The 115,343-nt window shown below is 64.7% G+C and carries 95 protein-coding genes, 5 tRNA genes and 1 pseudogene (2 of these 101 only partly in view); 57 read left to right on the top strand and 44 right to left on the bottom strand.

What is annotated here, in order from left to right; genetic code table 11:
• The 8 genes from CMASS_RS09080 to CMASS_RS09045 all read left to right on the top strand — a co-directional run.
• Positions 1-121, top strand: the end of a protein-coding gene (locus tag CMASS_RS09080) for a DUF3180 domain-containing protein (RefSeq protein ID WP_022862925.1). The gene continues 356 nt to the left of window position 1, outside the view; 121 of the gene's 477 nt are visible here — the last part of the coding sequence; its start codon lies off the left edge, out of view; it ends in the stop codon at positions 119-121.
• Positions 122-231: 110 nt separating this feature from the next.
• Positions 232-639 (top strand): hypothetical protein, encoded by a 408-nt coding sequence (locus tag CMASS_RS09075; RefSeq protein ID WP_022862924.1) that lies wholly within the window; start codon positions 232-234, stop codon positions 637-639.
• Positions 640-779: 140 nt separating this feature from the next.
• Positions 780-1,958 carry a DUF6779 domain-containing protein gene (locus CMASS_RS09070; RefSeq protein ID WP_022862923.1) on the top strand — a complete coding sequence of 393 codons (1,179 nt, stop codon included), beginning with the start codon at positions 780-782 and terminating at the stop codon, positions 1,956-1,958.
• Complete coding sequence (locus CMASS_RS09065) at positions 1,959-2,678, top strand: Rossmann-fold NAD(P)-binding domain-containing protein (RefSeq protein WP_022862922.1); 720 nt, start codon at positions 1,959-1,961, stop codon at positions 2,676-2,678.
• Positions 2,675-3,502 carry a pantoate--beta-alanine ligase gene (locus tag CMASS_RS09060; protein WP_022862921.1) on the top strand — a complete coding sequence of 276 codons (828 nt, stop codon included), beginning with the start codon at positions 2,675-2,677 and terminating at the stop codon, positions 3,500-3,502. The genes CMASS_RS09065 and CMASS_RS09060 overlap by 4 nt, the downstream gene beginning before the upstream one ends.
• Before the next feature lie 81 nt (positions 3,503-3,583).
• Positions 3,584-5,236 carry an arginine--tRNA ligase gene (gene argS / locus CMASS_RS09055; RefSeq protein ID WP_022862920.1) on the top strand — a complete coding sequence of 551 codons (1,653 nt, stop codon included), beginning with the start codon at positions 3,584-3,586 and terminating at the stop codon, positions 5,234-5,236.
• Positions 5,237-5,767, top strand: a complete 531-nt coding sequence (locus CMASS_RS09050; protein ID WP_022862919.1) for an arginine repressor — start codon at positions 5,237-5,239, stop codon at positions 5,765-5,767.
• 138 nt (positions 5,768-5,905) lie between these two features.
• Positions 5,906-5,981 (top strand) — tRNA-Arg (locus tag CMASS_RS09045).
• Positions 5,982-6,112: 131 nt separating this feature from the next.
• On the opposite strand, the gene CMASS_RS09040 is transcribed toward CMASS_RS09045, so the two are convergent.
• The 6 genes from CMASS_RS09040 to CMASS_RS09015 form a co-directional block, all read right to left on the bottom strand.
• Entirely contained in the window at positions 6,113-7,273 is a 1,161-nt protein-coding gene (locus CMASS_RS09040; protein ID WP_273665899.1) for an IS481 family transposase, read from the bottom strand.
• Positions 7,274-7,564: 291 nt separating this feature from the next.
• Complete coding sequence (locus CMASS_RS09035; RefSeq protein WP_273665918.1) at positions 7,565-8,698, bottom strand: IS481 family transposase; 1,134 nt, start codon at positions 8,696-8,698, stop codon at positions 7,565-7,567.
• Positions 8,699-8,743: 45 nt separating this feature from the next.
• Positions 8,744-10,093, bottom strand: coding sequence for an IS256 family transposase (locus CMASS_RS09030; RefSeq protein WP_273665896.1), 1,350 nt, complete (start codon positions 10,091-10,093; stop codon positions 8,744-8,746).
• Between the two features lie 405 nt (positions 10,094-10,498).
• A complete protein-coding gene (gene arcA / locus CMASS_RS09025) occupies positions 10,499-11,746 on the bottom strand; it encodes an arginine deiminase (RefSeq protein ID WP_022863119.1) in 1,248 nt (415 codons plus the stop codon).
• A 36-nt stretch (positions 11,747-11,782) separates the two neighbouring features.
• Positions 11,783-13,288, bottom strand: a complete 1,506-nt coding sequence (arcD, locus tag CMASS_RS09020) for an arginine-ornithine antiporter (protein WP_084684414.1) — start codon at positions 13,286-13,288, stop codon at positions 11,783-11,785.
• Between the two features lie 425 nt (positions 13,289-13,713).
• A complete protein-coding gene (locus CMASS_RS09015; protein WP_022863117.1) occupies positions 13,714-14,646 on the bottom strand; it encodes a VOC family protein in 933 nt (310 codons plus the stop codon).
• Between the two features lie 188 nt (positions 14,647-14,834).
• On the opposite strand from CMASS_RS09015, the gene CMASS_RS09010 reads away from it, so the two are divergent.
• Positions 14,835-16,055, top strand: coding sequence for a sodium/glutamate symporter (locus CMASS_RS09010; protein ID WP_022863116.1), 1,221 nt, complete (start codon positions 14,835-14,837; stop codon positions 16,053-16,055).
• A 93-nt stretch (positions 16,056-16,148) separates the two neighbouring features.
• On the opposite strand, the gene phoA is transcribed toward CMASS_RS09010, so the two are convergent.
• Positions 16,149-17,891: an alkaline phosphatase gene (gene phoA / locus CMASS_RS09005; RefSeq protein WP_022863115.1), complete on the bottom strand. Its 1,743-nt coding sequence runs from the start codon at positions 17,889-17,891 to the stop codon at positions 16,149-16,151.
• Positions 17,892-18,074: 183 nt separating this feature from the next.
• On the bottom strand, positions 18,075-20,189 hold the full coding sequence (locus CMASS_RS09000) for a PhoX family protein (protein WP_022863114.1): 2,115 nt from the start codon (positions 20,187-20,189) through the stop codon (positions 18,075-18,077).
• A 164-nt stretch (positions 20,190-20,353) separates the two neighbouring features.
• Between CMASS_RS09000 and lysS the strand changes: the two genes are divergently transcribed.
• Positions 20,354-21,952 (top strand): lysine--tRNA ligase, encoded by a 1,599-nt coding sequence (lysS, locus tag CMASS_RS08995; RefSeq protein WP_027018683.1) that lies wholly within the window; start codon positions 20,354-20,356, stop codon positions 21,950-21,952.
• A gap of 294 nt (positions 21,953-22,246) precedes the next feature.
• Here lysS and arcC read toward each other — a convergent pair whose 3' ends face one another.
• The 8 genes from arcC to CMASS_RS08955 form a co-directional block, all read right to left on the bottom strand.
• Positions 22,247-23,188 carry a carbamate kinase gene (gene arcC, locus CMASS_RS08990; protein WP_022863112.1) on the bottom strand — a complete coding sequence of 314 codons (942 nt, stop codon included), beginning with the start codon at positions 23,186-23,188 and terminating at the stop codon, positions 22,247-22,249.
• 126 nt (positions 23,189-23,314) lie between these two features.
• Positions 23,315-24,310: an ornithine carbamoyltransferase gene (argF, locus tag CMASS_RS08985; protein ID WP_022863111.1), complete on the bottom strand. Its 996-nt coding sequence runs from the start codon at positions 24,308-24,310 to the stop codon at positions 23,315-23,317.
• A 613-nt stretch (positions 24,311-24,923) separates the two neighbouring features.
• On the bottom strand, positions 24,924-26,624 hold the full coding sequence (locus CMASS_RS08980; RefSeq protein WP_022863110.1) for a YfcC family protein: 1,701 nt from the start codon (positions 26,622-26,624) through the stop codon (positions 24,924-24,926).
• A gap of 302 nt (positions 26,625-26,926) precedes the next feature.
• A complete protein-coding gene (locus CMASS_RS08975; RefSeq protein WP_022863109.1) occupies positions 26,927-28,252 on the bottom strand; it encodes a dihydroorotase in 1,326 nt (441 codons plus the stop codon).
• A 29-nt stretch (positions 28,253-28,281) separates the two neighbouring features.
• Positions 28,282-29,217 (bottom strand): aspartate carbamoyltransferase catalytic subunit, encoded by a 936-nt coding sequence (locus tag CMASS_RS08970; RefSeq protein ID WP_022863108.1) that lies wholly within the window; start codon positions 29,215-29,217, stop codon positions 28,282-28,284.
• A complete protein-coding gene (gene pyrR / locus CMASS_RS08965) occupies positions 29,218-29,793 on the bottom strand; it encodes a bifunctional pyr operon transcriptional regulator/uracil phosphoribosyltransferase PyrR (protein WP_022863107.1) in 576 nt (191 codons plus the stop codon). It lies immediately after the preceding gene.
• Positions 29,794-29,885: 92 nt separating this feature from the next.
• Positions 29,886-31,559 (bottom strand): phytoene desaturase family protein, encoded by a 1,674-nt coding sequence (gene crtI, locus CMASS_RS08960; protein WP_033399595.1) that lies wholly within the window; start codon positions 31,557-31,559, stop codon positions 29,886-29,888.
• 14 nt (positions 31,560-31,573) lie between these two features.
• Complete coding sequence (locus tag CMASS_RS08955; RefSeq protein ID WP_033399594.1) at positions 31,574-32,437, bottom strand: phytoene/squalene synthase family protein; 864 nt, start codon at positions 32,435-32,437, stop codon at positions 31,574-31,576.
• A 461-nt stretch (positions 32,438-32,898) separates the two neighbouring features.
• Here CMASS_RS08955 and CMASS_RS08950 point away from each other — a divergent pair, with 461 nt between their 5' ends.
• Entirely contained in the window at positions 32,899-35,766 is a 2,868-nt protein-coding gene (locus CMASS_RS08950) for an ATP-dependent Clp protease ATP-binding subunit (RefSeq protein WP_022863104.1), read from the top strand.
• 419 nt (positions 35,767-36,185) lie between these two features.
• Here the strand turns inward: CMASS_RS08950 and CMASS_RS08945 are convergent, their stop codons facing one another.
• A complete protein-coding gene (locus CMASS_RS08945) occupies positions 36,186-37,496 on the bottom strand; it encodes an alpha/beta fold hydrolase (RefSeq protein ID WP_022863103.1) in 1,311 nt (436 codons plus the stop codon).
• 61 nt (positions 37,497-37,557) lie between these two features.
• On the opposite strand from CMASS_RS08945, the gene CMASS_RS08940 reads away from it, so the two are divergent.
• Together CMASS_RS08940 and CMASS_RS08935 are read left to right on the top strand one after the other, a co-directional pair.
• On the top strand, positions 37,558-37,731 hold the full coding sequence (locus tag CMASS_RS08940) for a DUF4236 domain-containing protein (protein WP_156831794.1): 174 nt from the start codon (positions 37,558-37,560) through the stop codon (positions 37,729-37,731).
• A gap of 33 nt (positions 37,732-37,764) precedes the next feature.
• Positions 37,765-39,072 carry a threonine/serine exporter family protein gene (locus CMASS_RS08935; RefSeq protein WP_027018682.1) on the top strand — a complete coding sequence of 436 codons (1,308 nt, stop codon included), beginning with the start codon at positions 37,765-37,767 and terminating at the stop codon, positions 39,070-39,072.
• Positions 39,073-39,091: 19 nt separating this feature from the next.
• Here the strand turns inward: CMASS_RS08935 and CMASS_RS08930 are convergent, their stop codons facing one another.
• Complete coding sequence (locus CMASS_RS08930) at positions 39,092-40,003, bottom strand: HhH-GPD family protein (RefSeq protein WP_022863100.1); 912 nt, start codon at positions 40,001-40,003, stop codon at positions 39,092-39,094.
• A 49-nt stretch (positions 40,004-40,052) separates the two neighbouring features.
• Here CMASS_RS08930 and CMASS_RS08925 point away from each other — a divergent pair, with 49 nt between their 5' ends.
• The 5 genes from CMASS_RS08925 (at position 40,053) to CMASS_RS08905 (ending at position 44,372) form a co-directional block, all read left to right on the top strand.
• Positions 40,053-40,679 (top strand): carbonic anhydrase, encoded by a 627-nt coding sequence (locus tag CMASS_RS08925; RefSeq protein ID WP_022863099.1) that lies wholly within the window; start codon positions 40,053-40,055, stop codon positions 40,677-40,679.
• Positions 40,680-40,961: 282 nt separating this feature from the next.
• Positions 40,962-41,678, top strand: coding sequence for a hypothetical protein (locus CMASS_RS08920; protein WP_027018680.1), 717 nt, complete (start codon positions 40,962-40,964; stop codon positions 41,676-41,678).
• 125 nt (positions 41,679-41,803) lie between these two features.
• On the top strand, positions 41,804-43,096 hold the full coding sequence (locus CMASS_RS08915; RefSeq protein WP_022863097.1) for a hypothetical protein: 1,293 nt from the start codon (positions 41,804-41,806) through the stop codon (positions 43,094-43,096).
• Positions 43,097-43,143: 47 nt separating this feature from the next.
• A complete protein-coding gene (locus tag CMASS_RS08910; protein WP_022863096.1) occupies positions 43,144-43,713 on the top strand; it encodes a hypothetical protein in 570 nt (189 codons plus the stop codon).
• A 92-nt stretch (positions 43,714-43,805) separates the two neighbouring features.
• A complete protein-coding gene (locus tag CMASS_RS08905; RefSeq protein ID WP_051126850.1) occupies positions 43,806-44,372 on the top strand; it encodes a hypothetical protein in 567 nt (188 codons plus the stop codon).
• Positions 44,373-44,415: 43 nt separating this feature from the next.
• Here CMASS_RS08905 and radA read toward each other — a convergent pair whose 3' ends face one another.
• Positions 44,416-45,924: a DNA repair protein RadA gene (radA, locus tag CMASS_RS08900; RefSeq protein WP_027018677.1), complete on the bottom strand. Its 1,509-nt coding sequence runs from the start codon at positions 45,922-45,924 to the stop codon at positions 44,416-44,418.
• An 88-nt stretch (positions 45,925-46,012) separates the two neighbouring features.
• A complete protein-coding gene (locus CMASS_RS08895) occupies positions 46,013-46,612 on the bottom strand; it encodes a hypothetical protein (RefSeq protein WP_022863093.1) in 600 nt (199 codons plus the stop codon).
• 223 nt (positions 46,613-46,835) lie between these two features.
• Between CMASS_RS08895 and CMASS_RS08890 the strand changes: the two genes are divergently transcribed.
• The 9 genes from CMASS_RS08890 to rlmB all read left to right on the top strand — a co-directional run bounded on the left by CMASS_RS08890 (position 46,836) and on the right by rlmB (position 57,758).
• A complete protein-coding gene (locus CMASS_RS08890) occupies positions 46,836-48,800 on the top strand; it encodes an acyltransferase family protein (RefSeq protein WP_022863092.1) in 1,965 nt (654 codons plus the stop codon).
• A gap of 144 nt (positions 48,801-48,944) precedes the next feature.
• The gene (locus CMASS_RS08885; RefSeq protein WP_022863091.1) at positions 48,945-49,529 is read left to right on the top strand and encodes a CarD family transcriptional regulator; all 585 of its coding nucleotides are present in this window, start codon (positions 48,945-48,947) and stop codon (positions 49,527-49,529) included.
• 8 nt (positions 49,530-49,537) lie between these two features.
• Positions 49,538-50,296, top strand: coding sequence for a 2-C-methyl-D-erythritol 4-phosphate cytidylyltransferase (gene ispD / locus CMASS_RS08880; protein ID WP_022863090.1), 759 nt, complete (start codon positions 49,538-49,540; stop codon positions 50,294-50,296).
• 15 nt (positions 50,297-50,311) lie between these two features.
• The gene (ispF, locus tag CMASS_RS08875; protein ID WP_022863089.1) at positions 50,312-50,833 is read left to right on the top strand and encodes a 2-C-methyl-D-erythritol 2,4-cyclodiphosphate synthase; all 522 of its coding nucleotides are present in this window, start codon (positions 50,312-50,314) and stop codon (positions 50,831-50,833) included.
• 57 nt (positions 50,834-50,890) lie between these two features.
• Complete coding sequence (gene nagE, locus CMASS_RS08870; RefSeq protein WP_022863088.1) at positions 50,891-53,116, top strand: N-acetylglucosamine-specific PTS transporter subunit IIBC; 2,226 nt, start codon at positions 50,891-50,893, stop codon at positions 53,114-53,116.
• Positions 53,117-53,150: 34 nt separating this feature from the next.
• Positions 53,151-54,389, top strand: coding sequence for an N-acetylglucosamine-6-phosphate deacetylase (locus CMASS_RS08865; protein ID WP_027018674.1), 1,239 nt, complete (start codon positions 53,151-53,153; stop codon positions 54,387-54,389).
• A gap of 30 nt (positions 54,390-54,419) precedes the next feature.
• Positions 54,420-55,187 carry a glucosamine-6-phosphate deaminase gene (gene nagB, locus CMASS_RS08860; protein WP_022863086.1) on the top strand — a complete coding sequence of 256 codons (768 nt, stop codon included), beginning with the start codon at positions 54,420-54,422 and terminating at the stop codon, positions 55,185-55,187.
• A gap of 63 nt (positions 55,188-55,250) precedes the next feature.
• Complete coding sequence (gene cysS, locus CMASS_RS08855) at positions 55,251-56,792, top strand: cysteine--tRNA ligase (RefSeq protein ID WP_022863085.1); 1,542 nt, start codon at positions 55,251-55,253, stop codon at positions 56,790-56,792.
• A 21-nt stretch (positions 56,793-56,813) separates the two neighbouring features.
• The gene (gene rlmB / locus CMASS_RS08850; RefSeq protein WP_022863084.1) at positions 56,814-57,758 is read left to right on the top strand and encodes a 23S rRNA (guanosine(2251)-2'-O)-methyltransferase RlmB; all 945 of its coding nucleotides are present in this window, start codon (positions 56,814-56,816) and stop codon (positions 57,756-57,758) included.
• Positions 57,759-57,763: 5 nt separating this feature from the next.
• Here rlmB and CMASS_RS08845 read toward each other — a convergent pair whose 3' ends face one another.
• From CMASS_RS08845 to thrE, 9 genes are all read right to left on the bottom strand, one after another.
• The gene (locus CMASS_RS08845; RefSeq protein WP_022863083.1) at positions 57,764-58,654 is read right to left on the bottom strand and encodes a CE1 family esterase; all 891 of its coding nucleotides are present in this window, start codon (positions 58,652-58,654) and stop codon (positions 57,764-57,766) included.
• 18 nt (positions 58,655-58,672) lie between these two features.
• Positions 58,673-59,635 carry a metal ABC transporter permease gene (locus tag CMASS_RS08840; RefSeq protein WP_033399590.1) on the bottom strand — a complete coding sequence of 321 codons (963 nt, stop codon included), beginning with the start codon at positions 59,633-59,635 and terminating at the stop codon, positions 58,673-58,675.
• Positions 59,636-59,641: 6 nt separating this feature from the next.
• On the bottom strand, positions 59,642-60,343 hold the full coding sequence (locus CMASS_RS08835; protein ID WP_022863081.1) for a metal ABC transporter ATP-binding protein: 702 nt from the start codon (positions 60,341-60,343) through the stop codon (positions 59,642-59,644).
• Positions 60,343-61,296, bottom strand: a complete 954-nt coding sequence (locus CMASS_RS08830; protein ID WP_022863080.1) for a metal ABC transporter solute-binding protein, Zn/Mn family — start codon at positions 61,294-61,296, stop codon at positions 60,343-60,345. The genes CMASS_RS08835 and CMASS_RS08830 overlap by 1 nt, the downstream gene beginning before the upstream one ends.
• Positions 61,297-61,332: 36 nt before the next feature.
• Complete coding sequence (gene otsB / locus CMASS_RS08825; RefSeq protein ID WP_022863079.1) at positions 61,333-62,166, bottom strand: trehalose-phosphatase; 834 nt, start codon at positions 62,164-62,166, stop codon at positions 61,333-61,335.
• Positions 62,167-62,206: 40 nt separating this feature from the next.
• A complete protein-coding gene (locus CMASS_RS08820; protein WP_022863078.1) occupies positions 62,207-62,761 on the bottom strand; it encodes a hypothetical protein in 555 nt (184 codons plus the stop codon).
• Complete coding sequence (locus CMASS_RS08815) at positions 62,751-64,232, bottom strand: alpha,alpha-trehalose-phosphate synthase (UDP-forming) (protein ID WP_022863077.1); 1,482 nt, start codon at positions 64,230-64,232, stop codon at positions 62,751-62,753. Before CMASS_RS08815 ends, CMASS_RS08820 begins: the two co-directional genes overlap by 11 nt.
• Positions 64,233-64,244: 12 nt before the next feature.
• Positions 64,245-64,646 (bottom strand): hypothetical protein, encoded by a 402-nt coding sequence (locus CMASS_RS08810; protein ID WP_022863076.1) that lies wholly within the window; start codon positions 64,644-64,646, stop codon positions 64,245-64,247.
• 85 nt (positions 64,647-64,731) lie between these two features.
• Positions 64,732-66,633: a threonine/serine exporter ThrE gene (thrE, locus tag CMASS_RS08805; protein WP_084684412.1), complete on the bottom strand. Its 1,902-nt coding sequence runs from the start codon at positions 66,631-66,633 to the stop codon at positions 64,732-64,734.
• Between the two features lie 159 nt (positions 66,634-66,792).
• On the opposite strand from thrE, the gene CMASS_RS08800 reads away from it, so the two are divergent.
• From CMASS_RS08800 to CMASS_RS08785, 4 genes are all read left to right on the top strand, one after another.
• Positions 66,793-66,865 (top strand) — tRNA-Thr (locus CMASS_RS08800).
• 333 nt (positions 66,866-67,198) lie between these two features.
• A complete protein-coding gene (locus CMASS_RS08795) occupies positions 67,199-68,524 on the top strand; it encodes an inorganic phosphate transporter (RefSeq protein WP_205617734.1) in 1,326 nt (441 codons plus the stop codon).
• A gap of 4 nt (positions 68,525-68,528) precedes the next feature.
• Entirely contained in the window at positions 68,529-68,792 is a 264-nt protein-coding gene (locus CMASS_RS08790) for a hypothetical protein (RefSeq protein ID WP_022863073.1), read from the top strand.
• A gap of 393 nt (positions 68,793-69,185) precedes the next feature.
• On the top strand, positions 69,186-69,488 hold the full coding sequence (locus CMASS_RS08785; RefSeq protein ID WP_022863072.1) for a hypothetical protein: 303 nt from the start codon (positions 69,186-69,188) through the stop codon (positions 69,486-69,488).
• 68 nt (positions 69,489-69,556) lie between these two features.
• On the opposite strand, the gene CMASS_RS08780 is transcribed toward CMASS_RS08785, so the two are convergent.
• Positions 69,557-71,107 (bottom strand): MFS transporter, encoded by a 1,551-nt coding sequence (locus CMASS_RS08780; RefSeq protein WP_022863071.1) that lies wholly within the window; start codon positions 71,105-71,107, stop codon positions 69,557-69,559.
• A gap of 213 nt (positions 71,108-71,320) precedes the next feature.
• Here CMASS_RS08780 and CMASS_RS08775 point away from each other — a divergent pair, with 213 nt between their 5' ends.
• The 3 genes from CMASS_RS08775 (at position 71,321) to CMASS_RS08765 (ending at position 75,462) form a co-directional block, all read left to right on the top strand.
• On the top strand, positions 71,321-73,057 hold the full coding sequence (locus CMASS_RS08775; protein WP_022863070.1) for a pyruvate dehydrogenase: 1,737 nt from the start codon (positions 71,321-71,323) through the stop codon (positions 73,055-73,057).
• Positions 73,058-73,250: 193 nt separating this feature from the next.
• On the top strand, positions 73,251-73,958 hold the full coding sequence (locus CMASS_RS08770) for a response regulator transcription factor (protein WP_022863069.1): 708 nt from the start codon (positions 73,251-73,253) through the stop codon (positions 73,956-73,958).
• A gap of 52 nt (positions 73,959-74,010) precedes the next feature.
• Positions 74,011-75,462, top strand: coding sequence for a sensor histidine kinase (locus CMASS_RS08765; RefSeq protein WP_022863068.1), 1,452 nt, complete (start codon positions 74,011-74,013; stop codon positions 75,460-75,462).
• An 11-nt stretch (positions 75,463-75,473) separates the two neighbouring features.
• Here the strand turns inward: CMASS_RS08765 and CMASS_RS08760 are convergent, their stop codons facing one another.
• Positions 75,474-75,902: an HIT family protein gene (locus tag CMASS_RS08760; RefSeq protein ID WP_022863067.1), complete on the bottom strand. Its 429-nt coding sequence runs from the start codon at positions 75,900-75,902 to the stop codon at positions 75,474-75,476.
• Positions 75,903-75,997: 95 nt separating this feature from the next.
• Here CMASS_RS08760 and purD point away from each other — a divergent pair, with 95 nt between their 5' ends.
• From purD to CMASS_RS08735, 5 genes are all read left to right on the top strand, one after another.
• Positions 75,998-77,272: a phosphoribosylamine--glycine ligase gene (gene purD, locus CMASS_RS08755; RefSeq protein WP_022863066.1), complete on the top strand. Its 1,275-nt coding sequence runs from the start codon at positions 75,998-76,000 to the stop codon at positions 77,270-77,272.
• Positions 77,273-77,372: 100 nt separating this feature from the next.
• Complete coding sequence (gene purB / locus CMASS_RS08750) at positions 77,373-78,812, top strand: adenylosuccinate lyase (RefSeq protein WP_205617732.1); 1,440 nt, start codon at positions 77,373-77,375, stop codon at positions 78,810-78,812.
• Positions 78,813-78,825: 13 nt separating this feature from the next.
• Positions 78,826-79,710 (top strand): phosphoribosylaminoimidazolesuccinocarboxamide synthase, encoded by an 885-nt coding sequence (locus CMASS_RS08745; RefSeq protein WP_022863064.1) that lies wholly within the window; start codon positions 78,826-78,828, stop codon positions 79,708-79,710.
• A gap of 69 nt (positions 79,711-79,779) precedes the next feature.
• Positions 79,780-81,915, top strand: coding sequence for a S9 family peptidase (locus tag CMASS_RS08740; RefSeq protein WP_022863063.1), 2,136 nt, complete (start codon positions 79,780-79,782; stop codon positions 81,913-81,915).
• A gap of 21 nt (positions 81,916-81,936) precedes the next feature.
• Entirely contained in the window at positions 81,937-82,614 is a 678-nt protein-coding gene (locus CMASS_RS08735; RefSeq protein ID WP_027018668.1) for a DUF2334 domain-containing protein, read from the top strand.
• Here CMASS_RS08735 and CMASS_RS08730 read toward each other — a convergent pair.
• Positions 82,611-85,628: an ExeM/NucH family extracellular endonuclease gene (locus tag CMASS_RS08730; RefSeq protein ID WP_022863061.1), complete on the bottom strand. Its 3,018-nt coding sequence runs from the start codon at positions 85,626-85,628 to the stop codon at positions 82,611-82,613. The genes CMASS_RS08735 and CMASS_RS08730 overlap by 4 nt on opposite strands.
• Before the next feature lie 312 nt (positions 85,629-85,940).
• On the opposite strand from CMASS_RS08730, the gene purS reads away from it, so the two are divergent.
• From purS to trhA, 5 genes are all read left to right on the top strand, one after another.
• Complete coding sequence (gene purS, locus CMASS_RS08725; protein WP_027018667.1) at positions 85,941-86,177, top strand: phosphoribosylformylglycinamidine synthase subunit PurS; 237 nt, start codon at positions 85,941-85,943, stop codon at positions 86,175-86,177.
• Positions 86,178-86,873 carry a phosphoribosylformylglycinamidine synthase subunit PurQ gene (gene purQ, locus CMASS_RS08720; protein ID WP_022863059.1) on the top strand — a complete coding sequence of 232 codons (696 nt, stop codon included), beginning with the start codon at positions 86,178-86,180 and terminating at the stop codon, positions 86,871-86,873. It abuts the gene before it with no gap.
• Between the two features lie 12 nt (positions 86,874-86,885).
• Entirely contained in the window at positions 86,886-89,150 is a 2,265-nt protein-coding gene (gene purL / locus CMASS_RS08715; protein ID WP_022863058.1) for a phosphoribosylformylglycinamidine synthase subunit PurL, read from the top strand.
• Between the two features lie 61 nt (positions 89,151-89,211).
• Complete coding sequence (locus CMASS_RS08710; protein WP_022863057.1) at positions 89,212-90,279, top strand: FUSC family protein; 1,068 nt, start codon at positions 89,212-89,214, stop codon at positions 90,277-90,279.
• 21 nt (positions 90,280-90,300) lie between these two features.
• A complete protein-coding gene (gene trhA / locus CMASS_RS08705) occupies positions 90,301-90,984 on the top strand; it encodes a PAQR family membrane homeostasis protein TrhA (protein WP_022863056.1) in 684 nt (227 codons plus the stop codon).
• Between the two features lie 18 nt (positions 90,985-91,002).
• On the opposite strand, the gene CMASS_RS08700 is transcribed toward trhA, so the two are convergent.
• From CMASS_RS08700 to CMASS_RS08690, 3 genes and pseudogenes are all read right to left on the bottom strand, one after another.
• Entirely contained in the window at positions 91,003-92,985 is a 1,983-nt protein-coding gene (locus tag CMASS_RS08700) for an ABC transporter ATP-binding protein (RefSeq protein WP_022863055.1), read from the bottom strand.
• A pseudogene (locus tag CMASS_RS08695) lies at positions 92,978-94,738 on the bottom strand (ABC transporter ATP-binding protein). The gene CMASS_RS08700 and the pseudogene CMASS_RS08695 overlap by 8 nt, the downstream one beginning before the upstream one ends.
• A gap of 27 nt (positions 94,739-94,765) precedes the next feature.
• On the bottom strand, positions 94,766-95,767 hold the full coding sequence (locus tag CMASS_RS08690) for an acyl-CoA thioesterase (RefSeq protein WP_022863054.1): 1,002 nt from the start codon (positions 95,765-95,767) through the stop codon (positions 94,766-94,768).
• A gap of 107 nt (positions 95,768-95,874) precedes the next feature.
• On the opposite strand from CMASS_RS08690, the gene CMASS_RS08685 reads away from it, so the two are divergent.
• The 3 genes from CMASS_RS08685 to purM all read left to right on the top strand — a co-directional run bounded on the left by CMASS_RS08685 (position 95,875) and on the right by purM (position 99,109).
• Positions 95,875-96,267, top strand: coding sequence for a sterol carrier family protein (locus tag CMASS_RS08685; RefSeq protein ID WP_022863053.1), 393 nt, complete (start codon positions 95,875-95,877; stop codon positions 96,265-96,267).
• A 178-nt stretch (positions 96,268-96,445) separates the two neighbouring features.
• The gene (gene purF, locus CMASS_RS08680; protein WP_033399583.1) at positions 96,446-97,963 is read left to right on the top strand and encodes an amidophosphoribosyltransferase; all 1,518 of its coding nucleotides are present in this window, start codon (positions 96,446-96,448) and stop codon (positions 97,961-97,963) included.
• Positions 97,964-97,987: 24 nt separating this feature from the next.
• Positions 97,988-99,109: a phosphoribosylformylglycinamidine cyclo-ligase gene (gene purM / locus CMASS_RS08675; RefSeq protein ID WP_022863051.1), complete on the top strand. Its 1,122-nt coding sequence runs from the start codon at positions 97,988-97,990 to the stop codon at positions 99,107-99,109.
• A gap of 128 nt (positions 99,110-99,237) precedes the next feature.
• Here purM and CMASS_RS08670 read toward each other — a convergent pair whose 3' ends face one another.
• From CMASS_RS08670 to CMASS_RS08660, 3 genes are all read right to left on the bottom strand, one after another.
• Positions 99,238-99,465 (bottom strand): DUF3073 domain-containing protein, encoded by a 228-nt coding sequence (locus tag CMASS_RS08670; protein WP_084684417.1) that lies wholly within the window; start codon positions 99,463-99,465, stop codon positions 99,238-99,240.
• A 173-nt stretch (positions 99,466-99,638) separates the two neighbouring features.
• Entirely contained in the window at positions 99,639-100,754 is a 1,116-nt protein-coding gene (gene ygfZ, locus CMASS_RS08665; protein WP_022863049.1) for a CAF17-like 4Fe-4S cluster assembly/insertion protein YgfZ, read from the bottom strand.
• A gap of 44 nt (positions 100,755-100,798) precedes the next feature.
• Positions 100,799-101,512 carry a heme-binding beta-barrel domain-containing protein gene (locus CMASS_RS08660; RefSeq protein ID WP_022863048.1) on the bottom strand — a complete coding sequence of 238 codons (714 nt, stop codon included), beginning with the start codon at positions 101,510-101,512 and terminating at the stop codon, positions 100,799-100,801.
• A gap of 74 nt (positions 101,513-101,586) precedes the next feature.
• On the opposite strand from CMASS_RS08660, the gene CMASS_RS08655 reads away from it, so the two are divergent.
• A complete protein-coding gene (locus CMASS_RS08655) occupies positions 101,587-102,603 on the top strand; it encodes a diacylglycerol/lipid kinase family protein (protein ID WP_022863047.1) in 1,017 nt (338 codons plus the stop codon).
• Positions 102,604-102,628: 25 nt separating this feature from the next.
• On the opposite strand, the gene CMASS_RS08650 is transcribed toward CMASS_RS08655, so the two are convergent.
• A complete protein-coding gene (locus CMASS_RS08650) occupies positions 102,629-103,429 on the bottom strand; it encodes an LmeA family phospholipid-binding protein (RefSeq protein WP_240482788.1) in 801 nt (266 codons plus the stop codon).
• Positions 103,430-103,519: 90 nt separating this feature from the next.
• On the opposite strand from CMASS_RS08650, the gene mshD reads away from it, so the two are divergent.
• The 5 genes from mshD to pstB all read left to right on the top strand — a co-directional run bounded on the left by mshD (position 103,520) and on the right by pstB (position 109,163).
• Positions 103,520-104,596 carry a mycothiol synthase gene (gene mshD, locus CMASS_RS10300; protein WP_022863045.1) on the top strand — a complete coding sequence of 359 codons (1,077 nt, stop codon included), beginning with the start codon at positions 103,520-103,522 and terminating at the stop codon, positions 104,594-104,596.
• Between the two features lie 302 nt (positions 104,597-104,898).
• Positions 104,899-106,056, top strand: coding sequence for a phosphate ABC transporter substrate-binding protein PstS (gene pstS / locus CMASS_RS08635; protein WP_022863044.1), 1,158 nt, complete (start codon positions 104,899-104,901; stop codon positions 106,054-106,056).
• Positions 106,057-106,235: 179 nt separating this feature from the next.
• On the top strand, positions 106,236-107,387 hold the full coding sequence (gene pstC / locus CMASS_RS08630) for a phosphate ABC transporter permease subunit PstC (RefSeq protein WP_022863043.1): 1,152 nt from the start codon (positions 106,236-106,238) through the stop codon (positions 107,385-107,387).
• A 19-nt stretch (positions 107,388-107,406) separates the two neighbouring features.
• Complete coding sequence (gene pstA, locus CMASS_RS08625; protein WP_022863042.1) at positions 107,407-108,333, top strand: phosphate ABC transporter permease PstA; 927 nt, start codon at positions 107,407-107,409, stop codon at positions 108,331-108,333.
• Between the two features lie 56 nt (positions 108,334-108,389).
• On the top strand, positions 108,390-109,163 hold the full coding sequence (pstB, locus tag CMASS_RS08620; RefSeq protein ID WP_022863041.1) for a phosphate ABC transporter ATP-binding protein PstB: 774 nt from the start codon (positions 108,390-108,392) through the stop codon (positions 109,161-109,163).
• 66 nt (positions 109,164-109,229) lie between these two features.
• On the opposite strand, the gene phoU is transcribed toward pstB, so the two are convergent.
• Positions 109,230-109,913, bottom strand: a complete 684-nt coding sequence (gene phoU, locus CMASS_RS08615; RefSeq protein WP_022863040.1) for a phosphate signaling complex protein PhoU — start codon at positions 109,911-109,913, stop codon at positions 109,230-109,232.
• A gap of 71 nt (positions 109,914-109,984) precedes the next feature.
• A complete protein-coding gene (gene dusB / locus CMASS_RS08610; protein ID WP_027018663.1) occupies positions 109,985-111,124 on the bottom strand; it encodes a tRNA dihydrouridine synthase DusB in 1,140 nt (379 codons plus the stop codon).
• A 151-nt stretch (positions 111,125-111,275) separates the two neighbouring features.
• Here dusB and CMASS_RS08605 point away from each other — a divergent pair, with 151 nt between their 5' ends.
• Together CMASS_RS08605 and CMASS_RS08600 are read left to right on the top strand one after the other, a co-directional pair.
• Complete coding sequence (locus tag CMASS_RS08605) at positions 111,276-112,781, top strand: acetyl-CoA hydrolase/transferase family protein (RefSeq protein ID WP_022863038.1); 1,506 nt, start codon at positions 111,276-111,278, stop codon at positions 112,779-112,781.
• Positions 112,782-112,900: 119 nt separating this feature from the next.
• A tRNA-Lys gene (locus CMASS_RS08600) sits at positions 112,901-112,973 on the top strand.
• Positions 112,974-113,257: 284 nt separating this feature from the next.
• On the opposite strand, the gene CMASS_RS08595 is transcribed toward CMASS_RS08600, so the two are convergent.
• Positions 113,258-113,623 (bottom strand): metal-sensitive transcriptional regulator, encoded by a 366-nt coding sequence (locus CMASS_RS08595; RefSeq protein WP_205617731.1) that lies wholly within the window; start codon positions 113,621-113,623, stop codon positions 113,258-113,260.
• Positions 113,624-113,725: 102 nt separating this feature from the next.
• On the opposite strand from CMASS_RS08595, the gene CMASS_RS08590 reads away from it, so the two are divergent.
• Positions 113,726-113,798 (top strand) — tRNA-Glu (locus CMASS_RS08590).
• 19 nt (positions 113,799-113,817) lie between these two features.
• Positions 113,818-113,894 (top strand) — tRNA-Asp (locus CMASS_RS08585).
• Positions 113,895-113,999: 105 nt separating this feature from the next.
• Here CMASS_RS08585 and CMASS_RS08580 read toward each other — a convergent pair.
• Positions 114,000-115,187 carry an IS481 family transposase gene (locus tag CMASS_RS08580; RefSeq protein WP_273665898.1) on the bottom strand — a complete coding sequence of 396 codons (1,188 nt, stop codon included), beginning with the start codon at positions 115,185-115,187 and terminating at the stop codon, positions 114,000-114,002.
• Between the two features lie 70 nt (positions 115,188-115,257).
• On the bottom strand, positions 115,258-115,343 hold the 3' end of the coding sequence (locus CMASS_RS08575) for an IS256 family transposase (RefSeq protein ID WP_273665896.1). It continues 1,264 nt past the right edge of the window; the window shows 86 of its 1,350 coding nt (coding positions 1,265-1,350); its start codon lies beyond the right edge, outside the window — the gene reads right to left on this strand; it ends in the stop codon at positions 115,258-115,260.

Genomic DNA, 115,343 nt, shown 5'->3' with positions numbered 1-115,343 from the left:
GCAGGATACTGCCGGGGTACTGTCCAGCGCACTGGGTGGTGCGGCGATGTCTGCAGCCGGGGTTATTTTGGAGCGCCACTGTCAAGCTCCGCCGCCCGATGCGCTGCTAGAGAACTGTTGACGAAAATTTAAAATTATTTTTGAATAAAATTAGGCATATGTAGCTCGTTCGAAGGAAAGCTGCTACCCTGCTATCGGGTAATTCGTCGCCAACATTCCACGGAGGTTCCAGTGGACATCTTTGCCCAGCTCAATGACATCCTGCCCGCACCGATCGCGGACTTCATCAACAACCTCGGGAACGTTCAGCTTCCGGATGTTCCGGACGTGAACGTCAACTTCCCTGAGCTTCCCGAGCTCGGTTCCAGCATCGAGGTTTCCCCGCAGATTGACGTCTCTCCGGAACTTGGTTCCAGCGACTTCGGTTCCAGCCTTGCCCCGGAGCTTGGTTCGGGAGACCTCGGCTCCAGCATTGCTCCGCAGTTGAACATCGCTCCGGAACTTGGTTCCAGCGACTTCGGTTCCAGCCTCTCCCCGGAGCTTTCCGCAAACCTTCTGCCGGATGAGCTCTCGAGCGATCTGCTCCCGGACCCGGAGCTTTCTTCCGACGTTCTGCCGAACCTCTTCAGCGAGGCGTAGTTTCAACGTTGTCTAACTTCGTTGCCTACGGCGGTGCGCCAGAGGTAACGACAGTGCCTGAGTGACATTGAAACTAAGGCCCAGGTCTGCCCACGTGGTAGGTCTGGGCCTTTAGGCGTCGAGGCGATAGAGTGTGTTTCATGACGTCGCCACGAACCCTCCATGACACTGGCAGCCCATCTGAAGCGTCCTCTTCCGCGTGGGGAGCGCTTCACAGCGATGAAGCAACGCAATCAAGTGGTGGGAAGAGGTCGGCCGTTTCCGGAAGCGAAAAACGTAATCGCTCGGCTCACGAGCAGGAAAACGGCCGCGACGTCGGCCAAATGGGAATTGCTGTACTAATCCTGCTCGGTGTAATAGCTAGTGTAGTGATGTTGCTTTTGGGAAGCGCCGTTGCGATGAAGGTTGCCTTATTGGTACTCCTCTGGGCGGCAGTTCTTGGGATGTTTTTGGTGGCTCGTTATCGCCGGCAGGCTCAGGATTCGTACGGTCGTATGACCGAAAGGGAGCGCCAACACCAGGCGGAGCTGAGGCGCTTGACTGCGGCGTCGCGTGACCAATCTGAACAAAATGATTCGGATTCACGGTCAAGCGGTAGTCAACGTCCTTCCCATCGAGCAGTAGATGCGTCAGGGCTGTCCCGTTCGGACGTTGAAATGCTCCGTGAAATTCGTGCCGAGATTTCGCAAATACGCGCGCAGCTTGAGGAGCTGTCCGGCCGTGATTTCACCTACGAACCTGCTGCATTGCGTGCCGAGGCTCGCCGTATCATGGAAGTCGAAGCCCGCGCGCATGCGGCCTCTCAAGCGACGTCCGATTCTGGTGAGAGCGGAGTCGATTCTGATGATAATTTCGACTTCACCCAATCCTCGTTCGGCGCGCCGTCGGCGGATGCGATCGCCGGCCGCCTAGGTTCCGAGCCGGTCGCCGGATATCCGAACGAACAGCTGCGCAATATCGTCGCGGAACAGAAAACCACTGATGCGGGCACGGCATCGAAGGTTGCTGCGCCCGCCAAGCACGATGTGGGAGTGGAGAAGCCATCGACCCCGCAGGCTAATGAGCCAGCACAGTCCGTGGCTGGTTCCCGTGCCAGCAATTCCCGCGATCCCCACCCAGAGGGCAGCCACAATGAGGGCGCCGACTCTGGTGATTGGAATGATCGGACTTTCAACACCGATTCTTTCCAGGCGGTGAACTGGGACAAGGGCGGCGATGACAACGTGCGCCGTGGACGCCGCCGCCAAGATGAGGGCCGTACCGGCTCGGTCTCGGTGGCGGAGCTTCTGGCGGCCAACAAGCGCGATCGGAGGTCCTAGATGCCGGCACCGCGTTTGCACTTTGCCGTCTACGGGACGTCTACCGCGGGTACGGCGCTGGCTGAGCCGTTTGCCGCGGCCGGGCACCAGGTCACCCGAGTTTCCAAGCTAGATGAGGCCATGGGGGCTAATGCTGTCCTGCTCGCGGTCTACGAGTCGCAGCTGGACGGTGCGGTCGCGCAGCTGGCCGAGCTGCTGGAAGCGGTCAGCGCGGATAGAGCTGGGAACCGGGCCAAGCCGGGCATCGTCATGCACAGCTGCCTCGGCCGCGGCGTGCAGGCCTTAGACCCGGTGGAGGTGGCCGGCGCGGAGGTAGTCGCGCTCGCGCCGGTGCACGCGTGGCAATGGGTAGCTACGGCGCTGGATTACGAGGGCGCGGCCATCGCGACGGCGCTCGCAGACGAGACCCAGACGCGGGTGGTGATGGTCGCCGAAGACGACCGGGGGAGCGTGGCGGCCAGCCAGGTGTATGCGAAGCTGACGCAGTTGGTGGGCTCCGAGGCACTGGAGCGGCTCGATGGGGCGCTGGGTACAAACGAGCACGAGGACCGTCCCGTTCCGAGTGACAACGAGCTGGACGCAGAAGAGATCTGCGACGCGTTCGCGCACATTACTGACGATGCGTTTGCCCGCGCATTCCTCTCCGTCGCGGAGATTGCCGCGCAAATCACCGGCGATGCGGGCGTGGCACAGTGGGCGAAGAGAAAGGCGAGGCGATGAGTTTTACTCCCGGTCAGTGGGTTAATGATCCGCAGCGCGTGGCGATGATTTCCCGCGCCTTCCGCAAGAAGTCCGCCCCGGTGCCGGTGGCGCTGACGCTTATTACCGGCGAGGTGCACGCCGGGCATTTCGCCTGCCTGCGGGCGGCCAAGCGCATCCGCGGCGCGGTGGTCATCGTGGCCTGGCGCGATGCGCCGGAGGAAGATTCCGCGGCGGCGCAGGCTGTCCGGGACGCAGGTGCGGACGTCATATTCCCGGTCAGCGAGGATGCACTGTGGCCACACGGCCCGCGAACCCGGGTCACTCCTGCCAATCACGGGTTGGAATCGCCGGAGGCGCTCGCGGCGGATGTCACCTTCGCCGTGGCGCTTTTAGGGCTGGTGCAGCCGACGGACGCAGTGTGGGGCGAAAACCGCTACGAGCGGCTCATCGCGATCCAGTACGCGGTCAGTGACCTGCACTTGCCGGTGCGCCTGCAGGGCGTGCCCACCGTGCGCAGCGGCGAGGGCATCGCGGTGAGCGCGGCGAACCCGCGCATCCCGGAGGTGGATCGTCCGCGCGCCACGGCGCTGTCGGCGGCGCTAACCGCCGGGGCGCACGTGGCGGAGGAAGGTGCCGCGGAGGTGGAGCGCGTTGCCCGCGAGGTGCTGAAGGCCGCCGGCGTGGAGCCGGCATACCTGGCGGTGCGCGGCCGTGATCTGGGCGACCCGCCGGCCGAGGGCGACGCGCGCCTTCTGGTCGGCGCCGACATCGGCGGAGTGCACCTAGTTGATTCCGTCGGGCTGCCGCTGGGGATCGGGTTCCGGAACTTGGACGGCAGCTAGCTTTCCACTGAATTCCATACGTGGCGAATGCAACTCCCGCGCTGTTAAACCCGCATGTTCGGTGGACTATAATCGTCCACCATGACGCCTACCGATATTTCGCAATCCGTACACGACGTAACGGAACGGGTATTCAACGAACATGATCTCGACACCTCTTTGATCCCAGAAGAGATCACCGTTGAGCGACCCCGTCTTGCTGAGCATGGTGACTACGCCACCAACATCGCAATGCAGCTTGCGAAGAAGGCAGGCACCAACCCGCGCGAGCTGGCCGGCTGGATCGCGGAGGCGCTGCAGGCGGATTCCGGCATCGAAAAGGTCGACGTCGCCGGCCCCGGCTTTATCAACATCACGGTATCCAAGTCTGCACAGGGCAACATCGTGCAGAGCGTGCTGGATCAGGGGGATGACTTCGGCCACAACGACATGTACGACGGCCTGCGGGTCAATCTCGAGTTCGTCTCCGCGAACCCGACCGGCCCGATCCACCTCGGCGGCACCCGCTGGGCGGCTGTCGGCGATTCGCTCGGCCGCGTATTGGAAGCCTCGGGCGCGAAGGTGACCCGCGAGTACTACTTCAACGACCACGGCGAACAGATCAACCGCTTCGCTCGCTCCCTCATTGCTGCGGCCAAGGGCGAGCCGACGCCGGAGGACGGCTACGGCGGAGATTACATCCAGGAGATCGCTCAGGCGGTCATGGAGCAGAACCCGCAGGCGCTCGACGGCTCCGACGCGGAGGTCCTAGAGGAGTTCCGTTCCCGTGGCGTGGAGATGATGTTCGACCACATCAAGAAATCGCTGCATGAATTTGGCACCGATTTTGATGTCTACTTCCACGAGAACTCCCTTTTCGAGTCGGGTGCGGTAGACAAGGCCATCGAGAAGCTGAAGAGCAACGGTTCGCTCTACTTCGACGACGGCGCGTGGTGGATGCGCACCACCCAGTTCGGTGATGAGAAGGACCGCGTCGTCATCAAGTCGGACGGCAACGCGGCGTACATCGCGGGTGATATTGCGTACGTCGGGGACAAGATTGAGCGTGGCCACGACCTGTGCATCTACATGCTGGGTGCGGACCACCACGGTTATATCAACCGTTTGAAGGCCGCGGCCCAGGGCATGGGCTACAAGGCCGAGCAGGTCGAGGTGCTCATCGGCCAGATGGTGAATCTCAAGCGTGATGGCCAGGCCGTGCGTATGTCGAAGCGTGCGGGCACGGTTATTACTCTCGATGACCTCGTGGCGGCCGTGGGCTACGATGCAGCCCGCTACTCCCTGGTCCGTTCCTCCGTGAACACCTCGTTGGACATTGACCTGTCCCTGTGGGAGTCGCAGTCTTCCGAAAGCCCCGTGTACTACGTGCAGTACGCGCACGCTCGTACCTGCGCGCTGCAGCGTAAGGCCGACGAGGCTGGGGTGAGCGCCGAGAACGCTGACCTGTCGCTGCTCGTTGAGGAGCGCGAGGGCGAGCTTATTCGCACGCTCGGTGACTTCCCGCGCGTGGTCAAGACCGCGGCGGAGATGCGCGAGCCGCACCACGTTACGCGGTACGCGGAGGAGCTTGCTGGGGCGTTTAACCGCTTCTACGTTGCCTGCCCGATCCTGCCCGCCGCCGGCGAGGACCCCAGCGCGCTCAACTCCGCTCGCTTGGACCTGACCCAGGCCACCCGGCAGGTGCTGGCCAATGCTCTCCGTCTGGTTGGAGTTACGGCGCCGGAGCGTATGTAAGTGACTCCTCCACGCAAGTCGAACGCCACGAAGAACGCGCGGCATGGCTACATCTTGTCCCTTGTGCGGGAAGAAAAGATGTCCAACCAGTCGCAGCTTCTTGCCCGACTGCAAAAGGCCGGGATAGAGGTCACCCAGGCGACTCTGTCGCGCGACTTGAATGAGCTCGGCGTTCGGAAGATCCGGACGAAGGCGGGGGCGCGCTACGTCATCGAGGGCGAGTTCGATTCGTCGGATTTCGCTTCTCGTGCCGCCGACCGGCTTCGTCAGAAGATCAGCGAGCTCGCCGTCATGGTGGACTACTCATACGGATTCCTTGTTCTGCGTACCCCGCCAGGCGCGGCGCAGTACCTGGCTAGCTTCGTCGATCGCGCAAGCCTCGACGAGATTGTTGGCTGCACCGCAGGCGACGACACGGTGTTCATCCTGGCCCGCGAGCCGTACAAAGGCGAAGACATCGCGCACCTTCTGTTGGAGGACTTCGAGTCTGAGTCTGATACCGAAGCAGTCGAGGCTAAAGGCGCTGAATAGGTGCCGCTCTCTCCCGATCGCTCGTTGGGCGGGAGAGAAAACGCTGGTGTGCGCGTAATTTGGTGTACTCGAAACGCAAGTCTAAGATATAGCTATCGGTTACGCAGTACGCCTGCGAAATCGGATAACTAAAGACGAGCGCCCGTAGCTCAACGGATAGAGCATCTGACTACGGATCAGAAGGTTGGGGGTTCGAATCCCTCCGGGCGCACCAATGTCCTGTGTCGCGTCATAGTTGACAAAACTGTCGCGACATCGTTGACAGATGGGCGTCCGCCGAGTTTTTGTTCTCGGTGGGCGCCTTTTGTTTTCTGGGGGTTAGTTGAGTGGGGGTTCGCCGTGTTTCTAGATTGGGGCTTGGTAGTTGCGGCTGGTGTCGATGTAGTGCTCGGTGATGATGGCGCCGGTGTCTTTGAGTGATGTGGTGATGTGGCGGTCTTTGATGATCATCAGGACGTGGTGGCCGGTGTATTTTCGGCCCATTCCTAGGTGGTAAAGCCTGCCTGCGTAGCGGATGGTGCAGCGGCCGGCTTTGTCGACTTTGTCGTTGCGTGTACGCCATTCGTCGGTGGGGTTGTCGTCGGGGCTGGCTTTCGTGGATGCGTTGTAGACCTCGTATGGGGTGCGTCTGCCGAGGGCTCGGTGTGGGCGGTTGGTGTTGTAGTAGGCGGCGAATCGGTCGAGTTGTTGTTGTAGTTCGTCGATGGTGTTGACGGTGGGTTGGCGCGATAGCCACCGTTTGAGTGTTTGGTGGAATCGTTCGATTTTTCCTTGGGTTTGTGGGTGTCCTGGCCTGCCGTTTTTCTGTTGGATCCGGTGGTTGCGGATGAGTTTTTCGAAGGCGTTACGGCCGCCTTTTGCCCCGGCGTTGCGGGCGGTAAACACCAGCCCGTTGTCGGTGAGGGTGGATTGTGGTGGGCCGAAGTCGCTGATGAGGTGTGATAGTTCGTCGGCGACGGCAGGCCCAGAAAAGGACCGGCTGGCTGTAATGGACAGCAGCAGTCGGGAGTGGTCGTCGATGAAGTCGAGGATTTCGACGCGTCTTCCGCCGGTGAGATATGCGTGTGTGATGTCTGCTTGCCAGCATTCATTGGGGCGGGATGCTTCGAAGCGGATAAATGAGGTTCTCGGCCGCTTTTTTGGTTCTGGCTGCACGAGGCCGTGGTCGCGGAGGATGCGCACGATCGTCGAGGTAGATGGGGCATACATACCTTGTTGTTCCAGGTGGAACTGGATGGTTTCTGCCCCGGAATCCAGCCCGGAGTGGTCGAGTTGTTTGCGCATGTTGATGATGGTTTTCTTGAGCTTTTTGGATACTGCGCGTGGGTTGGAGTGCGGTGCTTTCGACTTCGGCTTTACCGCTTGTGGGCCGCCAGTGTCGTAGCGGCGGAGTAAGGCGTAGACCCACTGGCGGGACACGTTGAAACGCGTAGCGACTCGGGCGACTGGTTGGTGTTGCTCGCGGACAGCTTTGATGATCGCGAGATTGCGGTTCGGACTATTCATGCTGTCAACGATGACGCGACACACCTGTCAACTGTCATCGTGTCTTCGCCCCGGCTGGGGATGTAAAGGATGTCCCGACACACCTGTCAACTGTCAGTGACGTTTCCCCAGAACAGATTTGTAAACTATGTCATGACTTCAGACACCTCCGGGCGCACCAATGTCCTGTGTCGCGTCATAGTTGACAAAACTGTCGCGACATCGTTGACAGATGGGCGTCCGCCGAGTTTTTGTTCTCGGTGGGCGCCTTTTGTTTTCTGGGGGTTAGTTGAGTGGGGGTTCGCCGTGTTTCTAGATTGGGGCTTGGTAGTTGCGGCTGGTGTCGATGTAGTGCTCGGTGATGATGGCGCCGGTGTCTTTGAGTGATGTGGTGATGTGGCGGTCTTTGATGATCATCAGGACGTGGTGGCCGGTGTATTTTCGGCCCATTCCTAGGTGGTAAAGCCTGCCTGCGTAGCGGATGGTGCAGCGGCCGGCTTTGTCGACTTTGTCGTTGCGTGTACGCCATTCGTCGGTGGGGTTGTCGTCGGGGCTGGCTTTCGTGGATGCGTTGTAGACCTCGTATGGGGTGCGTCTGCCGAGGGCTCGGTGTGGGCGGTTGGTGTTGTAGTAGGCGGCGAATCGGTCGAGTTGTTGTTGTAGTTCGTCGATGGTGTTGACGGTGGGTTGGCGCGATAGCCACCGTTTGAGTGTTTGGTGGAATCGTTCGATTTTTCCTTGGGTTTGTGGGTGTCCTGGCCTGCCGTTTTTCTGTTGGATCCGGTGGTTGCGGATGAGTTTTTCGAAGGCGTTACGGCCGCCTTTTGCCCCGGCGTTGCGGGCGGTAAACACCAGCCCGTTGTCGGTGAGGGTGGATTGTGGTGGGCCGAAGTCGCTGATGAGGTGTGATAGTTCGTCGGCGACGGCAGGCCCAGAAAAGGACCGGCTGGCTGTAATGGACAGCAGCAGTCGGGAGTGGTCGTCGATGAAGTCGAGGATTTCGACGCGTCTTCCGCCGGTGAGATATGCGTGTGTGATGTCTGCTTGCCAGCATTCATTGGGGCGGGATGCTTCGAAGCGGATAAATGAGGTTCTCGGCCGCTTTTTTGGTTCTGGCTGCACGAGGCCGTGGTCGCGGAGGATGCGCACGATCGTCGAGGTAGATGGGGCATACATACCTTGTTGTTCCAGGTGGAACTGGATGGTTTCTGCCCCGGAATCCAGCCCGGAGTGGTCGAGCTGTTTGCGCATGTTGATGATGGTTTTCTTGAGCTTTTTGGATACTGCGCGTGGGTTGGAGTGCGGTGCTTTCGACTTCGGCTTTACCGCTTGTGGGCCGCCAGTGTCGTAGCGGCGGAGTAAGGCGTAGACCCACTGGCGGGACACGTTGAAACGCGTAGCGACTCGGGCGACTGGTTGGTGTTGCTCGCGGACAGCTTTGATGATCGCGAGATTGGAGAGTGTCCGATTCTTTGTGTGCGGGGGTTTGGTTTACAAGTAGTCCGCGAATCGGTCGGGGTAAGCCACGGCTAGTTGGTTGATGGCTTGTTTCCACCCGGTGGCTTTCGCTCCTTCAATATAGCCGTTGCATTCGATATCGCGCTTCGCTTTCTTGGCTCGCTGGGCGGCGCGCTTGTCTTCGATGTTGCAGATCATCAGCCACAGCGTTTTCAACGCCGCGGTATCGTTCGGGAACTGGCCGCGGTTACGGGTAGCTTTACGCAGTTCAGCATTCAGCGACTCGATCGAATTGGTGGTGTAGAGCACCCGGCGTGCCGCCGGCGGGAACTGTAGAAACGGCACGAACCGCTCCCAAGCGTCGCGCCAGACTTTGACCGATTGCGGGTATTTCCGGCCCAGTTCACTGGCTTCGAACGCATCCAAGGCGGCACGGGCGGTGTCCTCGTTTGCGGCCGTGTAGACCTCACGCAGCGCCCGGGAGACCCCTTTGCGGTCTTGGTAGGACACCCACCGGTTCGCAGCCCGAATCAGGTGCACGATACAGGTCTGCACCATGGAATTCGGCCAGGTGGCTTCCACGGCTTCCGGCAGGCCTTTGAGCCCGTCGCAGCAGACAATGAACACGTCCTGGACACCGCGGTTGGCCAGATCCGCGCAGACCGATGCCCAGAATGCGGCACCTTCATTTTCAGCGATCCACAATCCCAGGATGTGCTTGATGCCGTCCATGTCGACGCCAACCGCCATATAGCAGGACTTGTTGACCACGCGGTGGCCGTCACGGATTTTCACGCGTAGCGCGTCGAGGAAGATCACCGGGTAGAACTCGTCGAGCTGGCGGTTTTGCCAGATCATGACCTCGTCTAACACCGCATCGGTAATGGTGCTGATCGTATCCGGGCTCATATCCACCCCGAGCGTGGTCGCGAGGTGATGCTGGATATCGCGCACTGTCATCCCGCCGGCGTATAGCGAGACGATCATGTCGTCGAGTTCTGTGAGTCGGCGTGCGCCCTTGGGCACCATCCGGGGAGTAAAGGTGCCGGCACGGTCCCTGGGCACGGTCACTTCCACCGCGCCGTAGCCAGAATTGACGGTCTTGGTGTACGACCCATTGCGGTGATTGTTGCCCTGTGCGGATTCGACTTGGGCTTTGGTCTTGCGGTCAGAATGGCTATAGCCCAAATGCGCATCCATCTCCGCCTGCAGACCAGCGTTGATTGATGCCTGTAGCAGGCCTTTGACCAGCTCGCTTGCATCATCAGCGGAAGCCGACAGCTCGCTGATCAAGCTGGCGAGCTCAGGATTTTCCATCAGCTTCTCGCTGATCTCATTGACCTTTGCCGGGTCATGGTTTTTCTTCGGTGACACCGTAGTCATTATCGGTGAAACTCCTTCTAGATCAGAGCCTCACACACAAACTTCCTGACACCCTCCGCGACACACCTGTCAACTGTCATCGTGTCTTTGCCCCGGCTGCGGATGTAAAGGATGTCCCGACACACCTGTCAACTGTCAGTGACGTTTCCCCAGAACAGATTTGTAAACTATGTCATGACTTCAGACACCTCCGGGCGCACCAAATTTTTTACCCCGTCACCAGGCATTTTAGGTGGCGGGGTTCTTCAATTTCATCACCTCGGGTCTAGGGATCCCCCGTTAGAAAATTGGGGCGCAGTCCAAAACAGGCCATAGCCCCGTTCTGCCCCCCGCACTATGTTCGGCGAGGGGAGAACGGGGCACGCTGACAGCGACACGGCCTAAACCGAGTCTGCACGAGGGGAGTTAGTATTCCACCGCGTCACGGGTGATCGGGCACGTCATGCAGTGGCCGCCACCGCGACCGCGGCCCAGCTCAGCGGAGCTGATGGAGACGACCTCGATGCCTGCCTCCTCCAGGCGCTTGTTGGTGTGCATGTTGCGCTCGTAGCCAACGACCACGCCCGGCTCCAGAGCCACGACGTTGTTGGCGTCATCCCACTGTTCGCGCTCGGCGGTGAACGCGTCGCCACCGGTCGGGACCACGCGCAGCTTGTCCAAGTTGAGGGCATCGGCAACGACGTCCACAAACTTCTTGTTCTCACGGGTAACGGAGATGCCTGCCGCGTTGTCCTCCGGACGAATGGTGAACGGGATGATGGTATCGGTCACCGGCTCGTAGGCAGTCACGATGTCACGGTCGCAGAAGGTGAAGACGGTGTCGAGGTGCATGGACGCACGATCCGGTGCCATACCAGCCACGATGACCTTCTCGGCCGCATTTTCAGCGAAGAGGTTCTTGGCCACCTGGGAAATCGCCTGCCAGTTAGAACGCTCGGACATGCCGATGAGAACCACACCGTTGCCGACCGGCATGATATCGCCACCCTCCAGGGAGGACAGGCCCTGGTCCTTGGACGGATCGCCGTACCAGACGTGGAAGTCCTCGTTGGTGAACTTCGGGTGGAACTTGTAGATGGCGGAGGTGAGGAGGGTTTCCTGGCGGCGGGTCGGCCAGTGCATCGGGTTCAGGGTGACGCCGCCGAAGATCCACGCGGTGGTGTCACGAGTGAACTGGGTGTTCGGCAGCGGCGGGATGACGAACTGGGTGCCTTCGTGGGCCTCCGCGAGCGTGTTCATGATGGACAGGTCCTTCGGCAGCTCAGAGAAGGCCACGCCACCGATGAGCTTTTCGGCCAGCTCGCCCGACTCTTCACTCTTCAGCCAGGAGTAGAGCTCGTCAGAAGCTCCGGAGCCGACATTCTTCGGGGCCAGCTTGGTCTTCAGGATCCAGTCGCGGGCTTCGTCGTTGTCGAGGGTTTCCGCGAGCATCTTGTGCATCTCGAAGACCTCGACGCCGCGCTCTTCCATCTTGCGGACGAAGTCGGCGTGGTGGCGCTGCGCTTCCTCGACCCACAGAACATCGTCAAACAGAAGTTCCTCGGCGTTACGCGGGGTCAGACGCTCGTGGGCGCGGCCCGGCGAGCAGACGAGAACCTGACGGAGTTTGCCAACCTCGGACCAGGCACCAATCGGGGTGTTTGCGGAAGTCATGATGAAAGTCCTTTCCAAAGGGAAGAGAAGAGGAGGTTAAACGAGGGAGAGGCTGCCAGTGGCCAACATCCAGAGTGCTGCCACGGCGGCGATCGCCAGGACAGCCAGGATGATGAGCTCGTAGGGTTTGAAGTAATGCTTCGCACCCTTTTCGCGCTTAGCCCAGATGTAGACGGCTGCACCAGGCAGGTACAGCAGAGCTGAGAGGAGAAGGTTGGACGGCCCGGCTGCGTAGATGAGCCACAACCCGTAGACCGTGGCGACGAGGGAGATGATGAGGTCGCGTACGCGGCCTTTCGCCATCTTCCCGGTGTAGGTGTCGCCCCGTACCGTCACCATCAGCGCGTATCCGGCAGACAGCAGGTACGGCACGAGGATGAGTGCGGCGGCGAGAGTAGCCATGGACAGGTAGACATTGTCGGAGAACAACGCCGTGATGAGGAACAACTGGGTGATGGCGTTGGTGACCCATAGCGCGTTGGCCGGGGCGTCGTGCTTGTTCAGCTTGCCGAAGAACTTCGGCATCGTGCCGTCCGAACCAGGGATCTGCATGGTTTCACCGCACAGGAGGATCCATGACAGCAAGGCGCCGATAAGGGAGATGAGAACGCCGATACTAATCAGCCAGGCGCCCCACGGGCCCACGACCTCGGCGAGGACGTCAGCCATAGAAACATCGGGCAGATTGGCGATGTCCGAGCGCTGCATAACGCCCAAGGAGAGCAGGTTGACCGCCACAAGGAGGGCCAACATGAACAGGAAGCCGGTGACCGTGGCCTTGCCTACATCGGAACGGTTCTTTGCGCGCTTCGAGTAGATCGATGCGCCTTCGATGCCGATGAAGACCCAGACGGTAATCATCATCATGGACTTGGTTTGTTCAGAAACCGAGCCCAGGGACGCTTCGCTGCCCCAGAAATCCATGGTGAACAGGTCGTAATTGAACCCGATAGCCACGACGACAATGAACACCGCGAGCGGCACGATTTTCGCCACCGTCGTGATCGTGTTGATCAGCGCAGCGGTTTGCACGCCGCTGATGACCAGGAAGTGAACGGCCCACAGCAGGACCGAGGCGAGAATCACCGCAGGTACCGTGTTGCCACCCTCGAAGACTGGGAAGAACTTACCCAGCGTGGAGAACAGCAAAATAAGGTAACCGACGTTGCCGATGAGCGCTGATAGCCAGTAACCCCACGCGGAGTTGAACCCCACGTAGTTACCGAAACCGGCGCGTGCGTAGGCGTAAACGCCGTTATCGAGTTCTGGTTTCCGGCGGGAGAGGAACTGGTAAACCAGGGCAAGGCACACCATGCCGATGCCGGTGATGACCCATCCGATGATGATGGGGCCTGGTGCTGCGGCGGAGGCAACGTTTTGGGGGAGGGAGAAGATGCCTCCACCAATCATGGAGCCTACGACGAGGGCCAGGAGGGCCGGAAAGGCTAGTCCGCCTGCTTCGCTGGCGCGCCCAGATCCCTCTGGAGGATCAGGCAGCGAGGCTGTCGAGGCAGCCACGCTGGACGCTTTGTGCGAATGCATATTTTTCCTTTCTAGGAATTAATATCCTAGGGATTTCCCGAGAGCGGGTTTAACTTCCGTAACCCGCTACGCTCACAGTACGGCGAGAGGTGCGGCTCCGACAATAGAATTGATTGAATTTCTATGTGTCATTTTTCACCAATGTTAACCGGCTAAAAAATCGGAGCGAAACCGGTTTAAATATGCATTGACGGGGGTGAATAAAATACCGTGTCCAGGGGTGTTATAGAGACGGTGTTGAAGATTGGGGATTGTCGCTTTCGGCGGTCTCTATAAATTGCACGGGCGGTAGAAGAAATTACGGAGGCGTGTAATTTATGACTATTGGTTTAAAAATCAAGGAAGTGCTAAAATGTGAAATTTCGTCGTAATAGGACCAATGTCTTCCTCTTGGTCTCATTCCAGTTGCACTGGGCTGGGGTGTATTACCGCCCCAGCACGTAGTCGACGTCGCGTTCTGCTTCGGGCGTCGAGACGGTGACCGCGGTGCCCCAGGGGTCGCGGACGGTGAGGCTGGCGCCGTCATCGGCAAGCGTGGCGGCCTGGCCGGTGGAGCGGAGGCGCTCGGTGAGGGCATTGAGATCCGCGCGGCCGGGGACCGTGACGGCCACGTTCCCGAGGCCGAGGGTGGCCGCACGCGGGCCGGCGCCGCGAGAATTCCACGTATTCATAGCCACGTGGTGGTGGTAGCCGCCCGCGGAAGCAAACAAGGCCTGCGGGAACTGGTCATTGGTCACGCCGAAGCCGAGCTGGCCAACGTAGAACTCCCGTGCCAGGGCAGTATCGCCTACCTGCAGGTGGACGTGGCCGATGCGGCCGGTCTCCTTACCGGCGCCAGCGTGCGCGGACTCGGGGAGGTGGCTGCGCAGGTAAGCCCGCGGGTCGAGGGGAAGGGTGTCCATGATGACCTGCCCGCCGCGCCGGGGCCACTCGCTGCGGGGGCGGTCCCAGTAGAGCTCAATGCCGTTTCCCTCCGGGTCGGTGAAGTAGAACGCCTCGCTCACGAGATGGTCGGCGCTGCCCACGTAGCGGCTTTCCGGGTGCTGCGCCGCGCGGGCGACGGTGACGGCGAGCTCCTGCTGGGTCTGATAGAGGAACGCGGTGTGGAACAGGCCTGCCTGGCGGCCGTTCCAGGCGGGCAGATCTGGGGTTTCCACGAGGCGCACCAGGGGCGTCGTGCTGTGGCCGAGGACGCGACGGCGCTCGCGGCGGACCTCTGCGTCCTCGATGGGGGTAAGGCCAAGCGCCTCCTCGTAGTACGCGGATATCCGCTTCAGGTTGCCCACGTTCAAGGTGATGGCGCCCATGTGAGTGGCGGCGCTCAGGGTATTCGTTGTGGTCTCTTCGGTGGTCGGCATCGGGGTGGCCCTCCGTGGCATGTAGTTGACGTGTCATATAACTATAGCGGGGGAGGATTTATTCCGGAAAGTATTTCAATTCGATCGAATCTATGCGCAGACTCACTGGATAGATATAAAGTGAGGTGCATTACTGTCCGCGGGGGTGTGCACGCCCGTCATGGGCGTCTCAAACGAGGAGAGCGTGAATGAATATCGAAATGGACATGGTGCAAACCATCGGGTTTGCCGTCATCCTGCTGGTCATCGGCATGTGGCTGCGCCGCCGGGTGCGCTTCTTCGAGCGATTCGCCATTCCCTCTCCGGTCATCGGCGGCTTCCTGTTCGCCATCATCAACTTGGGCCTGTGGCTTACCGACGTGGCGGAGATCGAGTTCGACACCACGCTGCAGAGCTTCTTCATGACGATGTTTTTCACCACGGTCGGCTACGGCGCGTCCATCGCGATCCTGCGCAAGGCCGGCCCGCTGGTGCTCCGGTTCCTGGTCGTCGCGTCCGTGTTGGTGATCCTGCAAGACGTCCTTGCCACCGCTCTCGCGCCGCTGGTGCAGATCCCCTCGGCGCTGGCGCTGATGACCGGCTCAGTGGCCATGACCGGCGGGCACGGGGTTTCCGGCGGCATCGCCCCGCTCGTGGAGGCCAACGGCACCGCCGGCGCGGAGACGGTCGCCTACACTGCCGCCACGTTCGGTCTGATCGCGGGCTCGCTCATGGGTGGGCCGCTGGCGAACCGGCTCATCACCAAGCACCGCCTGCACGCGGTCGAAGGCGGCGACAAGGTGGACGAGGGCCTGCTGGCCGAAGAACCGCGCCACCTACGTAGCGGACGCGTCCTCCAGGCGTTCGTGGTCATCTTGATCGCCATGTTCATCGGCTCCTACGTCACCGAGGCGCTCAATTACCTGGTGGGGCAGCTCACCGAGCAGGCCGCCTTCCCGGGGTACTTCGGCTCGATGATTGTGGCCATCATCCTGCGCTACCTGTCCGACCGGCAGCAGCCGGAGAAGTACCACGAGTTGGTGCCGCCGCAGGAGGTAGAGGTCGTCGGCGAGGTCGCCCTCGCGCTGTTCTTGGCCATGGCGCTGATGTCCATCCGCCTGTGGGAGCTGGTGGATCTTGCGCTGCCGCTCATCGTGCTGCTCGCCGCGCAGACGGTCCTCATGTTTGTCTTCGCCCGCTTTGTCACCTCCCCGGTGATGGGCAAGTCCTACGACTCGGCCATCATCACCGCCGGCCACTGCGGCTTTGGCATGGGCGCCACCCCGAACGGCGTGGCCAACATGGAGTCCGTGGTCCAGAAGTTCACACCCTCGCCCGTCGCCTTCTTCGTCCTGCCCATCGTCGGCGGCATGTTCATCGACTTCGTGAACATCACCGTCATCATGGTGTTCCTCGGCTTCGTGAGCTAGCGGGCAGAAAACGGCGAACGCCCTGGGTGTGCGCGGCGAGAACGTCGCTTCAACGCACACCCAGGGCGTAAGCGCTGGGGGAGAAGAGAAGGTTTACTTCTTGTCGGCCTTTTCGGAAGCCTTCTCGGAAGCCTTGTCGCCCTTGCCCTTCTTTTCATCCTTGCCCTTGTCGTCCAGGCTGAACTTGGAGGCGTCCAGGCCCAAGGCGTCGGAGATGGTGAAGAAGAGGTCGGTCTGGTCGGTCAGGCCCGACACGTTCGCGGCGTTCGGTCCGAAGGCGGCCAGGCGCAGCTGGGTGCCGGTGTGGCCCTGGCTTTCCACGTCCACGTTCTCGGAGGTGGCGTAGCCGACGGTCATCGGGGAGCCGTCCTCGGTGATGAGGTTGCGGGACAGACCCGGGTACAGGGTCTCGCGGGCCTCTTCAACGGAGATACCCTTCTTCTCCGCGAGCTTCTCGATGTCCTTGTCGTCCTTGTAACCGACAATCTGCGAGGTGTGTGCGTGGTCGGCGGTGACCAGCACGAGGGTCTCGCCGTCCTTCTTGGCAAAGTCGAGGGCCTCCTGGACTGCCTCGTCCAGGTCGACGGTCTCACCGATCTGGCCACACGGGTTAGCCATGTGGTCTTCCTTATCGATGGACGCGCCCTCCACCTGCAGGAAGAAGCCGTCTTCCTTGTCGTCGAGCAGGTCGATGGCCTTGTTGGTCATGGCCGCCAGGTTCGGGATGTCGTCGGTGCGCTCCTCATTCTCGGTGCACTTCTCAGCATCCTGGAGGTAGCCCTGCTTCTCCGCCTTCGGGCCCTTCCAACGAACCGGGAGGTTGCCGTCGCCGAACAGGCCGAGCACCGGCTTGTCCTGGTTGGCTTCCTTGATCTCCTCGAGCTCCTTGGCGGTCTTCGGGATCTGGTAGCCGCGCTCCTCGGCATCGGCAAGCACGGTCTTGCCCTTGGCGTCGCCGGCCTGGATGGTCTGCTCGTAGCTCTCGAGGCCGCCACCCAGGGTGACGTCAGCGCGGGTGTCCAGGATCTGCTCGGAGATGGAGCCCTTGCCGCCCTTCTCCTTCAGGTCGTCGCCGCACTTTTCCGCGTCCTCCGGGCCGTAGCAGCCACGCTCGCTGACGTGCGCCGCCTCGACGGCCGGGGTAGCGTCCTGGATTTCTGCGGTGGAGACGTTACCGGTCGCCTTGCCGTTGGCCTTGGCGATCTCCAGCAGGGTCGGCTGCGCCTCGCCGTCGATGTCCTTGGAGATAGCACCGTTGTAGGTCTTGGTGCCGGTGGACCATGCGGAACCGGACGCGGCGGAGTCGGTGACGTAGTCCGGCTTGCCGGTCTCCTTATCCAGGGAGTAGTGGGTGTACTGGCCGGTGACCGGCAGAGCGTCGATGCCCTTGAACATGCCGCCGGCACCCTCCGCGTAGTTGCGGGCCACGGTGATCTCGGAATCGCCCATGCCATCGCCGATGAGCAGGATGACGTTCTTGGCGCCGGTCTTATCCATCGCCTGCTTCATGAAGTCGCTCTGGTCGCCGGTCAGGCGACGAGCGCCGCCGTGCTCCTTGAGCTCGCCGCGGGCCTCGCGGTTGGCGATGTCGGAATCCAGGTCCGCCCCGCCGTTCTTGCCGGACTTCGACTTGGACTTGTCCTTCTTATCCTTGTCCTTGGTGTCCTTGCCGGACTTGTCGTCGTCCTTCTTACCTTGGTCGTCGTTCTTGTCCTGGGCGGCGGTGGCGTTGGTGTTGTCGTCAGCACCGGACGCGTTGTCCTCCGGGGCGCTGCAGCCAGCAACCAGCACGGCAGCGGCACCGAGACCGAGGCCAGCCTTGAGTACGCGGTTCATCCTGAACTCCTTGCAATCAGCATGGGATGGTTTTCTTCCAAGGAGAAGTTAAGGCTTTCAGGTGGACTCAAGGTTGGGGGCAGGTTAACCCGCGATGAACCTCCTGCGCGCGGTGGATAAAAACGATCTGCGCAGGAGGAATCACAGGGGTGACAACCGGGGGTGAGCCGTCTGGCTCACGAGCTATTTCTCGCCGACCTTCCCCTCCTTCGGCCACACCACCACGACGGCTGGGCGCGGGGTGGAGTTCCCGCCGTCGGGCCAGTGGGACGACGGCTCGTCAAAGGCGGCCTCGTCGTCCTCGCCCGGGTGCTGCACGTTGACCATGACCCGGTCGGCATCGACAATCGGCCCGCACGTTTCCGCGCCTACCGGAACCGTGAGGAAGCACTTGAGCTCGCCGCGCGTCGCGCCCTCGGTGGTCACGGCGTAGAGGCCATCGTTGGAGCCCAGCGCATTGCCGTCGGTGGAAATCCACATGTTGCCGTGCGGATCGAAGGCGAGGTTGTCCGGGCACGAAATGGGGGAGACCCGTTCTTTGTCGAATCCGCCGAAGTAGCTGTTGGCCACCTTCGGGTCACCGCAGACGAGGAAGAGGTTCCAGGTGAAGGACTCACCGGCGTGGTCATCGTCGATCTCCATGACCATGCCGTTCTTGTTCTCCTTAACCGGGGCCCATTCCTTCGGGCCCTCCTTGCTCTTCTTGGCGTCCTTGCCGGTGGCGCCGCGGTAGGAGTTGTTGGTCAGCGCCGCGTAGACCTTGCCGGTCTGCGGGTTGATGTCCACGTCCTCCGGGCGGTCCATCTTGGTTGCGCCCACCTTGTCGGCGGCCTCACGGGTAAACACCGCGACCTCCTCGGCGCTGAAGCCGTCCACGTGAGACTCGTACTTGTTGTTGTCGGTGTCCGCGGTGAGCAGCTTGACCCAGCGGCCCTTGCCGTCGAAGGCGCCATCGTCAGGCAGCACGCCGGAGCCATCGATCTCGTCTTCCGGGGAGTTGCCGTCCATCACCGCAACGTAGAGCGTGCCGTTGTCCAGGATGGTCATGTTGTGGGCGGTGTCGCCCTCCTTGACCTTCTTGGAGCTGACGAACTTGTAGATGTACTCGAAGCGCGAGTCGTCGCCGGAATAGGTGACCACGGTGCCGTCTTTAGTGATGTGGACGTTGGCGGCCTCGTGCTTGAAACGGCCCACCGCCGAGTGCTTGACCGGCGTGGACTTCGGATCGTACGGGTTGACCTCGACGACGTAGCCGAAACGGTTGGCCTCGTTCGGGTTCTTTGCCAGGTCAAAGCGCTCGTCCAGACGCTCCCACTTGCGTGTCGATGCCTCGTCTTTGAACCCGAAGCGCTCCAGCGACTCCTGGGTGCGCTTGTCGGAGGAAGAAGCGTTGGCGAAGTAGCTGTCGAAGTTCTCCTCGCCGGACAAGACCGTACCCCACGGGGTGACGCCGCCGGAGCAATTGGCGATGGTCCCCAGCACCCGCGTGCCCGTCGAATCCGCGCTGGTTTTCACGAACTCGGAACCGGCCGCCGGTCCGGTGAGCGTGAACGGGGTGGTGGCGGTGATGCGGCGGTTCAGGTCGCCGAATTTGCGGGTGAGTTTGCCGCTCTTTGCGTCCTTGGACACCTCCAGCACCGTCATGCCGTGGTTGGCCCAGCCCAAACGGATCTGCTCGTCGGTCGGGTTGTCCGAGTCGTAGCCGGGGAACATCTGCGGCTCGGTGGTGTACTCGTGGTTGCACACGTAGAGAAGGCGCGAATCGTCGCTCGGGTGCTCGAGCAGACCCGCGAAGTCATTGTTGAAGCCGAACTGCTTTTCCGCGTCGGCGGCCTTCTGGTTGTGCACATCGAACTCGGGCGCGCCCTTGACCACCGGGTCGCCCCACGCGATGAGGACGGACTGCTCGTAGCCCGCCGGCACGACGACCTCGTCCTTCTCGTTGGGCTCGACGCTGTCGAAGTGCATGCCGTCGGCACTGGGCTGGTCCGTGGCGGATTCGCTGGCGGTGGTCTTGCCGCCGCTAGCGGAGTCCCCGGTCTTCGAGTCGGCGCCGTTTTCGTTTTCTGCACCAGTGGCGCACGCGGCCAGGGCTGCGCCGCCGCCGACGGAGACGACGGCGAGGCCGCCGGCGCGCAGAGCCTTGCGGCGGGAGAACTGGTCGCCGAAGTAGGGGTTGGACGAGGTGTTGTCGCAGTCGCCGAGGCAGGCGTTGCCGCACTTGTACTGGCAGGTCAGGCTGGAACGCGACGAGGCGAACGGGTTGGCCCGCAGTAGGTTTTTACGCAGGAAAGTCACTGTGTTTTAGCTCCAAATACGGTGAATAAAATCTTGCATGCGGGACATTAAGGCGTGCGGGTGGCGCCAGGGTGTCGCTGAGGTTAACTAATGAAAAACATTATCGTTTTCTGATTGTGGCGCCCTTTTCCGTGCCACTTTTCCGTGCGCTAACCTTGGCTAACGTGAGCAACCAGAAGAACACCGAAGCAAACGACATCCCCGAGCAGCTGCGCATCCGCCGCGAGAAGCGTGCCCGGCTTCTCGAATCCGGCGCCGACCCGTACCCGGTGAGCGTGGATCGCACCATCTCCCTGGCTGACCTGCGCGCCAAGTACGCGGTGGTGCAGCAGGACGCGGACCAAGACGGCGAGGCCGCTGCCTCCGCCCAGCAGGATGTACACGTCACCTACCTGGAGCCCGGGCAGGAGACCGAGGACGAGGTGGCTATCGCCGGCCGCCTTATCTTTATGCGCAACACCGGCAAGCTCTGCTTCGCCACCCTGCAGGACGGCGACGGCACCCAGATGCAGGCGATGCTCTCGCTCGCCGAGGTGGGCGAGGAGCGCCTCGCGGCGTGGAAGTCCGACGTAGACCTGGGTGACTTCATCTCGGTGAGCGGCAAGGTCGTCGCTTCCCGCCGCGGCGAGCTGTCCGTCATGGCCCGCGAGTGGACCATGGCGTCGAAGTCGCTGCGCCCGCTGCCGGTCTCGTTTGCGGAGATGGCAGAAGACACCCGCGTCCGCCAGCGCTACAACGACCTCATCATGCGCGAAGAGGCCCGCAAGAACGCCATGACCCGCGTGAAGGTCCTGCGCGCGCTGCGCAACTACCTGGAGGGCAACGAGTTCGTGGAGATCGAGACCCCGATGCTCCAGACCCTTCACGGCGGCGCCGCGGCGCGTCCGTTTGTCACCCACTCCAACGCGCTGGACATCGACCTCTACCTGCGCATCGCGCCGGAGCTCTTCCTCAAGCGCGCCGTGGTGGGCGGCATCGACCGCGTCTTCGAGATCAACCGCAACTTCCGCAACGAGGGCATCGACAAGTCGCACTCGCCGGAGTTCGCCATGCTGGAGACCTACCAGGCATGGGGCGACTACGAGACCGGCGCGCGCCTCATCCGCGAGGGCATCCAGTCCGTGGCCCAGGAGGTCTTCGGCTCCCACAAGGTCACGCTCGCGGACGGCACCGGGTACGACTTCGGCGGGGAGTCTTGGCCGGAAATCGAGATGTACCCCTCCCTCAATGAGGCGCTGCAGCGCAAGTTCCCGGGCCAGCCCGAGGTCACCATCGAGTCCTCGGTGGAGGAGCTGAAGCAGCTTGCCGATGTCATCGGTCTCGACGTCCCCGAAAACGGCGGCTGGGGCCACGGCAAGTTGGTCGAGGAAATCTGGGAGGTCCTCTGCGAGGACCAGCTGGAAGGTCCCATCTTTGTGAAGAACTTCCCGGTGGAGACCTCCCCGCTGGTGCGCAGCCACCGCTCCCAGCCGGGTGTGACCGAGAAGTGGGACCTCTACGTCCGCGGCTTCGAGCTCGCCACCGGCTACTCTGAGCTGGTGGACCCGGTGGTCCAGCGCGAGCGCTTTGAGGACCAGGCGCGCCTGGCCGCCGGCGGTGACGACGAAGCCATGGTGCTCGACGAGGACTTCCTCGCCTCCATGGAGCAGGGCATGCCGCCGACGTCCGGCACCGGCATGGGCATCGACCGCCTGCTGATGGCCCTGACCGGTCTGGGCATCCGCGAGACGGTGCTCTTCCCGATTGTGAAGCCGGAGGCGTAAAAGCATACCGACGGCGCGGCTCGGCGCCGTTTTGCTTCCGTTCTGCTTTCCCGCGCCGGCCTGCTCCCCGTGCGCACGTTTTCGGATCATAAGACGGCAAAACGTCGACGAAACTACCCCTTAAGATCCAAAAACGTGCGCAGCGGGTTTCCGCCGGCTGTTGATTGCAGCGGTTGGGTGTAGCGGTTGGTCGCTGAAGCGTCCGCTCTGAGATCGACAAAGCTCCCGCGTCCTTTGAAAGGAGCGGGAGCTTTTGGCGTTAGGAGCGGCCGAGCCGGCCGCGCTAACCGCTGGCTACTTGTTCACGATGTGGGTGCCAGCCTTGCCATCGAGAGCCTCGCCAGCCTTCTCCAGGGAGGTGACGATGGCGGAGCGGGCATCGCCAGACTCGACGAACTCCAGGCAGGCCTCGACCTTCGGGAGCATCGAGCCGGGGGCGAACTGGCCATCGTCGGCGTGCTTGCGCATCTCTTCGACGGTGACCTCGTCCAGCTGCTTTTCATCCGGCTTGTTGAAGTTCACGGCGATGTTTTCCACCGCGGTGAGGATGACCAGCTGGTCTGCATCGATCTGGCGGGCCAGCAGGGAAGCGGAGAGATCCTTATCGATGACCGCCGGGACGCCGCTCAGGCCGTCCTCGCGCTCGACAACCGGGATGCCGCCGCCGCCGGAAGCGATGACGACGATGTTGTCCTTCATCAGGGAGTCAATGACCTTGCTCTCCACGACGCGGGTCGGGCGCGGGGACGCAACAACCCAGCGCCAGCCGCGGCCGGAATCCTCAACGTACTTGTTGCCGGTTTCTGCGGCAGCCTTGTCGGCCTCTTCCTTGGTGAGCATCGCGCCGACCGGCTTGGTCGGGTTCTCGAATGCCGGGTCCTTCTCGTCGACGACGGTCTGGGTGACAATCGAGGAGACCTCGCGGTCGATCTTGCGCTTGTTCAGCTCGTTGTCGAGCGCCTGTGCGAGGTGGTAGCCGATGTAGCCCTGAGACATTGCGCCACACTCGGCGAACGGAATGGTCGGAGAGGAACCATTCTTGGCTGCCTCGTCGGTAGCGACCTTGATCATGCCCACCTGCGGACCGTTGCCGTGGGTGATCATGACCTCGTGGCCAGCCTCGATCATGTTGACCAGGGAGACGGCGGTGTCTTTGATGAGCTGGAGCTGCTCTTCGGGGGTCTTACCTAGGGCGTTGCCGCCGAGAGCGACAACAATACGTTTGGTGTCAGCCATCGAAAATTCACACTTCCTCGTGCTTTAAAGATAGCCGGGGAACAGGAGTTCCCCAGAATGGAGAAGGAAAAAGGGGCGAGGCGTCAACCTATGCCCGCCCCTTTTAGTTGAAGGTGTCCTTAGGAACTAGGACAGGGTGGCGTACATGACAGCCTTGATGGTGTGCATGCGGTTCTCGGCCTCGTCGAAGACCTTGGACTTCGTGGACTCGAAGACGTCGTCGGTGACCTCCATCTCGGAGACGCCGAACTTCTCGGAGATGTCCTTGCCGATGGTGGTCTTGGTGTCGTGGAAGGACGGCAGGCAGTGCATGAAGATGGCGTCGTCGTCGGCCTTGTCCATGACTTCCTGGGTGACGCGGTACGGCTCGAGGAGCTTGATGCGGGACTCCCAGATGTCGTCCGGCTCGCCCATGGAAACCCAGATGTCGGTGTAGATGACGTGGGCGTCCTTGGCAGCCTCGTCGACGTCCTCGGTCAGGGTGACGGAGCCGCCGGTCTCCTCGGCGATGCGCTTTGCCTCGGACACCAGGTCGTCCTTCGGCATCTGCTCCTGCGGGCCGCACGCAACGAAGTGCATGCCCAGCTTGGCGCACACAACCATGAGGGAGTTTGCGACGTTGTTCTGAGCATCGCCCATGAAGACGAACTTCAGGCCCTTCAGACCCTGCGGGAAGTTCTCCTCGATGGTGAGCATGTCGGCGATCATCTGGGTCGGGTGGAACTCGGTGGTCAGACCGTTCCAGACCGGGACGCCGGCGTTAGCAGCCAGATCCTCGACAATCTCCTGGGCGAAGCCGCGGTACTCGATGCCGTCGTACATACGGCCCAGGACGCGAGCGGTGTCCTCGATGGACTCCTTCTTGCCCATCTGGGAGCTGCCCGGATCGAGGTAGGTGACGCCCATGCCGAGGTCCATACCGGCGACCTCGAAGGCGCAGCGGGTACGGGTGGAGGTCTTCTCGAAGAGGAGAACGATGTTCTTGCCCTCGAGGTAGCGGTGCGGGGTACCCGTCAGCTTCAGGTTCTTGAATTCCTTGGAGAGCTTGATCAGGTAACGGATCTCTTCCGGGGTGTAGTCGAGGAGCTTCAGGAAGTGACGGCCGCTCAGGCTAACAGGCATGGGATCTTCTCCTTCTAGAAGTCGGGTTCCAACCCAACGGGTTGGGTCGAACAATCTCGGATAAAACCGAGACGGAATCTCTCCGATTCCGCCTATGAGTTTACGCCTCGAGGACGAAAATGCAGCCCCGCCGATCCATTCTCAAACTTACGCAATAATGCAAAAAATACAGTACATCATCCGAAAGTCGGATAGGTAATAAGTGGTCGTTTTGGCGTGCCGTTTCCTCCGTTCAGTTGGTGGTTGAATAAGTTGCAACCAGCGCTGTAGCGGTCCGTGTGGTTGATTGTTATGGCTTTTATCACCCATAAAAAGCTTCCAAAACGGGCGATCTTCGCACCGTGGAGGGGTAGAATTATGCAGTCGCGATTTTAGCTATTAACGTTTAAATTGTGTCCAGTTAATCGAATCTGGGTATAAACCAAGCGGACGCGCGTAACGGGCGCACAAGGCGTGCGGGCGTACAAGGCGCGTGGGCGGACAGGGCATGTCGGCGGGCAGGGCATGTCGGCGGGCAGGGGGAGTGGCCGGCCGGCGTGCGCACTGCCAGAGAAACGACAAGGTCCCTCCGTGGACATTCACGGAGGGACCTGACGTTTGAGCGGGGTATATCTTATGCGCCGCCGTAGATAAGCACCTGGGTCACCAGCAGGATGCCGCCGAAGACGAACAGGAAGACCACCATCGGCCAGACGAAGCGCACCCAGTGTTGGAACTTCATGTTCAGCATCGCCAGCGTGGCCATGATCAGGCCGGTCGGGGCGAGGAACAGCATGGAGTACTGACCCCACTGGTAAGCGCAGACGATGATCCAGCGCGGGATGTCCACGGCATCGGCAAGCGGGGCCATGATCGGCATCGCCAGCACGGCCAGGCCGGACGAGGACGGAACCACGAAGCCCAGCAGGAAGAAGATGACCAGCATGATGAGGATGAACAGCGGGCCGCTCATGCCGGAAACCAGATTGGTCGAGGCGTTGAGCATCGTGTCCGAAATCAGACCATCGTTCATGATGATGTTGATGCCGCGGGCCAGGCCGATGATCAGCGAGACGCCGACCAGGCTGGACGCGCCTTCGACAAAAGCGTCGGTGAGCTGCTTTTCATCCAGCTTGTTGTCCTTGCTGAACAGCACCAGGACCATGATGACGATGGCGATGGTCAGGAACATCGCGGCCATGGCCGGGAACCACCAGCCCTGGGCCATAACGCCCCACACCATCGTCGGGAACGCGAGCACGAATAGCGTCAGGATGATCTTGCGCGTCAGCGTGAACGGCGGGATGTCTTCCTGCGAGGACGCCATGGACCACTGCTTTTCAAACTTCTCCTTGTCCTCGTAGGAGTAGGAGGCAGTCGGGTCCTTCTTGATCTTCTGGGAGTACCAGTAGAGGTAGCCGATGACCACGGCGGCAGCGAAGATGGCGCCGCCGATACGCCACCAGAGGCCCTCGGTGAACGTGGTGCCTGCCGCATTCGACGCGATCACCACGGAGAACGGGTTAATGGTCGAGAACGCCGAGCCCATCGAACCCGCGAGGAAGATGGCACCCACACAGATCATTGAGTCGTAGCCCATGGCCAGGAAGATGGGCACCAGGATGGGGTAGAAGGCGACGGCCTCCTCCTCCAGGCCGCAGAGCGAGCCGCCCAGGACCATAAAGATCGACACCAGGAAGACCAGAGCGAACTCGTGGCCCTTCGTCTTCTTGGTCAGCGCCAGCAGGCCGGACTCGAACGCGCCGGTGGCGCGGACAACGCCGATAAGACCGCCGAGGACCAGGATGAAGACCATGATGTCGACGGCTTCGATGGTGCCGTTGACCATCGCGACCGGGATGTCGGCAATGCCCGCCGGGTTCTTGGGCAGGGACTCGTACGAGTTCGGCACCGACACCGCGTCGGTGATGTTGCCCGAGGTGAACTGGTCAATCGGCAGGTCCATGCCCAGGTCCGACAGGGTGTCCTGGGTAGCCGGTAGCTCCTCGGTGTCACCGTTCGGGTGGGTGAGCACCATGTTGCCGCCCTCGTAGCCAACCTTGGCGTACGCACCGGACGGGATGATCCAGGTGGCGATCGCGGCGAGCAAGGTGAGGAAGAACAGAATGGTAAACGCGCTCGGGACGTTGAGGCCCTTGCGCTTTTTCTTCTTCCCCGTCGAGTTCTCGGCGGCGGTGGTGTCCGCCTCAGCCTCCGGCTTTACCTCCTCGTCTTTCCGCACCTTGGTCGAGGTGGCGGTATCGGAGTGTAAGACGCGTTCCTCTTCGGGATTCTGGCCGGGGCCGGACGATGGCCGCGAGACTTCGTCAGTCATGAAGGCTCCTTCGTGTCGTGCTGCTATCCGGGGAGGCGGCGCCGAGGGGTGTGCGTGCGTGGCATATTCAGCGAGCAAGAATTACACGACTCGGTGAGATTCTCCCCGCGGTTAATAGGCAGCTGTGAAAGCCCAATAGATACGGCTGGCACTGCCCTTATAACCGGAAGTGATTTCTCTAAGAAACCACTGTCCAGTTTAGCGCTCACCCCGGAAATCACATAGTGCAGAGAAATGGCCCCACCCGACCGGTTTTACCCAGTTGAGCAGGGCCAGTTTCGCTTATTTAGGCGGTGCGGAGTTTACGTGTTATGCGTCACGTTTCCGCGCAGAACGGTGGCCGCGACGCGGGCACCGAAACGGTGGCCAGCGTACGGGGTGTTCCGCGCCTTGGACGCCAGCTCGTCCGCGTTGACTTCCCAGTCCTCGTTGTCGTTGACGACGGTGAGGTTGGCCGGCTCGCCCACGGCAATCGGGCGGCCGTGATCCGGGATGCGGGCAATTTCCGCGGGGCGCTCCGACATGACGCGGGCGACCCAGCGCCAGTCAGCGTCGCCGGTCTCCACGAACAGCTTGGCGATGATAGCCAGCGACGTCTCCAGCCCCAGCATGCCCGGGCGGGCGAGCTCGAACTCGCAGGCCTTGTCGGCGTCGGTGTGCGGGGCGTGGTCGGTGGCCACCACGTCGATGGTGCCGTCCAACAGGGCGGCGCGCAGCTTTTCCACGTCGGACTTCTCGCGCAGCGGCGGGTTGACGCGGTAGAGGGCGCTGTAGGTGTTGAGCACTTCATCGTCCAGCAGCAGGTGGTGCGGAGTCACCTCGGCCGTGACCGGGATGTCCTTGTCCTTCGCGCTGCGGATGAGTTCCAGGGAACCCTCGGAGGAGACGTGGCAAAAGTGCACGCGGCCGCGGTAGTCGCGCGCGAGCATGATGTCGCGGGCGATGACGGACTCCTCGGCGGTGCGCGGCCAGCCGCGCAGGCCCAGACGGCCGGCGGTGGTGCCCTCGTGGGCGGTCGCGCCCTCGGTGAGGCGGTGGTCCTCCGCGTGCTGGGCGAGTAGCACGTCAGTGCCGCGGGCGTACTCGATGGCGCGGCGCATGACCTGCGGGTCGTTAACGCACTTGCCGTCGTCGGAGAACATGCGCACCTTGGCGCCGGAGCGCGCCATAAGCCCCATCTCGGTGAGCTTCTTGCCCTCCAGGCCCTGGGTGATGGAGCCGATCGGGTGGACGTCGCACAGGCCGACCGCCTGGCCGCGGTTCCACATGTTTTCCGCGGTGGCGGGGGAGTCGGTGACCGGGTCGTTGTTGGCCATCGCAAAGACGGCGGTGAAGCCGCCGCGGGCGGCGGCCGCGGAACCGGAAGCGATGTCCTCGGCGGCCTCGTTGCCCGGCTCGCGCAGGTGGACGTGCAGGTCCACCAGGCCCGGCAGCAGGACGCCGCCCTTGCCGTCCAGGTCGCGGTCGGCGGTGGCGTCAGCGGCGGCGTTCAGGTCCTTGATAACGCCGTCTTCCACCAAGACGTTGACCGGGTCGGATTCGCCGTAGGGGCGGACGTTCTTGATGAGCAGGGTGCCCTGTGCCGCAGGCGCGGTCTGGCCGGTGGCCGGGTAGGAAGTGTTCGTCATGATGAGAGGTCCTTTCTAGCCGGGGCAGGTTAGTCGTTAGCGTCCGTGGACAGCAGGGTGTAGAGCACCGACATGCGTGCTTCGACGCCGGTGGCAACCTGCTCGAGAATGGTCGACTTCTCTTCGTCTGCGACGTTGAAGCCGATTTCCTTGCCGCGGATGATCGGGCCAGGGTGCATGACGATGGCACCGTCGCGCATCTTGGCGGAGCGCTCCTCCGACAGGCCGTAGAGCTCGGAGTACTCGCGCGCGGACGGGAAGAAGCCGCCCTTCATGCGCTCTTCCTGGACGCGCAGCATCATGACGGCGTCCGCGGTGGCCAGCTCTGCGTCCAAGTCGTAGGAGACGGTTACCGGCCAGTTCTCCACGCCCACCGGCAGCAGCGTCGGCGGGGCGACGAGGACAACCTCGGCGCCGAGCGCGGTGAAAATCTCCACATCGGAGCGGACCACGCGGGAGTGCAGGCAGTCGCCGACCAGGAGGAACTTGGCGCCGGACAGGTCGCCGAGGCGGCGGCGGGCGGTCACGGCATCGAGAAGCGCCTGCGTCGGGTGCTGGTGCTGGCCGTCACCGGCGTTGATGACGCTCGGGCCGTTACCGTTCGGGGCGATGGCCTCCGCGAGGTGCTGCGCCGCACCGGAGTTGGGGTGGCGCATGACGATGGCGTCCGCGCCCAGCGCACGCAGCGTCAAGCCCGTATCGCGCAGGGACTCGCCCTTCTGCACCGACGAGGAGCTCGCCGAAATCTTCATCACGTTCGCGCTCAACGCCTTGCCGGCGGCCTCGAAGGAGGCGCTGGTGCGCGTCGAGTTTTCGTAGAACAGGTTGTAGACAACCCGGCCGCGCAGGGCCGGGACCTGCTTGACTTCCCGGCCGTCCAGGGCCTCGTGGAAGCGGTCTGCTTCGTCCATGAGTCCCACGATTTCTTCGCGGGACAGGTCAGAGATGCTCAGGAGGTGCTTCACTTACTTTTCTCCCTTCCGGTGGAGCGTTACGGCGTCGACTCCGTCGAGTTCACGGAGGGAAACGGTGACCTTCTCCGACTTGGAAGTCGGCAGGTTCTTGCCCACGTAGTCGGCGCGAATAGGCAGTTCACGGTGGCCGCGGTCAACCAGGACCGCGAGCTGGACCATGGCCGGGCGGCCGAGGTCGCGCAGGCCGTCGAGGGCCGCGCGAATGGTGCGCCCGGAGTAAAGGACGTCATCCACCAGGATGACGGTGGCACCGTCAATACCGGAATCAGGGATGTGAGTGGGGCGAAGCGCACGGTGCGACGTGTTCCGCAGGTCATCGCGGTAAAGCGTCGTATCGATGGCACCGAGGCCAACCTCCGTACCGGAAAAGGCCTTAATGTTTTCGCTCAAGCGTTTAGCGAGCGGTACGCCTCCGGAGGGAATACCAAGTAGAACGACTGTATTTCCGTCAGCCGAATCGAGAGCATTTTTCTCGATGATTTCGTGCGTGATGCGCGCGATGGTGCGCTCGACGTCCGCAGCGCCCAGGATCTCGGTCCCTGCAGACTGGTCAGTCACGTCACTCATCTCGGCTCCTTTCTCGCGTCACTGCGCGTCGTTAAAAGGATGAATAGATGGGGCCTGCACATAGTTGGTATGCGTTATGGCCACGAAAGAAGCTAGCACGATTTATCCGCCGGGTAAAGCCCCAGCGAAAGCCCCAGCGGTGCGGACGAACGGTCCCCCAGCATGCGTTTGACCACGTTCTCGGCCGAAATGAGGCACATGGGAACACCCACGCCCGGCAGCGTGGTTGCCCCGGCGTAGTAGAGGCCCGCCACCTTCCGGGAGGCGTTCTGGCCGCGCAAAAACGCCGATTGCCGTAGCGTGTGCGCCGGCCCGATGGACCCGGCCCGCCAGGCGTGGTAGCGACCGGCAAAGTCGGCCGGGCCGATGGTGCGGTGCGTGACGATGCGCTCCCGCAGGTCCGCAACCCCCGTCCAGGAGGCGATCTGGTCGATGACCGCATCGGCGATGTCCGCAACGCCCGGATCGGTCGTGTGACCGTAGGCGTCGCCGTGGCCGAGGTCAGCGTCCGGCGGGCAGGGCACGAGCACGAAGAGGTTGTCGTGGCCCGCCGGCGCCGCGGTGGGATCCGTGGCGCTCGTACGCGAGATGTAGATGGATTCCGAGTGCGCTTTCGGAGACTGCTGTTCGCCTACGCGGTCGAGGTGTGCGCGGCGGGCGTTCGCGCGGCGGACGTTTGCGCGGTGGAAGACCGCCCGGAAGTCATCGGTCCAGTCCTCGCTGAACAGGAACGTGTGGTGCGCCAGCTCCGGCAGCTCGCCTTTGACACCCAGGAGGATAAGGACGGTGCCCATCCCCGGGTCGCGCGGGGACCAATAGCGCTCCGGATACGTCTGCAGCTTCCGGGGCAGAAGTTGCGTTTCGGTGTGGTGCAGGTCGGCCGCGGAGACCACCGCGTCCGCGTACAGCACCCGGGTGGTTCCGCCTTGCCGTACCCGCACGCCCACGGCCCGGCTGCCCCGCCTTCCACGGCTGCCCAGCATTCCGGTCCGTCCCGTCGGCACCGTGAGAATCTCCGTGACCTCTGCGCCGAGTTCGAAGGATGCGCCGGCCTCCCGCGCCAGCGCGGCCATCGCCTGCACCACCGCGGCGAAACCTCCCTGGGGGTAGCGCACGGCATCGCCAAGATCGGTGTGGCTGAGTAGCGAATACAGCGCCGGTGCGCGGGATGGCTCGGTGGACAGGAACACCGCCGGGTACGTGAGGATCTGCTGGAGCAGCGGGTGGGTGAACTGGCGGGCGACGTAGCTAGCCAGGGAGTGGACGAGCAGGTCCGCCAAGACGCCGAGGCGGCGGCGTATGTCGCGGTGCGCGAGCGCTAGCGGGGCGCGGAACGTGGTGTAGAGGAAGTGCTGCAGCGCCACGCGGTAGGTGTCTTCCGCCCGTGCGAGGTAGTCGCGTACGCGGGCACCGGCGCCGGGCTCCACGGCATCGAAAAGCGCGGCGACGTTGTCCACGCCGGAGCGCACGTCGGCGCGGTGCCCGCGGGGGCCATAGATGCGGTAGGCGGGGTCGAGGTCCACCAGGTCGAGCACGTCCGCGGTCTGGGTGCCCATCTGCGCGAAGAAGTGGTCGAACGCCTCCGGCATGAGGTACCACGACGGGCCGGTGTCCCACCGAAACCCGTCGGCGGAAAGCTCCCCGGCACGGCCGCCGACCTCGCCCAGCTTGTCGATGACCGTCACCGCCACCCCACGCCGCGCCAACAAGCCGGCGGTGGCCAACCCCGCCACGCCCGCGCCGATGACGATGACGGACTCCGGCAGATCCGAGCCCCTACTCACCGGATCACCTTCTTTACCGCCCGGGCGGCGATGAGTGTCTTTTCCGCGTTAGGCACCCGCACCCGCGAGGAGGGATGGGCAACGTCAGCAGGGCTGAGGCGGTCCAGGCGATCGGTCAGCGCCGCGAAGATGTCAGCGGCGGCCTGCACCCCGAGCCGGGCATCGCGCGGCAAGAGCGCAATGGCGCGCTGGGCTGCGGCGAGATCGGCGCGGATGTCCGCCACTAGACGATCCTTGGTTGGTCCATCCAGGGGTGTGTCCACGAGTTCCGGAAAATACGTCCGGTTCAATTCGTGCGAGTCTTCCCCCAGATCGCGCAGGAAGTTCACCTTTTGAAACGCCGCGCCGAGGCGGCGCGCGCCGCGATTCATCTCGGCCCGCTCGCTGTCGGACACCTCCCTGCCGGTCAAAAAGATTTGCAGGCACATGAGCCCGATGGCCTCGGCGGAGCCGTAGATGTAGTCCGAAAAGTGCTGCGGCGAGTACGACTGCTTGTCGATGTCCCACCGCATCGAGGCGAAAAACGCGTGCACGTGGGCATCGGCAAGCTCGCAGCGCCGCGCCGTGATGGCGTAGGCATGTAGCACCGGGTCGGTGTGGAAACGCTCGGTCGGCGCGGCAATAACTTGATCTTCGTACGCATCGAGGCGCCGGCGAATGGCCGCGGCACCGTCACCTGCTTCGCGCGCGGTCCCGTCGACCATCTCGTCGGCGATGCGCACCATGGCATACAGGTTCGCGATGTCGGTGCGGACCCGGCCGCGCAGCAGGCGCGTGGCCAGGGAAAAGCTGGTGGAATAGGTGTCGATGACCTGCCTGGCGGCGCGCTGGGCCGCGGTGTCATAACGCCGAAGATGCATGGTGTTTTCCAAGTTTAAGCTCCGGTTTGAAAGGCCGTTTAAAGCAGGGCGGCGTCGAGTTGTGTGGAGGGTGCGGGGAACAGTCCCCAGCCATTCACTGCGCGGCGGTCAGTGCTGCTTAGGTAAAAACTAATCCTATCCCTATCTAAAGGCAGTACACCGTGTCCCACCACAACCTGTATTACACACTGGGCCTCGACAAGCCTTTGCGGCGGGGAGTGGACTAAGGCCTCGGGGCTCTGGAGGGTTGGCTAGGGTCCCTGCATCCCCAAGGTGCCTCAATGCCCCGGGAAGGCTGTTCGCTACAGGCGTACAGCCCTGTGAGGTGCGAAAACGCGGCAAAGTTGAGTGGGGCGGGCGAAATTAAAGAATGAGTGAAAGGGCTGCCGCGTTAGAGTGGGTGAAACTTTGTGACGGAAATATCTCACTGACTTAACCGACGACGAACCGAGGGGTTGTACATGTTCGAGAGGTTTACTGACCGCGCTCGTCGCGTCATCGTTTTGGCGCAGGAAGAAGCGCGGATGCTGAACCACAACTACATCGGCACCGAGCACATCCTGCTGGGCCTTATCCACGAAGGCGAGGGCGTTGCCGCCAAGGCGCTGGAGTCGATGGGCATCTCCTTAGAAGACGTCCGCAAGGAAGTCGAAGAGATTATCGGCCAGGGCTCCCAGCCGCACTCGGGCCACATCCCGTTTACCCCGCGCGCCAAGAAGGTGCTCGAGCTCTCCCTGCGGGAGGGCCTGCAGATGGGGCACAAGTACATTGGCACCGAGTTCCTGCTGCTCGGCCTCATCCGTGAGGGCGAGGGCGTGGCCGCCCAGGTGCTGACCAAGCTGGGCGCGGATCTCCCGCGCGTGCGCCAGCAGGTTATCCAGCTGCTTTCCGGTTATGAGGGCAACCAGGGTGATGGCGGCAATAGCAACGGTGGCGGCCCGTCCCTGGCTGGCGCCGGCGCCGGTTCCGGCGGCGGCATGGGTGGCCCCGGTGGCCGCAACAAGGGTTCCGGCGATCGCTCTAACTCCCTCGTGCTCGATCAGTTCGGTCGCAACCTGACCCAGGCGGCGAAGGACGGCAAGCTGGACCCGGTCGTCGGCCGCGAGTCCGAGGTCGAGCGCATCATGCAGGTGCTCTCTCGCCGCACCAAGAACAACCCGGTTCTCATCGGTGAGCCCGGCGTGGGCAAGACCGCGGTTGTGGAAGGTCTGGCGCTGGACATCGTCAATGGCCGCGTGCCGGAGACCCTGAAGGACAAGCAGATTTACTCGCTGGACTTGGGCTCCCTTATCGCCGGCTCCCGCTACCGCGGTGACTTCGAGGAACGCCTGAAGAAGGTGCTCAAGGAGATTAACCAGCGCGGCGACATCATCCTGTTTATCGATGAGATTCACACGCTCGTCGGCGCCGGTGCAGCCGAGGGCGCTATCGACGCCGCCTCGCTGCTCAAGCCGAAGCTGGCGCGCGGTGAGCTGCAGACCATCGGTGCCACCACGCTGGAGGAGTACCGCAAGCACATCGAGAAGGACGCGGCCCTGGAGCGTCGCTTCCAGCCGATCCAGGTCGATGAGCCGTCTTTCGACGACACCGTGGAGATTCTCCGCGGCCTGCGCGACAAGTACGAGGCGCACCACCGCGTCTCCTACACGGACGAGGCGCTCAAGGCGGCCGCACGCCTGTCGGACCGCTACATCAACGACCGCTTCCTGCCGGATAAGGCAGTCGACCTCTTGGACGAGGCCGGCGCCCGCATGCGCATCAAGCGCATGACCGCGCCGAAGGGGCTGCGCGACATCGATGACCGCATCGCGGAGATCCGCACCGAGAAGGAAGCGGCGATTGACGCCCAGGACTTCGAGAAGGCCTCCAGCCTGCGCGAGACCGAGCGCAAGCTGAACGAGGAGCGCTCCGAGAAGGAAAAGGAGTGGCAGTCCGGCGACCTGCAGGAGATCGCGGAGGTCGGCGAGGACGAGATCGCCGAGGTGCTCGCACACTGGACGGGCATCCCGGTGCTCAAGCTCACCGAGAAGGAATCCAACCGCCTGCTGCGCATGGAAGACGAGCTGCACAAGCGCATCATCGGCCAGGACCAGGCGGTCAAGTCCGTCTCCCGCGCTATCCGGCGCACCCGCGCGGGTCTGAAGGATCCGAACCGCCCGTCCGGTTCCTTCATCTTCGCCGGCCCGTCCGGTGTGGGTAAGACTGAGCTGTCCAAGGCGCTGGCGGAGTTCCTCTTCGGCTCGGACGAGGATCTCATCCAGATCGACATGGGCGAGTTCCACGACCGCTTCACCGCCTCCCGCCTGTTTGGCGCCCCTCCGGGATACGTCGGCCATGACGAGGGCGGCCAGCTGACCGAGAAGGTCCGCCGCAAGCCGTTCTCCGTGGTGCTTTTCGATGAGATCGAAAAGGCGCACAAGGAGATCTACAACACTTTGTTGCAGGTGCTTGAGGATGGCCGGCTGACCGATGGCCAGGGTCGCGTCGTGGACTTCAAGAACACGGTGCTCATCTTCACCTCGAACCTGGGCACGCAGGACATCTCCAAGGCGGTGGGGCTCGGCTTCACCAACAACAACGACACGGACTCGGATGCGCAGTACGAGCGCATGAAGAACCGCGTCAACGACGAGCTGAAGAAGCACTTCCGCCCGGAGTTCCTCAACCGTATCGACGACATCGTCGTCTTCCACCAGCTGACCAAGGACGAAATCGTCCAGATGGTCGACCTGCTGGTCGGCCGCGTCAGCAAGTCCCTGGCCGAGCGCGACATGGACATCGAGCTAACCGACAAGGCGCGCAACCTGCTCGCCGACCGCGGCTTCGACCCGGTTCTCGGTGCCCGTCCGCTGCGTCGCACCATCCAGCGCGAGATCGAGGATCACCTCTCCGAGAAGATCCTCTTCGGCGAGATCGGTGCCGGCGAGATCATCTCCGTCGACGTCGAGGGCTGGGACGGCGAGTCCAAGGAGAACAAGGACGCGACGTTCACCTTCACCCCGCGCCCGAAGCCGCTGCCGGAGGACAAGTTCGGCCCGTCCGACAGTGACAGCGACGACGACGGCTCCAGCGACGTGACCGTGCGCGAGAACGACCCAGACACCGACACCGATACTGACACTGGCTCGGGCAACGGCGGTTCGGGCAACGCTGGCGGCGGCACCGACACCGACTCCACCAATGACAACGGCCCGGACCGCATCACGCCGGACACCCCGGCTGGCGGCGACGGCGGTTCCGATGGTTTCGGTGGCTCCGATGGCTTCGGTGGTTCCGATGGTGACGACACCCCGCCGCCGGCCGGTGCCGGCGAACCGGCCAAGGAGTAGTACTCGGCGTTAACGCCGGTATTTCACTGGGGCGGCGGCGCCAGAGAGATACCACCGCAAGGAGGGCTCGAGCGATTGGACGCTCGAGCCCTCACTCGTTTTGACCGCTCCGGATAGACACAGGTGGCTGGTGAAAATTCGGTGCACCTAAGCGTCAGATTTTGGCACCGAATTCGCCTCTAAGGTGCACCGAATTTGCAGAGCCCCGCGCGGCGGGGAGGTCGGCGCACGTTTTAGGATCGTAAGGCCTGAATTTTCGGAGAAATCACCCCTTAAGATCCAAAAACGTGCGATTGTGGCTGCGTCAACGAAAAAGCAGTCGGCGGGGCGGGTGGCCGCCGAGCCTTGGGGCCCGCCGAGGTGCGGCGAGGCGAGGAGCCGGGGCGCGGCGCGTGGCTCGGGCGCGGCGGGCTTAAGGCTTAGAACTCCCCGCAGTTCGACGGCGCGGGGACGTCGCGGAAGCGGTCGAGCAGGTAGAACAGCCCGGAGGGGTAGTACTCGACCATGCCGAGCATGTGGTTTGTGCCGCTATGTGGCAGGACCTTGGTGGACGGGACGGACTCGAACTGCACCTCGCTGCCTTGGGCGCAGTGGTCGAGGGCCAGCTGCCGGGACTGCGCGGTCGGGATGACATCGTCTTCCGGCGAGATGGCCACAAAGATCGGGGCGTTAAGGCGCCGGGTGCCCAGCAGCTGAGCGTTCAGCGCGTCCTGCAGCTCCGGCTCGCGCTCGACGAGCTGGGTAAACGTCTCGCCGGTCTTCGTCAGCTTGTCGGTGGTCATAAAGCCCCACTTCAAGATCGAGTCGCCGATGCAGCTCTCGCGCGAATCCGCGAGGAACGCCTTGCCCAAGTCGTTGAAGTTGTCATCGATGATCCGCTGCAGGTTCGGGCCGCGCTCCACCATCCCGTTGAGGGAGTACGCCAGAACCGCCGCGATGGCGCTGCCGTCGGCTGCCGCAATGACGTCGATGAGGTTCGCCGGGGGAGCGCCCGCGAAGGTGCCCTTCACGTTGAGCTCCGGGGCGTACTCCCCGGCGAGCTCGGCGGCTGCAGCGGCAGCACCGCCGCCCTGGGAATACCCCGCGAAGCCGACAGGTGCGTCGTCCCCGGCACCGGAGAGGTCGAGGGCGGCGCGGGCGGCATCGATAAGCGCGTGGCCCTCCTCGATGTGGTTGACGTAAGAATGCACCCCGGGCGTGCCCAGCCCGATGTAGTCGGTCACCACCACGCGCACGCCGTTCGCGGCCGCGGCCTGGAAGAACGGGTACTCGTAGTTGACGTTGAGCGAGCCGCGTGCGGCGTCAACCCCTAAGACCTGCTCGTCGGCCACCGACGGCGCGCACTGGTCGCCCTGCCCGCGCGTGCCCGGTGCAAACGCGATGGTGGGCGCCTCCCCGGGGCCGTCCCACTCCGCGGTCGGCTCGAAGATGGTGCCGCTGACCTCCGTGGGCGTCCCGTCCTGGAGGGTGGAGGTGTAGCGGAAGGTGTGCGCTTTGGCTGCCGCATTCTTATCGATGATCGCCCCCAAGTGTGACGCCTCCGCCACCGAGACGACGCTGCCCGGCGCCGCGGGAGCGGGAGCAGGCGCCGGTTCCTCGGCCGTGGCGTATACCGCGGAGGTGGAGATGGTGGTAAGAGCGGCCGCGGTGGCGACAGCGCGGCGTGCGCGAGAGCGGAAGCGGGAGCGGGACTGGTTGGCCCAGAGCTTGGAGGAAGAGAAAATTTGCATGAAAAAAGTATGTCAGACGTCGCCCGGGTCCGCCTCGGGTGCGCGGGTTAAAATCACGCGCATGGGATTGAACTTTCGCTCACGCAAGAAGACCGGAAAGAACAGCTGGATCAACTTCTCCGGCAAGGGCGCCTCGGCGTCGAAGCGCATGGGCCCGGTGACGGTCAACTCGCGCGGCGGGTTCTGGGTGAACCTGCCGGGCGGGTTTAACTTCCGGGGCCGCTGGCGCAAGTAACACGCCGAACCGACGGAGGCGCGCATGGAGCAGATGAGCGAGGCCGACTACCGGCGGATGGGCATCGAGGCCGACGCCGTGGTGCGGCTGGGCATGCTCCTTATGGGGGCGGGCACGTCGGGCTACCGCGTCATGCGCGCGATGAAGCGGGCGGCGCGGGCGCTCGGCTTTGACAAGCTCGACCTCGTCGTCGGCATCGTGCAGATCACCAGCACGTTCCACCGCGGCAACACCTTCCGCACGGTCATCTCCCGCCAGCACAACCCGGCGGTGGACGCCTCGCGCATCGAGGCGCTAGAGGACCTCGCCCACAACCGCCTGTACCCCGGCATCACCGCCGAGGAGCTGGAGGCCATGCTTGACGATGTCGAGTATCGCGTCCGCGCCCGCTGGAACCGCTGGTATTTGGCGCTGGCTGCCGCGGTGGCGTGCGCCGCGTTTGCGGTGCTCAACTTCTTTCCGCCCACGGCCGTGGCGGTGGTGGCGGTGGCCGCAGCCGCCGGCCAGCTGACCCGCGGCGAGCTGCACCGGCGCCACGTGCACCAGACAGGGTGCGTTATCGCCGCGGCGGCGGTGGCGAGCCTGACGTTTCTGGGGATTGCCACGCTACTCAACTGGGCCGGGTGGGCGGACCCGCACGATTTCACCTTCGGGTATGTGGCGGCGGTGCTTTTCTTAGTACCCGGCTTTCCGCTGTTTTCTTCGCTTATCGATCTCGCGCGCTTTGACTTCGAGGCGGGCCTGCCGCGGCTGGCTTATGCCTTCACGGTTATCTCCACCGCGACGTTCACGGTGGCGATGATTAGCTGGGCCACCGAGCTCAACCCGATTCCGGGCACGCCGCGGGTGACGGCCGCGTGGTCGGTGGCCGCGGCCATCGCCAGTTTCTTAGGCGTTGCCGGGTTCGCGTTCATCTTCAACTCCTCGCGCCGCATGGTGCTCGTGGCGGCGACGGTGGGCATGGTGGCCAACTGCCTGCGCCTGGTGGTGTTGCACGCCGGCGCGACGGAGTACTTCGCCGCGCTCGTGGGTGGGTTCGTCGTCGGCCTGCTGGGCGCGGCCGCGGCGAAGTGGGCTTTGCTCCCGCGGATTACCACCACGGTGCCGGCGGCGGTCATCATGGTGCCCGGCGCGACGATGTACCGCGCCGTCTATGACCTCAACGCCGGGGCGATGGACCAGGCGCTGGCGAATACCGCGACGGGCATGCTCATCGTGCTGTCCATCGGCGCGGGCCTCATCTTCGCTCGCCTGCTTACGGACCCGAACTGGACGTTCGGGCACTTCATTGACTTCTCGCCGGAGGCGGAGGACTGGCAGGCCCAGCGCGGCTACGACTAGGCGCGGCACATTCGCGTGGCTACTGCGGCAGCCGGAAGCGCTGGTCGGGGTCCTGCTCGGCGAGTCCGTCCGCAAGAAGCGAGGCCAGCGCTCGCGATAGCTGCGGCCCGTCCGCCCACACCGCGTCGATTTGCTCCTGGCTCACGGGCTCGTCCGCCGCGCGGAGGAGCGCCATGATGCGCCCGCGGACCTGGCGGTCGGTGCCGGCGAATTTCTGCACGCGCTTTTTCGCCGCGGCGAGATCCGCGGAACTGGGCTGCGGGCAGCCGGCGCGCTGCCACGCGCACCGATCCACCACTGGGCACTCTGCGCACCGCGGGTTCTTTGCAGTGCACACCAGGGCGCCGAGTTCCATGAGGGCGGCGGAAAAGCGGGGGCCGTGGGCATCGTCAGGCACGTGCTCGGCTACGGCGGCAAGTTCCTTCTTAGACGGCCGGGGTGGCAGGAACTCGCCGCCCACCGCGCGGCCGTGCACGCGGCGCACGTTGGTGTCCACGACGGGCACGTTGCGCCCGTAGTGGAAGCAGGCGACCGCGCGGGCGGTGTAGTCGCCGATGCCGGGCAGGGCCAAAAGCGTATCCACATCGGCGGGGACTTTCCCGGCGTGGTCTGCGGTGATGGCCCGCCCGCACTCCCACAGGCGCAGCGCGCGGCGCGGGTACCCCAGCGTGCCCCAGGCGCGCAGGACCTCGCTGCGGGAGGCGGCGGCGAAATCGGCGGGTGTGGGCCAGCGGTCCATCCACTCCTGCCACACGGGCGCGACCCGGGCGACCGGGGTTTGCTGGCTCATGATCTCGCTGACTAGCACGCCCCACGCGGTGGTGCCGGGGCGGCGCCACGGAAGGTCGCGCTCGTGCGCGTCGAACCAGTCCAGGATGGCTGCGGGGTCGAGTGGGGATGCGGTGGCATCTGCGGTGGCGTGCTCGGTCATAGCGGCGTCACAGTGTAGTGGACGCGTCACGGTAGCTAGGATTTATGGCATGCCTTTGTCGCACACACCGCAAGAACCGCAGAAAGTCTGGGAGGCGCTGCTCGCCGGGAACAAGCGCTTCGTCCACGAGCTCTCCGAGCGCCCCAACACCGATTCCAAGCGCCGCTACGGCCTGCGCAGCGGCCAGGATCCGCGCGTGGTTGTCCTGTCGTGCTCGGACTCGCGAGCGCCGGTGGAGCTCGTCTTTGACATCGGTTTGGGCGATGCGTTTGTCATCCGCACCGCCGGCCACATCGTGGACACTTCGGTGCTGGCCTCGCTGGAGTATGCGATTGAAAACCTCGGGGTGAACCTCGTGGTGGTCATGGGGCACCAGTCGTGCGGCGCCATCGGGGCGACCGCCGGGGTTATCGATGACGGCGCGACCATCCCCGTCGGGTTTCAGCGCGCCATCGTGGAGAAGATCTCGCTGGCCGCCCAGGCCGTCCATGCCCAGGGCAGCACGTCCACCGCCGAGTACGAGCGCGAGCACACCCGCCAGACCGTCGACCGCCTGCTGGCCAACGTCCACGCGCTGCAGCACAAGGTCGACGAGGGGTCCATCGGCGTGGTGGGTGCGCGCTACCTGCTTGACGATGGCCGCATCGAGCCAGTCGTTTACCACGGAGTGGAGTAGCGGTGGCCGGGGGACCGCGGCCGCGGAAAGTGCCGCTCCGCAAAGACACGCGGGCTGCCGCTTAGCCCGGCAGGTCATACTGGGTGCCTAACATGACACAGTGTGACCTACCGAGATGGACAGCCGCCCCGCCGCCGACCGGATCGCTCTTATCGTCCGGAGCGACCTAGCCACCTGGACCGGCCGGACCGATCTGGCCGATCAGACCAGTTCGGCCGCCCGCCGCGCGACTATGACAACGCGCCGCGCCGGAACACTTCGCGCGGCGCCGATCGCGCCGAGCTGCCCAAAGAGATCTATCAGCGGCGCCGCATCGCGGCCCTGGTAGCGCTGCTTGTCATCATCGGTCTTTTGGTGTGGGCGCTCACCGCGCTCGGCGGCGGGGGAGACAAGGATCCGCAAGGCGCTGCCGCTACGTCCTCGGCTGCGCCGACGAGCGCCGCGAGCAGTGCCAACGAGTCGGAGAAGGCGTCCGAATCGGAGTCGGTGGCTAGCTCGGAAGATGCGGACAGTGAGTCGGAGTCGGCATCGGCAAGCGCGAGCGAGTCGGAAACGGAGCCGACTGAATCCGAATCTGAGTCTGTCGAGCCGGCCGCCGCGGGCAAGGACTCGTGTGACCTGGGGGATCTGAAGATCACCGCCACGAGCGATAAGGCCAACTACGCGCCGGGCGAGCAGCCCAAGTTCTACATGTCGGTGGACAACCCCACGAAGAAGGACTGCCAGGTCAACCTGGACAAGGACAAGCTACGCTTCGAGGTCTACGACTTGGCCACCAACCAGCCGGTGTGGTCGGATACGGACTGCAACCCGGCGGTTGAGCGCGGCGAGCAGACCGTCGAGGCGGGCGACAAGCGCAACTTCGAAGCTGTGTGGTCGCGGTTGAGCTCCGGCCCGGATCAGTGCGGGGATCGCGCGCCGGCGCCGGCTGGTGCCTACTTCCTGCACGCGGTGGTGGGGGACAATCCCTCGGCCGCATATACATTTAACCTGGGGTAATTCGTTTAGGTCAGCCTGAGCTAAAAATTTGCGGCGTATTTCTAGCTGTGAACCCTTGCGATATTTTGAGTGCGGTGTAAAATCACGGTGGCTAATAGTTCAGATAAGCAGCTAGGAATAACTACATGAAGCTCTCTGCATTTCGCGCAGGCGTGGCTGGCGTAGCCACGGTGGGCCTCGCGGCGCTGGGAACCTTGGCGGACCCAGCCCCGGCCGAGGCGGTCCCGGCCATGCCGCAGGGCTACCCGATTCAGGGCCTGCACAAGCCGTGCGATGAGTCCCAGGCAACGCAGGAAGGCCTGCCGGAGTGGCGCTTCGGCGAGACCGCCCGCCGGTACTTGAACGACGGGACTGCGCAGTTTACCAACCGCACCGACCAGCCGGTCCCGTACACCGCGACGGTGGAGACTGGGACCAATCACAAGATTTCCGCGAACTCCAAGGCGGAGCTGCCCAACGGGTGGAACACCACCGCAAAGTCGGACATTGGTCTGAAGGAATCCAACGGCTGGACCGATTCCGAAACCTTCGGGCCTATCACCCTGCAGCCGGGTGAGTCCTTCCGCGTGGAGTACGGCGTGCTGGAGAAGGACTTCATCTCCATGTTCGTCGAGTGCAAGGACGGCATCCTGCAAAACCAGGAGGGTGCCAACGTCGTGCGCGGCACCGGCCCCGCGGAGCGCTACGCGTTCGCCTACATCATCAAGGCGGACGGCACGCTTTCCGATGTCGCCCTCGACATCCCGGCCCGCGCCCAGGGTGCGAACAGCAAGCCCACCGGCGATACCTACACCGCTGTGTCCGGGCCGAGCCTGGAGAAGGTCGCCGACCCGCAAAAGGACGAGATCGTCACCCCGGACGACACCTTCGCGCGCGACCCGGAGTGGCCGAGCGAGGGTGACGAGTGCCGCCCGGGCGATAAGAAGTGGTACCCGCTCGACATCGAGGCGGTGACCCCAACCTTCCGCAAGCCGGGCTACTCCGTGGACTTCCGCAACTGGTCCGAAGGCGACTACGAGTGGGCCCCGGTCACCGACAACGTCGTTGGGGCCGAGTACAATGGCTACGCCAACTGGGTGGAGCGCCAGGGCAAGCCGCCGCAGGGCTGGCTGCAGTCCGTCGGCGCCACCGAGCGCGCCTACATGCCGGTGGGCACCAAGCTGAAACACCTCCAGCTCGCGCCGGGCGAGCGCGTCCGCGTCGAGTACGGCACGACCATGTCGCGCATCAACTACCGCGAGCTGCACTGCGGTAAGGACAAGAAGTACTCGATGACCAGCAACTACAAGCAGGCTTCGGCCCCGAGTGGTTTCTGGGCGGAGGCGACCATCCAGTCGCCGGACGGCTCGTCGCGCACCGAGGATGTCACCCCGGACGACTACCGCGACCTGCCGGTCCCCACCCAGGCGTCCCACTAAATCCCTATTCACAATTTCACTAGCTTTTCCGAAAGGACCCCTCCGTCATGAAGCTCCGTAAGCTCACCGCCCCGATCGCGGCCGCCATCGCCGCCGCCACCCTCACCGTCCCGACCGCTGGCGCCCTCCCAGCCCGCGACCTCGGCCCGGCCAACCCGACTACCATCGGCGCTCAGTGCACCAACCCGGGCGACCGCGGCCAGACCATCGACATCAAGCGCACCTACTTCGACGGCTCCGCCGGCACCTGGACTGCGTCCAACTACAACGACGAGGATCTGCCGATCACCCGCAGCATCAAGGAGACCAAGACCAAGACCTGGAACGTCTCCGCGGGCGTGGACTTCTCCCTGCTGGATCTCATCCACTTCACCTTCTCCTCCAGCTACACCGACACCCAGACTTACGAGGTCGGCGAGCAGGTCGGCCCGTACAACATCAAGCCGGGCAAGACCGCGGTCCTGCGCGCCGGCTGGGTCGTTTCCGACTTCGAGGGCCAGCACACCGTGTGCGGCTCCGACCACACCTGGCACGCGGACGGCGGCAAGTTCACCGCCACCCTGCCGAAGGAACGCCACGTCGAGGTGTCCACCCGTGATAACGAGCAGTGGAGCTAGGCATGACGGCAGTACGGACTTCTCTCGCGCGCCGCGTTACTAGCGCGGCAGCGGCCGGCATCATGGCCGGCGGGATGGCGCTTGGCGTGGCGATGCCGGCGGCATTCGCACCCGCCGCCGCGGCGGCCGAGAAGTCGTCGCCCGGCACCTTCGCCGGTGACTTCGAGCTGCCGCAGCGTTGGAATGACGACTTCAAGCCGGGCACGCACTGTGCCACCCCGGGGCAGAACGGCACCTGGATCACCGCCAAGCGCCGGTGGTTCAAGCAGACCGACGCAGCGAGCGTGACCAACCGGAATGACGAATCCGTGCCGGTGACCCACAAGGTGACCGACAAGCGCACGCAGACCCTCGAGGTCTCCGGCAAGGTCAAAGGCGAAGGCGACTTGGCCAAGCTGATGACCAACACCTTCGGGTTCACCTACGTCCACGAGGCGCACTGGTCGCTGCAGCAGGTGGTCGGCCCGTACGAGCTGCCCGCCAACGAGCAGGGCAAGCTGGTGTGGGGCTTTACCATGCTGGACACCGATAACCAGGACGTGAAGTGCGGCGAGGATCAGGTGTGGCACGAGCAGGGCAAGCCCTATTCGGCGTCCGTGCCGGAGGGGCGTTACTCGGAGCTGCGGCTTGACGATGCCCCGGATTACGACATCCGCTAAACCCGCAAGGCAATAAACTCTTTTCCTCTGCCGCCGGATTGTCCTAGCGGTCGAGGAGAGAGATGGCCTCGCGGAGAGTACCGGCTTGCTGAATATGCAGGCCGGCACTTTTCGTTTTCTCGCCGCGGTTTTCTCCGGAGCCCTGCCCGTGGCCCCGGGGAGTGGTGGGGATGATCGCGTGCTCGTAGCCGAGCCGCGCCGCCTCCGCTAGGCGGCGCTCCAAGTTGGGCACGTGCCGCAGCTCGCCTGCCAGGCCGACCTCGCCGATGACCACCGTCTTGGCCGGCAGCGGCTTTTCATGGAGGGACGACCACGTGGCCAGCGCGACGGCTAGGTCGGTGGCCGTTTCCGTGATGCGTACGCCGCCCACGGTTGCGACGTAGGCGTCCTTGTCGTTGGTGCGCTCGCCGGCGCGGGCTTGGAGCACTGCCAGGACCATCGGCACGCGGTTGCTGTCCAGTCCCGTGACCACCCGTCGCGGATTCTTCGCCACCGGGTCGACGGTTAGCGCCTGGACTTCGGCGAGAATCGGGCGCACGCCGTCCATGGCCACGGTGACTGCCGAGCCGTCCGGGGTGGATCCGCGGTGGGAAAGGAAGAGTCCAGACGGGTCGGAGACCTCCCTAATCCCGCCGGCGGTTTGCTCGAAACAGCCCACCTCGTCGGTGGCGCCGAAGCGGTTTTTCATTCCCCGCAGCATGCGCAGTGACGACTGGCGGTCGCCTTCGAAGTTCACCACGACATCGACAAGGTGCTCCAACACGCGCGGGCCAGCCACGTTGCCGTCCTTGGTGACATGGCCGACGAGCAAGACGGGGATTCCGGAGGTCTTAGCCAGGGTGGTGACCGCCGCCGTCACGGCGCGCGATTGTGCGACGCCGCCTGCCACGCCATCGACACCCGGCACGTGCATGGTCTGCACCGAGTCGATGATGATGAGAGACGGCTTGACCTCAGAGACGTGGCCGAACACGACGTCCAGGTTGGACTCGGCGGCGAGAAACAGCGTCTCGTGCAGCGCGCCGGTGCGCTCCGCGCGGGCGCGCACCTGACCCGCGGACTCCTCCGCGGTGACGTACAGCGCGCGCCGCGGGGTGGGGGCCTGGACTTTGTCCGTGGATGAGTCGGTCATCTGGGACCAGCGGGAGGCGACCTCTAGAAGGAGCGTGGATTTGCCCACGCCGGGTTCGCCGGCCAGTAGCACTACCGAGCCGGGGACGATGCCACGGCCGAGCACGCGGTCGAGTTCCCCGATTCCCGTGCGGACGGATTTCGTGCTCGCGCCGCCGATGTTGGTGATGGGCCGTGCGGGTGAAGCAGGAGTGAGCCCTTGTGGCACTTCCCCAGTGGCGGCCGCGGCGGCTGCGCCACCGCCCGCGCCGGAGCCGGTGCTGAGTTTCCCGGAATTCGACCGGGCCCCAGCGCCGCTGGCAGGCGCCGCAGAGGTTTCTAACGTCCCCCACGCCCCGCAGTCTGGACAGCGGCCGAGCCACTTGGGGGAGACGTACCCACACTCGCTGCAGGTGTGAATGACCTTCTGCTTTTTCGCCATGCTCCACACACTAAACCCCACCTCGGACACGGCGAAGATTCCGTGCTCGAGGTGGGGTTTATAGAATTGTTCGGGTTGGGTGTGAGCGCTACTTGTCCGCGTCGTGCTGAGGGCCAGCGGTCTCAGTGGTGTAGCCCTCCGGCGACTCGACGTCACGGTCGACGGAGCCGGCAACCTCGTCTGGGGCGGCGATCGGGGCGTTGACCGTCATGTCGCCCGAGGAGAGGTGGAACGTCACGTCGCGGGAGCCGGCGAAGCCGAAGTCATCGTCCTTGAGGGAGGTCGTAACGTACTGGACGTCCTTGTCGTCGGTCTGCGGCGTCTGCTCGATGCCGTCGGCGCTATCTGCCACGACGGTCTGGCCGCGGGAAATCGGCTTCACCGCGTCGATGTCAACCTTCTGGCCGTCGACGTCAATGGACTCGAGCTCCACGGTGCCGTCTGCGTAACCGTCGTTGACGAGGACGAACTTCAAAGCTGCCTCGCGAGTGTCCGGATCGATCGTGATAGCTGCGTCGCGGATGCTCACGGTCTGGTCATTGTTATCTACCGAGGCGCCATTGACAGCGGCGACCTTGTCGGAAGTCTGGGTGATATGACCAGCAGAGCACGATGCCAGCCCCAGCGCGGAGGCGGATGCGACAGCAACGATGAGGCCGCGGCGGGCGGCGGACTTCAGGGACTTCACGGGGTGCGTCCTCCAAGACTTGATTCACGAAACGCTATTCATGAGTCACCCTAGTATCAACTGCCATGTAATACACAGTTTTCCGGCCCCGGGGCGCCGGGGTAGGTAAACCGTGGGGTCATCCGGGGGTAACCCTCCCCGCATGTCCCCGTGGTCGTTGATGTGTCTCAGACCGGTCCCCATTGCGGAGAGAATGTCCGCGGCTGGTGTTACTGTTTCACAGGTGTCTAAAAGGATTGATGCGCAGCTGCGGGAAAAGCCCCTAAAGCCTGGGCGTATCCGGCGAGTTCGCGGGCTCGATGGATTCCGCGGCTTAGCGGTGCTAGCGGTCGTGATTTTCCACGCCTTTCCCGGCTGGCTGACTGGCGGGTTCTTGGGCGTCGATATCTTTTTCGTCCTTTCTGGATTCCTCATCACCTCCCTTTTGGTGCGTGAGTTCGGGGCGACGGGGCGCGTCTCGCTGAAGAATTTTTGGGTCAGACGCCTGCGCCGCATCGTCCCCGCCGCCCTAACCGTGCTGGTCATCACCGTGGCGGTCGCGGGGCTGGTGGGGCCCGACGTCAACGTCAATCTCGGACCGCAGTTCTTTGGCACCGCGTTGTTTGCCAATAACTGGGTCCAGATCGCCCAGTCCGCCAGCTACTTCGCGGATACCGGGGAAAACGTCACCCGGCACTACTGGTCGCTGGCCATCGAGGAGCAGTTCTACATCTTGTGGCCGCTCCTGTTCGTCGCGCTCGCGGTATGGGGTCATCGCCGGCGCGGGCAGCGCCAAGACGGGCTGAAGATTGCGGCCATCGTCGTCGTCGTTCTGGCGGTGGCGTCCGCGGTGGCAATGGCCGTGCTTGTCGATGGCGCACCGGGCAGCGATCCCAGCCGCGTTTACTACGGCACGGACACCCACGCGTTCGGCCTTCTCATTGGTGTGCTGCTGGCGCTCGTCATCACCGATCCGGCGCCGGCGGCGAAAGACAGCTGGCCGTCGACCAGCCCGGGCTGGATGGAAGCGTTTACCGGCACTCTCTTCGGCACGTTCGCGTTTGCCGGCATCATTGTCCTGTGCTGCGTGCTGGAAGGTGACAATGTTTGGGCGTACCGCGGCGGAATCTTTCTGGCATCCGCGCTTGCCGCGGTGGTCATCCACGTGACCGTCCGGGAGGCCGGGCTTATCGCCGCGCTTATGCGCTTCACGCCACTGTGCTGGCTGGGCACCCGCTCGTTCAGCGTTTACTTGCTGCACTGGCCGATTTTCGTCTTTGTCACCCACTACCTCAAAGACGCCGGCATCCTGGCCTGCGGCCTCATCACGGTGGCCCTGTCGCTCATCCTGGCCGAGTTGTCGTTCCGCTTCGTGGAGGAGCCGGTCCGCCGGGGCGGCTATGGCAAGGTCGTCCGCTCGTGGAAGCGCTACCCGTTCATTCCACTTCTTATCGTCGCGTTGGCGGCGGGTGCCGGGGTGGCCATCGCCAAGAGCCCTGCGGAGTCGTCGACCGAGCAGGCGCTCAATGATCTGAAGGAGAAGCAGGAGGCGCAGCGCAAGGCCCAGCAGGACGCGCAGGCTGGCGCGGGCAACTCCGGAGAGTCCACGGCGGGCAACGGCGCCGGCGCAGACGGCGAAACGGGTCCAGGCTCCGAGGCGCGCGAGAAGGGCGACTCCGGCCCAGGGAAATTCCCGGACGGCACGGACATCACCATCGTCGGCGACTCGGTCACCCTTGCCTCCTACGAGGCGCTGTCCGAACGCTTCCCGGGCGCCTACATCGACGGCGAGGTCTCCCGTCACTATGAGGCGGCGCTGCCCATCCTCACTCAGCTGCGCGATTCCGGTCAGCTGGGCCACTACGTGGTCTTGGGCTTTGGTACCAACGGCCAGGCGTTCCCCGGGCAGATCTCCGAAATCAAAGACTTCATCGGTCCGGATCGCACGCTCATCCTGCTGGATCCGTACGGCATGGCCAACGGCGTTCCTGAGGCGGCCGCGCAGGTGGAGGAATACATTGCCGATAACAAGGATGTCTACCTCGCGCCGTGGTGCCACAAGGCTGTGGAGCACCCGGAGACGTTGCGCCCCGACGGCTTCCACCCGGAGCCCGAGGGAGCGGTGCTGTACACCGACGCGGTCGAAGAGGCGATCCAGCAAGCGGTAGACGGCAAGCAGCGCGACTTCGGCCGCTGCGCCATCTACTAGCCGGGGCGTGAGCGGGATTCGGGGTCGGCGAATCCCCAGGGCGCAGCAATAATGCCCTGTGTTACCATCGGAGGGCCTATGGGGTGAGCGCCGTGTGTGCGCGCAGTCCTCCGCACGAGTTCAACGAGGAGATCTGAGGGATCGATGGAGTTCAAGGTCGGCGAAGTCGTGGTCTACCCGCACCATGGTGCGGCTGTCATCGAGGACATCGAGGAACGCCAGATGGGCGGCGAGAAGCTTGAATACCTCGTCTTGCACATCAACCAGTCCGACCTTGTGGTGCGTGTGCCTATTAAGAACGCCAAGAACGTCGGCGTGCGCGACGTCGTGGGCAAGGAGGGCCTGGAGAAGGTCTTTTCCGTCCTGCGCGAAGAGGACGTCGAAGAGGCCGGCAACTGGTCCCGCCGCTACAAGGCGAACCAGGAGCGCCTGGCGTCCGGCGACATCAACAAGGTCGCCGAGGTAGTCCGCGATCTGTGGCGCCGCGACCAAGGCAAGGGGCTGTCCGCCGGCGAGAAGCGCATGCTGGGCAAGGCCCGCCACATCCTGGTCGGCGAGCTGGCTCTGGCCAAGCCGGTCGATGAGAAGAAGGCCGACACGATGCTGGAGGAAATCGACGCCACTATCGAGCGCCACCGCGCCGCCGGGCTTGTCGATGACAAGTCGGTCACCACCGACGTCAGCGACGACGTCGACCTCGACGACCTCAGCTTCGACGACGAAGACTAGCCACCCCGATGACCACCGGCACGTCTGCTCCCGAATTGGCCCCGCACCGCCGCATCGTCGCGCTGGTTGCCGCGGCCGGTCGCGGCACGCGCTTGGGCTCCGAAGTGCCCAAGGCGTTCGTCGACTTAGACGGTATGACGCTTGTGGAGCGCTCCGTGCGGGCGCTCATCGCCGCCGGCTGCGTGGATGAGATTCGCGTTCTCATCGAGCCGGTCATGGAGGACTTTGCCCAAAAGCTCCTGGAAAAAAGCGGGCTGATGTCAGCGGCGGCGATTACCGCCCCCGTCATCCGCCTCGTGCACGGCGGCGGTTCCCGTGCGGAGTCGGTGTGGAAGGGCCTGCAGACCATTGAGGACGACGACGCGGTGGTGCTCGTCCACGACGCCGCCCGCGCCCTCGTGCAACCGGACATGATCGCCCGGGTGGCCATGGACGTGCTCGAAGGCCACCCCGCCGTCGTGCCGGTGGTCCCAGTGGCGGACACCGTGAAGGAAGTCGATGGCAACCGCGTCACCGCGACTCCGAACCGCTCCCACCTGCGGGCGGTCCAGACCCCGCAGGGCTTTGACTTGACCGCCCTGCGCCGCGCGAACGAACACTACTTCGCCCAGGCGGAATTTACCGCCACCGATGACGCCAGCATTATGGAATGGGCCGGCGAGCAGGTCGTGACGGTGCCGGGAGATCCCCTGGCGTTCAAGATCACTACGCCGATCGACTTGCGCCTGGCACAGGCCGTCCTGCAGGACAGGCCCGGCCGGCTGTAGGAGCTGTACTGCAATATGGACGATTCCCAGATGGATCACGCGGGCCAGTTGGTGCCTCGGGTGGGCATCGCCAGTGATGCTCACCAGATTGAACCCGGCAAGCAGTGCTGGATGGCGGGCCTTTTGTTCCCCGACGATGACGGGTGCGAAGGCCATTCTGACGGCGACGTGGTGGCGCACGCGCTTGTCGATGCCCTGTTGTCCGCCGCCCACTTGGGCGATCTCGGGTCGTTCGTGGGAGTGGGCCGCTCGGAGTACGACAACGTCTCCGGTGAGCGCCTGCTGCGCGAATGCCGCGAGTTGCTGGAGGGCGAAGGATTTCGCATCGGCAATGCGGCTGTGCAGATGATTGGGCAGACGCCGAAGATGGGCCCGCGCCGCGTCGAGGCGGAGGAGCGACTCGGCGAGATCCTCGCCGCGCCGGTGTCCGTTTCGGCCACCACGACTGACCACATGGGCTTTACCGGCCGCGGGGAGGGGCGTGCGGCTATCGCTACCGCGTGCGTTTTTTATGTGGGTGTCCACCCTGGGGCGTAGGGTTCTTGCTTAACGTGCCGTGAAGAAAATTTAAGACTCTTTTAAAGGAGGCCAGCGGTGGACAAGATCATGGGACCGCTGCAGAAGCTGGGCAAGGCGCTGATGGGTGCAGTCGCCGTCCTGCCCGTGGCCGCCCTCATGATGGGCGTTGGCTACTTTCTGGAAAACAAGGGCGGCGAGGGATTGTCCTGGCTCGCCGATATCTTCCAGGCGTCCGGCGGGGCGGTGCTGGGTAACCTTGGCGTCATCTTCGCCATCGCCATCGCGTTCGGTTTGGCCAAAGACAGCAACGGCGCGGCCGCGCTGTCCGGTTTCATCGGCTTTTCCACCGTGACAAAGCTGGTCGGCCCGGACGCCATCGCGGGGTATAAGGGCATCGAAAACCCGGAGGAGTTGGAAGGCCGGGCGGCGCTCGACTGGGCAGCCCAGGGCTGGGATTCCATCGGCCCGGGCAACGTGCTGCTCGGTATTTTCACCGGCCTGCTCGCCGCGTGGTGCTACAACCGTTTCCACAACACCAAGCTGCCGGACGCGCTTGCGTTCTTCTCCGGCCGCCGTCTGGTGCCCATCATGACGGCGCTGTTGTCCATCGTGCTGGCGGGCGTGTTCTACGTGGGCTGGCCGCTGTTGTACAACGGGTTTTTCAACTTCGGCCAGCTCATCCAGGGCATGGGCGCTGTAGGCGCCGGCATCTATGGCGTGGTCAACCGCCTGCTCATCCCGACCGGCCTGCACCACGCGCTCAACGCCATCTTCTGGTTCGACGTGGTGGGCATCGATGACATCGGCAAGTTCCTCGACGGCGCCGACACCCTGGCCGCCGCGCAGCACGCCACCGACGCGGCGAGCTGCCCCGGCACGTGGGACGGCGCCACCTGCCACGTCAAGGGCGTGGTGGGGCAGTACCAGGCTGGCTTCTTCCCGGTCATGATGTTTGGCCTGCCGGGTGCGGCGCTGGCCATGACGTTGCGCGCCCGGCCGGAACGCCGCAAGATCGTCGGTTCGCTCATGCTGGCCGGCGCGCTCGCGTCCTTCCTTACCGGCGTGACGGAGCCGCTGGAGTTCTCGTTCATGTTCGCCGCCCCGCTGCTGTACGTGGTCCACGCAGTGCTCATGGGCATCTCGATGGCGGTCGCCTCCTACTTCGACTGGACCGCCGGGTTTGGCTTTTCTGCCGGCTTGTTCGACATGTTGCTGTCGAGCCAGAACCCCATTGCGAACAAGTGGTGGATGCTGCTTGTTCTCGGCGTCATCTACTTCTTTGTCTACTTCGGCATCTTCTACCTGCTCATCGGCTGGTTCAAGCTGAAGACACCGGGTGCGCAGCCGGACGCAGACGACGAAGCTGATGCGGAATCTTCCGCAGAAAGCGCCGATAGCGCGGAAAGCGCGGATAGTCTGGCTGGCGCTATCCTCGCCGGGCTGGGCGGCGCGGAAAACGTCTCCGCTCTCGACTACTGCACGACCCGCCTGCGCACCACGGTGAAGGATCCGGCGAAGGTGGACCAGAAGGCGCTGGAGCGTTCCGGCGCGGCGGGGGTTATGCGCCCGTCCAAGACCGCGGTCCAGGTCGTTATCGGCCCGAGCGTCCAGTTCGTCTACGACGACGTGGCGGCACTTATTGCCCGCGGATCCCATGACGCGGCGCTGACCGGGGAAGGCTCCGAAGGCGAGCTGCCGGACGGGGAGAAGTCGAAGGCTGTACAGGCCTCTCCCGCGGCCGCGGACGACGATTCACCGCAGGAGTGCGTCCTCGGTGCGCCATTTGCCGGCGAGGTCATCGCCCTGTCCGGCGTCGCGGACGAGGCCTTTGCCCGCGGCACCGTGGGCCAGGGCTTTGCGGTTGTTCCTGCCGCAGACAGCGCCCGAGAGGCGCTTATCGTGCGCGCGCCGGCGGCCGGCAAGGTCATGCTGGTGCCCAAGACTCAACACGCGGTTGCGCTCAAGACCGCGGGCGGCCTCGAGGTGCTGATCCACGTGGGGCTGGATACCGTCAACCGCGGCGGAGACGGCTTCGAGGCGCTGGTCACCCGCGGCCAGAAGGTGAAGGCAGGCCAGCCGTTGCTGCTCGTTAGCGCCTCCCGCCTTATCGCGGACGGCGTCGACCTCACCACGCCGGTGGTGGTGACCAACAAGAAGAAACTCGGCGGGATGACCACCCCGGAGCCGGGCGACCACGAGGCCGGCAGCCCCGTCGTGCGGGTGACGCCGAAGGCGGCGGCCGGTGCGAAGAACCGGGCTGATGCAACCCAGGCTGATGCAGTCCGAGCGGGGAAGAACTAGCCCCAGCCACACAGCAGGAAGGAAGGACGCAGGTTTGTCGCAGGCTCATTCTCTGTACGGACGGGTGGTCACGGACCGCGAGGACCTGTCGTTTGCGCGGATCGACATTGATTCTGCGGGCGTAGTCACCGCGGTGGAGCCGATGGAACCGGCGGAGACTGGGGAACCAGCGGAACCTGGGGAACCGGCCGACGCGAGCTCTGCCGGGCCGGATTCGGTAGAGTCCGGCCCGCGGCGCGTCCTCATCGTCCCAGGGCTGGTCGATCTGCACAACCACGGCGGCGCCCGCGGTGCGTTTCCCACGGGGACGGAGAAAGAGTGCCGCGCGGCGGCCAACTTCCACCGTTCGCAGGGCACCACGGCGCTTCTGGCCAGCTTCGTCTCCGGGACGGAAGACGAGCTCGCCCGCCAGCTCGACGTGGTGCACCCGCTCGTGGCCGACGGGACGCTGGCCGGGGTTCACCTGGAGGGGCCGTTCGTCAACGCCGCGAAGTGCGGGGCGCAGTCGCCCGACCGCGTCATCGACGGCGACCCGGCGATGCTGGAACGCCTCATCGAGGCCGGTCAGGGTACCGTCAAGCAGGTGACTTTCGCGCCCGAGACCCCGCACGCGGACGGGCTCATCGAGGTCTGCGCCCGCCACGGTGTCATCGTCTCTTTGGGACACACCGCCGCGGATTACGAGACGACGCTGAACGTCATCGACGCGGCGTGCGCGGCCGGGGCGACCGTGACGGCGACGCACCTGTTCAACGCCATGACGCCCCTGCACCACCGCGCGCCGGGCGCGGCCGCAGCACTGCTCGGGGCCGCGCGGCGCGGGAAGGTGGCCTGCGAGGTCATTGGTGACGGCGTGCATCTCCACGACGGAATGGTGGATCTCGCGGCGGCTGCGGCCCCGGAGGGCACTCTCCTGGTCACCGATGCGATGGAAGCAGCGGGGATGCCGGATGGTTCCTACCGCTTGGGCCCGCTCGACGTGACGGTTACCGGCGGTGTCGCCCGCCTGACCACCGCCGACGGGCAACCCGGCGCCATCGCCGGCGGCACCAGCACGCTGATGCAGCAGTTGCACCGCTTCGCCTCCCGGCACGGGTATACGGCGGCGGTGCGGGCGGCATCGACACGCCCGGCAGGCGTGTTGGGCCTTGCTGAGGACCGCGGCATCGTGGTCGGCCAGCCGGCAGACCTGGCGGTTGTCGATGTCACCGATGCCGCCCGCCCAGAGGTCACCCGGGTTTTCGCGGCTGGCCGGGAGTTTTCCCGCGGCTAGACCCGGGCGCGACGCGTAGGCTCGGGCACCATGCAGGTTATTATTCGCGGCTCGGAGGACGAGGTTGCCCGCGCCGCCGCTGATGTCTTTTCCTCCTACGTCCGGGCCGGGGCAGTGCTCGGGGTCGCCACCGGCTCCACGCCGGTGGGCACCTACCGCGAGCTCATCCGGCGCCACCGAGCCGGGGATTTAAGTTTCGCCGGCACGCAGATGTTCGCCCTCGACGAATATGCCGGGCTGAGCTGCGATCACCCGCAAAGCTATGCGCAGACCATCCGTCGGGAGTTCGCGAGCCACGTCGACATCGCGGACAGCGACGTGCACGTGCCCAACGGCGCCGCCGCCGACCTGGTGCAGGCGAGCCGGGAGTACGAAGAGGACATCGACAAGGCCGGCGGCATCGACATCCAGCTGCTCGGCGTGGGTACCAACGGACACATCGGGTTCAACGAGCCGGGCAGCTCGCTCAACTCGCGCACGCGCCCGATGCCGCTGCACCCGCAGACCATCGCGGACAACGCCCGCTTCTTCGACTCCGCTGACGAGGTGCCGCGGCGGTGCATCACCCAGGGCCTGGGCACCATCCAGCGCGCCGGGCACCTGCTGCTGCTTGCCACGGGAGAGAAGAAGGCGGACGCAGTCGCGCGCCTGGTGGAAGGGCCGGTAAGCGCCTCCTGTCCGGCGTCCGTGCTGCAGCTGCACCCCACCGCGACCGTCATCGTGGATGATGCCGCCGCGGCCCAACTGGTGCACCGCGATTTCTACGCGGTAGCCGCGGACGGAGACGTGCCGGCGTAAACCGGCAGAAAGAAGCGCATCGCCGCTGTGGCCGATGGGAGCCGGTGCCCTAGAATTGAACGCGTGACTACGCACGATTCCACCTCGGCTGACCAGAGCGACCTGCGCATCTTTGACACGCGCACCCGTACCCAGCGCCCGTTCGAGCCCATCCGGCCCGGGCACGCCTCGGTGTACCTGTGTGGCGCGACCCCGCAGGCGCTGCCGCACATCGGCCACCTGCGTTCCGGCGTGGCCTTCGACATCCTGCGCCGCTGGCTTCTGGCCACAGGCTTCGACGTCGCCCTGGTGCGCAACGTGACCGACATCGACGACAAGATCCTGCGCAAGGCGGAAGAACACGGCCGCCCCTGGTGGGAGTGGGTGTCCACCTACGAGCGCGAGTTCAACCGCGCCTACGACACCCTGGGGGTCATGCCGCCGTCGGTGGAGCCACACGCCACCGGGCACGTCACCCAGATGGTGGACTACATGCAGCGGCTTATCGATGCCGGCTTTGCCTACCCCGCCGACGGCTCCGTCTACTTCGACGTGCCGGCGTGGGTGAACGCCACCGGCTCCGACTATGGGTCCATCTCCGGCAACCGCGTCGACGACATGGAGCAGGGCGAGACCGACAACGCCGGCAAGCGCAGCCCGCTCGACTTCGCGCTGTGGAAGGCCGCCAAGCCGGGTGAGCCAGCGTGGCCGACGCCGTGGGGCGCGGGCCGCCCCGGCTGGCACCTGGAGTGCTCCGCGATGTCCACCTACTACCTGGGTGAGAACTTCGACATCCACTGCGGCGGGCTGGATCTGCAGTTCCCGCACCACGAAAACGAGCAGGCGCAGTCGCACGCGGCGGGCGACGGCTTTGCCAACTACTGGATGCACAACCACTGGGTGACCATGGCCGGCGAAAAGATGTCCAAGTCGCTGGGCAACGTGCTCGCCGTGGACAACCTGCTCGAACTCGTCCGCCCGGTGGAACTGCGCTACTACCTGGGCAGCGCGCACTACCGCTCCGTGCTGGAGTACTCCGAGGACGCGCTCAAGGAAGCCGCGGCCGGCTACCGCCGTATCGAGCACTTCGTGCACCGGGTGGTCGCGGCCATGAACGGCCGCGACCACGGGAATGGCAGCGGCAACGGAAGCGGCCGCGACCACGAAAGTGAAGAACCCGTGCAGGTCGGCGAGTGGACCGACGGGTTCGCAGCCGCCATGAACGACGACATCGGCGTGCCCAAGGCCCTGGCGGAAATCCACACCACCGTGCGCGCCGGGAACAAGGCGCTCGCCGAGTCGGACGTGGAACGCGCCCGCGAGCTGGCCGGTAAGGTCCGCGCCATGACCGCGGTGTTAGGCGTCGACCCGCTGGATAAGCAGTGGGCACAGGCAGGTGCCGGGGCTGCGGCTGGCGGTGCCGGTGGGGCATCGGCAAGCGCGGGCGCAGGTGCCGGTGCCGCGCAACAGGCATTGGACGCGCTGGTCGCCGCCCAGCTGGAGCGGCGCACGAAGGCGCGCGCGGACAAGGACTTTGCCACCGCAGACGCGGTGCGGGATGATTTAGCGGCTGCCGGAATCGAGGTCACCGACACCCCCGATGGCCCGCAGTGGAAGCTCAAGTAGCGCCGGGAAGGAAAGAAACTTATGGCACGCACTCACGGCCGCGGCGGCGCGGGCGCGCGGAAGAAGAACAAGAAGGGGCCGACTAAAGGCTCCGGCAACAAGCGGCGGCGCGGCCTGGAAGGCAAGGGCCCGACCCCGAAGGCGGAAGACCGCGTCTACCACGCCGCGTACAAGCGCAAGCTGGACAAGCAGCGGCGCGACTCGGGCCGGCACACTAAGGAGCTGCCGGAGATGGTCGTGGGCCGCAACCCGGTCATTGAGTGCCTGCACGCGCGCGTGCCCGGCACCGCCCTGTACGTCGCCCAGGGCACCCGCAATGACAAGCGCCTGAGCGAAGCGGTGGCCATGTGTAACTCCCGCGGCATCCCCATCGTGGAGGTGCCGCGCCCGGAGCTGGACAAGATGACCGGCAATGGGCTGCACCAGGGCATCGGCTTGCAAATCCCGCCCTACAAGTACGCGGATGTGCAGGAACTGCTGGAGCGCGCCAACGAGGATGCCGCGCCGGGCATGTTCGTCGTGCTCGATAACATCACGGACCCGCGTAACCTCGGCGCCGTGATTCGCTCCACCGCGGCCTTCGGCGGGCACGGCGTCATCATCCCGGGGCGCCGCTCCGCGTCGGTGACGGCGGTGACCTGGCGTACCTCGGCGGGCACCGCGGCGCGCCTGCCGGTGGCCCGCGCGACGAACCTCACGCGCACCATCAAGGAGTTTCAGAAGAACGGCTACCAGGTCGTCGGCTTGGACGCGGGCGGCGAGCACACCTTGGACACCTACGCCGGCGGCACTGACCCGGTCGTCATCGTCATCGGCTCCGAGGGCAAGGGCATCTCGCGCCTGGTGCGCGAGAACTGCGACGTCATAATGTCCATCCCCATGACCGAGTGGGTCGAGTCGCTCAACGCGTCCGTGGCTGCGGCGACCGTACTGTCGGAGTTCGCCCGCCAGCGCCGCGCTCAGTAGGCCGTTTACGGACGAGCAGAGACTCCAAAGAACCGCGCGATGATGTCCGCGGCCGTGAGATCAGTTGCGGTCTCGCCCAGCCGCGGGTCGGGGCTTTCCACCCCGGACGGCACGAGGTGACCCATGCCCTCGATGGTCCACAGCTCCACCGGTGGGTGGGCGGGGGCGTCCCAGCGCTGCACGGTCGCTGCTTCCGCGCCTTCTAGCTGGGGACGCGCGGGTGCCGGATCAGCGTCCGCGCCGTGGCCGTTGAGGCGGGCAAAGAACTCCGCGCTCTTAGGCGCGGACAGCATCTCGCCGCGGGTGATGCCTCCCAGGTTCACCGGGCCGCCGTCGTAGGAAACCACCGGATCCGCGGTGCCGTGGATGGCGAGCACGGGCGTGGGCACATATTCGCCAAGGTGCCTGGTGAACGCGCGGTTGTCTGCAGCCGGCACGGTGGCCGCGATGAGGGCGGCGCCGTCGAGGAGGCCGGGGGCATCGATAAGAAGGCGCTGCACCATGTGGCCGCCGTTGGAAAACCCGGCGGCCGCCACACGGCCCACCGTGTGGCGGCCGCGTAGATCGTTGACGATGGCGCGGGTGAAGGCGACATCGTCAATGCCCAGCTCCCGCGTCTTTTCCGGCAGCACGCGCCGGCCGTCGTTGAAGTGGTTGTGCACCCCGTTGGGGTAGACCACCGCTGTGTTGCGCAGGCTTTCGAAGGTGTGGTGGGTAAACCGCCGCGCCACCGCACCTGACTGCAGGGAGCCGTGGAAAAACAGCAGCACGTCCACCGGGGCGGAGGGCGACGCGCCGTCCGGCTCGTTGACACTCAGGTATGTGCGGCGCCGCCCGTCCACGGTCAGGGTGTGGCGGGCGGCGGTGGCATCAGGCTGCGATTCACGGGAAGTCACAGCATCCGATTGTAGGTTTTAACCGTTGATGCAGTGCCCGTCAGACGAGTAGGCATCGCCGCTGTCCGCGGCCGCCGAATCCGGGCGCGGGGAAGTAGCCGCGCGCATCGAGCCGGCGTAGTCCCGCTGGCGCTGCGCGGCGACCTCGTCGCGGGTCATCCGCCGGCCGCGGGCCCAGGAAATGGCGCGGCAGACGAGGTAGATGGCAAACGAGATGGCGGTGACAAAGACGGACACCGGCAGCCCCGGGGCGAGGGAGAGCACCAAGCCGCCCACGGCGGCGACCTCCGCGAAGAGGGTGGACCATACCACCGCGCGCACCGGCGAGGAAGTGATGTTGACCGCCGCCGCGCCGGGCGTGATGAGCAACGCCATGACCAGCAGGACGCCGACGATCTGCACCGACTGCGCGGCCGCCGCACCGACCAGCACGGCGAACCCGACGTTGTAGGCGCGCAGCGGGACGCCGGCGGCGTGCGCCATGACGGGGTCGGCCGAAGCGAAAAGCAGCGGGCGCCAGAAGATGGCCACGCAGATAACGACGATGGCGGTGGTGACGGCCAAAAGCCCCACCGATCCTTCGGAGACGCCGACGATATGGCCGGTCAAAAGGCTCATCGCCGTCGACGCGTTGCCGGGGTAGAGGTGCAAAAACAGCACGGACAACCCGAGGCCGAAGCTCATGACCACGCCGATGGCGCTGTCCTCCTGGCCTTTCATCCCCAAAAGCGCTAGCACCACCGCAGCGACGATGGCGCCGGCGAGCGCACCGACGCCGATGTTGAAGCCGAAAAGCAGCGCCGCGGCAGCACCCATGAGCGCGAGCTCACTGGTCGCGTGCACGGAAAAAGACATCTGCCGCAGCACGATGAGGCTCGTCATCACGCCAGAGAGCACGCCAAGCAGCGCGCAGGCAACAAGCGAGCTCTGCACGAAGTCGACGCTGAGCAGGTACGCGGTATCGGTGAAAAAGTCCTGCACGGTCACCTAAATCACTGCCTTCCTGCCATCGACGTCCACAACTTTTACGTCCGTTCCGTAGAGCTCGCTGAGCACCTCGGTGCGCATGACCTCGTCCACCGAGCCGAGCACGTGGCCGTGCGGCGCGAGGTAGAGCACGCGGTCCACTGCGCCGACCACCGGGTTGATGCTGTGGGTGACAAAAAGGACTGCTGTCCCGCGCGTGTGACGCCAGTGATCCAGCTTTGCCACCGTCTGCTGCTGCTTGGCTGGGTCGAGCGAGAGCAGCGGCTCGTCGGCGAGGATGAGTTCCGGGTCGCACGCCAGCGCCTGGGCCTGGCGCACCAGCTGCTGCTGCCCGCCGGAGAGCTCCCCGACGCGGCGATTGGCGATGCCGGTGGCGCCGACCTCGTCCAAGAGGGCATCGACACGCGCGCGCTTAGCCCGGCGCGAACGAAAAACGCCGTGGGCAAGCGACAGGCCCACTAGGTCGCGGGCGCGCATGGGCAGGTGCGGCGGGAACATGCGCTGCTGCGGGATGTAGCCCACGCGCGCGTTGACGTCGAGCGTGCCGGCGGTCAGCCGCCGGGTGCCCAAAATGGTGCCGAGCAGCGTGGATTTGCCCACACCATTCGGGCCGAGCACCGCGATGAACTCCCCGGGTTCAATGGTCAGATCCACATCCGACCACAGCGGGGAGACGGCGGCGCTGGAAAAAGAAACCAACACTAGCGGGCGGCCTCCTCAAGATTGTGTACGACAGAATCGTAGTACGCGAAGAAGTCGGTGCCGTCCGGCGGGGTTTCGCCGATTTCCACGATCGGGATGTTCGCCTTTTCCGCGGCGGTGCGGATGCGCGCGGTCATGTCCGTTTCGGTCTGCGGGTTGTAGATGAGCACGTCGAGTTCGTGGTTGTCGATCGCCTCGAGGAAGCGCGCGAGATCCGCCGCCGCGGGCTCACCGTGGCCCAGCGTTGCCTTGCGGAAGCCGGCGGGGGTGACGTCCTCCATGGGGGAGGGGTCGAGCAGGTAGTCGGCGATGGGTTCGGTTTGGGCGTAGCGTTTCTCGCCCAGCTTGGTGATGCGCCCCTCCAGCTCCTGCGTCTTATCCAGCACCGGCTGCGCGCTGGCGTGGGCCTCGGGGTGCTCGGAGTTGATGTAGTCGGCGATGTCCTCTGCGACCTTGTTGATGGCGTCGGCGGCGTACCAGACGTGCTCGTTGCCGTCGATGGGGGTGATGTCGCCTGGCTCGTCGTGGCTGTGGTCGACGCCCAGGTCGCCGTGGGCGACCAGCGGGAGGGCGTGTGCCACCGAGTCCTGGTCCGAGAGGGGCTCGTACAGCCAGGCGTCGTAGCCACCGCCGCCGGCGACGACCAGGTCGGCGCGGTGCGCCTTGGCGATGTCGGCCGCGCTCGGCTCGAAGTGGTGCGGGTCCACGCCGTTGCCTTCCACCACGGAGCTGGCGTCGACGGTGATGCCACCCTCGGCGGTGTCACCCACCAGCTTGGCGATGTCGGCCCAAATCGGCGTGGAGGCCACCACGTCGACGGTCTGCGAGTCCTTCCCCGCGGAATCGCCGGGCGCACTGCAGGCAGCGGTCGCCGCGGCCGCGGCGGCGCAGAGGCCGAGGCCCAGCGCGCGGCGGAGGGATGTGGGCACAGAAGAGGTAAGAGTATCGTGCATGCGCACTACTTTTCACTTATTGACAACGATTGTCAACTAAGGGGTCTGAGAGCGTCGCGCCTTAGCCAGTGCGCTAAAAAAGTCGGCGACGCCCTCGATATCGGCCACCCGCACCGTTGCGGCGGTGTGCCCAGCGCCGACCTTCACGCCAGCGTCCGGCGGCTGGTTGAGTACCTCGAATCCTTGCTCGTCGGTCGTGTCATCGCCTACGAACACGGTGGTGATGCGCGCGCCGCCGGTCACGCGCTCGAGGCGGGCGCGTTCTTTGCGGATCCAGGTTCCCTTCGTCGCGGTGGTGGCGGAAAACTCGATGATGTTCTTGCCCTCCTGCGCGGTGAGCACGCCGGGATCGATAGCGCGAGTGCGATCCAGGGCGCTGAGCGCCGCCGCGGGATCCTGCTCGGCCAACCCCAGGACGTTGAAGACGCACTGGAACGGCTTGTCCTCGAATTGCGTGTGAGGATATTCGCGGGCCAGAGCCTCGAGTTCGGCGCCGACGCGGCGCAGCTCGGCGATCTTGGTGGCGTCCAGGCCAGAGTCTTCGCCTAAGGTCTCCGCGCCGTGCGAGCCGCCCAGGATGACCGGATCGCCCAGCGGGAAGACACGGCGCAGGCCCTCCAGGTGCCGCCCGGAGAGTGCCGCCACGGTGGTCTGCGGCAGGCGCGCAAGTGTTTCCAAGGCCTGCAGCGAGCGCTGATTCGGCTGGACGGCGTAGATATCGCTGGCGAAACCGGCCAGGGTGCCGTCGAAGTCGGTGACCACGAACAGGTGCTCCGCGGCCGCCAAGCGGCTCGTTACCGTGTGGCTTTCCGCCGCGGTGGCGCTAGTCTCATCGAGGCTGTAGGACAGGGGTTCTGGCTGGGCAGTCATACGCACTAAAGTACCCGCAATCCACCGGTCGGATTCTCGTTTAGAGTCCTGCGAAGCGCAGGGAAGGGCTTTCCACCTGGCCGTCGCGCAGGCGCAGAATAAGCTCGCCGTTCGGGTCGAGGGACACCGCGAACTCCGCGCCCTCCGCAATGAGCTGGCGGATGTTGTTATCGGCCCAGGCGGACGAGCCGGTGCACGGCCGGTCTTTCCGGCCCGCGTCTTCGAAGTCGACGTGATCGATGCGCATGATGTTCGCGTCTTCGACGTTGGCCGGCTCGTCGCCGTCGAAGTAGGACACGCGCGCGCTGTAGCGTACGCACCCCGTGCTGCCTACCGCGGTGGCCTTGCCCAGAACGATCGAGGGCTGCTCGGCGATGTCGCGCGGGATGCGCGCCGGGGAGTCCGGGGAGGTGTAAATGCCGACGGCCTGCCACTGGCGCCCGGCGATGTGGTCGGCGGCCGAGCCCGCCTCAGTGGCAGCCGGGGACTTGTCATTCGCCGGCGCGTCGGAGTGCCCGCTGCCACACGCGGCCAGAACCACGGTGGTGCTGAGCGCCACAAACGCTGCGAGAACGCGAGAGCGGTTAGCGGTCATCGCGCTCCCCAACAGGTTGTGCCGCCGCGTGCTGGCCAGTGAAGCTGCTTAAGAAAGAACGCGACCACAGATCGACGTCGTGGGTGGTCACCTGCTCATACATTGCGCGCATCCGCGCGGTGGCGGCGTCCGGGTCGTCGCGGGTTTCCGCGACGGCGCGGGCGAGCTGATCGCGCAGCGACTGTTTGTCAAAGGGGTTGCACAAAAACGCCTCCTCCAGTTCGCAGGCGGCACCGGCGAACTCGGACAGAACGAGTGCCCCGGGGCGCACCCCGTGGCAGGCGATGAACTCCTTGGCCACCAGGTTCATGCCGTCCTTGAACGGGGTCACCAGCATGACGTCGGCCGCGCGGTAGTAGTCGCGCAGCGTCTGCTTGGACACCGAACGGTGCTGGTAGTGGACGACCGGGCGGCCCAGCTCGGCAAAGCGGCCATTGATGCGCCCGACCGCTTCTTCGACCGCAGACCGGGTCGCCTTGTAGCTGTCGATGCGCTCGCGCGACGGGGTGGCCAGCTGAATGAACGTCACCGAGGAGGGATCCAGCGTGCCATTGGCCAGCAGTTCTTCGTAGGCCTCGAGGCGCTGGAGGATGCCCTTAGTGTAATCCAGGCGGTCGACGCCCAGTAGGACGGTCTCTGGGTTGCCCAGGGCAGCGCGCAGCTGGGTCGCTGGGGCGGAACGCTCGCTATCAGCGCCGTCGTCTGCCGCCTCGAAAGGCGAGGTGTCGATAGAGATGGGGAAGGCCCCCACGCCCACCTTGCGGCCGGAGTTGGTGGTGATCTGCGCGGCAGCGGCGCGGGTGGCCGGCTCGCCGGCGGTCTCCCGGCCCAGCATGCTTGCCACCTCGAGGAAGTTTTGCACGCCCGACTCGAGCTGGAAGCCCAACAGATCGGCGCCGAGCAGACCGTCGAGAATCTCTTCGCGCCACGGCAGCTGCTGGAAGAGATCGGCGCCGGGGAAGGGGATGTGCAGGAAAAATCCTACGCGGAGATCCGGGCGCATTTCGCGGAGCAAGCCCGGAACCAGCTGCAACTGGTAATCCTGCACCCACACCGTCGCGCCCTCGGCGGCGACGGAAGCGGTGGCCTCTGCAAATCGCTGATTGACGTCGCGGTACGTCTCCCACCAGGCGTGATCGTAGGTGGGTTTCACGATGAGATCGTGGTAGAGCGGCCACAGCGTCGCGTTGGAGAACCCCTCGTAGAACTCCGTGTAGTCCCGCGCGGTCAGGGTGACCGGGTGGAGGAGGACGTCCTTGTCCGTGCGCAACGGCTCGGGGGAGGCGTCGGCGACACCGGGCCAACCGACCCAGCAGCCCTGCTGCTTTTCCAACACCGGGGAAAGGCCCGAAACGAGCCCGCCGGGGGAGGGGACCCACTCAGTGGAGCCATCGGCACGCGTGTGCAGGTCGACCGGCAGCCGGTTGGCCACCACGACGAAGGAGTTGGACCCGAACTCTGAGCTGCGCATGGTGTGTATGTCTTACTCTGACTTAGACGTCGACTTCTTGGCAGTCTTCTTAGTGGTCTTCTTGGACGACTTCTTAGCAGCCTTCTTGGTCGTCTTTTTCGTCGACTTCTTCGAGGCCTTCTTGGAGGTCTTCTTCGCCGTCTTCTTGGTGGACTTCTTGGAAGCCTTCTTCGTGGACTTCTTCGAGCTCTTCTTGGTCGCCTTCTGCGACTCCGCCTGATCTTCCTGTTCGGCGAGGACCTTCTTGTGCACCAGGCCGTCCGGCTCGACCCCGAGCATCGACATCAGGGTGACGCCATCGAGGAAGTCCTGCGCGTAGGTGGCCACGACGCGGCGGGCGTCGCGGGCGGTTTCCTTTTCTACGGTGGCGGCCTGCTCGGGGGCGGGCTGAGTGTCGGTGACCTTCGGTGGCACGAATACCTCCTGGCGGGATCGATCTAGGCGCTAGCTGCTTGGTATCGAACCGACATTCTACGCTATCGCGCCCCCGCGGTCGGGGCTAGCCCTCCCGCGAGGACCGAGCCGACGTGTCCGAGTTTTCCGCGGCTTGCTGCTGCGCCATCTTCGCTGCCTCGTCGCGCGGGGAGACGTCCATGCCGGGCTGGGTATAGACCGTCTCGCCGACGGGGCGGTCTTCCTGGTGCACCTGCGTCGGATCGATCTCCTCCGCGGTGAGCTTGTTGTCCGGCGTGTCCGTCGTCGGGGCGGCAGGCTCTGCTTCCGCGATGGGCTCGTCCGGCATCGGCGTGGCTTCCGGAGCCGCGTCCGCGCCCTCCGGGGCATTGGGGATGGGGGCGGAGTGCCCGGAGCTGTCCTGAGCCGGATCGCTCATGGGCGTTGCATCCTGGGTAGCTTCCGGGGCGTTGGCCGACTCCGGGTCGTCCGCACGCTTCTTCCGGCGCGGGACGAACGGGGACATCGGCACGCCGGTCATGCCGCCGCGCCGGTGGGCGCGGTGGGCCAGTTGGTTGGCGCGGCGCACCGAATGTTGCCCCAGGCGCTTGAGCTGAGTGTAGGGACGGAAGTACTGCGGGCGGCGCAGGCGGCGGGCGATGCGCTCACCGAAGACGACGCCGGCGGCGAGCGCGCCGGAGATTGCCAGCGCGGTGGCCAGGTTGGTAAAGCCGGTGATCATCTGCTCGTTGAGCGTGGCGTACATGCCGCGGTAAAGGGTCAGGCCCGGCAGCATCGGGGTGTAGCCGACGATCATCGTCACCAGCGGCGGGATGAAGAAGCGGCGAGCCATGAGGCCGCCGCCCAGCCCGACGATGATGGCGGCTAAGCCGGAGGCAACAACGCCGCCAAACCCGAACAGCGCCACCGTGGCGTAGTAGAAGATCATCGCGCCCGCGGCGGTGAGCCCGGAGACCACGACCTCGGACCAGGAGGCATAGCAGGCCATCGCAAAGCCGGCGGAACCGATGCCACCGCACAGAACCAGGAAGGGGATTTGGTAGTACACCGGCGGGGCAACGGTCTCCAACGGCGGGAGGCTAAAGCCGATCATCTCCGAGAACTGAATGCCCATGCCGACGCCGCCGATGATGGCGCCCGTGGACAAAAACGCCTCGAAGAACCGGGCGGACGAGGTGACCGGGGCCTTGGTGATGCCATCGACAATGCACTGCACCAGCGTGAGGCCAGCCACCAGCACCACGATGCCCATACCGATGATCTGCGACGGGGAGAACTGGATGTTGAACTGGCCGGCCACCGAGTACAAGATCGCCGCGGGCACCACGGCGATAAACCCGCCCACCATGTTCTGATAGAAGGGCGGCAGGCGCTTTTTGCCCAGCCAACTGTTGGTTCCCATGATGACAATCGCCAGTACGAAAGACATCACGCCAACCAACAGATCGCCGCCGAGCATGACGGAGATGAACCCGCCCATGATGCCCCAGCCCAGCAGGCTGACGCGCTCGCTGTACGGCGGCGCTTGATTTTCGATTTCGGCGAGTCGCTTTTCCGCCATGGCCGGCGACGCGCGGCCAGCGTGGATATCGCGGATGAGGTTGTCCACCGCCGCGAGCTTGGAAAAGTCCACGGACACACCCTGCGCGGAGCGCATGACCGTCAGCGGCCGGCGGTTAGCGCCCTCGTCGATGTAGGTGTGGATCGTGATGTTGTCCATCACGATGTTGACGTGGCAGTAGTGCAGGCCGTAGGCAGAGCAGGCCAAAAACACCTGGGCGCGGGCATCGGAGTTGGACGTGCCCGAACTAATGAGCATGTCGCCGATGCGGGCGGCGATCTCCATCACACCCGTCACCTGTGCGGGGTCGGTCAGATCGACCGGGGCCAGTGGTGACGGTGGGGGTGCTGCCTTGGCCGCATCGATGGTGGCGACGCGGCTGCTGCTCCGCTTCATAAACGCCTTAGCGGCGGACAATGCGCTCACGAACGAACCTCATCTGCTTTCAGCGCGCACGTATAGGGACAGAAAGAAACACCGCTGACTCTAGTTATCTCTACTTCGGGTTGTCATCATCGGGGAGATGCGGGTGTTCACCGCGTGGTCGGTTACACTAACTGCGCGGCATGCGCGAGTAGCCGCGCTGCTGGAGTGGCGCAATTGGTAGCGCAACGGTCTTGTAAACCGTAGGTTGCGAGTTCAAGTCTCGTCTCCAGCTCGAAAGTGCGGGCCTTAGGCCTGCACGTGTCCGGGTTTAAGGCCAGATCCCCCAAAGCCTCCAAAAGTCTCCATATATCAGCTTGGGGAGAGAACTACGACGGCGGTAGCGCTACTGTGAACTGCCCTCTACCGGTTAGAACCGCCCCGGTTGGAACCGCCCCCGGTTACCCGTGTGACTGGTGAGGTGGGAAAACTACAGGTGAAATCTTTGTTTCCCTAATGTTTATGTACGCATGTCACGGCGGGGATGGGCTGGCCAGGGGGGTAAATCGACCCGCAAAGTCCCTAGTGATTAGCTGTGCGAGCCGGAATACTAGCGGGCGTGACTGAGATAATCCTGCTTTTCATCATCATCGGTACAGCTCTCGCATTCGACTTCACCAACGGTTTCCATGACACCGCTAACGCCATGGCAACCTCCATTGCGACTGGCGCGCTTAAGCCGAAGACGGCCGTGGCCCTCGCCGGTGCGCTGAACTTCGTCGGCGCTTTCCTCTCCGTGGAGGTGGCTAAGACGGTGGCCAAGGGCATCGTCAAGCTCGATGCCTTTGACCTCAACAACCCACTGGAGGCCGACAAGCTTCTGCTTGTTGTGTTTACCGGCCTGATTGGCGCCATCCTGTGGAACCTGGCCACCTGGCTGTTCGGCCTGCCGTCCAGTTCCTCCCACGCCCTGTTCGGTGGCCTTATCGGTTCCGCCATCGCGGCGCTGGGCTTCTCCGGGGTCATCTGGGGCGGCGTTGCGTCCAAGATCATCGTCCCGGCGCTCGCCGCGCCGTTCGTCGCCGGCCTGGTCGCCGCCGTGGGTACCTCCCTGGTCTTCGCCATCACCAAGCGCGTGCAGAAGGGGCCGCGCGACAAGTACTTCCGCTGGGGCCAGATTGGTTCCGCATCCTTGGTTGCGCTGGCGCACGGTACCTCCGACGCCCAGAAGACCATGGGCGTTGTCTTTTTGGCTCTGGTTGCTACCGGCAAGATCGACGAAGCCGCCGACATGCCGGTCTGGGTCACCGCCGCTTGTGCTCTGGCTATCGCGCTGGGTACCTACACCGGCGGCTGGCGCGTTATCCGCACGCTGGGCAAGGGCCTGGTGGAGATTTCCTCCCCGCAGGGCATGGCCGCGGAGACCTCGTCTGCGGCGATCATCATGACCTCCTCCCAGCTGGGTATGGCCCTGTCCACCACCCACGTTGCAACCGGCTCCATCCTGGGCTCCGGCCTGGGCCGCCCGGGTGGCGATGTCCGCTGGGGCGTGGCTGGCCGCATGATGATGGCGTGGGTGACCACCCTGCCTATCGCCGCAGCTGTCTCCTGGGTCATTTTCCAGGTTGCGCACGGCGTTTCCTCCATTACCAACAACGTCGTCGGCGCTATCGCTGCCTTCCTCATCCTGCTCATTGGCATCGGCATCATGATCATGGAGGCCCGCAAGAAGCCGATCCACTCGGACAACGTCAACGCCGAGTGGGACGAGGATTCCCACTCCGTCGTCCCGAAGGAGGGCGACGACGAGCGCGAGCCGGCCACCGTCGGTGCTAACCAGGTGGACAACGCCGAGCGTTACGGCCACAAGGACGCCGGCGAGCCGGCGGACTTCATCGACACCCGCTCGGGCATGAGCCTCGACCACCACGTCATCGACCCGAAGGAGCAGTAAGCAAATGTTGATGTCCCTCGTTAATGTCACCATCGGCGGCCTCATTGTCGGCGCCGGCCTCCCGCTGTTCTTCGCACTGGGCATCCGCTTCCTGGTCCCGCACGAGAACCGTTCCGCCCAGCAGGTCTCTGGTGGGCAGAAGATCCTCGGCTACATCTGCTTTGCCATCCCGATCATCGCCATCCTGGCGGGCATCCTGTGGCTCGGTTCGGACCGCCTGTACTCGATTCTGGGAATTGACCTTTTCGGCGCTTCCGGCCGTGCCTAACGGCTTCCGTGCCTAACGGGATCCGCGCATCACGGGCTTCCGAACCTAGCGGTACCCCGCGGGCCCGGTCGCAGATATCCCAGTCATCTCACGCACGCACACACCGCCGCGCGACCACGCCTTTTCTCCCTTCTTGCGGGGAGGGGGAAAGGGGCATGCGCGGCGGTGTCGTGCGTTGTGCGTACTTCAGGTCAGTGCCCCCGCCCGGAATGGTGCATTTCTTCCAATGGTTGACACTCCCAACGGATCTCCTGTACTGTCCGTCTCAGAGTTAACGAGAGGTTAACGCCAGGTGTCCAACAGGGGACGCAATCGTCCCCGTCCCTGGTTGCACGCCGACACGTTCTGTAGGGCGTGGCCTCTCGATGGGTGCAGGAAAGGAGTGATTGCACCATGTCCATGATCCATACGATTTCTGATTTCTTCCGCCGCGGCCACGCCGGCGGCAACCAGGGTCTGTCCGACCTGTCCATCGGTGTTCTGGAGCCGGAGTCGAACAAAAGGGGAGGTGAGACGGCGGAAAAGTCCTTCGCCGCCTACGCTGACCCTTTTGAGTACCTCGGCGTCCGCGGGGTAGCGGACGCCACGCCGCACGAGCTGTCCGCAGCTTTCCTCGCGGTCTATGACCGCCTGCCGAGCCTGCGGGAGCAGAGGGCTCTCGTGCGCACCGCTGCGTCCTGGCAGATCCTGCGCTAAGGCCTGCGATTAACGGTAGGTTAACGTGGCGGTTAACCGTCACGGCCTCCTAGCCGCGCGACGCAGTGCTACCGGCCCCTCGAGGCTGTGGCCGTGGCACTGGCGGTGGCCTTCTTCGGGTTGCCCCGGAAGCACCACCCGGTAGCGGCCGCGAGCAGAACCGCCGTGACCGCCAGGCACGACAGCGTCGCGGTGTACGCGCCCGTGAGGGCGTCGCCCGCCACCATCGCGGTGGCGGGATTTTTTATGCCCGCAAACACGTCCGCGGAGGCGTCGATCCCGTTAGCGTCCGCGTGGGCGCGGTACCGGGAGATGGCGATGGCGGTGTGGAGGCTGCCGGCGGTGGCCACGGCGATAAGGGAACCGAACTCGTAGGAGACCTCCTCAACGCCGGCGGCCATTCCAGAGCGGTGGGGCGGGGCGGCATCGATAATCGCGATGGAAGACACCGACATCACGGAGCCGGCACCGACGCCCAGGATCATTAGGCCCACGATGAGCCCGGGGAAGAAATCGAGGTGGGTCGCCCACACCGCGACGGCCATGCCGATAGCGACCGCGCAAAAGCCACCGCCGATAAGCGGCAAAAACCCCACGCGGTGCAGGTACATCCCGCCCAGGATGGACAGGGGGAACGCGCAGACCGTGACCGACGCGAGCGTCAGGCCGGCCTCCAGCGGGGAGAACCCGTTGACCACCTGCAGGTTCTGCGTGGTCAAAAGCTCCATGCCGCTGACGGCAATCATGGCCCCGCCCGCGGCCAGCACGCCGCCGACGAAGATCCGGTTGCGGAAGAGATCGAAGGTCAACAGGGGGTGCGACAGGGTGCGCTGCCGGCGGACGAAGAAGACCGCGGCGGTGGCCGAGGCGGCGGCAGCAATGCACAGCACCACGGTGGAACGATCCGGGTTCGTCGCCTCCTTGATGGTGAGCGTGAGGCCGGATAGGGCGACCAGCGACAGGAGCGAGGACACGATGTCCCAGTAGCTCGCCGAGTCGGTGTGGTTGGGCGGGGCGAACAAGACGGTGGCCACAATGCCGAGGGCGCACAAGGGCACGTTGATGAGGAAAACCGAGCCCCACCAAAAGTGCTCCAGCAACCAACCACCCAGGATGGGGCCGGCGGCCGCGCCCACCACGCCGGTAGAACCCCACAGGCCCATGGCGGTGCTGCGCTCCCGGTCGTCGTCGAAGGTCGCGCGGATCAGCGCCAGCGTGGCCGGCATCATCACCGCCGCACCCATGCCGAGCAGGGCGCGCGTGGCGATGAGCAACCCCGGGGTCGGCGCGTACGCCGCCGCGAGCGAGCTGTACCCGAAGATGGTCAATCCCAGCAAGAACATCCGCCGGTGGCCGATGCGGTCGCCGAGCGTGCCCGTGCCCAGCAGCAGGCCCGACAGCACCAGCGGGTAGGCGTTGATGACCCACAGCGCCTGATTGGGGGTGGTGGACAGCTCATCTTCCAGCACCGGCAGGGCGGTAAACAGGATGGAGTTATCCAAACTGATCATGAGCAGACCTAAGGAAATGATTCCGAGGAATGCCCAGCGGTGCCGAAATGGGCGCGGTTGTGGGGTGGTAGAGGGGTCTGGGGTGGGGGATGGTGCAGACGAGCTCATGGTGGGACACAACTGTAGTCGCGGCGCAGAAACTACCGGTAGGGTGAGGTAAACCTCACCCATGCGCGGAGTGGTGCGCAATTCTCACGAAAACGGAGTGGGGGCGACCTGTTCCCGCGGACGAAAAAGCACTAGCATGGGCGCGCGTTGTGGCCGTGCCGCACGTGGGCGCGCGGTCCTCACATTTGTCTTTTGAATTTAGGAGAAAAGCTAATGGCAAAGACTTTTGCGCAACAGCTCATTCAGACCCTGGAAGAGCAGGGCGTGGAGCGCATTTACGGTATTGTCGGCGACTCCCTCAACCCGATTACTGATGCGCTGCGTAAGTCCCACATCGAGTGGATTCACGTACGTAACGAGGAAGCCGCTGCGTTTGCCGCGGGCACCGACTCCCTGTCCACCGGCAAGCTCGCGGTGTGCGCGGCGTCCTGCGGCCCGGGCAACACTCACTTCATCCAGGGCCTGTACGACGCCAACCGCAACGGCGCCAAGGTCCTCGCCATTGCCAGCCACATTCCGTCGCCGAAGATCGGCTCCACCTTCTTCCAGGAGACCCACCCGGAGATGCTCTTCCAGGAGTGCTCCGGCTACTGCGAGATGGCGAACTCGGCTGACCAGGGCACGACCATCCTGCACCACGCGCTGCAGAGCACCATGGCGGGCAACGGCGTGTCCGTGCTTGTCGTCCCTGGTGACGTGTCCACCCAGGAAATCGAAGACGATCGCTTCTCCCAGTCGAAGATCTCGGCCGGCCGTCCGGTTGTCTACCCGGATCCGCACGAGGCCGCCGATCTGGTGCAGGCGATTAACGATGCCGACACGGTCGCCATCTTCGCCGGCCGCGGCGCGAAGGACGCCCGCGACGAGCTGTTCGCCCTGGCGGAAAAGATTAAGGCGCCGGTGGGCCACGCCTTGGGTGGCAAGATGTTCATCCAGTACGACAACCCGTACGACGTGGGCATGTCCGGCCTCCTCGGCTACGGCGCGGCGCACACCGCGACTAACGATGCCGACCTGCTGCTCCTGGTCGGTACCGACTTCCCGTACACCGAGTTCCTGCCCACCAAGAACGTCGCGCAGATCGATATCAACGCCAGCCACATCGGCCGCCGCACCACCATCCAGCACCCGGTGGCCGGCGACGTGGCCGCGACCATCGAGAACATTCTCCCGCACATCGAGGAGAAGACGGATCGCAAGTTCCTGGACAAGATGCTGCGTGAGCACCACCGCAAGCTCAAGCACGTGGTCGAGGCCTACACCCACAACATCGAGCACCACACCCCGATCCACCCGGAGTTCGTGGCGGACATCATCGACCGCGAGGCCGACGAGGACGCCATCTTCACCGTGGACACTGGTATGTGCAACGTGTGGGGCGCGCGCTACATCACCCCGAACGGCAAGCGCCAGCAGCACGGCTCCTTCCGCCACGGCACGATGGCGAACGCCCTGCCGCAGGCCATCGGCGCGCAGGCGGGTAACCGCGACCGCCAGGTCATCTCCTTCAACGGCGACGGCGGCCTGTCCATGCTGATGGGCGAGCTCATCACGGTCAAGCAGCACGACCTGCCCATCAAGATGTTCTGCTTCAACAACTCCTCGCTGGGCATGGTCAAGCTCGAGATGCTCGTCGCCGGCCTGCCGGAGCACGAGACCGACCACGCGCAGGTCAACTTCGCCGAGATTGCAAAGGGCGTGGGCATCAAGCACGTTCGCATCGAGGATCCGAAGACCGCGAAGCAGCAGATCAAGGAGGCGCTCGCCTTCGACGGTCCGGTGCTGGTTGACATCGTCACGGACCCGAACGCGCTGTCCATCCCGCCGAACATCACCTGGGACCAGATGGTGGGCTTTTCCACCGCGGCCGCCAAGACCGTTCTGGATGGCGGTGTCGGCTACATGCTGAACATGGCGGAGTCCAACCTCCGCAACATCCCGATCCCGTAAGACGGCGGGGGATCCCCCAATGGGGGAGCACCCACAATAGTGTGGGTTGAGGGGCGTTGTCGCAGCTCATGGCTGGGGCGACGCCCCTTTTATTCTTTTCCAGCGGGTGTCCAGCTTCCTACCAGTGGGATTACACTAGGGCGTGCAATCATGCGGGCTAGCCAACTCACCGACTGAAGCGAGGATTTTTCTCATGGATGACCGCAAAGACCAAGTGACTGTTCTGGTCGTCGACGACGAGCCTAATATCGTTGAGCTCCTGACCGTCTCGCTGAAGTTCCAGGGCTTTGACGTGCACAGCGCAAACAACGGCACGGAGGCGCTCCGCCTCGCCCGCGAGCTAAACCCAGACGCGTACATCCTGGACGTCATGATGCCAGGGATGGACGGCTTCGAACTTCTGGCCAAGCTCCGCACCGAAGGCCTCGACGGCCCGGTCCTCTACCTCACCGCCAAGGACAGCGTGGACCAGCGCATCCACGGCCTGACCATCGGCGCGGACGACTACGTGACCAAGCCGTTTAGCCTTGAGGAAGTCATCACCCGTCTGCGCGTGATCCTCCGCCGCGGCCGCGGGGTGGACGAGGAAGAAAGCGGCGCCAGCATGACCTACGCCGACCTCACCCTGAACGACGACACCCACGAGGTGACCAAGGGTGGCAAGATCATCGACCTGTCGCCGACCGAGTTCAACCTCCTGCGCTACCTCATGCAGAACAAGGAGGTCGTCCTGTCCAAGGCCAAGATCCTGGACAACGTGTGGCACTACGACTTCGGCGGCGACGGCAACGTGGTGGAGTCCTACATTTCGTACCTGCGCCGCAAGATTGATACCGGCGACAAGCCGCTCATCCACACCGTCCGCGGCGTCGGCTACGTCCTGCGCACCCCGCGCAGCTAAACCGCACGCCCGTCTTTCCAAGGCACGTTAACCAGGCACGCCTACAAGGTTTATGACGAAACGTAGAACGCGCCAAGCGGCCGAAACAGACTTCGCCGAGAAGTCGTCGGCCAAGTCCACGTCCGCCAGCCGCCTGCGCGCGCGGACGCGCCCATTGGCGATGCCGCTGCGCACCTGGCTGGTCGTCATCGTCGTGGCGGTCTCCGGCTTGGGCCTTGCGCTCAGCGCCGTCGCCGTCTCTTCCCTGATGCGCGACGTCATTTACACCAGCGTCGATGAGGATCTGCGGCAGGCGTCGTCCGGGTGGGCGCTCAACCCGGACATCATCGGCGGGAGCGCGAAGAACCGGCCGCCGTCGGACTTTTACGTCTACACCGTGGACACCAACTCGGGGCGGTCCGGCCTGCTGCGCCCGCAGGAAAGCGAGCCGGACTTCAAGCGGCTGCTCATCGGGGACAAGCCGCGCACCATCCGGTCCACGTCGGAATCGAAGGTGGACTACCAGTGGCGTGCCATGGCCACCGAGCGTGACGGTGTGCTCACGGTGGTGGCGAAGAACGTGGAAAACGAGCGCGGGATCCTCCGCGGACTCGCGCTCATCCAGGTGTTCATCCTCACCGTCGTGCTGCTCATCATCGCGCTCGCCGGCTTCTTCTTCATCCGCCACGCGTTACGCCCGTTGCGGGTGGTGGAAAAGACCGCGACGCAGATCGCGCGCGGTGACTTGGACCGCCGCGTGCCCGAGTGGCCGCTGCACACGGAGGTGGGCCAGCTGGCCGCGTCCCTCAACGTCATGCTGGGGCGGCTGCAGCAGTCCATCTTGGAAGCCCAGGATAAAGAGGAGCAGATGCGCCGGTTCGTCGGCGACGCCTCCCATGAGCTGCGCACCCCGCTGACCAGCCTGCGCGGATACACGGAGCTTTACCGTTCTGGGGCGACGGATGACGTCGACCGCGTCTTTTCCAAGATCGACGACGAGTCGAAGCGCATGTCCCTGCTGGTGGAGGACCTTCTCTCGCTCACCCGCGCGGAGGGCAACCGCCTAGACAAGCGCACGGTGGACATGCTGGAGCTCACCTTGTCGGTGGCCTCGTCGGCGCGGGCGGCGTTCCCGGACCGGGAGATTGCGGTGGAAAACCGCGCCGAAAGCGTGCCCGTGGTCAATGGCGATCCGGATCGCCTCCATCAGGTGTTGCTCAACCTAGTGACCAATGGCCTGCGCCACGGCGGTTCGGAGGCGGCCGTCACCCTCGTGTTGCGGCAGGAGGACGGGCACGTGCTTATCGATGTCGCCGATGACGGCAAGGGCATGACCCCCGAGGTGGCCAGCCACATCTTCGAGCGCTTCTACCGGGAGGACAGCTCCCGCACCCGTGACACCGGCGGGTCCGGCCTGGGGCTGGCCATCGTCAAGTCGCTGGTCAGCCAGCACGGCGGCACCATCACGGTCGAGTCCGAACCGGGGGAGGGCTCGGTGTTTACCGTGAGCCTGCCGGTCAGCTAGGCCACAACGCTTTACCCCTGCGGCCGGCCGTCCGCGTCGGTGCCCAGTGCCGCGCGGAGTTTCTCGGCCGCCTTGTCCATCTCGGCATCGTCAGTCGCGTCGGCCGACATCGCGGCGGACAGCGAGTACCCCGACATGTCGTTGGCCGGGAAGACGTGAATGTGGGCGTGCGGGACCTCGAACCCAGCGATGAGGTAGCCGGCGCGCTCGCAGTCGAAGGACTCGGTCACCGCCTGGCCGACCTTCTGCGCGACCTCGTTGAGGTGCGCCCACAGCTCCGGCTTGAGGTCGGTCCACTTGTCCACCTCTTCCACCGGGACAATCAGCGTGTGGCCGTAAGCGACCGGCTCGATGGTGAGGAAGGCAACCGCGGTGTCGTCACGGTAGACAAAGCGGCCCGGGATTTCTCCATTGATGATTTTGGTGAAAACAGAAGACATGCACCACACGGTACCCGCGGGGGCGTGCGGGCAACGTGTGTTGAGTTCGCCATCGGCGGATCCTTGTGAGAAAGGTGCCCGTTAGGATGTGACGCATGCGCATTCTCGTCATTGGTACCGGCGGCCGCGAGCACGCCATCGTCACGAAACTGGCCACCGATTCTGAAGTCAGCGAGCTGCACGCCGCCCCGGGCAGCGCTGCGATGGCCGGGCAGGCCACCGTGCACCCGGAGCTGCAGGATGCAAGCGATCCGGATCAGGTCGTGGAGCTGGCTCAGCAGGTGGCCGCGGACCTGGCTGTCGTGGGCCCAGAGGCCCCGCTGGTCGCGGGCGTGGCGGACGCGCTGCGCGCGGCAGGGTTTGCCGTCTTCGGCCCCGGCAAAGAGGCGGCCCAGATTGAGGGCTCCAAGGCCTTTGCCAAGGACGTCATGGCCGCCGCCGGGGTAAACACCGCGCGGGCGGAGCATCTCGCGCCGGGCGCGAGCGCGGAGGAGATCGACGCCGCGCTCGATCGCTTTGGCCCGCACTTCGTGGTGAAGGACGACGGCCTCGCCGGCGGCAAGGGCGTCGTGGTCACCGACGACCGCGCGGAAGCCATCGAGCACGTGCAGGCCGTCCACGCGGCGGGCAACCCGGTGCTTTTGGAAAGCTTCCTGTCTGGCCCGGAGATCTCCCTGTTCTGCCTGGTAGATGGGGAGGACGTCGTGCCGCTTTTGCCGGCGCAGGATCACAAGCGCGCCCACGACAACGACGCGGGCCCGAACACCGGTGGCATGGGAGCCTACGCGCCGCTGCCGTGGCTGCCGGAAGGCGGCGTCCAGCGCATCGTGGACGAGGTGTGCCGCCCGGTGGCACAGGAGATGGCGCGCCGCGGCACGCCCTACTCCGGCCTTCTGTACGCCGGCCTGGCCTGGGGCGAGGACGGTCCGGCCGTCGTGGAGTTCAACTGCCGCTTCGGCGACCCGGAAACCCAGGCGGTCTTATCGCTTCTGAAGTCCTCCCTGGCCGAAGCCCTGTACGCTACCGCGACGGGGAAGCTCGCGGAGCTTGCCCCGCTGGAGTGGGAGGACGCCTTCGCGGTCATGGTGGTGCTCGCCGCCGGCGGTTACCCGGCCAGCCCGCGCAAGGGAGATGCGCTGACGGGCGCCGCGCTTGACGATGCCTCCCGTGTCCTCCACGCCGGTACCCGCAAGGAGGGCGACACCTACTATTCCGCCGGCGGGCGCGTGCTCGGCGTAGTGGGCAAGGGAGAAAGCATCGACGCTGCCCGCGCCGCCGTCTACGAGGTGCTGGACGGCATCGAGCTGCCGGGCGGGTTCTACCGCACGGACATCGCTAAGAAGGCAGCCGCGGGCGAGATCCGCGTGTAGGCGCGCGGTTGCGCCTCTACCACGCGGAGGCAGCCCCTTTTTCACGTGGAGGCAGCTCCGTTACCACGCGGAGGCAGTTACGCTGCCTCCGCGTGTCATAATCGTGGGCGTGGCTGAAAAGAATCTGATCTCGAATGTCCTGTCCACGCGCTACGCTTCGCCGGAGCTCAGCAACATCTGGAGCCCGGAGCACAAAATCGTTCTCGAGCGCCGCCTGTGGATTGCGGTGATGCGCGCCCAAAAGGATCTGGGCGTGGACATCCCGCAGGAGGCGATCGACGCTTACGAAAAGGTCGTTGAGGACGTCGACGTGGACTCCATCGCCGAGCGCGAGCGCGTGCTGCGCCACGACGTGAAGGCGCGCATCGAGGAGTTCAACGCCCTGGCCGGGCACGAGCACATCCACAAGGGGATGACCAGCCGCGACCTCACCGAAAACGTCGAGCAGCTGCAGATTCGCACCTCCCTCGACCTGATCTACGGCAAGGCGATTGCGGTGCTGGTGCACATCGGCAAGCTGGCGGGCCAGTACCAGGCACAGGTCATGGCGGGGCGCTCCCACAACGTGGCGGCCCAGGCCACGACGTTGGGCAAGCGGTTCGCCTCGGCGGCCAACGAGATGCTTATCGCCGTGCAGCGCGTCGACGAGCTGCGCCAGCGTTACCCGCTGCGCGGCATCAAGGGCCCGATGGGCACCGCGCAGGACATGCTGGATCTCATGGGCGGCTCTGAGGAGAAGCTCGCCCAGCTGGAAAAGTCCATTGCGGAGTACTTGGGCTTCGGCGAGATCTTCGACTCCGTCGGGCAGGTCTACCCGCGCACCCTGGACTACGACGCGGTCTCCGCGCTGGTGGAGCTCGGCGCTGGGCCCAGCTCACTGGCTACGACCATTCGCCTGATGGCCGGCAATGAGACCGTGACCGAGGGGTTCAAGGAGGGCCAGGTCGGTTCGTCGGCCATGCCGCACAAGATGAACGCCCGCTCGTGCGAGCGCGTCGGCGGCTTCCAGGTCATCCTCCGCGGTTACCTCACCATGGTGGCGGACCTGTCCGGCCAGCAGTGGAATGAGGGCGACGTCTTCTGCTCCGTGGTGCGCCGCGTGGCCCTGCCGGACTCCTTCTTCGCCATCGACGGCCAGTTCGAAACCTTCCTCACCGTGCTCGAGGAATTCGGCGCCTTCCCGGCGATGATCGACCGCGAGCTGGAGCGCTACCTGCCCTTCCTGGCCACCACCCGCATCCTCATGGCGGCGGTGCGCGCCGGCGTCGGCCGCGAGACCGCTCACGAGGTGATCAAGGAAAACGCGGTGGCGGTCGCGCTCAACATGCGCGAAAACGGCGCCGAGCAGGACTTGGTCGAGCGGCTCGCCGCCGACGACCGCCTGCCGCTGGACAAGGAGCAGCTGGACCGCGCCCTGGAGGACAAGCACGCCTTCATCGGCGCCGCCGAGTCGCAGGTGGAGGCGGTGCTCGCGCGCATCGACAAGCTGGCCCAGGCCAACCCGGAGGCCGCCGCGTACAAGCCGGGTGAGATCCTCTAGCTACACTAAACCCATGGCTTTAGAGCTCTCTGACTACACGCACCTGCACTCGGGCAAGGTCCGGGACATCTACGAGGTGGACGAAAACACGCTCCTGCTCGTCGCCTCGGACCGAATCTCCGCCTACGATTTCGCCCTCGAACCGGCCATTCCCGATAAGGGACGGGTTCTGACAGGGACGTCGAAGTTCTTCTTCGACCGCCTGGATTTCCCGAACCACCTGGCCGGCCCGTTGGATGATCCGCGCATTCCGGAAAACGTGCGCGGGCAGGCGATGCTGGTGCAGAAGCTCGACATGGTGCCGTTCGAGTGCGTCGCGCGCGGTTACCTCACCGGATCCGGGCGCAAAGAATACGACGCCAGCGGCACCGTGTGCGGCATCGAGCTGCCCGCCGGGCTGGAGGAAGCCTCCCAGCTGGACGAACCGATCTTTACCCCGGCCACCAAGGCGGAGCAGGGCGACCATGACGAGAACGTCTCGTTCGAGTTCATGGCCGAGGAGCTGGGCAAGGAGCGCGCCGCGGAGCTGCGCGACGCAACGTTGCGCATCTACCAGGCTGGGGCAGACCTTGCGCGCGGGAAGGGCATCATCCTGGCGGATACCAAGCTGGAGTTCGGCCTGGACCACAACGGCAACTTGGTGCTGGCCGACGAGGTACTCACCCCGGATTCCTCCCGCTACTGGCCGGCGGATTCCTACGCGCCGGGTAAAAACCAGCCCAGCTTTGACAAGCAGTATGTGCGCGACTGGCTGACCTCCGACGCATCCGGCTGGGATGCCGCCTCCGGTGAGAAGCCGCCGCGCCTGCCTGACGATGTAGTGGAGGCGACCCGCAAGCGCTACATCGAGGCCTACGAGCGTCTGACCGGCGAGAGCTTCGCCGACTACCTGGGCTAGCGCGGAGGTATTCCTCCCGCTTTGAGGGCGGGACCAGGGGCCGGATCGCCGCGCGTAGAGTGGGGCGCTATGACTGATAACGTTCCTGTTCCGCACGCCCCCGTCCACCCGGTGACGCGGTCGTTCCACGGCCGCGAGTTTGTCGATGACTTCGAGTGGATGCGCGACAAAACCTCGCAGGAGACCATCGACTACCTCGAGGCGCAGAACGCGTACACGACGCAGCACACCGCGCACCTGGACGAGATGTCGGAGAACATCTTCCAGGAGATTAAGTCCCGGGTGAAGGAGACGGACATGTCCGTGCCCACCCGCGCGGGCGACTACTGGTACTACGGCCGCACGGCGGAGGGGAAAGACTACGGCTACTCCTGCCGCATTCCGGTGGAAAAGGGCTCGGACCCGTGGAACCCGCCGACCATCCCGGGCCCTGAGGAGGGCCGCCCGGACGGCGAGCAGATCATCCTGGACGCCAACGAGCTGGCGGCGGATCATGAGTTCTTCTCCATCGGCGCGGCGTCTGTCACCACCTCCGGCCGGCTGTTCGCCTACTCGGTGGATACGACTGGCGATGAGCGCTTCGACCTCTACATCAAGGACCTAGAGACCGGCGAGTTACTCGAGGATCACCTCACCGGAATTTTCTACGGCGCCACCTGGGTGGGCGAGGACTACATCTTCTACCAGCGCGTGGACGACGCGTGGCGGCCGGATACCGTGTACCGCCACAAGGTGGGCACCCCGCAGGACGAAGACGTGCTTGTCTTCCAAGAAGACGACGCGCGCTTTAACGTCGGAGTCGGCGGTTCGCGCAGTGAGAAGTACCTGTTCATTGAGGTCGGTTCCAAGATCACGACGGAGATCTGGGCACTCGAGCAGGACAACCCGGAGGGTGAATTCCGGGTGCTGTGGGAGCGCGAGCGGGGCGTGGAGTACGACGTCGACCACGCCGTTGTCGCGGGGCAGGACACGTGGATTGTCACGCATAACGCCCATGGCCCGAACTTCGAGTTGGCGCAGAGCCCCGCGCTGACGGGGGCGGAGCTGGCGCCGCTGCGCGAGCTCGACGTGCTTGTCCCGCACAGTGAGGACGTCCGCTTCGAGGGCGTGGATACTTACCGCGATTACATCGTGGCTGTCTATCGCCGCGGTGGCATCGGGCAGGCGGCCGTGATGCGTCTGACGGAAGATGGCTTTACCGAATTCGAGGAGCTGCAGTTCGACGAGGAGATCTTCACCGTCGGACCGCTGGGCAACCCGGAGTGGGACGCGCCGGTCTTCCGGTTTAGCTATGCGTCGTTTACCCAGCCGACGCAGCTTTTCGATTACTGGGTGGAATCCGGCGAGCGCACCCTGCTCAAAGAGCAGGAGGTGCAGGGCGGTTACGACCCGGGGGACTACACCGCCTACCGTCTGTGGACCACTGCGGACGACGGAACCGAGATCCCGGTCTCTGTGGTGCATCGCGCGGACCCAGACACCGACCGTCCGCAGCCGACGCTTCTGTACGGCTACGGCTCCTACGAGTCCTCGACCGACCCGGGCTTTTCCTACACGCGCCTGTCGCTTCTGGATCGCGGCATGATCTTCGCGGTCGCGCACGTGCGCGGCGGCGGGGAGATGGGCCGTATCTGGTACGACGACGGCAAGATGGACAAGAAGAAAAACACCTTCACTGACTTCATTGCGGTGGCGGATGACTTGGTGGAAAGGGGCATCGCCAAGCGTGATGCTCTGGTCGCCGAAGGTGGCTCGGCTGGCGGCATGCTCATGGGCGCGGTGGCCAACATGGCTCCGGACCGTTTTAAGGCCATCCAGGCCGTGGTCCCGTTCGTGGACCCGCTGACCTCGATGCTGAAACCGGAGCTCCCGCTCACGGTGACCGAGTGGGACGAATGGGGCGACCCGTACCACGATCCGGAGTACTACGACTACATGGCGTCTTACGCGCCGTATGAAAACGTCGAAGCCAAGGAGTACCCGAACATCCTCGCGGTAACTTCGCTGAATGACACTCGCGTGCTCTACGTTGAGCCGGCCAAGTGGATCGCGGAACTTCAGCGCACCGCCACGGGCGGCACGTTCCTACTCAAGACGGAGATGTCCGCCGGCCACGGCGGTGTGTCCGGGCGGTACAAGAAGTGGCGGCAGAACGCGTTCGAGTACGCGTGGCTCATCAACCAGGCGACGGGGCTGTCGAAGTAGGAATATGCGATAATGGCCGTCATGCCCGGCCACCTTTTGGTATCCATCTCCAGCATCTTTTCCGGAACCCGCGCGAATGCCGCACGGTTGATGAAGAACCTGGATGCGGAGGGGATCCCCGTCTCCCTGCTCGTTGCGCCGCACATCGACGGCAACTGGCACCTGGCCAAGGATTCGAAGACGAAGGGCTGGCTGGAAGAACAGCAGGAGGCGGGTCGCTTGCTCATCCTGAACGGCTTTGACCAGCCGGTGCAGGGCCGGCGCGCGGAGTTTGCGAACCTGGACCCGCACGAGGCGAACCTGCGGCTCAAAGGCGCGACGCGGCAGATGAAGAAGATCGGGTTTACCCCGGATATTTTCGCCCCGCCGCGGTGGCGGATGTCCCCCGGGACGCTAGAGGTCCTCCCGTCCTTCGACTTCAAGCTCGCGGTGTCCACGCGCGGTGTGCACGACTTGCGTGACGATGCCTTCCATCAGGCACGCAACCTGTCCTTCGGCGAGGGCTTCGGCGCGGCGAAGTGGTGGCGGCGCAACATCGTGCGGGCGGCGCAGCGTTCAGCCAACCGCGGGAACACGGTGCGGCTTTCCACGTCTGCCCGCAATTTGGACGACAAAAAGGTCGCTAACGACTTCCTCAAGGCCGTGACCAAGGCGGCGGCCGCGGGCGCAAAACCCGCGGACTACCGCGTGTTTTACTAGTTCTTCCGCAGGAAGTCCCAGAACGACAGGCCGGAGCTCAGCTGAGCCACGGTGCGTGCCACGCCATCGATGAAACCGTGGAAGGACGCCGGCGTGCGGCCCTTCAGTGAATCAGCGACGTAGTGCTCGACCGCCGCGCGGTGCGCGGCGTCGTCCGAGTTATTGAACAGCGGAAGAAGGCCGAGGATGGCCGCGCCGATACCCAGACCGCCCAGAAGCGGCAGAGCAGCCGACAGTACGGACTTGGCTTTGCTGGACTGCGACGGCAGAGACGGCTTGGTGCCCGGCTTGCTGCCCGGCTTGTCATTCGGCTCGTTGCCTGGGGTTTCGCCACCCTGGTTGTCACCGTCGTGGCTTTCGCCACCCTGGTTCTCGCCGCCCTGGTTGTCGCCGGGGGTTTCGCCCGGGGTCTCGCCCGGCTTGGTATCCGGATCGGTGCCCGGCTGCTCGTTGGCGTTGTCAGATCCGTTGGCGTTGTCCGAGCCATCGGAATCGTCCGCGCCGTCGAGGCGGAAGCCGACCTTGACTGGATCGTGGTCGGAGGAGCGGAACGGGCTGTCGTCGTAGAAGTCCACGACGTTGGCGTGGCGGCGGGAGTATTCGAACGCGACGGCTTCGTCGGAGTTGATATCCCACACCTGGGCGTCTTGCAGCTTGCCGGCGGCAACCTTGTTGGCCAGGACGTGATCCAGAGAGCCCAGCAGGCCATCGAACTGGTAGGAAGCGGAGGCCCCGAAGTCCTCGGCCGGGACGGTGTAGCCGGCGGTGCGGAAGGTCTCGAGCGGGGTCTCGTGGGTGTAGGTGTTCAGATCCCCCATGACGAAGGTGGCCTTGTCCTTCCAGTCCTCCTGCTTGCTCAGGTGGTCGAGGACTGCCTGGGCCTGCGAGTTACGGACATTCGGGTTGTTGCCCTGGCCGTCACCGGCATCCTTGTCGCCCTTGGCCACCGAACCTTTGGACTTGAAGTGGTTGGCCACCGCAACGAAGGACTCCTTGGCATCGTCACGCTGGCCCGGAGAAGTCACCGGGGCGAATTCCTGCGCGAGCGGCTCGCGGGCGGTGCCGGTGAAGCGATCGTCGGTGAAGATGCGGGACTCACCGACCGGGGTGACGCGGTCCGGGTCGTAGATGAACGCGGTGCGGATGGCATCGCCCTTGACCGGCAGGTCCTTAGGGGAGGCCACCGCCTTCCAGTTGCCGCCGGCCTTGTTGAGCTCGTCGACGAGGTGGTTGAGCGCATTGTCGCGCTTGGACTTGTCGCCGGTGGTGGCGTAGCCGTTTTCGATTTCAGACAGCGCGATGACGTCCGCGTCTAGCCCGTTGATGGCGTTGACGATCTTCCGTTCCTGATCGCGGAACGCGTCCTCGGAGTAGGCACCGCGGACGTCGCAGTCCTTGGCGGTCACGGGCTTTCCCTCACGGTCGTCGTAGTGCCCGCAGTTGTGGTCCTTGCCCAGGGACGTGAAGTAGTTGAGCACGTTGAACGCGGAGATGGTGTAGTCGCCCTTTACCTGGTTCGGGACGTCAATCTCAGCGTCGCGGGAGTTCTCCCAGGTGATGGGGAGGTCCGCGCCGGCGGTCTCGCCCGTCACCGGGGAGGTCGGCTGCAGGCGCCACTTGTCAAAGGAGTAGTTGACCACAACCGGGTGTTGGAACTCCACGTGGTCGGTGGTGCGCAGCGGCTTGATGGTCTGCGCGCCGTCCTGCGCGAGGTAGGGCAGGGGCACGTCTGAGGCGCCGCGGGTGTAGTCGCCGGTGCGGCCATCGTCAAGCGTGACCAGCTTCTCCTGCTGCTCCTTGGTGAGCTTTTGCAGTTCCGAGTTGGGGTCCTTGCTCGGCTGGTAGATATCGGACGGCTGGCGGAAGGCCTCCTCGCCCGGGGCGAGGCCGATTTCGCCGAAGCGGTTGAGCCCGAAGTTGTTGGTCACGGTGTGGGTGCCCGGCTGGATGAGCATGGACTCGTAGGCCTCGCGTGCCTCCGCGCCCGCGGGCAGGGTGTCCACGGCAACCGGGGTGACGTCCTCATGCTCCTCGTCGAGGGCGGTGGTCTTCGGGTTGGTCAGCTGCGTGTTCTCCTTGAACTCGGCAACGGTTCCGGTGACCTCGACAAAGGTGCCGATCTCCGGGAAGGAGGCGGTGTCCTTGGAGTAGACGAAGATGCCGTCGGAGGCGTCGCCCGCGTGCTTTTCTTCCTTGCCCGTGCCCGGGGTCTGGATCATGTAGCCGTTCAGGCCGCCGTCCGGGTAGGAGGCGGTGACCACGCCGCGGGTGGTCACGGTCTTGTTCACCAGCGGGCTGGCGGTGCCGGTGCCCTGAATGTCCGCGATGGGGATGACACCGTCGGTATCGGTGTCCGTGCCCGGGGCAGGGGTGGCGTCGCCGTCCTGGTTGTCGTTGTTGCCCGGGGTGTTTTCTCCCTGGTTGTCTTCCGGGTTTCCGGAATTGGTCGGGGTGGGGTCACCGATGGTGAAGTCCGCCGAGTTGTCGTCGGTGTCGGTGCCGTTCTCATCGCGCGCTGCAGAGGTAGCGTTCGACGCAGCCTTCGCCGCAGCGCCCTCGAACTTGGCGGTCTTGCCGTAACCGGCCAGGTCAACCGTCGTGTTGTCGGCGTCGACGAGTTCGACGGAGCCGTCCGAACCGCCCATGGTCGCGTTACCGGACGCGTCCGGAGCAGGCAGCGGCTCGGTTCCGCCGGTGCCCTTGGATTCCGCGATCAGGTAGTAACCGCCGGCTTTGATGCTGCCGGACAGTGGCGTCGCTTCGCCCGGGTTGCCGGATTTGCCGAAGTACTTGGCCGTCCAGCCGGTCAGATCGATGTCGTGATCGGTCGGGTTGTACAGCTCAATGAAGTCATTGGTGTAGGTGGCGCCCTTGTTGCCGCCACCGCCGTAGATCTCGGAGATGACGACGTTGTCGCCGGCCGGAGTGGCCGTTGCCGCTGGGACGGCGACATTCGCGAGGGTGGTGGAGGTGACCGCCGCGATGGCGAGGGCACCGAGTGTGCGCGAGGACATGAAAAAGCTCCTAGCTGGTCATGCTGAGAAAGGACCCATATAGCTTTAATCCATCTGTGACCGGCCTGAAACCGAACTGTTGCCGGCGTCCTGCGGGTTTAGATGCCGCTCACGCAAAGTTCACCTTGCAGGGGAGAAGGATTCACTTTTCGTAACCTCCCGTTCGCCGTGGCGTAGCGCGCGGCGGTAGCGCGCGGTCGGGTGGCGGGGCATTGGGAGCGTGCGCGGCATGCGGCTAGGTCGATACGGGGGCCGGCCGCTAGACTGACAGGCGCGAAAACTTCTGCCCAGCACTAGTAAAAGGGAATGCTCATGGCTCGTGTAGTTGTCAATGTCATGCCGAAGGAAGAAATCCTCGACCCCCAGGGCAAAGCCGTGGTCCGCGCGCTGGGGCGCATCGGGGTGGACGGTGTGAGCGATGTCCGCCAGGGCAAGCGCTTCGAAATCGAGGTAGACGATTCGGTCTCCCGCGAGGAGCTGGAGCGCGTTGCCTCCACCCTCTTGGCCAACACCGTCATTGAAGACTACGAAGTTGTGGAGGGCGAGTAAGTGCCAGCCAAGATCGGAGTAATCACCTTCCCGGGCACGCTTGACGATGTCGACGCTGCCCGCGCCGTCCGCTACGCCGGCGCAGAAGTCGTCGACCTGTGGCACGCGGATAGCGACCTGCACGGCGTGGACGCGGTCGTGGTCCCGGGCGGTTTCTCGTACGGCGACTATCTGCGCTCCGGGGCGATCTCCGCACAGGCGCCCGTCATGCGCTCGGTGGTAGACGCCGCCCGCGACGGCATGCCGGTGCTCGGCATCTGCAACGGCTTCCAGATCCTAACCGAGGCCGGTCTCTTGGAGGGCGCGCTCACCCGCAACGTGGGTCTGCACTTCCACTGCGAGGACATCTTCCTCGAGGTGGCCAGCGACAAGACCGCGTGGACGGGCGAGCTGACCGAAGGCGAAAAGATCCACATCCCGGCCAAGCACGGCGAGGGCCGCTTCCAGGCGGCGCCGGAGACCATCGAAAAGCTGGAGAAGGAAGGCCAGGTCGTCTTCCGCTACACCGACAACTTCAACGGCTCGCTCGGGGACATCGCGGGCATTACTAACGAAGCCGGCAACGTCGTGGGGCTCATGCCGCACCCGGAGCACGCCATCGACACGCTCACCGGCCCGTCCACGGACGGGCTGAAGCTCTTTACCTCGGCGCTTGCCACCGTCGCCGGCAACGCAACCGCGACCTCGAACGCCTAAGGAGTGACCTTGATGCACAACGACACCGTGGACAACGCGCGGGCCACCTCCGACGAGGCGCAGCCCTACGCAGAGCTGGGCTTAAAAGACGACGAGTACCAGCACATCCGAGACATCCTGGGGCGCCGGCCCACCGACGCGGAGCTCACCATGTACTCCGTCATGTGGTCGGAGCACTGCTCGTACAAGTCCTCCAAGGCGCACCTGCGCTACTTCGGTGAGACCATGACAGAGGAGATGGGGGAGAAGATCCTCGCCGGCATCGGCGAGAACGCCGGCGTGGTCGACATCGGAGACGGCAACGCGGTCACCTTCCGCGTGGAATCCCACAATCACCCGTCCTACGTTGAGCCGTACCAGGGTGCGGCGACGGGTGTGGGCGGCATCGTGCGCGACATCATGGCCATGGGCGCGCGCCCGGTGGCGGTAATGGATCAGCTGCGCTTCGGCCCGGCCGACGCGGCGGATACCGCTCGCGTGCTGCCCGGCGTGGTCGCCGGCATCGGCGGCTACGGCAACTCCCTGGGGCTTCCCAACATTGGCGGCGAGACCGTCTTTGACCCCACCTACGCCTCCAATCCGCTGGTCAACGCCCTGTGCGTGGGCACGCTCAAGGTGGAGGACCTGAAGCTGGCGTTCGCCTCCGGCACGGGCAACAAGGTCATGCTCTTCGGTTCGCGCACCGGCCTCGACGGCATCGGCGGCGTGTCCGTCCTCGCGTCCGACTCCTTCGACGAGGGCGCCGAGCGCAAGCTGCCGGCCGTGCAGGTGGGCGACCCCTTCTCCGAAAAGGTGCTCATCGAGTGCTGCCTGGATCTGTACAAGGCCGGCGTGGTCGTCGGCATCCAGGACTTGGGCGGCGCGGGCCTGGCGTGCGCGACCTCGGAGCTGGCTGCGGCTGGCGATGGCGGCATGCGCGTCGACCTGGACCAGGTCCCGCTGCGCGCGGACAATATGACCGCCGCGGAGATCCTCGCCTCCGAGTCGCAGGAGCGCATGTGCGCGGTCGTCGCGCCGGAAGACGTGGAGCGCTTCCGCGAGATCTGTGACCACTGGGAGGTCACCTGCGCCGAGATCGGCGAGGTCGTCGAAGGCGACCACCTGGTCATCACCCACGGCGGCGAAGTCGTCGTGGACGCGCCGGCCGGCACCATCGCGGACGACGCCCCGGTGTACAACCGCCCGTTCGCCCGCCCGGAGTGGCAGGACGAGCTGCAGCGCTTCGGCGGCATCGACAAGGCCAGCGATCTCGTGGACGCCTTCAAGAAGATGCTCGCCTCCCCGGCGCTGTGCTCGCGCGACTACATCATGAACCAGTACGACCGCTACGTGCGCGGCAACACCGTACAGTCGCACCACGCGGACGCGGGCGTGCTGCGTATCGATGAAGAAACCGGCCGCGGCGTGGCCGTGTCCGCGGACTGCTCGGGCCGCTACACCAAGCTGGATCCGAACATGGGCGCCCGCCTGGCGCTCGCGGAGGCCTACCGCAACGTCGCAGCCACGGGCGCGCGTCCCGTGGCCATCACCAACTGCCTCAACTTCGGTTCCCCGGAGAACCCGGACGTGATGTGGCAGTTCCGCGAGGCGGTGCACGGGCTTGCCGATGGCGCCGTCGAGCTGGGCATCCCGGTCTCCGGCGGCAACGTGTCCTTCTACAACCAGACCGGCGAAGAGCCGATTCTGCCCACCCCGGTCGTTGGTGTCCTGGGCGTGGTCGACGACGTGCGCGGCGCGCACCGCCACGCGCTCGACGGCACCGCCGGCCAGAAGCTCATCCTGCTGGGCGAGACCCGCGACGAGTTCGGCGGTTCCATCTACCAGCAGGTCACCCGCGACGAGCTCAACGGCCTGCCGCCGCAGGTGGATCTGGCCAACGAGGCGAAGCTGGTCGAGCTGCTCGCCGGCAACGCCGACATCGCCGCCGCGCACGATGTGTCGGAGGGCGGCCTGGGCACGACCGTCTTCGAAATGGCGCGCGCTGCCGCAGTGGGCATCGACCTCGATGTGGAGGCCGTGCACGCCGACCCGACCACCGCGCTGTTTAGCGAGTCCGCCTCCCGCGTCGTCGTCGCCGTCGACGCCGACAAGGAGAACGCCGTGCTGGAACGGGCCGGCGAGCTGGGGATTCCGGCCGCGGTCATCGGTACCACCAACGATTCCGCGGAGCTTAACTTCGCCGGCGTTTCGGTGGGTATCGCGGAGCTTGCCGATGCCTGGGCAGGAACCCTGCCGCAGCTCTTCGGCCAGCACGTGGGTGCAAACTCGACGGTGTAGGCGGAAAGCCACACTTCCGCCCCCGTTTCATATGACAAGCAGATACGAAAAGGAGTGTTAGGTGCACCAGGCGGTCCAATTCCAACGACTATTCGAACTGCGACCGCCGAACCGTGACCACATCCCCGCACTCCGCACCGCGGTCGGCGTGGCCGTCCCGCTATTCGTGCTGCTGGCCATCGGCCGGATGGATCTGGCCATGTGCGCCAACTTCGGCTCGTTTGCCGGCATCTACGGCCGGCACGAAGGCCGCCGGATCCGGGTGACCAACCAGATCATCGTCGGTGCGATGCTCGCCACCTGCGTGACCTTGGGCGCGTCGATGTCGTGGTGGCACGCCTCCCCGTTGGTGGTCACGCTGGTGACCTCGGTCATTTCCTGCGCCACCGCGACGGTGGCTAACTTGTGCGGACTACGACCGGCCGGCTCCGTCTTCTTTGTCTTTTGCACCGCGGCGATCGGTTCGCTGCCGCAGGGGCCGAATCCCGTGGATGCGCTGCTCGCCGCGCTTGCGTCCAGCTTATTCTGCGTCGCCCTGGGATTGGGATGGCACCTGCTGGGCGAGGGCGATGTCCCGGGCGGTCCGCTGAAGCGCGCTCCGCGCCCGCCGCGGCCTACCGTCATCGCGAGCGCGGTGCGCTTCTTCGTCGCCCCGCTGATCGCCGGCCTGTTGGGACTTTTGTCGGTCGGCTTCTCCCCGCACCTGTCCCACCCGTACTGGGCGATGATCGCCGCGGTGGTCGCGTTCATCGGCCCGCGGTACCTCGTGCAATACCAGCGCGTGCTCCAACGCGTGCTGGGAACGCTCACCGGCGTGCTTTTAGCCGGGTTCCTCCTCTCGCACGGCATGGACGCGTGGCAGCTCATTATCTGGGTGACCATCATCCAGTTCCTCACCGAGTTAACCGTTACCCGCAATTACGTGGTGGGCAGCACGTTCATCACGCCCATCGCGCTGCTCATGGTGCACTACTTCAACCCGCTGCCCATCGGCGAGCTCATGGTCACCCGTTCCATCGAGACGATCGTCGGCTCCGCGGCGGCACTGGGAGTCATTATGATTAGCTTCTACTGGGACCACCCGAAGACAGTTCATCGCTATATGGCGAAGGCGCGTCCGCGTATGTAGAGAAAGCACAGGTGAAATTGCATGGGGACCATCGCGCGTACGTACTTAGCGTTCGACCGCGGCCCACGGCCGCTGGCGCGCGGCTGGTTCCACCTCGTCACCGCCGTGTTGTCCGGCATGTCTTCGGCGGTGCTCGTGACGTTCGCGTGGATGACCCTGCGCTGGTACGAGGCGCTCGGGGTGACCATTTACGGCGTCGGATTTCTCCTGCTGTTCGGTGTCTCCGCGCTCTACCACCGGTGGCCGTGGAAGACCGCGGGCGGGGTGCAGGCATGGCGGCGAGCCGATCACGCCACCATTTCGGTGTTTATCGCCGCGACCTACACGCCGTTGTGTCTTATCGTCCTGCCCCCGGAAAAGGCCGCGTGGTTGCTGTCTGTCGCGTGGGCAGGCGCGGCCGGGGGAGTACTACTCAGCCTGGTGTGGATCAACCACCCGCGCTGGCTGGACGTGGTGGTCTATTTGGCGCTGGGCTGGCTGATCGTTCCGCTCGTGCCGGCGCTGTGGGAAGGCGCGGGCGCGGCTGTGGTGTGGCTACTATTCGCCGGCGGGGTGATCTACTCGCTCGGCGCTGTCGTCTACGGCTGCAAGTGGCCCGGGCGCAACGCGCGCATTTACGGCTACCACGAGCATTTCCACACCGCGACGGTGGTCGCCGCGATTGTGCACTTGGTCGCGGTGTGGATGGTCGTCGCCGGGGCCTGAGCTGCCAGCGGAGTTGGCTTAGGCCTCGCCCGCGAACTGGGCTTCGTACAGGCTCGCGTAGGCGCCGCCGGCCGCCAGCAGCTCGTCGTGTGTGCCCTGCTCGACGATGGTGCCGGACTCCATCACCACGATGACGTCCGCCTCGCGGATGGTGGACAGGCGGTGGGCGATGATAAACGAGGTGCGCTCGGCGCGCAGCTTGTTCATCGCCTCCTGGACCAGCAGCTCGGTGCGGGTGTCTACCGACGAGGTCGCCTCATCGAGGATGAGCAGCGCCGGCTGGGCGATGAACGCGCGGGCGATCGTGATGAGCTGGCGCTCACCCACGGACAGTGAGCCGCCGTCGGAGTCGACGCGGGTGTCGTAGCCATCGGGAAGCGAGTGCACGAAGCGGTCGACGTAGGTCGCCTTCGCCGCCTCGATGACTTCCTCGTCCGTGGCATCCAGCCGCCCGTAGCGGATGTTGTCCATGATGGTGCCATCGAAAAGCACGGCATCCTGCAGCACCATGCCCACCTGGGAGCGCAGCGCGTGGCGGGACAGTTCCCGGATATCGGTGCCGTCGAGGGTGATGCGGCCGGAGTCGACGTCGTAGAACCGCATGATGAGGTTGACCAGCGTGGTCTTGCCCGCGCCGGTGGGGCCGACGATGGCCGCGGTGCTACCCGGCGTAACCCGCAGGTTGAGGTCCTGGATGAGCGGGGTGTCCGGGTCGTAGGAGAAGTCGACGTGCTCGAATTCGACGAGCCCCTGGGCACGCTCCGCCAGCGTGCGCTCTCGGCGCTGGTGTGCGGAGGTGTCGCTTTCCGTTTCGGATATATCCCGCGGCTCCTCCGGAGCGTCGAGTAGTTCGAAGGTGCGCTCGGCAGAAGCCACGCCGGACTGGACCATCTGCATCATGCCGCCCAGCTCACCCAGCGGCTGGTTGAACTGGCGGGCGTACTGGATAAACGCGGTGACCTGGCCCAAGGTGAGCGAACCGCCGGCAACCTTCAACCCGCCCACAACGGCGATGGCCACGTAGGACAGGTAGGAGATGAACTGCATGATCGGCATCATGATGCCGGAGTAGAACTGCGCCTTGACCGCGGCGCGGTAGAGCTCGTCGTTGTGCGCGTCGAAGTCGGCGATGGCGCTGTCGGCGCGGCCGAAGACCTGCAGCACCTCGTGGCCGGAGAAGGTCTCTTCCACCCGGCCGTTGAGCTGGCCGGTGGCCTTCCACTGGGTAGCAAACTGGCTCTGCGAGCGCGAGCCGATGACCGCGATGACGGCGAAGGTCAGCGGGATCGCCAGCAGGGCGATGAGGGCGAGTTGCCAGGACAGTGCGAACATCATGATGGTGATGCCGAGGATGGTCAGCACCGAGTTGACCGCCTGGGACAGCGCCTGTTGCAGCGCCTGCTGGATGTTGTCCACGTCGTTGGTGGTGCGCGAGAGCACGTCACCGCGCTGTTGGGTGTCAAAGTAGGACAGCGGCAGGCGGTTGATCTTCGCCTCCACGTCGGAGCGCAGGCGGTAGACCGCGCGCATGACCACCCGGTTGAGCAGGAAACCCTGCAGCCACATCAACACGGCGGCGACGAGGTAGAGGCCGAGGATGGCGAGGATAAAACCCGCCAGGCGTTCGAAATCGATGCCCACGCCGGGGGTGACGTCCATGCCGGAGAGCATGTCCGCGAATTGGTTGTTGTCGTCTGCGCGCAACCCGGCGATGACATCGTCCTTGCTGGCGCCCTGCGGCAAGTGGGCGCCGATGGCGCCGGAGAAGATCTCGTCCATCGCCCGGCCGGTGACCCGTGGGGCGTAGACGTTGAGCGCCACGCTCAAGGCGGTAAGACCCACGACGGCGACGATGGTCGCCTTATAGGGCGCGAGCAGGCCGAGCAGGCGTTTGAACGCGCCGCCGAAGTTCTTCGCCTTGCGCGGCGCACTCCCGGACCAGTCGTCGGAGCCGACGTTGCCTTCGAGCTCGAGGATTTCGGAATCGCTAAGTTCAGCCATGGTGGGAATCCTCCGTGAGCTGCGAGTGGACAATTTCTTGATAGGTGGCGGAGGTCTCTAGCAGTTCCTCGTGGGTGCCGCGGGCGACGATGGAGCCGGACTCCATGACCAGGATCTGGTCGGCGTCCACGATGGAGTTAACCCGCTGAGCCACGACGATGACCGTGGCGTCCTTCACGTGCGGCCGCAGCGCCTTCTGCAGCCGTGCCTCCGTGTCCAGATCGAGCGCGGAGAACGAGTCGTCGAAGAGGTAGACCGCCGGGCGGGAGATGAGCATCCGCGCGATGGACAGGCGCTGGCGCTGCCCACCAGAGATATTCGTGCCGCCCTGCGAGATGGCCATGTCCAGGTCGGTGACAAAGTCCGCCTGCGCGATGCGGAGGGCCTCCCACATCTCCGCCTCCGTGGCACCCGGCCGGCCGGTCTCCAGGTTGGAGCGCACCGTTCCGGAAAACAGGTACGGCTTCTGCGGGACAAGGGACACGCGCTTGACGATGTCCCGGTGCGCCATGTCCACAATATCCACCCCGTCGAGGGTGACGGTGCCTGCCGATGCCGCGTACGAGCGCAGGATGAGCCCCAGCAGCGTGGACTTGCCCGCGCCCGTCGAGCCGATGATCGCGGTGGTCTGGCCCGGCCGGGCGGTCAGGGAGATGTCATCGAGCACCGGCTCGTCCGCGCCGGGGTAGGTGAAGTCGACGTGGTCGAAGCGGACCGTGCCGGGCGGGCGCTCGGCAGGAGTGGCTTCGGCAGGGGTGGTGTTCTGCGCTGCGCCCCGCGCCGCGCCCGGGTCCGTGATCGACGGCTGGCGGCGCAGCACTTCCGAGATGCGGCCGGCGCACACGATGGCGCGCGGGAGCATCATGGCCATGAACGCGCCCATCATCACGGCGGCGAGGATCTGCATGAGGTACTGCAAGAAGGCCGTCAGCGAGCCGACCTCCACGGCGCCGCTGTCCACGCGGGCACCGCCGAACCACATCACCGCGCCGGTGGCGAGGTTGAGGATGAGCATGATGGCGGGGAACAGGAGCACGAACAGGTTGCCGATGCGCACCGACAGCCGCGTGAGATCCGCGTTCGCGTCGGCGAAGCGGTCCGCCTCGTGGGGCTCGCGGGTAAACGCGCGGACGACGCGGATGCCCGAGATCTGTTCGCGCAGGATGCCGTTGATGCGGTCCAGCTTGGACTGCTGCGACTGGAACAGCGGCATGAGCCGGGCGATGATGGTGCCCACGGCGATGGCCAGCACGATGACGCTGACGGCCACCAGCCAGGACATGCCGGGGTCTTCGCGGATGGCCATGATGATGCCGCCGGCCATCATGATGGGCACCGGCACCATGAAGTTCAGCAGCATCATGTAGGTCATCTGCACTTGCTGCACGTCGTTCGTGCCGCGCGTGATGAGCGTGGCCGCCCCGAAGTGGCCGATGTCTTCGGCGGAGAAGTGAGCGACCCGGTGGAAGACCCGCGCGCGCAGATCGCGGCCGGTGCCCATCGAGGTGCGCGCGGCAAACCACGTGGCGATGCAGGCGGAGATCACCTAGACGAAGGCCACGCCGAGCATGAGCGCGCCGGTGCGCCAGATATACGGGATGTCCCCGCGGGAGACGCCTTGGTCAATGATCCGCGCGTTGAGGGACGGCAGGTAGAGGACCGCCAGCATCGAGATGGCCTGCATCACGATGACGATGGCGATCGGGCCGGCATACGAGCCGGCGCGAGTGCCGATGAGTCGAAGGAATTTCACATCGCTAGACAGTACGCCACGTTTTGCTTAATCGATGTGCTGGTTGGTGGGCGCAGCCACCAGCGGGCGTGGGGCGAAATCGGCGCGCAGATTGCGCAGGGTAGTGGCGTGCTCGGCGAGGCGGATGTCCTCCTCGGTGCGCGGGGTGAACTGGCGCGCGGCAAGCACGTGGTTGTCGCGGTCGACGGCCATGTACGCAAAGGAGGCATGGATGGCGGTCTCCAACTCCGCGCGCCCGCGGTGGGCATCGCCGGCGCGGACGTGGATGGACATCTGCATGGAGCGGGCATCGGTACGCAGAAGGCGCGCATCCACCTCGATGAGGTCACCGATATGGATCGGTTGGTAGAAGCGGATGCCGCCGGCGTAGACCGCCACGGTGCGCTCCGCGGACCACTCCATGGTGCAGGCAGTCGCCGCCTCGTCGATCCACTCCATCGCGGTGCCGCCGTGGACGTTGCCGCCCCAGTTGATATCGGCGGGCTTAGCCAAAAAGCGGTTGACCATCCGCGGCGCGTCCGACGGACCGTCGTAGGTCTGCTTGCTCATCTCTTCCTCAATGGCCTTGCGCAGGGTGATGCGGTCCTTCGCAGCCTCCTCCACGCGGCGCTCCTCGTCCGTTTCCGGCGTGAAGCTCGGCACCGGGGTAGAGCGCCCCGTCGCCGCGTCCTTGGCCACGAAGATGACCAGGCAGTCGCACGCGCGGGTGAAAATGCCCTCGCGCGGATCCGCCGAAAGCACCTCGTTGACGATGTGCATCGAGGACCGGCCGGTCATCGCGATGCGGGAGCGCACCTCCACGATGTGGCCCGAGGGAATGGGGCGGGTGAAGTGAATGTGGCCCACGTACGCGGTCACGCAGTAGGTGCTCGACCACTGCACGGCGCACGCGTAGGCGGCCTTATCGATCCACTCGAGCAAGCGGCCGCCGGAAATGCCCGGGGTGCCGGCCATGAGTAGATCTCCCGGGGAGGCCATGAAACGCAGGGTGATGTTCGGGGACTTGTGAGACGCATCGCTTTCCGTCATGGCTACAAACCTACCGCTCCCCGCGCCAGTATCCGTCCGCGAGCCGAAATCACCCCGCAGGCCTTCCTCTTATCTCTTTATCGCAACCGGTATTACAGTTAGGCCGCATGAGGAAGAAGGCTGACCCGGCACAAGCCCGCGCGGCGGTGGACGCCATCGCCGACTGGATCGCCGACCCAGAAAACACCGCCGAGGTGCCGCGCACGGCGGTGGCCACAGCCGTCCGGCAGACCGCCCGCCTGCTCGAGGGCGACGCGCCGGGCCACTCCGTGGAGGTTCGCGTCCCACCATTCGTGGCGGTGCAGTGCATCGACGGGCCCGAGCACACCCGCGGTACGCCGCCGAACGTGGTGGAGCTTAAGCCCCTGACGTGGCTGCGCGCGGCCACCGGTCACTGCGACTTTGCGCAGGCGGCCGACGCGGAAGGTAGCTGGGTCTCCGGCCAGCGCGCCAGAGAGGTCGCCCGCTTCCTGCCGGTCATTCCGCTCGCGCCGCGGTAGCGCCCGCCCAGCCCCGCCGGCTTGGCTTCCGCCGGCCTGGCTCTCGCCGGTTGGCTCCCGTCGGCTTGGCTCTCGCCGGTTGGCTCCCGTCGGCTTGGCTCTCGCCGGTCGGGCTACCGGAAGGCCGGATTCTGCAAGCATTAGTGGCGCGCCGGGGTGAGGCTATAAGATGAGCGCCGTGGTAGGACAACAAAATCGTGCCGATGCACAACAGGTCAGTATCACGAACCTCGACGACCGCGGGGAGCAGGAACCGCGCGAAGAGTGCGGCGTCTTCGGCGTGTGGGCGCCCGGCGAGGACGTATCCAAGCTCACCTACTTCGGTCTCTTCGCCCTCCAGCACCGCGGCCAGGAGGCCGGCGGCATCGCGGTGGGCGACGACGACCGAATCGTTGTCTTTAAAGACATGGGGCTGGTCTCCCAGATTTTCGACGAGTCCATCCTCAACTCGCTGCACGGCGACGTGGCCATCGGTCACACCCGATACTCCACCGCCGGTGGCAAGGAGTGGGCGAACGTCCAGCCCATGTTTGGCACGTCCGAGTCGGGCGTGGACATCGCGTTGGGGCACAACGGCAACCTGGTGAACTTCCAGGACCTGCTGGACGAGACCCACGAGCGCGGCCTCATCAAACCGGAGCAAAAGACCGTCTCCGACACGATGATCCTCACTTCTTTGTTGTCCGCGGGTGTCGATGCCGACAACACCCTGTGGGACTCCGCGCGCGAACTTCTGCCGCGCGTGCACGGCGCGTACTGCCTCACCTTCACCGACGGGCACACGCTGTACGCCGCCCGCGATCCTTACGGCGTGCGCCCGCTGACCATCGGCCGGCTGCCCACCGGGTGGGTCGTGGCGTCCGAGACGTGCGCGCTCGACATCGTCGGCGCGCAGTTCATCCGTGAGGTCGAACCGGGCGAACTGGTCGCCATCGATGAGGCCGGCGTGCGCAGTGAACGTTTTGCGGAGACCCAGCACCGCGGTTGCGTCTTCGAGTACGTCTACCTCGCCCGCCCGGATTCCCAGATCCGCGGCCGGACGGTCAACGAGGCGCGCGTGGACATCGGCAAGCGCCTGGCGGAGTACTCCCCGGTCGACGATGCGGACCTGGTCATCCCGGTGCCGGAATCCGGCACGCCGGCGGCCGTCGGCTACTCACGCGGCTCCGGCATCCCGTTCGGCCAAGGGCTGGTGAAAAACGCCTACGTGGGCCGCACCTTCATCCAGCCCACGCAGACGTTGCGCCAGCTGGGCATTCGGCTCAAGCTCAACCCGCTGCGCGAGGTCATCGAGGGTAAAAAACTCGTGGTGGTGGATGATTCCATCGTGCGCGGCAACACCCAGCGCGCGCTCATCCGCATGCTGCGCGAGGCGGGCGCGGCGGAGGTGCACGTGCGCATCGCGTCGCCGCCGGTGAAGTGGCCGTGCTTCTATGGCATCGACTTCGCCTCCCCGGGCGAGCTCATCGCCAATGGCGGCGCCGCGGACGATGGCGAGACGGTCACCGAGACCATCCGGGCTGCCATTAACGCGGACAGCCTGGCGTTCGTGACTATCGATGACATGGTCGACTCCACCCGGCAGCCCCGCAATGAGCTGTGTACCGCGTGCTTTGACGGCACCTACCCGCTGGGGCTGCCGGACGGCAACCCCAATGCCAACGCCGTGCGCACTCTGCTCGGCGACGAGAAGTAACTTTCGAAGGAGCAGATGGAACCCATGAGCACGAACGACCAGAACCGCGAAGCGCAGCTGACGGATAATCAGGCGCCCACCACCATCGAGGCGGAAGGCAACACCTACGCCGCCGCCGGCGTGAACATCGAAGAGGGCGACCGCGCCGTCGAGCTCATCGGCGCGCACGCCAAGCGCGCCACCCGTCCCGAGGTGATGGGCGGCCTCGGTGGCTTCGCCGGCCTGTTCAAGCTGGGCGAGTACAACGAGCCGGTCCTGGCCGCCGGTTCTGACGGCGTGGGTACGAAGCTCGCGGTCGCCCAGGCGATGGACAAGCACGACACCATCGGCATTGACCTGGTGGCCATGTGCGTGGACGACCTCGTTGTCTGCGGCGCCGAGCCGCTGTTTTTGCAGGACTACGTGGCTATCGGCAAGGTCATCCCGGAGAAGGTCGCCGACATTGTGAAGGGCATCGCGGAAGGCTGCAAGCAGTCCGGCGCCGCGCTGCTCGGCGGCGAGACGGCGGAGCACCCCGGCGTGATGGGGGAGGACGAGTACGACGTGTCCGCCACCGCCGTCGGCGTGGTCGAGGCGGCCGACATCTTAGGCCCAGACAAGGTCCGCGAGGGCGACAGCCTCATCGCCATGGGCTCGTCCGGACTGCACTCCAACGGCTACTCGCTGGCGCGCTACGTCCTGCTGGGAAAGGCCGGCCTGCCGCTGGACGGCTACATGGACGATCTCGGCCGCACGCTGGGCGAAGAACTTCTCGAGCCGACCCGCATTTACGCCAAGGACTGCCTGGCCCTGGCCGCGGAGTGCGCGGTGTCCACGTTCTGCCACGTCACCGGCGGCGGGCTCGCGGGCAACCTCGAGCGCGTCATCCCCGAGGGGCTTGTTGCGGAGGTTAACCGCTCCACGTGGTCGCCGGGCCAGATTTTCCGGACCATCGCGTCCGTGGGCCGCGTGCCGCTGGAGGAGATGGAAAAGACCTTCAACATGGGTGTGGGCATGATCGCCGTCGTCGCCCCGGAGGACCGCGATCGTGCGCTGGCCATGCTCACCGCGCGCCACGTTGACGCCTGGGAGATCGGCACCGTGCGCAAGGCGGAGGAAGACGATTCGGCCCGCGTCATCATGCGCGGCGACCACACGGACTTCTAACTCCAGGCAGACAAAACCCGGCGGCCCCACACCCACGCCACACTTTCCGCGAAGGGAAGTGGGTGGTGTGTGTGCGGCCGCCGGGTCTTTGCGCCCTGGCTACAGGGTGTGTCTAGGTAGGTTGACAGTTAGTACTTGGAGCCGGAGTCCGAATCGGACTCGTCGTCCCAGTCGTCGACGTACTTGGCGTACGGATCCGCCTCGTAATCGTCGTCATCGTCCGCGTGGGCCCAGCCGTCCCCCGGCTGCTTAGAGGCAAGTTCCTTCTGCAGCGAGTCGAAGTCCATGTCAGGAGAATTGTATTTCAACCGGCGTGCAACTTTGGTCTGCTTCGCCTTCGCGCGTCCGCGACCCATGTGCATGACCCCCTTGAGGTGTTAAGGGCTATCCAGGGTTATTCGGATGCCCCATCAGCTTAACTATCGTGATTCTTCCTGTAAGACACAATAGCGGGTGCGTCAAAAAAATTCCGCACTACCCCCTCACTGGGCTGGGCAGGCGTTAACGGCCAGCGCGTGGCGGTGCGGCGTTAGCGTCCGCGAAGCTTGTCGATGGCCGCCCGCCCCGCCTTCGGCCCCTCCTCAGCCGGCAGGGAATCCGGATCAATGGTGGCGGCGGTCTCACCACTGACCAGTGCGGCGGCGCCCGATTTCTCGCCATCCGGCTTCCCAGCACTCAGTGCGGAGCGCTTCACCACACCGAGCGCGATGGGGCCCAAGTCGCAGTCGTCCACCACCGTGCCGATCCGTCCGACGCGACGATTGCCGGACGCGAGGCGGAGCTCGTCGCCGGGCTGCGGCGCGGTGGGCGCGGAACCGTCTAAGTGCAGCAGCACCATCACGCGCGGCGAGCGCCCCAGGTTTTCCACGCGCGCCACGGTCTCCTGGCCGCGGTAGCAGCCCTTATCCAGGTGCACCGCGCCCGCGTTGTCACCGCGCCCGATCCAGTGCGGGACCTCGTGCGGGATCGACTTGTTGTCCAGGTCGGCCGCCCACTCGGGGACCAGTGCGCGCACGCGCTCTGCGGTGTAGGCCATCAGCCCCGCCAGGCGCGCGCCCTTGTCTTCCCAGGCGGCCACGGTGGCGGTCAGTTGCTCGCGCGGCACTGCGACATCGCGGCGGGAGACTTCCGCGTTGGGCCAGGGGTAGGCGCGGTCGAAGGCGGCGGCGTCGGAGCTCGGCAGCGCGCTGACCGCATCTGCTGGCCCCAGCACGGTGAGGAGCGCGAGCTCGGTGCGCTCGACTTCCACCTGGGACCAGAAGATCATCTTCTGCAAAAAGTCGGCGAACGTCTCCGCCTGGTCGGCCGGCAGGTCGAGAAAGAACGCGTCCGCGGTGCGGGTGACGTCGGCTAGGTGCAGGATGTGGCCCTGGATGTCCAGGTCGAGGACGGGGGAGGTGAAGCCGGCCGGGGCATCGTCAAGCTTCTGCGAGAGCAGGTTGTTCAAAAACCCCGGGGCTTCCGGGCCGCTGACCTTGAGCACCGTGCGGTGGGAGCGGTCGACGACGATGGCGGCGGTCTCCGCGGCGCGTTGCTCGCCCAGCGGGTTGCCGTAGTGCCAGGCCACGCCCTTCGCGTCGAGGGGGCCCGAGTCGGGGAGCTCTACCGCTCCGGATCGCTGCAGAAGGGGAGACGAGTAACTCACAGCTACCGATAGTAACGCTCGGCACCTGTGAAGGTGGCAAGCGGCTAGCCGGCCACCCGGGTGAGCTCGCCGGACATGTACGGGCGCATCTCGCCGTCGACCAGGCGCTCGTCCACCCAGCCGAGGTGGTTGTTCGGCATGAGGCCGTACATGCGCTTGCCCGGGCCCAGCTCCTTCGGGCCGGTCTCGGTGACCATGGTGGACGCGGACTGCAGCTGCCAGGCGCGCTCGTTGAACGGCTCGCCGTAGAAGATTTCCACGATGCCGGTGGACGAGGTGTAGGTCATCTCAATCTCGTCCTTGGGGGAGATGCGCCAGAAACCGCTCTCGCGCACGTCCGACTCGCCCGGCTTGCCCTCGGTATCGATCTTCCAGGTGCGGGAGCTAAAGCTCAGGTAGTTCTCGCCGTTGTGGGCGATGATGAGCTGCTGGCCGAAGGTGTACTCCTCGCCGTTGACGTCCTGCTTTTGGCCCTCGCCTTCCCAGACGCCGACGAGCGGCAGCAGGGCGAGAAGGCCATCGTGAAGCGACGGCCCCTGGCGCAGGTTCGCCGTGTCGTCGGCGACCGGGATGTCCCCCAGGCCGACCGCCGGGATGTTGCGGCTGGCGGCGTCCTTCCACTCTTCGGCGGCGCGGTTGACGGCGGCGTTGCCGTCGAGCTTGCCGTTGTCTTGCGTAGTGGCCGCGGCGGCGTCCGCGGCAGTGTCCGGAGTGTTGTCGTGTTCGTTGTTTGACGCTGCGTTCTTCGGATCAGTCATGGTGCACACAGTAGTAGGGCGCTCGTTCCAGCGGGAAGTCTGCGCCGGTTCCCGCGTGGTTAGACTCGAAAGGCGTGCATGTCTTACTCATCTGTAACCCGAACTCCACCAGCCAGGACGCCGCGCTGTACCGGCGCATCCTGCCGCCGCTGCGGGCGGTGGACGGGCTGACGATGGAAGCGCGGTTCACCCAGCGCCCCGGGCACGCCAAAGACATGGTGCGGGGCTTAACGCGCGAGGATTTCGACGCCATCATCGCGGTGGGCGGCGACGGGACGGTCAACGAGATCATCAACGGCATGCTGGGCCCGGCGCCGCGGGACGCAGGCGAGCGTGTCGATGCCGCCGCAACCGCCCCCACTGCCGCCGCCGCGTTACCAACCCTGGGAGTTATCCCTGCTGGCTCCGCGAATGTGTTCGTCCGCGCGCTCGGGTTTTCGGCGCGTCCCGAAAAGGCGGCACACGAGCTGGCCGCCGTGCTGCAGCGCGCCGCCACGCGGCGGATCTACCTCGGCGCGTGGGACGGCCAGTGGTTCGCGGTCAACGCGGGCTTCGGGCTGGATGCCAACGTGCTGGCCAAGATGGAAAAGGTCCGCGAGCGCGGTTTTGCCGCGACCCCGTGGCGCTATCTGGCCGTCGCCGGCCGCGCGTGGGCGAAGGCGCGGTGGCGCCCGCCGCAGATCGACGTGCGCGCCACCGCCCGCAGCGGCGAGACCTTGCGTCTCGATGGGGTGCCGGTGCTCCTGGCGTCGAACACGAACCCGTGGACGTTTTTCGGATCGCTGCCTATGGTGACCAATCCGCGCAACTCCTTCTGCCAGGGATTGGGACTGTTTGCCATGACCCGCATCAACGGTTTCACCGGCATCGTGGGCATGCTCCACCTCATCGGCGCCGATAGCAGCGGGTGGCTGCGGCGCTTTGTGCGCGCAGCGACCGTCGAATTTGATGACGCCGCACAGGTCGAGCTCGTCTGCCCGCGCCCGCACCGCTTCCAGGCGGACGGCGAATACGAGGGGAAACGCACCCGCGTCACGCTCACCTCGGTGCCGGACGCTATCGAGGTTTTCGCGCCCAGCGACGACTGCTAGTCCGCGGATTTTCAGCTAGCGAGAATTAGTTTCCAGGGTTTTCGTTTCCGCGGTCGTCGTAGCGCCCGGCGATCTCAATGGGGGAGAGCTGCGCGGTGTTCAAGGTGATGTTGCGGCGTTGGGTCTCAAAGGTCAGCGCCCCGCCCTGCAGGCGCACGACAGTGGCTGGGGCTGGCAGCGGAAGCCGGCCGGTATTGAGCTGGTACGAGAACGCCTTTTTGACCTCCTCGTCGCTGGCGCCTTGGGGCTTGTCCACAACCTTCGTAGGCGTCAGGTAGAACTCATCTTTCACCAGGCGCAGGGTGGCGTGGACTGTGGCCGGATCCGCGTAGCCGTCGAGCGTGGCGGTCATCTCCGCCTCGGCGGAGACCCCGCCACCCGGCGAGATGTCCTCCGGATTGGAAAGCGACAGGTCATCGAGCCCCAGCAGTCGGCCGAGCGCCACTCCGTCGAGCTGGATGGAACGGGAGAAGGTGGACACGAACGCGCCGTCGAGATCGCCGCTGAAGACCTGCCCGGGGCGCACGCTGATATCCCGCAGCGTGGTCGATGCGTTGATGAGCCCGAATTCCGGAACCTCCACGTCGAGCGAGGAGACCTCGAGCAGCGGGATGTCACCGGTCAAAACCGCGGCGGAGTAGGGCATGCCGCCGGCATACACATCCGGGGACGTAGGAAGGCGCGAATTCGTCTTCACCTCTTGCGAGACCACATGCTCGGTGTGGCTGGCCACGAACGCGTCGGCGATAAATAGGGCAGCGATGAGGCCCACCAGGGCGAGGACCCAGCCGACGCGCCGCGCGATGCGACGCGGAATCTCAATCACGCTCACGGATCCTTTTCTACCGCACACCCCGGACACGACCCCGCGCCGGGGAGGCGTCTGGGGTCCCGCCGCGCAGTAGGGTGGGCGAGTATGACCAACGTGGAGATCAAGGACCTGAATCTGCCGGACGCCGACCGCGCGCGTGCGGGTGTTAAGGAGCTACTGGCCGCTGCGGCGAAAGCCGACGGAGTCGACGCGTTCTCCGAGCAGTTCGTGCTGGGGCTTGACGATGCCCGCGTAAACCACCGCCACTTCATCGCCACCGAGGACGACACCGTGGTGGGCGTGCTGGCCAGCGACGGTTCCGCCGCCGAGATGGCCGTGGCGCCGGCGGCGCGGCGGCGGGGCATCGCCACGCAGCTCGTGCGCGCGGCCGGGGTGGCGGACGTATGGGCGCACGGGAACCTGCCGGCGGCGCGCGGATTCGCCGCCGCTGCAGACATGCACGCCACCCGCGAGCTGTTGGTGATGGCGGTAGAAGGCACGGAATTGCAGAAGTCAGCTGATGCCGCTGAGCAGCGGGCAGGCGACGGCATCTTCCTTAACTACACGGAATCGGTTGAGAAGTGGGGCGCCGAGCACGTCGACGCGGAGTGGCTGCGCGTGAACAACGATGCCTTCGATTGGCACCCCGAACAGGGCGGCTGGGACAGCGTCCGCCTCGACCGCGCGCGCGAAGTCAGCTGGTACGACCCGGCGGATGTGATTCTCCTGTGGGCGTCCGCGGTTTCTGGCGAAACCGCGGACGCAGGAAACGGCGAAACCGCGGACGCGGGAAACGGCGAAACCGCGGACGCGGGAAACGGCGAAACCGCGGACGCGGGAAACGTCGAAACCGCGGACGCGGGAAACGTCGAAACCACGGATGCGGGAAACGTCGAAACCACGGATGCTCCCCGTCTGATGGGCTTTCACTGGACCAAGTGGCACACCGAGGAAACCCCCGCCTTCGGTGAGGTTTACGTCGTGGGACTGGCCAGCGACTACCGCGGCGGAGGCCGGGGAGGGCCGCTCATCTCGGCGGGTCTGCGCCGGCTGGTGGAGAAAGGCGCGCGCCGGGTCATCCTCTACGTGGAGGGCGACAATGAGGCCGCTGTAAAGGCTTACGAAAAGCTGGGATTTTCAACGGTCGAGGAACACGTCGTTTATAGCCGTGACCGCGGCTAACCTATGGATTACATGCGTGATTGGGATCACCGCCTGAGCATGGTTAATTAACCGAACGTTAACCAAAATTGCCCTTTGCGGTTAACCCGGGGGTTATAACTTGGCCTGCTGTGAGCAACCTTGCTTGCTGTGTGTCGGCGCAAAACGCTCTGTTGGAAGTTTAGAGGCATCTCATCACTTCCTCAGCGTCGACGGCCGAGCGTAGCTGGCAAAATTCCTCCTAAGGCTGGGGCTTGGTTCCCTGCGGAGGGACGCTCAGATAATCAACTCTGTTTCTGAAACGAGCACCGGAAAGGGTTCCCGTGATTAGCAACTTCAAGCGCGCAGCCGCAATCTTCGGCGTTGTTGCAGCTTCCTCCACCGCACTGGTGGCCTGTGGCGGCAACGATGCCGGCAACACCGAGAACAACGCTGACGGCAAGGACAACGGCAACGGTGGCGACTCCAGCGTTGAGCTGCCTGGCGGTTACAAGCTGTCCGGCGCCACCGGTGAGCTGATTGGTGAGGGCGCTTCCTCCCAGCAGAACGCCATTGACTACTTCGGCAACAAGTTCCAGGAGACCACCGGCGGCGACGCTTCCCTGGCGTACAACCCGACCGGCTCCGGCTCCGGCCAGACCCAGTTCGTCGACGGCCAGGTCACCTTCGCTGGTTCCGACTCCCCGCTGGACGACGAGCAGGCTGAGAAGGCCAAGGACCGCTGCAACGGCAACGAGGCATGGCACCTGCCGTTCGTTATCGGCCCGGTTGCAATCGCGTACAACCTCAAGGGTGTTGACTCCCTGAACCTGTCCACCGACACCGTGGCCAAGATCTTCAAGGGCGACATCAAGAAGTGGAACGACCCGGAGATCGCGGAGCAGAACAAGGACGCGGACCTGCCGGACACCGACATCCACGTCATCTACCGTTCCGACGAGTCCGGTACCTCCGACAACTTCCAGAAGTTCCTGCACAACGCTACCGACGAGTGGGAGCCGGAGAAGGGCAAGACCTTCCCGACCAACGTCGGCGAGGGCGCCAACGGCTCCTCCGGTGTGACCACCCAGGTCTCCCAGATCGACGGTGCTATCACCTACGTCGAGTACTCCCACGCTCGTCAGAACAACCTCAACACCGCCAAGATCGACTTCGGTGCGGGCCCGGTTGAGCTCAACAACGAGTCCGTGGGCAAGGCCCTGGACAACCTGGAGTACAAGGGCGAGGGCAACAACATGGTTGTTGACTCCAAGGCTCTGTTCGCCTCCAAGAACGAGGGCGCTTACCCGCTCATCCTCACCACCTACGAGATCGTCTGCTCCGGTGGCTACGAGGAGGACGAGGCTAACCTCCTCAAGGACTTCCTGATGACCTCCCTGGCTCACCAGGATGAGGGCCTCGAGGAAGCCGGCCACATCCCGGTCACCGGTGACCTCCACGATCGCCTGGTCGAGGCCGTGAAGGCTATCGAGGCTAAGTAAGCCTGCGTTCACGCCGCCCCTGACGAGGGGAGACAGGCTAACCCCCGTGAAGTCCCCTCGGAGGGGACTTTACGGGGGTTGACCTATGTGCTATCCCTCACACGCCCTTTCCACCGGTCTTCCCCGGATCCTTGGGCGGTTACCTTACTGTTTTTCGACGTCAGAAGGATTGCAGCCTCATGGCAGACTACAACTCCACTCCGCGCGAGCCGCGTGATCCGCGCGATGCGGCCGCGGCCGGCTCGGCCGCGGATGCCGGCTCGGCTCACGCAGTCTCGGCCGGCTCTCACTCCGCGGCCGGCACGGCCACGCCCGTGCGCACGGACGACAACCACGCCCAGACCCCTGTTCCCAGCTCCCACGCCAAGGGTACGGCGGACGGCCCGCAGCGCCGCGGCGTGAAGCGCCCCGGCGACCGCGTCTTCGAGTTCCTTTCCACCGCCTCCGCCGCCCTGATCACCATCTTCATTGCGGCTATCGGCCTGTTTCTTATCCTCCGTGCCGTCCCGGCGCTGAACAACAACGCTGACGGCCTGCTCGGGTTCTTCACGTACAGCGGCCCGTGGGATACCGCCAACGTCAAGGCGATGCACTTCGGTATTCCGAACCTGCTCGCCGCGACGGTGACGATGTCCCTGCTTGCGCTCATCATCGCGATGCCCATCGCGCTGGGTATCGCCATCTTCCTGTCCAACTACGCCCCGAAGGGCTTGGTCAAGCCGATGGGCTACCTCGTGGACATGCTGGCGGCCGTGCCGTCCATCGTCTACGGCCTGTGGGGCTGGCTCGTGCTCGGCCCGTTTTTGGCCAAGTTCTACGACTGGCTGCACGGCTGGGCGGGCAACTTCTTCCTGTTCGAGACCTACAGCAACTCGCCGTCGTTCGCGACCGGCCGCAACATGTTCACCGGTGGCGTCGTCCTTGCGGTGATGATTCTGCCGATCATCGCGGCGACCGCCCGCGAGGTCTTCGTCCAGACCCCGAAGGGCCACATCGAGTCCGCCCTCGCGCTGGGCGCGACCCGCTGGGAAGTCGTGCGCATGACGGTCCTGCCGTTCGGCCTGTCCGGCTACATTTCCGGCGCCATGCTCGGCCTGGGTCGCGCGCTCGGTGAGACGATGGCTCTCTACATGGTCGTCAGCCCCTCGACCGAGTTCCGCTTCTCGCTTTTCGATGGCGGCACCACCTTCGCCACCGCCATCGCCAATGCCGCGCCCGAGTTCAACAACCCGACCAAGGCAGGCGCCTACATCGCCGCCGGCCTGGTCCTGTTCTTCCTGACCTTCGTCGTCAACGCGATCGCTCGCGCGATGGTGTCGAAGAAGAGCTAGGCATAAGTGAGGAAAACACATGACTAACCAGACCACGGTGTCGCCGGCCGAGCACAACATCAACCGGTCGGCCTCTGCCTTCACCAACATCTCCTCCGGCCGCAAGGCGAAAAACACCATCGCCACGATTCTCATCTACGGCTGCATGCTGCTCGCCCTAGTCCCGCTCGTGTGGGTGCTGTGGGAGCTCATTTCAAAGGGCCTGCCCGTCACGCTCCACGCTGACTGGTGGACCAAGGACATGCTCGGCGTGATGTATCACCAGCCGGGCGGCGGCGCGCTCCACGCGATTGTCGGTACCCTCATCCAGACCGGCATCGCCTCGCTGTTCGCCATCCCCATCGGCATCTTCACCGCTATCTACCTGACGGAATACTCCCGCGGCGGCTGGCTGGGGCGCATGACCACATTCATGGTCGACATCCTCTCCGGTGTCCCGTCCATCGTCGCCGCGCTGTTCATCTACGCCGCGTGGATCGGCATGCTGGGCTTCAAGCGTTCCGGCCTTGCCGTCGCGCTGTCACTCTTGCTGCTGATGATCCCCATCGTCGTGCGCAACACCGAGGAGATGCTCCGCGTCGTCCCGGCGGATCTGCGTGAGGCGTCCTACGCGCTCGGTGTTCCGAAGTGGAAGACCATCGCGCGCATCGTCCTGCCCACGGCCCTGTCCGGTATCGTCACCGGCATCATGCTCGCCATCGCCCGCGTGATGGGCGAGTCCGCCCCGGTCCTCATCCTGGTCGGCTCCACCAACGCGCTGAAGTTCGACCCATCTGGCGGCCCGATGTCCTCGCTGCCGCTGATGATGCTCGATATGTACAAGGCCGGCGTGTCCGACCCTGTGCTGGACAAGATGTGGGGCGCGGCCTTCACGCTCGTGCTGCTCATCGCGGTGCTTAACATCGCCGCCCGCATTATCTCCGCCAAGTTCTCGGTCAAGCAGTAGCTGTGCCGCGAGCTTTTGCCCACACCGAAAACTGACACTGTTTCAAGGAGTACTTGATGTCCAAGCTTGAACTCAACGACGTCGATATCTACTACGGCGACTTCCACGCCGTGCAGAACGTCAACATGCACATACCGGCGCAGGCCGTGACCGCCTTCATTGGCCCGTCGGGCTGCGGTAAGTCCACCGTGCTGCGCACCCTCAACCGCATGCACGAGGTCATCCCGGGTGCCACCGTCAAGGGCGAAATCCTGCTCGACGGCGAAAACATTTACGACTCGAAGGTCGACCCGGTCTCCGTGCGCAACACCATCGGCATGGTGTTCCAGAAGGCGAACCCGTTCCCGACCATGTCCATCCAGGAAAACGTTGTCGCCGGCCTGAAGCTGGCGGGCGAGAAGAACAAGCAGAAGCTGGCGGAGGTCACCGAGCGTTCCCTGCGTGGCGCGAACCTCTGGGACGAGGTCAAGGACCGCCTGGACAAGCCGGGCGGCGGCCTTTCCGGTGGTCAGCAGCAGCGTCTGTGCATCGCGCGCGCCATCGCCGTGGAGCCGGAGGTGCTGCTCATGGACGAGCCGTGCTCCGCTCTGGACCCGATCTCCACGCTCGCGGTTGAGGATCTCATCCACGAGCTGAAGGAGGACTACACCATCGTCATCGTCACGCACAACATGCAGCAGGCTGCACGCGTGTCGGACAAGACCGGGTTTTTCTCCCTCGAGGCCACCGGCAAGCCGGGCCGCCTGGTGGAGTACGCGGACACGAAGAAGATCTTCGAAAACCCGGACAAGAAAGAGACCGAGGACTACATCTCCGGCCGCTTCGGCTAACGGTTCCTCCGCACTACACAGACTGATTATCTGAGCGAGCCCAGGGAGTTTCTCCCTGGGCTTTTCTCATGCGCCGTCGCTGGCTTCCTGCTGCTGTGCGAGGTATTCGTCCGGGTTGAGGCCGGTGTTGAGGAAGACGATCCGGGACGCGACGTTGACGCAGTGATCGGCGAAACGCTCGTAGTACCGCGACAGCATCGCCGTTTCCACCGCTGCGCTGATGCAGCCCTGCCACTTCGCATTCGTCGTTTGCGACACGAGGAAATGATGCAGCTCGTCCACCGCATCATCGTCAGTGTGCAGCGCCAGCGCGCCCTCGGTATCCGGGTGGGTGAGTACCTCGCGCGTCGCGGAGTTCATGTGGTTCATCAGCTCGCGGTACTTCTCAAAGTACTCTTGGTACGGCTCCGGGATAGGCGATTCCGGGTGGCGGCGGCGCGCCAGTTTCGCGATGTGCTTGCCCAGCTGCCCCATGCGGTGAAAGTCCTCCACGATGTAGATGGACGACACCACGTGGCGCAGATCCTTGGCCATCGGGTTTTCCAGCGCAAGGAGGGATACGGCCCGCTCCTCGCAGCGCGCGCGGATGGGTTCGAGCTCATCGGTGGCGCTCAAGGCATCTTCGGCTGCCTGCAACGACTGGTTGAGCAGGGCGTCGGTCGCTTGCCGCATGATCGCTTCCACTGCGTTGGCCATAATCAGCACGTCGCGGGAAAAATTATCCAGATGTTCACGGTAAGCGGTACGCATGGAGTCCCATCGTAGGCGTGCGATAGAAATTTCGCCGTGGATTTCCACGCCGTGCTTGCCGATGCCCCTTTTTACCCGCCGCTGTGCATTACTTCCGCGCCCTGCGGCACGGTGTCGTCTTCGGGGTCATCCAGCCAGCCGTCGGGGAGGGTGACCTTGCCGGGCGAGCCCTGGCGCCCGCGCGGGCTGTCGGCCTCGGCGGCCTTCTCGGTCGACTCGCGCCACGGGGCGAGAAGTTCGCGCATCTGCGCTATCGACTTCACCCGGGAGAGGGAACTGCGCAACTCGCCGCCGACGGGGAAGCCGCGGAGGTACCACCCGATGTGCTTGCGGATATCCCGGCACGCGTGGTCTTCGCCCTCCTGCGCGGCCAGCAGTTCGGTGTGGCGCAAGATGATATCGGTGACCTCGCCGAACGTCGGCTCGTCGGGGATGGGTTCGCCGCGCAGCTCGGCAGACAGCTCCGCGAAAAGCCACGGCCGGCCCAGGCAGCCGCGGCCGACCACGACGCCGTCGCAGCCGGTCTGATCCATCATGGCGCGCGCGTCGGTGGCCTTGAAGATGTCGCCGTTGCCCAGCACGGGGACATCGGCAACCTGCTCCTTGAGCCGCGCGATCTCGTCCCACCGGGCGGAACCGGAGTAACGCTGGGCAGCGGTGCGGCCGTGGAGCGCCACCGCGGCGGCCCCTTCAGTGGCGGCGATGCGGCCGGCATCGAGGTGGGTGTGGTGGTCATCGTCGATGCCCACGCGGAACTTCACGGTCACCGGAATGTCGGTTCCCTCGGTCGCGCGCACGGCGGCCCGCACGATGTTGGCGAACAGCCGGCGCTTATACGGCAGGGCAGCGCCACCGCCACGGCGGGTGACCTTCGGCACCGGGCAGCCGAAGTTCATGTCGATGTGATCGGCCAGGTTTTCATCCACGATCATCTTCGCGGCGCGGTACGTGTACTCCGGATCGACGGTGTACAGCTGCATGGACCGCGGGTTTTCCTGCGGTCCGAACTCGATCATGCGCATTGTCTTCTCGTTGCGTTCCACCAGCGCGCGGGCGGTGATCATCTCGCAGACGTAGAGGCCGGAGACCGTGCCGGTGCGCTGTAATTCCTGCTCGCGGCAGAGCGTGCGAAACGCCAGGTTGGTCACCCCGGCCATGGGGGCGAGGACCACGGGGGAGTCGAGCTGAATCGAGCCAATCTGTAATGCCACGGCCATATTGTGCGCGCAGTCGTTCCACCAGCACAAGCTGGCAGGCTGGAGACGGACTGAGGGCATTCGCAAAATTGCACAGTGAATTCGCTAGTGTGGTGAACATAACTTTGTCGTGTGGTGCGCGGCACCACGTATAGAAGGAGGTTTTATGTCTAACCGTGTGGACTACGAGCCCTTTAAGAAGCTGATCGTTTCCGCAGAGGAAGCGGCGGAGCACGTCAACAACGGTGACCGTGTGGGTATCTCGGGCTTCACCGGTGCTGGCTACCCGAAGGCGCTGCCGACCGCCATTGCGGAAAAGGCAAAGGCCGCCCACGAGAAGGGCGAGGAGTTCAAGATCGATCTCCTCTCTGGTGCCTCCACCGCCCCGGAGTGCGACGGCGTCCTCGCGGAGGCGGACGCGCTGCGCTTCCGTTCCCCGTACAACTCCGACCCGACCCTGCGTAACAAGGCCAACTCGGGCGATCTCCTTTACCAGGACATCCACCTGTCCCACATCGGCCAGCAGGTGGAGCAGGGCTTCTACGGTGACTTCCAGGTCGCCATTATTGAGGGCGTCCGTGTGAACGAGGACGGCAACCTCATCCCGTCTTCTGCCGTGGGCAACAACCTCGAGTACATCGAGGCTGCGGACAAGATCATTATTGAGGTCAACTCCTGGCAGTCCGAGAACCTCGAGGGCATGCACGATATTTACAAGATCGAGAAGCTGCCGAACCGCACCCCGATCCCGATCACCAAGACCGACGACCGCATCGGCGTCAACTACATTGAGCTGCCGAAGGAAAAGGTTGTCGCCATCGTGGAGACCGACGGCCCGGACCGCAACGCGCCGTTCAAGGAGCCGGACGAGATCTCCGAAAAGATCGCCGCGAACTTCCTCGACTTCCTCGAGGGCGAGGTGAAGGCCGGCCGCCTCGAGTACGACAAGTTCATCATGCAGTCCGGCGTGGGCAACGTCCCGAACGCCGTGATGGCGGGCCTGAAGGAATCCAACTTCGAAAACATTCAGGCTTACACCGAGGTCATCCAGGACGGCATGCTGGACCTTATCGATGCCGGCAAGATGACCGTCGCCTCCGCCACCTCCTTTGCCCTCTCGCCGGAGTACGCGGAGAAGATGAACCGTGAGGCGGACCGTTACCGCAACCACATCATCCTGCGCCCGCAGCAGGTGTCCAACCACCCGGAGGTCATCCGCCGCCTGGGCGTCATCGCGTCCAACGGCATGATCGAGGCCGACATCTACGGCAACATCAACTCCACCAACGTCAGCGGCACCCGCATCATGAACGGCACCGGCGGTTCCGGCGACTTCACCCGCAACGGCTACATCTCGACCTTCGTGTCCCCGTCTGTGGCCAAGGACGGCGCCATCTCCGCCATCGTCCCGTACGTTGCACACAACGACCACAACGAGCACGACACGATGGTCATCATCACCGAGTACGGTGTGGCTGACCTGCGTGGTCTGGCTCCGCGTGAGCGTGCGGAGAAGGTCATCGCGGTGGCGCACCCGGACTACCGCGAGCAGCTGAAGGAGTACTTCGACAACGCGCTCAAGGGCAAGTTCATCCACACGCCGCACGATCTGAAGCACGCCTTCGACTTCCAGATCCGCTTCGCCGAGACCGGTGACATGCGCGAGAAGTAAAGCAGAGTAGCGACCACGCGGGGCCCTGCCGCGCGTGATGCGCTCGTTGGTGGCCCTCCCTGGCGTGGGGAGGGCCATTTTTCGTTTCCTACAGGTGGGCGCTAAGATATACGCCCGTTGGGCCTTTAGCTCAGTTGGTAGAGCTACGGACTTTTAATCCGCAGGTCGTGGGTTCGATCCCCACAGGGCCCACATTGAATCCCCGCCGGTTGTTGCAGCCGGCGGGGTTTCGCGTCTGTGCTCCCGGCTATGGCTTCGCTTTTTCTGGCCGAGTACCAGGATCGGCACCGGTGCGGCGTGGTCGGCGAGCACATCCCCATCCCGGAAAGTTAAACGGACTATTCGCACCCCGTCCCGCTGCGCCAGGATCTTCAGGGTGGGAACTGGGCGGTCGTTGGTGCGCGGATCAGGGTAGTCCGCCAGCTTTTCGATGAACGTGCAACCGTTCTCAGTAGCCATCGCTATTCCTTTCGGGCTTAGCTCTTCACGAGCTTCCGGATGGCCGTCATGGCCTCTTCCAGCTTCGCTGTGGCTTCGTCTGCATCGATGGCTGCCGCACCGGTGACACAGTGCTCGATGTGGTCTTCTAATAGCGCGAGAGAGACGTTCTCGAGGGCCGAGGTGACTGCCGAGACCTGCGTGATGATGTCTATGCAGTACTGGTCTTCCGACACCATGCGGTGAACGCCGCGGACTTGTCCCTCGATGCGCTTGAGGCGGGTGAGGTAGCGCTCCTTCTTCGCGTCGTCCGCGTTGTAGCCGTGGACGCCCTCAGCGTGGCATGAACAGGTTTCGTTGTGTTGGTTCACGAGATCCTCTCTAGCACGAACCCTAGACTTCATCCGTCGGCATGAATCCCGCACGCACTGTGCGTTCATCGGGGCTGATTTTGTCCTGCGGGACGGATCAAGTATATTTTGGAAAGTCGCGTTACGGCGCGATTGGCCCCCATCGTCTAGCGGCCTAGGACACTGCCCTTTCACGGCAGCGGCACGGGTTCGAATCCCGTTGGGGGTACTCCGGGAGACCGGAGGAAGGCCCTGTGGCGCAGTTGGTTAGCGCGCCGCCCTGTCACGGCGGAGGTCGCGGGTTCAAGTCCCGTCAGGGTCGCCATTTGTCCTGTGTCGCGTCATAGTTGACAAAACTGTCGCGACATCGTTGACAGATGGGCGTCCGCCGAGTTTTTGTTCTCGGTGGGCGCCTTTTGTTTTCTGGGGGTTAGTTGAGTGGGGGTTCGCCGTGTTTCCAGATTGGGGCTTGGTAGTTGCGGCTGGTGTCGATGTAGTGCTCGGTGATGATGGCGCCGGTGTCTTTGAGTGATGTGGTGATGTGGCGGTCTCTGATGATCATCAGGACGTGGTGGCCGGTGTATTTTCGGCCCATTCCTAGGTGGTAAAGCCTGCCTGCGTAGCGGATGGTGCAGCGGCCGGCTTTGTCGACTTTGTCGTTGCGTGTACGCCATTCGTCGGTGGGGTTGTCGTCGGGGCTGGCTTTCGTGGATGCGTTGTAGACCTCGTATGGGGTGCGTCTGCCGAGGGCTCGGTGTGGGCGGTTGGTGTTGTAGTAGGCGGCGAATCGGTCGAGTTGTTGTTGTAGTTCGTCGATGGTGTTGACGGTGGGTTGGCGCGATAGCCACCGTTTGAGTGTTTGGTGGAATCGTTCGATTTTTCCTTGGGTTTGTGGGTGTCCTGGCCTGCCGTTTTTCTGTTGGATCCGGTGGTTGCGGATGAGTTTTTCGAAGGCGTTACGGCCGCCTTTTGCCCCGGCGTTGCGGGCGGTAAACACCAGCCCGTTGTCGGTGAGGGTGGATTGTGGTGGGCCGAAGTCGCTGATGAGGTGTGATAGTTCGTCGGCGACGGCAGGCCCAGAAAAGGACCGGCTGGCTGTAATGGACAGCAGCAGTCGGGAGTGGTCGTCGATGAAGTCGAGGATTTCGACGCGTCTTCCGCCGGTGAGATATGCGTGTGTGATGTCTGCTTGCCAGCATTCATTGGGGCGGGATGCTTCGAAGCGGATAAATGAGGTTCTCGGCCGCTTTTTTGGTTCTGGCTGCACGAGGCCGTGGTCGCGGAGGATGCGCACGATCGTCGAGGTAGATGGGGCATACATACCTTGTTGTTCCAGGTGGAACTGGATGGTTTCTGCCCCGGAATCCAGCCCGGAGTGGTCGAGCTGTTTGCGCATGTTGATGATGGTTTTCTTGAGCTTTTTGGATACTGCGCGTGGGTTGGAGTGCGGTGCTTTCGACTTCGGCTTTACCGCTTGTGGACCGCCAGTGTCGTAGCGGCGGAGTAAGGCGTAGACCCACTGGCGGGACACGTTGAAACGCGTAGCGACTCGAGCGACTGGTTGGTGTTGCTCACGGACAGCTTTGATGATCGCGAGATTGCGGTTCGGACTATTCATGCTGTCAACGATGACGCGACACACCTGTCAACTGTGAGAGTGTCCGATTCTTTGTGTGCGGGGGTTTGGTTTACAAGTAGTCCGCGAATCGGTCGGGGTAAGCCACGGCTAGTTGGTTGATGGCTTGTTTCCACCCGGTGGCTTTCGCTCCTTCAA

Origin of the sequence: Corynebacterium massiliense DSM 45435, from assembly GCF_028609805.1 — a bacterium.
Lineage (GTDB): Bacteria > Actinomycetota > Actinomycetes > Mycobacteriales > Mycobacteriaceae > Corynebacterium > Corynebacterium massiliense.
The sequence above is the reverse complement of the archived record's forward strand: the minus strand, read 5'-3'. Positions and strand labels throughout refer to the sequence as shown.

Excerpts from the sequence above, each read along its gene's own strand:
- CMASS_RS09070 (WP_022862923.1), top strand. The coding sequence starts at position 780 with ATGACGTCGCCACGAACCCTCCATGACACTGGCAGCCCATCTGAAGCG.
- CMASS_RS09065 (WP_022862922.1), top strand. The coding sequence starts at position 1,959 with ATGCCGGCACCGCGTTTGCACTTTGCCGTCTACGGGACGTCTACCGCG.
- CMASS_RS09060 (WP_022862921.1), top strand. The coding sequence starts at position 2,675 with ATGAGTTTTACTCCCGGTCAGTGGGTTAATGATCCGCAGCGCGTGGCG.
- argS (WP_022862920.1), top strand. The coding sequence starts at position 3,584 with ATGACGCCTACCGATATTTCGCAATCCGTACACGACGTAACGGAACGG.
- CMASS_RS09040 (WP_273665899.1), bottom strand. The coding sequence starts at position 7,273 with ATGAATAGTCCGAACCGCAATCTCGCGATCATCAAAGCTGTCCGCGAG.
- CMASS_RS09030 (WP_273665896.1), bottom strand. The coding sequence starts at position 10,093 with ATGACTACGGTGTCACCGAAGAAAAACCATGACCCGGCAAAGGTCAAT.
- arcA (WP_022863119.1), bottom strand. The coding sequence starts at position 11,746 with ATGACTTCCGCAAACACCCCGATTGGTGCCTGGTCCGAGGTTGGCAAA.
- arcD (WP_084684414.1), bottom strand. The coding sequence starts at position 13,288 with ATGCATTCGCACAAAGCGTCCAGCGTGGCTGCCTCGACAGCCTCGCTG.
- CMASS_RS09015 (WP_022863117.1), bottom strand. The coding sequence starts at position 14,646 with ATGCCGACCACCGAAGAGACCACAACGAATACCCTGAGCGCCGCCACT.
- CMASS_RS09010 (WP_022863116.1), top strand. The coding sequence starts at position 14,835 with ATGAATATCGAAATGGACATGGTGCAAACCATCGGGTTTGCCGTCATC.
- phoA (WP_022863115.1), bottom strand. The coding sequence starts at position 17,891 with ATGAACCGCGTACTCAAGGCTGGCCTCGGTCTCGGTGCCGCTGCCGTG.
- arcC (WP_022863112.1), bottom strand. The coding sequence starts at position 23,188 with ATGGCTGACACCAAACGTATTGTTGTCGCTCTCGGCGGCAACGCCCTA.
- argF (WP_022863111.1), bottom strand. The coding sequence starts at position 24,310 with ATGCCTGTTAGCCTGAGCGGCCGTCACTTCCTGAAGCTCCTCGACTAC.
- CMASS_RS08980 (WP_022863110.1), bottom strand. The coding sequence starts at position 26,624 with ATGACTGACGAAGTCTCGCGGCCATCGTCCGGCCCCGGCCAGAATCCC.
- CMASS_RS08975 (WP_022863109.1), bottom strand. The coding sequence starts at position 28,252 with ATGACGAACACTTCCTACCCGGCCACCGGCCAGACCGCGCCTGCGGCA.
- pyrR (WP_022863107.1), bottom strand. The coding sequence starts at position 29,793 with ATGAGTGACGTGACTGACCAGTCTGCAGGGACCGAGATCCTGGGCGCT.
- CMASS_RS08955 (WP_033399594.1), bottom strand. The coding sequence starts at position 32,437 with ATGCATCTTCGGCGTTATGACACCGCGGCCCAGCGCGCCGCCAGGCAG.
- CMASS_RS08950 (WP_022863104.1), top strand. The coding sequence starts at position 32,899 with ATGTTCGAGAGGTTTACTGACCGCGCTCGTCGCGTCATCGTTTTGGCG.
- CMASS_RS08945 (WP_022863103.1), bottom strand. The coding sequence starts at position 37,496 with ATGCAAATTTTCTCTTCCTCCAAGCTCTGGGCCAACCAGTCCCGCTCC.
- CMASS_RS08940 (WP_156831794.1), top strand. The coding sequence starts at position 37,558 with ATGGGATTGAACTTTCGCTCACGCAAGAAGACCGGAAAGAACAGCTGG.
- CMASS_RS08935 (WP_027018682.1), top strand. The coding sequence starts at position 37,765 with ATGAGCGAGGCCGACTACCGGCGGATGGGCATCGAGGCCGACGCCGTG.
- CMASS_RS08930 (WP_022863100.1), bottom strand. The coding sequence starts at position 40,003 with ATGACCGAGCACGCCACCGCAGATGCCACCGCATCCCCACTCGACCCC.
- CMASS_RS08925 (WP_022863099.1), top strand. The coding sequence starts at position 40,053 with ATGCCTTTGTCGCACACACCGCAAGAACCGCAGAAAGTCTGGGAGGCG.
- CMASS_RS08915 (WP_022863097.1), top strand. The coding sequence starts at position 41,804 with ATGAAGCTCTCTGCATTTCGCGCAGGCGTGGCTGGCGTAGCCACGGTG.
- CMASS_RS08910 (WP_022863096.1), top strand. The coding sequence starts at position 43,144 with ATGAAGCTCCGTAAGCTCACCGCCCCGATCGCGGCCGCCATCGCCGCC.
- CMASS_RS08905 (WP_051126850.1), top strand. The coding sequence starts at position 43,806 with ATGCCGGCGGCATTCGCACCCGCCGCCGCGGCGGCCGAGAAGTCGTCG.
- radA (WP_027018677.1), bottom strand. The coding sequence starts at position 45,924 with ATGGCGAAAAAGCAGAAGGTCATTCACACCTGCAGCGAGTGTGGGTAC.
- CMASS_RS08885 (WP_022863091.1), top strand. The coding sequence starts at position 48,945 with ATGGAGTTCAAGGTCGGCGAAGTCGTGGTCTACCCGCACCATGGTGCG.
- ispD (WP_022863090.1), top strand. The coding sequence starts at position 49,538 with ATGACCACCGGCACGTCTGCTCCCGAATTGGCCCCGCACCGCCGCATC.
- ispF (WP_022863089.1), top strand. The coding sequence starts at position 50,312 with ATGGACGATTCCCAGATGGATCACGCGGGCCAGTTGGTGCCTCGGGTG.
- nagB (WP_022863086.1), top strand. The coding sequence starts at position 54,420 with ATGCAGGTTATTATTCGCGGCTCGGAGGACGAGGTTGCCCGCGCCGCC.
- rlmB (WP_022863084.1), top strand. The coding sequence starts at position 56,814 with ATGGCACGCACTCACGGCCGCGGCGGCGCGGGCGCGCGGAAGAAGAAC.
- CMASS_RS08830 (WP_022863080.1), bottom strand. The coding sequence starts at position 61,296 with ATGCACGATACTCTTACCTCTTCTGTGCCCACATCCCTCCGCCGCGCG.
- otsB (WP_022863079.1), bottom strand. The coding sequence starts at position 62,166 with ATGACTGCCCAGCCAGAACCCCTGTCCTACAGCCTCGATGAGACTAGC.
- CMASS_RS08820 (WP_022863078.1), bottom strand. The coding sequence starts at position 62,761 with ATGACCGCTAACCGCTCTCGCGTTCTCGCAGCGTTTGTGGCGCTCAGC.
- CMASS_RS08815 (WP_022863077.1), bottom strand. The coding sequence starts at position 64,232 with ATGCGCAGCTCAGAGTTCGGGTCCAACTCCTTCGTCGTGGTGGCCAAC.
- CMASS_RS08790 (WP_022863073.1), top strand. The coding sequence starts at position 68,529 with ATGTTGATGTCCCTCGTTAATGTCACCATCGGCGGCCTCATTGTCGGC.
- CMASS_RS08785 (WP_022863072.1), top strand. The coding sequence starts at position 69,186 with ATGTCCATGATCCATACGATTTCTGATTTCTTCCGCCGCGGCCACGCC.
- CMASS_RS08780 (WP_022863071.1), bottom strand. The coding sequence starts at position 71,107 with ATGAGCTCGTCTGCACCATCCCCCACCCCAGACCCCTCTACCACCCCA.
- CMASS_RS08775 (WP_022863070.1), top strand. The coding sequence starts at position 71,321 with ATGGCAAAGACTTTTGCGCAACAGCTCATTCAGACCCTGGAAGAGCAG.
- CMASS_RS08770 (WP_022863069.1), top strand. The coding sequence starts at position 73,251 with ATGGATGACCGCAAAGACCAAGTGACTGTTCTGGTCGTCGACGACGAG.
- CMASS_RS08765 (WP_022863068.1), top strand. The coding sequence starts at position 74,011 with ATGACGAAACGTAGAACGCGCCAAGCGGCCGAAACAGACTTCGCCGAG.
- CMASS_RS08760 (WP_022863067.1), bottom strand. The coding sequence starts at position 75,902 with ATGTCTTCTGTTTTCACCAAAATCATCAATGGAGAAATCCCGGGCCGC.
- purD (WP_022863066.1), top strand. The coding sequence starts at position 75,998 with ATGCGCATTCTCGTCATTGGTACCGGCGGCCGCGAGCACGCCATCGTC.
- CMASS_RS08745 (WP_022863064.1), top strand. The coding sequence starts at position 78,826 with ATGGCTTTAGAGCTCTCTGACTACACGCACCTGCACTCGGGCAAGGTC.
- CMASS_RS08740 (WP_022863063.1), top strand. The coding sequence starts at position 79,780 with ATGACTGATAACGTTCCTGTTCCGCACGCCCCCGTCCACCCGGTGACG.
- CMASS_RS08735 (WP_027018668.1), top strand. The coding sequence starts at position 81,937 with ATGCCCGGCCACCTTTTGGTATCCATCTCCAGCATCTTTTCCGGAACC.
- CMASS_RS08730 (WP_022863061.1), bottom strand. The coding sequence starts at position 85,628 with ATGTCCTCGCGCACACTCGGTGCCCTCGCCATCGCGGCGGTCACCTCC.
- purS (WP_027018667.1), top strand. The coding sequence starts at position 85,941 with ATGGCTCGTGTAGTTGTCAATGTCATGCCGAAGGAAGAAATCCTCGAC.
- purL (WP_022863058.1), top strand. The coding sequence starts at position 86,886 with ATGCACAACGACACCGTGGACAACGCGCGGGCCACCTCCGACGAGGCG.
- trhA (WP_022863056.1), top strand. The coding sequence starts at position 90,301 with ATGGGGACCATCGCGCGTACGTACTTAGCGTTCGACCGCGGCCCACGG.
- CMASS_RS08700 (WP_022863055.1), bottom strand. The coding sequence starts at position 92,985 with ATGGCTGAACTTAGCGATTCCGAAATCCTCGAGCTCGAAGGCAACGTC.
- CMASS_RS08690 (WP_022863054.1), bottom strand. The coding sequence starts at position 95,767 with ATGACGGAAAGCGATGCGTCTCACAAGTCCCCGAACATCACCCTGCGT.
- CMASS_RS08685 (WP_022863053.1), top strand. The coding sequence starts at position 95,875 with ATGAGGAAGAAGGCTGACCCGGCACAAGCCCGCGCGGCGGTGGACGCC.
- purM (WP_022863051.1), top strand. The coding sequence starts at position 97,988 with ATGAGCACGAACGACCAGAACCGCGAAGCGCAGCTGACGGATAATCAG.
- CMASS_RS08670 (WP_084684417.1), bottom strand. The coding sequence starts at position 99,465 with ATGGGTCGCGGACGCGCGAAGGCGAAGCAGACCAAAGTTGCACGCCGG.
- CMASS_RS08660 (WP_022863048.1), bottom strand. The coding sequence starts at position 101,512 with ATGACTGATCCGAAGAACGCAGCGTCAAACAACGAACACGACAACACT.
- mshD (WP_022863045.1), top strand. The coding sequence starts at position 103,520 with ATGACCAACGTGGAGATCAAGGACCTGAATCTGCCGGACGCCGACCGC.
- pstC (WP_022863043.1), top strand. The coding sequence starts at position 106,236 with ATGGCAGACTACAACTCCACTCCGCGCGAGCCGCGTGATCCGCGCGAT.
- pstA (WP_022863042.1), top strand. The coding sequence starts at position 107,407 with ATGACTAACCAGACCACGGTGTCGCCGGCCGAGCACAACATCAACCGG.
- pstB (WP_022863041.1), top strand. The coding sequence starts at position 108,390 with ATGTCCAAGCTTGAACTCAACGACGTCGATATCTACTACGGCGACTTC.
- phoU (WP_022863040.1), bottom strand. The coding sequence starts at position 109,913 with ATGCGTACCGCTTACCGTGAACATCTGGATAATTTTTCCCGCGACGTG.
- CMASS_RS08605 (WP_022863038.1), top strand. The coding sequence starts at position 111,276 with ATGTCTAACCGTGTGGACTACGAGCCCTTTAAGAAGCTGATCGTTTCC.
- CMASS_RS08595 (WP_205617731.1), bottom strand. The coding sequence starts at position 113,623 with ATGAAGTCTAGGGTTCGTGCTAGAGAGGATCTCGTGAACCAACACAAC.
- CMASS_RS08580 (WP_273665898.1), bottom strand. The coding sequence starts at position 115,187 with ATGAATAGTCCGAACCGCAATCTCGCGATCATCAAAGCTGTCCGTGAG.